Below are 81,446 nucleotides of genomic sequence, written 5' to 3' on the forward strand. Positions count from 1 at the left end.
AATTATTTTGAATTATTTCCTTACTCGATTGCTATTCTACACATTCTAAAATTCAAGCAAATATATATTTCATTTTTTATTGGCTAACTTTGTTAAGAAAAGAGTTTAAATTTCAAAAAGTAAGTCCAATAATTGTGATCTTTATCACATGAATTATCAATTTAATAAATATTAATTTTTTATCCATCAAAAATCATGAATCAAAAAATAAACAACCATGCTTAAAATATTTTTAAAATGAACAAGAAAAACATAAAAAATTTCAATTTTATAAATCAACCTAAAATTACATCTTCTCATCTCATTTTTTACTCACTTTGAGGTTAAAATGGTGTTTCACTTAAACCCAAGCTTATACAATAGAAAGATGGACATGAATAAACTGACTTGTTTTAAAGCCTATGACATCCGAGGCAAACTTGGTACAGAACTCAATGAAGAAATCGCTTATAAAGTCGGTCGTGCTTATGGGCAAATCTACCAACCAAAAACTGTCGTCGTGGGTTGTGATGTTCGCTTAACGAGCGAAGATTTAAAACAAGCGACGATTCGCGGTTTAAATGATGCTGGTGTAGATGTACTCGATTTGGGGATGACGGGAACTGAAGAAGTTTATTTTGGTGCTTTTCATCTCGATGTACAGGGTGGAATTGAAGTCACGGCAAGCCATAATCCTATGGACTATAATGGGATGAAGCTGGTTCGGGAAAATGCCCGCCCGATTAGTGCAGATACTGGCTTAAAAGATATTCAAGCCTTGGCTGAATCCGAACATTTCATTGAAGTTGAGAAAAAAGGTTCAACGCAAAAATACAATATTCTGCCTGAATTTATTGAACACTTACTCACCTATATTGACCCAGCAAAAATTCGCCCACTCAAATTGGTGATGAATGCAGGCAATGGCGCTGCTGGGCATGTAGTTGATGCCATTGAAGAGAAATTCAAAGCATTAAACATCCCTGTTGAATTTATCAAAATCCATAATCATCCAGATGGTACATTCCCAAATGGTATTCCTAATCCAATTTTGGTCGAAAATCGTGACAGCACTCGTAATGCGGTTTTAATCCACCATGCGGATATGGGGATTGCATGGGATGGCGACTTTGATCGTTGCTTCTTATTTGATGAAAAAGGTCAGTTTATCGAAGGTTACTATATCGTCGGTCTATTGGCACAAGCGTTCTTACTAAAACAATCAGGCGAAAAAATTGTCCACGACCCTCGTCTGGTTTGGAATACTTTAGATATCGTCAATCAGTATCAAGGAACACCTGTCCAATCCAAATCTGGACATGCATTCATTAAAGATGTCATGCGTGAGCATAATGCGGTCTATGGTGGAGAAATGAGTGCACATCACTATTTCCGTGACTTTGCTTACTGCGACAGCGGAATGATTCCATGGTTATTGGCGATTTCAGTGCTGTCTGATACACAGCAATCACTTTCTAGTCTTGTAGAAAATATGATTGCCAAATTCCCGTGCAGTGGTGAAATCAACTTTAAAGTGGTCGATACTCAAGAAACCATTCAAAAGATTTTTGATCATTTTGCTGATTTGAATCCTGCCATTGATCAAACAGATGGGGTGAGTCTTGATTTTGGTGCATGGCGTTTAAATGTACGTGCATCAAATACTGAACCATTATTACGCTTAAATATTGAAAGCCGTGCAGATCGTAATCCTAAACCAATGCAGGATTATGTAGATGAATTGACGCAGTTGATTCAGGATTAAATAAATACAAGCCGTACTTTAATTATTTTAGAGTACTGCTCTGTGATGTAAAATAAAAACATAGGCTCATAGAATTTATATTAATTTAACTATATACAACACCGGTTACTCATTTTAGTGAAAATTTATGAACAAATTTAGATACGATATTAATGGATTAAGAGCATACGCTGTTTTGTTTGTAGTTCTTTTCCATTTTGGTATATTCGGTTTTACAGGTGGATTTATTGGAGTCGATGTTTTTTTTGTTATATCAGGCTTCTTGATGACAAAAATCATCATGGATGGTCTACAAAAAAATAACTTCTCTATTCTTCAATTTTATACGAATCGAGCTGTTCGTATCATTCCTGCTTTAGCTGTATTGTGCATATTCCTATTGATATTAGGATGGTTTGAACTCATTCCTTTTGATTATAGATCATTAAGCAAGCATGTGATCGGTAGTCTTTTATTTGTTTCTAATATCATTTATTGGAAAGAGTCTGGTTATTTTGATGTTGACTCACATGAAAAAATTTTATTACATACATGGTCTCTATCTGTTGAATGGCAATTTTACTTATTTTTGCCAATATATTTAATCATTGCATATAAATTATTAAAACATAAAACCATTTACGCTTTGATTCTTCTATTCATTTGCTCGCTAGCTTTAGCACATGTTATTTCAACATATCGACCATCTGCTTCTTTTTTTCTTTTACCAACTCGCGCTTGGGAAATGATTTTAGGTGGTTTTTTATACTTTTTACCTAAACCTAATCTAAAAGATGCAACATCATATTTATTAGAAATCATTGGCTTTTCTTTAATAATAGCATCCCTATACTTATTCAATGCAAAAACCCCATGGTCAAGTATCTATACTTTAGTGCCAACGATTGGGACAGCTCTCATTCTTTATACACAAAACCAAAAATCTATTTTTACAAACAATAAAATTGCACAATTCTTAGGTAATGCCTCTTATTCAATTTACTTATGGCATTGGCCAATTGTTTTTTGGTTATTCCATAAAAACCAACAAAATAATATTATTTATCTATTAGTAGGTATTATTATTTCAATTACTTTAGGTTATTTATCAGCAAAATACGTTGAGAAATTTATTGGAAACCAATTAAAAGGAATCTCTCTATTCAAGTCAAACTTAATTATTTCAATGTCTTGTATAGTAATCATTGGCTTGGGTTTAATTATTTTTAAAACAAATGGGATTAACTCAAGCATAAGAGCTGCAGCAAATACGCCTCAAGCTGTTTTGATTGAAAAATACATTAATGAACATAAAAATCTTGATGATGCTTATTGGTTACAGTGTGATGCTTATTCCAATTTAACAAAATATGGATTTAATGGGATTGATCAGTCCTGTATCAATCAACCACTATCAAATAAATCAATTTTTTTATGGGGAGATTCCCACTCTCAAGCATTATCATTGGGCTTGAGAACATCTTTTAAAAACTTTAGTTTTTATCAAATAGGATCTTCTGGCTGTAAAGCATCATTAGAAGCATCAACAACTCTTAATGGAGAGTTCAAACAAGCTTGCGACAACGTAAATCAAATAGCGTTAAAAGAAATCGAACGTATTAAACCAACATTCGTCATTATTGCACAAGAGAATCATCATGATTTATCAGATTGGAAATCTATTACTAGTAAGCTAAAATCACTTGGTGTAAATAAGGTAATGATTATTGGTGCTGTACCTCAGTGGAGACCATCTTTACCTAAAGTTATTGTAAAAGATTCCCATTTTTCTTCCATAGTGTCAAAAATTAATGATACTGGTCTGGATATGGATATTATAGAACATGATGCTAAAGCAAAAACTATAGTTACCAATCTGAATGATCATCAGGTCAAATACATTTCCCTTATCGATCAGATGTGTGACTTAAGGAATTCAAAGTATTATTGTGAAACTAAAATAGGTTCTGATCTTCTTCAAGTTGATTATGGTCATTTAAGTAGAAAAGGATCTATTTATGTAGTAAATAACTATATAAAACCAAATATTAAGTAATAAAAATAGGCGCTCAATGCGCCTATTTTCCTTTTACAAATTTATGATTGGTAACCTGTTGGATTTTGTTTTTGCCAGTTCCAACTGTCTGCTAACATATCTTCGAGGGTATATTTTGCTGTCCAACCGAGTTCTGTAACAGCTCGTGCATTGTTGGCGAATGATGTTGCTACATCTCCCGAACGACGGGGTGCAATTTCATAAGCCACAGCGACACCATTTACTTTTTCGAAAGTATTTTTTACTTCAAGCACAGAACAACCGTTGCCTGTGCCGATGTTCCAAGCACGACAGCCTTTGGCATTTAAACGATTATTTAACGCACATAAATGGGCATTGGCTAAATCAACTACATGGATATAGTCGCGAACCCCTGTCCCATCGATCGTGTCATAGTCATCACCATAGATCGACAGTTTTTCACGACGTCCAACAGCAACCTGAGTGACATAAGGCATTAAATTATTTGGAATCCCTTGCGGATCTTCTCCAATACGGCCACTTTTATGTGCACCCACAGGATTAAAATAACGTAACAAAGCAATCGACCAACGTGAGTCTGCAATGGCTAATTTCTGCAACAATTGCTCAACAATCAGTTTGGTGTAGCCATAGTTATTTGAAGGCATACCTGTTGGCATAGTTTCATCTAAAGGAGATATATTGGCTTCATCATAAACTGTTGCTGATGAGCTAAAAACGAGATTAAAAACCCCTGCTCTTTCCATGGCTTGCGCCAACTGTATTGATCCTGCAATATTATGATCAAAATAACTCAGTGGAATTTGTTGACTTTCTCCCACTGCCTTTAAGCCCGCAAAATGAATCACCGCATCAATTTTATGTGAAGCAAATGCTTGGTCTAAATCATGTGGATCACGAATATCACCTTGGATAAACTCCAAGCGTTTGCCAGTAAGTTCTTGTACCCGCTTGAGTGATTCTTCTGAACTATTCGACAAATTATCAAGCACAACCACATCATGTCCTGCTTCTAGAAGTTCCAAGCACGTATGTGAGCCTATATAACCTGCCCCACCTGTGACTAAAATATTCGCCATCCGTTTTTCTCTATTCTTTACCTAGTAATATCTTGATTAAGCCTTGTGTCGAAGCATCTAGTTGAGAAAGGTCTTTTTCTTTCCCACTCAGAATAGGAAGCAATTGATTGGCAATTTCTTTCCCTTTTTCAACGCCCCACTGATCAAATGGATTGATATTCCACATGACCGACTGTACAAAGACTTTATGTTCGTACAAGGCAATCAACATTCCAAGACTATAAGGACTGAGTTCTTGTAATAAAAGTGTAGAGCTGGGTTGATTGCCTTCATATTGTTTATATTCAGGTAAACTCTCCAACTCATCTGCATTTAAAGCCTGATTACCAAAAGCCAATAACCGTGATTGAGCTAAACAATTAGATAAAGCCAAATGATGTTGTTCAATCAATGCTTCTGCATTTTCAGCATAGGTAAATTGGTTAGCATTGTAGCGCTGTACAGGTGCGATGAAATCACAACTCACCGCATGCGTTCCTTGATGGAGCAACTGATAAAATGCATGTTGCGCATTCGGTCCAACTTCACCCCATACGATCGGACATGTTTTTAGCTCAACTTTTTGATTGTTGCGTTGAATGGATTTACCATTCGACTCCATTTCGAGCTGTTGCAAATAGGATGCAAAATATTTCAATCGCCCATCATAGGGCAATACCGCATGGGTTTGGATATCCAGAAAATTATTGTTCCAAACACCCAACAGCCCCATCAAGACTGGAATATTGTGTTGAAATGGTGTCTTTTGAAAATGTTGGTCAATCGCATAAGCACCCGCCAAAAGCTGTTTAAAACCTTCGACACCAACTTGCAAGGCTATCGGTAAACCGATACATGACCACAATGAATAACGTCCACCGACCCAATCCCAAAGCAGGAATTGGTTATCTGGTGCAATGCCCCATTCAGTCATTTTTTCAGGTTTGGTTGAAACCCCAATAAAATGATGCTGCACGACACTTTTTTGATGACCTAATGCTTTTTCTAACCATTGGCGCACAGTCTGTGCATTGGATAAGGTATCAATCGTCCCAAAAGATTTTGAGGAAATAATAAATAAAGTCGTTTCAGGGCGCAGTTGATGCAACAGTTCAGAAAGCTGACTTCCATCCATCGTTGAGACGAAATGGACTTTTAATGGTTTAGCTGTGGTAACTTTATAATCGGATAAGGCATGGCTGACCATAAGTGGTCCAAGATCTGATCCACCCACACCGATGTTGACAACATCTTGAATCACTTCACCCGTTGAACCACGACATTGCCCTGCATGCACTTTTTCAACAAGCTGAAACATGCGATCAAGTTGTTGATGTACAGCTTGAGCTAATTTAGGGTAATCTTGATCATGTTTAGGTAAACGCAATGCCCAATGCATTGCCGCCCGACCTTCAGTGTAATTAATCTGCTCTTCTGTAAATAAGCGCTTAATCCATGCACTCAGTTGCTTCGAATCTGCAAATTTAATTAAAGCTTCAAATGCCGCTTGATCAATACGATGCTTACTATAATCAAAACTGAGTTGATCAAAATGAACCGAAAATTTTTCAAAACGCTGTGGATCTTGCTGAAACAAATCGGTTAAACGTAATTGTTGAACGCTTTGCTGACTTTGATCCATCTCTAATATAGACGTTATCATACGCGCCCCACACCTTGATAAGCAAAACCTTGTCCTTTGACAAATTCTGGATCCCAGATATTACGTCCATCTAGAATAAATGGATGCGCCATTTTCTGCACAAGTTGAGTGTAATCTGGACTCCAATATTGCTTCCAAGCGGTTAATAGGCATAAGGCATGTGCATTTTCCACAGCTTGATATTGATCATGACATAAGATTAAATCACTGCGCTCACCATACAGAGCAGATACTCGCTCTAATGCTTGTGGGTCATGCAGTTGAACAATTACACCTTGCGCCCAAAGTGCAGCAAGCATGGCATGAATTGGGGAGTTTTCGATACTTGAGGTATTTTCTTTAAATGATGCACCCCAAATCGCAACAATTTTACCTGTTAGTTGCCCTTGATAATAATTCCACAGCTTGCGAAACAAAATTTCCTTTTGCTGTTCATTGATATTCCAAACCTGATCAAGTAATTGGCTCTTTATCCCAGAACCAGCAACCGTGCCTGTGAGGGTTAAAATATCATGAGAAAAATTCTCACCGCCAAAACCTACACCAGAAGAGAGATAACTCGCACCAATTCGATTATCCGCAGCTAAACCTTGTTTTACATTTTGAATATCAATATTGAGTTTTTCTGCCACTTGCGCCATATCATTCATATAGCTGATACGTGTTGCTAACATGCCCGAAATACTCAGTTTGGTAAATTCAGCATCTAAAAATGGCATGAAAAGATATTGGTGTTTCAATTGGAAAAATGGTCTTAACAACTCTTTAACAATTGGTTGGGTCGCCACATGATCGACACCAATGATCACCTGCTTTAGTCCAGTAAAACTTTGAATTGCATTACCTTCTTGAATCGTATCTGGCAAGTACGCCCAATGATCGGCAACCAAAATTTCTTTCAGTGTTTCTGTCCCTTCCAAACCAAAGGTTGAACCATTAATCATTAACTTTGGATGTATGATGGGGCTTCGCTTGAGTTCTTTAGCTAATTTTTTGGCTTGATCAAATTCAGATGGGTTAAAACTAAATAAAAAAACTTCACTGTGTAGTTGGAGTTGCTTTACCCCAACCAATTCAATGGCATGATTTTTAATTTGTTTTTGAATCAGCTGATTTAAATCTTCATCTTGGTAATGAACTGAGGACTGTTTTTCAATACCCACTTGAGGGCACCAATACACGTGATGCCCATATTCAGCAAACAAGCCAGCGAGTACGCCAGCTTGAAGTGTTGTGCCAAATACACAAATATTCATATCATACCCAATATTTTATAAATTCAGTTCTTTGATGAGTTGTTTGAATTCTTCACCGAGTTTTGGATGTTCTACACCATAGTGCAATACAGCTTTTAAATAACCAATTTTACTACCACAATCAAAAGTTTGACCTTTCATCCGATAGGCTTCTACATTTTCTATTTTTTGTAATGCTGCGATCGCATCGGTCAGTTGGATTTCGTTTCCTGCACCTTTTGGCGTTTGTTCAAGTAACTGCATAATTTTAGCAGGCAGTACATAACGTCCCACAACAGATAGATTTGAAGGTGCAGTACCAACTGCAGGCTTCTCTACAATACCTTGCATCACAACACTTTCACCTTCTTCAGGCGAGGCTTCAACATCTACAATACCATATTGATCTACTAAATGATCAGGCACAGCTTCAACCATAATTTGTGATGCTTTCGATGAGTTAAAGCGTTGAATCATACGTGCAAGATCATTTTCAGCGCTATTTTCTTTGACTAACACATCTGGTAATAACACAGCAAAATCTTCATCACCCACTACAGATTTTGCACATAACACAGCGTGACCTAAACCCAATGGTTGAGGCTGTCTGACGCTAACCACGCTGACATTGCTCGGTAAAATTTCAGTAATTTCTTTGAGTAAATCTATTTTTTTCTTGTTTTCTAATGTTGTTTCAAGCTCAAAATTACGATCAAAATAATTTTCTATAGATGCTTTTGAAGAATGCGTCACCAAAATAATTTGTTCAATACCTGCTGCCACAGCTTCTTTGACCACATACTCAATGGCAGGGCGATCAACCACAGTCACCATTTCTTTAGGAATAGATTTGCTTGCAGGTAAAAAACGTGTTCCTAAACCAGCAACAGGGAGAATGGCTTTTTTGATCATAGCTTAAAACTTCAATATATTAACTTAAGACTTTACTTCATCATTTTTTGCTTCTGTTTCATTCCCTTTAAAAAGAGAAGGACCTACATGACCAGGAGCATTAATCCCCTCACGATTGGTCATAACAGAAACGGTTTTAAACATAATTTTAAAATCGACTAATAAGCTTTGGTTGTCGACATACCAAACATCACACTTAAACCGCTCTTCATAGTCTAATTCATTACGACCGCTAATTTGAGCAAGCCCTGTCATACCAGGACGAACTTCTAGACGACGTGCTTGTTCAGGTGAGTAAAGTTCAACAAACTCTTTCAGCATTGGTCTAGGACCAACGACGCTCATATCCCCTTTGAGCACATTAATCAGTTGAGGCATTTCATCTAAACTGGTTGAGCGTAGTTTTTGTCCAAAAGGCGTGATACGTTGCTCATCAGGTAATGGGTTACCATGAGCATCATTTGCATCTTTCATCGAACGAAACTTCATCATTTTAAAAAGTTTACCGTTCTTACCTGGGCGCTCTTGATAGAAAAAGATCGGGGAGCCTAAATTCTTACGCACTTTATAAGCAACTAATAAAAAAATAGGCGAAAGTAAAATCAGCGCTATAGAAGCAATAAAAATATCAACTAGTCTTTTCATTTAGATCTTTTAAACCCATGATCTCTATAAGTTTGGAATTCACTTTTTCAGCATCAAATTTTTCTTGAGCTATTTTATAACTCTCTAACCCCATAATATTTACTTGCTCAGGGTTTTCAATAAAATAACACATTTTATCCGCTAAAGCTTCCGCATTCCACTTCGGAACAAGAAATCCATTTACACCATCAACCACTGTTTCGCGACAACCAGGAACATCTGTTGTAATCACAGGACGACCTATTGCCATGGCTTCTTGAGTACTGCGTGGTACACCTTCACGATATGATGGCAGAACAAATACACTTGTATCTGTAATCCAATCTTTTACATTTGTAACATAACCAGGGTATTCAAATAATTTTTCAGCAATGAGTCTATCCAGCTCTTCTTGTCTTAAAGCGCCCATGTTTTGATGATCAATGGCACCCAGTATCGTAAAGTGTGCTTGAGGATATTTTGACTTCACAATCCGAATCGCTTGAATTAACTCAAACACACCTTTTTCTTTAAGTAATCGACCTATAAATAAAAATTTAACTGGAGATATTCTTGCATTGGTATATGGATAATCTACTAAATTTAATCCAATTCCTCCTAAGATATGAATATTAGGTACAGTTAAATTATACTTTTGCATTAAATCTTGTTGATCATCTTCATTTAAAAAGATCATTTTATTTAGGCATGGAAATGCCATTCTGTACAGTAGCACTTGAATACTACGAATGATTTTGGTTTTCGCAGTTTGTCCTTCAGGTTGGTCAGTAAATGTATATCCTAACCCTTCCAACATTCCAATTACACTTGGTACTTTTACCGCTTTAGCCGCCATGCTCCCATAAATTACAGGCTTTGCAAAATATGAAAATACAATATCAGGTTGAATATCTGTCAATAATTTTTTGAGCTGTAAAAAAGACTGAATATCTGCAAATGGGTTTAAGCCTCCACGGCTCAACTCATAAGTGATAGGAATGGCACCTAAAGCTTTGATTTTTTCAAGGCATTGTTCACTATATTCTGAAGTTAAAGCAAATACTAAATGTCCTTGTCGAATCAATTTAAGAATTAAATCTGCGCGAAAACCATAAAAACTTGAACCTGTTGTCCCTATTAATACAATCTTTTTACAATTCATACAATTTTAACCACGCTTGAATAGAGGATTGTAATGAAAATTTATTTTCAACACGTTTCCTTGCTTTATGATTATTTTTATTAATTTCACTCTTTTCTAAATTTAATGCTTCAACAATAGCCTTACCTAAACTAGCACTATCGTTAATAGGAACCAGTTTACCAGTATCACCCATTATTTCAGCACTCCCACCACAATTCGTTGAAATTACAAAAGTATGACAAGCCATTGCTTCTATTACTACTGTAGGTAAACCCTCATGCTTAGATGATAAGATGAAAAAATCTGATTGATTTAATAATTCAGGAATATCTGATCTTTTCCCAAGTAATTGCACATATTTTTGTAACCCCAAACTTTGAATCAATGTCTCAATTTCACTTCGTAATTCACCGTCACCAATTATAGAAAACTTAACATTAACATTTAAATGATTTTTAATTAAAGCTATAGCATTTAATAGATTTGGATAATCTTTTTGTTCATTAAATCTACCTACTGAAATAAAATTTATACTTTCATTATTATGTAACATTTCAATTTTCTTAAATTTTGTTAAATCTACGCCATTGTAAACTGTGATTAAATTCTCCTTTGTAAAAGCTCCTTTTTCAATTAAAGAATTTGATGCTTCATTACTCACATTTGTATTTATATCAGAAAGGAAATTTGTATATTTGTATGCAAGCATACGAAGATTTCCTCCTTCATTTGAATTATGAGCAGTACAAATCAACTTTGGAATTTCACACCCCACTCTATTAAGTCTAGCAAAAATATTGGCATGTATCATGTGCGCATGCACAACATCTGGCTTAAATTTCTTAATCACTTCTTTATATTTTTTTGAAACTATAAAAATATTATTTAGGTTTTCAAATTTAAGCCCAATAAGTTCAATAGAGTCATTTTTAGGTGAAACAATTATTTCACCTTTTAGAAATACAATTTTAACTATATGACCTAAAGCAACCATTTGATCTGCTAAATCAGCAACAACTTTTTCAGCACCGCCTAGACCTAAACCAGTGACCACATATAATATTCTCATAATTTTTTTAAAAAAGCCCAAATAAAGATTGTCAAAAGTAATCCTGATGAATAAATAAAGTTATTAAAGTTAGTAGACAAGGAAGCCATAAAAATTGCAGAATAACTATATACAGCTAAGTTGCTTGCAGTTTTAGGCTTATTCACAATATACAAACATCCTAAATAAATTACAATAGCACACCATATAGGAGCTATTATAATTCCTACCCACCCAAAATTAGACCAAGCACCCTGAATAATAAAACTATTAACATTCCTCCATAGGTTTCCATTGTAAAGATCAGGATAATAATAATAAACTAGTTCCTCTGATGTTTGCATTGTTGGAATGTTACCTAATAAAGCATCCAATCTAAATAACACAGCATGAAACATTTTAAATGGGGCATTATCACCATAATACTCCATTGATAAATAAGAACCAGCTATTTGAGAAACAAACATACGAACTAATAAAGAAGTTTTAGCATCACCAACACTATTATTATAAAAAAAAGCAAACATACTAACAAACAAAACAATAAATATTAAAATTAATGGAATAATCTTCCTAATAGATAAACTATAGTTTTTACCAATTAAGTTTTTAGCAAAGAATATCGCCAAAATAAACAATACTACAGGTGCTTTTTCTGTACTATAAGTCAAAATAAAAATTGTACAAATAAAAGTCACAAATAAAACTTTCTTATCAATATCCAAATAACTCTTCAAAACAAACAAATAAATAAAATAAATTGGAAAAAAATAAATTAAAATCCGCCTAAAAAAATAAACTATAGGAGGTAAATCGAATGCTGATTCCAATCTTGAATTCATTATAAATTCAGCACTAGCCCCCACATGAAATATTGGTATTACAGGTAACAATGCCATTAATAAAACTAAGAAAAAAAAGGCAAAAATAGTAACAATAACAACATTCCGCTTAGTTATATCCCCGTTATTAAAATGAACAATTTTCTTCATTTTATAATCAATTAATTTTCTTTTTATATTTTGCTTTAATAATAAATCAAGGATGGTTATTGTGGTAGGAAAAGCGATTAAGCACCAACAGATAGCTATACAAGTATAAATTACTGTCTCATCCCTTACTGGGTATAGTGCTAAATCATCTCTAAAGCCAAGTAAGATTGCGATACTTCCAGGAACAACTAAAAATATAAAATTTAAAAAATATTGATATGATATTAAATTTAAATATTTAATTTGAAAAGGTATAGAAAAAGCTAATATAGACAAACCTAATACAGTGCAAAAAACCAATAAAAATATAAAAAGTGAAATCATAAAACTAAACCATTATAAATTTTAACAGATATTTAATCACTTTTAGATTAAAATAAAACTTAAAGAATAATTTTGGATTAGCTCTAACTGCTTCAAAAAAATAATTTAACGACTTCATTCTATTTAAACTTAAATAATCATTTGCTGTTACCAAACAAATATTAGCCTTTGGTTCACTCAAATCCAAATAATCAGGAAAATAATTAAGAATATCAAGCCGTCCTTTATACATCTTTTCATAATTTGAAGACATATTATTTTCATGCCTACGGTAATAAGCAAAACTTTGATTGATATAATCTAAATCAAACCCACATTGAGTTATTTTTAACCACAAGTACCAGTCTTCAATCACAATTCCATCTTTAAATCCACCTATATCTCTTATTATATCTAATTTCAGCATTTGTGTTGGAGCCCAAAGAGTAAATCTGTGATTAATAACATCATCAAAATTAAATCTTTTTATAATAGTTTTCTTGTTTTTTTTAACTACAGTATTATCAATATTATTTTGCAAAACCTTAACATCGCCAAAAACGCCAGCAACATTAATTTGATTCTCTAAATATTCAACTTGAAATTTAATTTTATTAGTAAAGAGAATATCATCAGATGCAATTGATGAGAAATATTTACCATTACACCATATAAGTGCCTCATTTAATGTTGCACTTAAACCTTTATTAGACCTATACCTAAACTCAAAACGAGTAAACCGATCTACACATTTTGAAACTAGTTCTTGAATTTTAACAACTGAATCATCTTCTGAACCATCATCTATAATAATAAGTTCAATATTTTCATATGTTTGATCGATCACACTTTGAATACAATCTTTCACAAAGTTTTCATGATTATAACAAGGAATAACAACTGAAACTAATGGCTGAGAACCTAAGCTCATTTATGATACCTTCTCTTTTAAAGCTTTAAACACAAGATAACTCATCACAACCCAATACAATCCATAATTCACCATATGGGCAACTGAAACACCTTCAAATCCGATCATTTGAGTAAAAATATAAGTTAGAATAATAGAAGTCAAAGCAAAAATAATCTCAGTTGTAATAAAAAGTCGCGTCATGGCTTTACTTAACATCAAATAAGCTAGGATCCAACTTCCTATTTTTAAAGAATCTCCTATCATCTGCCAAAGAAATAGCTCACGCATTGGCAAAAATGTATTTGAAAACAATACAGCAATTATCCAATCTCGTAAAATATAAATCATTAATCCCCCCATAATAGCCAGCGGGAAAAAATACTTATATCCTAAGTAAACTTCTGTTTTAATATCTTTTAGATTTTTTAACTCTGAAAGCCGAGGTAAATAATATACACCAAGTGTTGTTGTTACTAGCATAAGATATGCGGCACTTAAACGAATCATCGCTTCCCAATAACCAGCATAAATTGCACTATATTCGTTAGTTAAGTAGCTCCGAATAACCATTTGTGATAATGGAACGCAAATTGCAGTCACTATGGCCATCAATGCAAACGCTAGAAACTTTTTAGCAATTTCCTTATCCACTTTTCCAAATAAATAACCAAACTGAAACCAGTCAGACTTATAACATAAAAAAAGTGTGACAAAAAAAGCCAATGATTGGTAAATTGAAAGCGCAACTAATGCACCATATAAATTGTATTTGATTGCTAATACACTTGTAATGGCTAAAGAAAACAAGCTTCCGAATATATTCGCAATCACCAGTTTTAAAACTTCTTTTTTGCCATTCAAAATTGCTAAAAATAAAGCGTTGAAAGTAAAAAAAGTTAAAAAAACTGCAAACCAGACAAAAATTGAGTGATATTTTTCCGTATGAAAAATATAAAGTGATAGCTGTTTTTGCAAAAGAAAAATACTAAAAGAAAATAACAAGCTAAAAAATAAAACAATACTGCCTGCTGTTTTCCAAATAGTTCTTTGCTGCGTTTCATCCTCATAATATTCAGCAGTGTACTTAATCACTGCTGTATTGATTGCACTTCCTGCAAAAGTTGTAACCATCTGAATAAAGTTTTGGAATTGGCCAATTGCGGCATAGCCTACTGGTCCGACATACACAGCCAAGATTTTATTCAATATAAACATCGTAGCTGTTTTTATTAAAACAGCTACGCCATTTAGAACGCTGATTTTTAGTAAATTCATTTAGATTTTAAAACTATTACAAAGTTGAACAACTTTTTTAGCATTATCTAACCTTAATGTAGGTCCAATAGGTAAACTTAAAACTTCTGAATGAATTTTTTCAGATATTGGATAACTTAAATTATTCCATTCTTTATAAGCTTGTTGCTTATGTGGTGGAATAGGATAATGAATCAAAGTTTGGACACCATTTTCAGCTAGATATTTTTGTAATGTATCTCGGTGTTCTGTTCGAATCACAAATAAATGCCACACGTGCTGTTGGTATTTTTCAGCATTTATATTACTTAATGGCAATTCAATTAAAGGGTTATTAATCTTCTCAAGATATAAACTGGCAATTTTACGACGATGTTCAATCTCTTGATCCAAGAATTTTAATTTAACATCTAACATTGCAGCATGAATTTCATCCAGACGACTATTTACACCAGGAACTAAATTTTTATATTTTTCATGTGAGCCATAATTACGCAATGCTCTTAGCATTTGAGCAAGCTTTTCATCATTTGTTGTTACAGCACCAGCATCACCGAGTGCACCTAAATTTTTGCCTGGATAAAAGCTAAAGCCTGAGGCATCACCCCAATTACCTGACTTTTTGTTATTAATTTGTGCACCATGTGATTGAGCCGAATCCTCTAAAACGAGTAAATTATGTTTTTTAGCTATATCCATGATTTGTGGCATAGCAGCTAATAAACCATATAAATGAACAGGTAAAATAACTTTGGTTCGTGAAGTAATTGCCGCTTCAATTTTTACAGGATCAATATTATAAGTCGCAATATCTGGCTCAACTAGAACTGGTGTCAAATTATTTGCTGTAATTGCTAGAATACTTGCAATATAAGTATCTGACGGAACTATTACTTCATCACCATCATTTAACCGTCCCAACTCTTTCCAAGCACGAAGTGTTAAAATTAATGCATCTAAACCATTTGCAACACCAATTGCAAATTTCGTTCCACAATATTCTGCAAAATTCTTTTCAAATTGCTCTAACTCTTTTCCACCAATATACCAGCCAGAGTCAATAACACGTGTACAAGCTTCTATTAATTCTAAACGATATTGTTTATTAATACTTTTTAAATCTAGAAAAGAGATCATTCTTCTATATAACCTTTAATTACTGCTGGATTACCAACCATTATCGCTTTTGGAGGCACATCTTTTGTTACTACTGCCCCAGCACCGATTAATGCATTTCGACCAATTTTTATTCCTGGTAAAATCGTTGCATTTGCACCTATACTGGCACCTTGCTCAACAATAGTCGCAGAAAATTCTTTAGGATATTGCTTAGAGCGAGGCTTTTTATCATTCGTAAAAGTAGCATTTGGTCCAACAAAAACATTATTACCTAAGACAATTCCATCCCAGAGGAAAACACCAGACTTTACTGTAACATTATCACCAATAATCACTTCATTTTCGATAAAAGTATGCGCATTAATATTACAATTTCGACCAATTTGAGCATTTTTTAGGATTACTGTAAATTGCCAAATTTTTGTTCCAAAACCAATTTTCTTACTTTTTACATCTGAAAATGGATGGATAAATACATCAGAAATATCATCAGTCATTTAAACCTCCTTTACCATTTATTGGTAATATCCTCTGGATACCCTCTCTTAAAATGCTTTTTCCAAGGATATGCAGGAGATCCATCTTCTAGTTTAATTTTTGAGGTTTGACCTACATTTTTTGCTGGATTTCCGACATATATGCAATGCTTTTCCGTAGTACCTTTAACCGAACTATGAGCTCCTATTAAACATCCTTCAGAAATTGTCGCTCCAGGTAAAATTACACTCATTGTTGCAATTGCTGCAAAATCTTCTACAACAACTCCCGACATAGTTTCGCTCGGAGGATGTGGATCATTTGTTAAAACAACATAAGGAAAAATCCAAACAAAGTTCCCTATTTTACTATGTTGTCCAATATGTACATTACTGTGGAATCGCACATAGTCTCCTATTTCGCAATGTCCCTGTAGGTCACATAAAGTCCCTAATTGTAAATTTTCTCCAGCAATGACTTTTTCACGAACAGTTACACGGTGACCCGTCATCAGTTTATCACCAAAAACAGATCCTTCATAAAAAATACTATATGACCGAATATTAGAATTTTTACCAATAATTAGTTTTTTACCCTCTGAAAAGTGGTTTGTTACACCCAACTCACAAAAGGCACCAATAACCGACTCATCCCCAATCTCTACATTATCGTAAATAATCGTATTAGGACCAATTTTAACGTTTTTACCAATTTTAGCTTTTTCAGAAACTATAGCAGTTACATGAATATCCATACTTAAACCCTTTCTTTAAATTCCGTATAATCTCGAATATAATCAGACTCATTAAAATGTTCACTCGCCAAAACCAACAAAACACAATCTTCAGAAAAATCATGCATTTCACGCCACATTAAGCTTTCTATTACTAAGCCTTGTGTAGCTGAATTCAAAATAATCTCTTCTTTTTCATAACCATTATCTAGAATGAAGCGACAACTTCCTTTAATGCAAATGGCAATCTGTTTCAAATCTATATGGGCGTGAAATCCACGAGGTTTATTAGTGGTATTAAAAATATAATATAAACGCTTTACTTCAAAAGGAATGGAATGATTTGATTCAATTGCAACCAACCCACCTCTTTCATCGCCAAAATTTGGCAAATCGATTAATTTAACTAGACTCATTTTAGTCATTTACCAAAGAAATCAAATATTGACCATAGTCATTCTTACTCATACTTTGACCAATTTGTAAAACTTGTTCTTTAGTTAACCAACCGTTATTTAAAGCAATTTCTTCTAAGCAGGCAACTTTATAACCCTGGCGCTTTTCAATCGTTTCAACAAATTGCGCTGCTTCCAGTAAGCTTGCATGTGTTCCAGTATCTAACCAAGCAAAACCTCGACCTAAAAGCTCTACGTTTAAATCACCTCGCTCAAGATATATTTGGTTAACCGAGGTAATTTCCAACTCACCACGGTCAGAAGGCTTTACATTTTTGGCAACTTGAATAACATCATTATCGTAAAAATATAAACCTGTCACAGCAAAATTTGATTTAGGTTGCTTTGGTTTTTCTTCTAAAAAGACAGCGCGTTTCTGATCATCAAACTCAACCACACCAAAGCGCTCAGGATCTTTAACCTGATAACCAAAAACTGTAGCACCTTTTTGACGTTCTACAGCTTGACGAAGCATTGGTGTAAAACCTTGACCATAAAAAATATTATCGCCAAGCACTAAACAAACATTACTATCACCGATAAAATCTTCACCAATAATAAATGCTTGTGCTAAACCATCTGGACTTGGCTGTACAGCATAAGTCAGCTCAACACCGAACTGTGAACCATCACCTAACAAACGCTTAAAACCATCAATATCTTCAGGTGTACTGATGATCAATACTTCTCGAATACCAGCAAGCATGAGTACAGACAAGGGATAATACACCATTGGCTTATCGTAAATAGGTAATAATTGCTTAGATACGCCCTTGGTAATGGGATATAAACGAGTACCTGATCCACCCGCTAAAATAATACCTTTTGTTGTCATTATGCGCTTACACCTAATCGTTCACGTTGATAGCTACCGTCTTGTACACGGCAGCACCATTCTAAATTATTTAAATACCATTCCACTGTTTTACGAATGCCTGTTTCAAAACTTTCTTCAGGTACCCAACCCAAATCATTTTTGATCTTACTTGCATCGATTGCATAGCGTAAATCATGCCCAGGACGATCTTTCACAAAAGTAATTAATGTTTCGTAAGGTTGACTATTGGCTTGTGGTTTTAACTCATCCAAAATTTTACAAATGGTTTTGACTACTTCTATATTTTGTTTTTCATTATGTCCACCAATATTGTAAGTCTCACCAACAACACCCTCTGTCACAACTTTATAGAGCGCACGCGCATGATCTTCGACAAATAGCCAATCACGAATTTGATCACCCTTACCATAGATTGGTAAAGACTTGCCATCCAGAGCATTTAGTATCACTAAAGGAATTAATTTTTCAGGAAAGTGATAAGGACCATAATTGTTCGAACAATTGGTGACAATCGTAGGTAAACCATAGGTTCTTTGCCATGCTCGGACTAAATGATCTGAACTGGCTTTACTTGCAGAGTACGGTGAGCTTGGTGCATATGAGGTTGTTTCGGTAAAAAGATCACTTGTATTTTCCAAATCACCATATACTTCATCCGTTGAAATATGGTGAAATCTAAAGGTCTGTTTTTGTTCTTGGGACAATGTTAACCAATATTTACGAGCGACTTCTAAAAGTGTATAGGTGCCAACGATATTCGTACTAATAAACTCTGCTGGCCCATCAATCGAACGATCCACATGAGACTCAGCTGCTAAATGCATGACTACATCAGGCTTAAACGCTTCAAAAGCTTGCGTTAATTTTTCTGTATCGCAAATATCAATTTGTTGAAACTGGTAACGACGTTCTGTATCTATTTCTTTTAATGACTCAAGATTACCCGCATAGGTTAATTTATCTATATTGAGTACTTCACTTCGGGTGTTTTTTATAATATGTCGCACCACTGCTGATCCAATAAAACCCGCACCACCAGTCACCAAAACTTTCATAAAAAATCCTGCAAATCGTTTTAATAAATATATCGTTAAAGTATTTCAATATCATTCACTCATGCAATATGAGTATGATCACAAAGCGTGCTTTTACCCACATTTATAACTGTAAAGATTATATCTAAACTCAAGTTAAAATCATATATGAAAAGCTTTTATCCAAAGTAATTTGACCACTATATCATGCCATTCAAGACTAGTATGGAACACTTTATTCTTTCTATATTCAAAAATCATTGCAAAGATACAACTCAACACAGTTCTTTTTCGGTTTTAATACAATTACAGCGATATAAGAAGATACCCAACCTGTGTTTTTTAGCTTACAATCCATCTTCAAGATTAAATTCTAAGTAACAACGCAATATAAAATAAGGGTTTTGAATGTGAAGTATCCGTACACATCACTGTTGACTATTTTAGCCATATCGATTTCATTTTCTGGTTGTGCAATCACTTCAGGGCTTCAAACCTATGATTTACCAGAACAAGGGCAATATAAAACAGATCAAGGTGCAGAACTCTCAGTTGTTCAATTAACTCAAACGACTATTCCAAGTCTAAATATTAATGAGCAAGCTCAATCAAATGATCTTAGTTCTTTATTTCACCATCAACAAAATACGTATCGTTTAAGTTCAGGAGATGTTCTTTCTATTCAACTTTGGGCATATCCTGAAATTACGCCCCCTATTCAAGATGCAACCAACATCAAGGCTGTAGGCTATCCAATTGACTCAAATGGCAATGTTCAACTCCCATTAGTAGGTTCTGTGCGTATTGCAGGCAAAACTTTAGCGGAAACCAATCGTTTTTTACACAATCAGTTTGCAAAATATTTAAAACATCCTGATGTGGTTGTCCGTGTATTGTCTTATGAAGGGCGTCGTTATTTTGTTAACGGTCAAGTCATGCGTAGTGGACAATATACTTTAAATGACCAACCGATCAGTATTTATACTGCATTAGGTCAAGCTGGTGGTATCGACACAAAAACAGGAGATACCACAAATATTCAACTGATTCGAAATGGCCAAACCTATAACTTAAATACCATTCAGTTAGAGAAACAGGGACTGTCTCTACATCAGTTGTTGATTCAACCAAATGACACCATTTTTGTCCATACCAAACAAGATCAAAAACTTTATGTGATGGGTGAGTCCAGTCGAAGCCAAGCACTGACTTTACGTGATCAAGGGATGACCTTAAGTGATGTACTTGGTGAAAGTGAAGGCATTAGTCCCTATTCAGCAAGTGCTGCACGTATTTATGTGATGCGTACTAATTTGGATACCAAGCAATCGACTATTTATCATCTGAATTTAAGTAGTCTAGGTAATTTGGCTTTAGCCAATCAATTTGCCATGCAAAAAAATGATATCGTTTATATTGATGCTACAGGTTTAACACGCTGGCAACGTATCATGAATCAAATTATTCCATTCTCAAGTGCTTTATATAGCTTTGACCAACTGGGTAAATAAGATGCAAATCCAAAATATACTGGTGGTCTGTGTCGGCAATATTTGTCGAAGCCCAATGGCAGAATTCTTTTTAAAGCAAGGTCATCCCAATTTAAACATTGAATCAGCAGGCCTTTCCGCAATGGTCGGTCATGGTGCAGATGATAAGGCCATTGCTTGTATGGATGCTTTAAGTATTGATATGCGTTCACATATTGCACGACAAATTAGTGCTGATTTAATTAAAAAAGCAGATCTTATTCTAGTAATGAGTAAAAATCAGTCTCAACATATTGAACAGAAATGGCCTTTTGCCAAAGGTAAAGTGTTTCGTCTAGGACATTGGCAAGGTCAAAATGTGCCCGATCCATACCAACATGATCAAGCTTTTTTTGATGAAACATGTAAAAATATCCAAGCCTATGCCAAAGACTGGCAATCACATCTATAAATTTTAATTAGTTGTTTACCTATGAATCAAAATTCAAAAACTAATGATGATACGATTGATTTAAAAGAGTTGTTTTTCTCTTTAATCGCCCAATGGAAAGTGATTGCACTTTGTGTCATTTTAAGTTTGATCTGTGCATTACTGTATTTACGCGTCACCTCCCCAGTCTATTCCACAGATGCAATGGTGCAAGTGGAAGATGGTAAAAGTGCCGCATCAGCAGCCTTAATGGGAGAACTTAAAGATGTTGCGGGGGGGTTAGGACAAAAATCTCCTGCCGATGCTGAAATTGAGATCTTAAATTCACGTCTGGTACTCGGAAAAGTAATTAAAGACTTAAATTTAGATATTCAAATCCAAGACAATGCTGATACTTTCTTACATCGATTAATCTCTAAAGACAAAACAAAACTCACTTATACTGCTCAAACTGTTGATTTTCAGAAAAATCAATCTAGTTTTTCTATTTTAAAGTTTAATATTCCACAATATTATGATGATAAACAACTTGTTTTAAAATTTTTAGATAAGAATCAATTTAGTCTAATTTATCAAGATCAAATTGTATTTAAAGGTAATCTTAACCAGCTTAATCAAACTCAAGACAATAAAGGTCTATGGTCTGTTCAAATCAATAGCTCTACGCCATTTCAACAAGACTTTACTATCACTAAACTTGCACTTCCCACTGCAGTAAAATTTTTGCAAGAAAACTATTCTGTTGCCGAGAAAGGTAAAATGACAGGAGTGATTGGGCTTAATTACAACGGGAACGATCAACAACATATCACTCAGGTACTGAATCATATCTTAGGTGTTTATCATGAACAAAATATTGCACGTAAAACCTTAGAATCAAAACAAACTTTAAGTTTTCTTGATCAGCAGCTTCCTGAACTTAAACAACAGCTCGAAGCATCTGAGATTAAATTTAATAGGTTCCGTGAACAATACAACACTGTCGATGTCACTCAAGAATCTGAGTTGATGTTAAAACAGAATGTTGAACTCGAAAAAATGCGGATCGAGTTAAAGCAAAAGCAAGCGGAATATTCTGCCAAATACACCCCTGATCATCCGCTGATGACCGAGATCAATGCACAACTTGCGGCAATTCAGAAAAAATCGACCGAGTTGAATAAAGCGATTAAACGTTTGCCTGAAACACAACGCTTGTACTTACAACTGTATCGTGATGTTAAAGTCAATACCGAACTTTATACCGCGTTATTAAATAGCTACCAGCAATTAAAAATTGTAAAAGCAGGTGAAATTGGTAATGTACGTATCATCGATACTGCTGTTGAACCAGTGAAACCAATTAAACCGAAAAAATTGATTGTACTGATTCTTTCTATTTTTGTGGGTGGCTTTATTGGTGTTCTAATTGCTCTACTTCGTAATATGCTTTCATCGGGTATTAAAGATTCCAGCCGTATTGAAAATGAACTTGATTTACCCGTTTATGCAACTGTTCCTCGTTCTCCAATCCAAGAAAGTCGTGTGCAATTGCTGAAAAAGAAAAAATCGATTCCGATCCTTGCGGTTAAAAATGGTGAAGATATTGCAATTGAAAGTTTACGCAGTATCCGTACAACAATTCATTTTGCATTAAACAATGCCAAAAATAATATTATTGCGATTTCAGGACCTGCACCAGAAATTGGTAAATCCTTTATTTCAACAAACCTTGCCACAATTTTTGCGCAGGGTAATAAAAAAGTCCTTTTGATTGATGCCGATATTCGTCGTGGTTATTTACATAAATACTTTGACCATGATACGGCGCCAGGTTTAACTGAATATTTAACCAATCAAAGTTCGTTAGAACAATGTATTGTGCATTCAAGCAGTGTAAACCACTTAGATTTTCTGCCTCGTGGTAAAAATCAAGGTAATGCAGCTGAAATGCTGAGTTCACCACGTTTTAGTGAATTGCTCTCACTACTGTCTCAGCAATATGATCATATTATTATTGATACACCACCAATCTTAGCGGTGACAGACGGTATCATCATTTCACAATTCGCAGGTGTTAACTTGGTGGTTGCGCGCTATGCCAAAACTCAGATGAAAGAGTTAGAGCTGACTGTGAATCGCTTTGAACAGGCTGGAAGTAAAGTGAACGGGATTATTCTCAACGATGTTCAAGCCACAGCTGGCGGTAATTATGGCTATAATTACGCTTATGCTTATACATCGACTAAAGATGATTAATTTTAAATAAGACAAAAAAGCCAGATTCATTCTGGCTTTTTTTATACTGGGTCAATGGACAATATAACTGTATATTTTTAGTTGTTCAGCTAAGATAACTATATCGTTTAGACTAAAGAAGTTATATGCTTGAGCAGTTTATGTTCATCTGCAAATGAACTTGTTAAAAGATTAAAATTTGGAAATTTTTATGAGTAAAGCCTTACCCATCGCAATCGCTGTAATCTTAGGTGGTGCTGCACTTGTTCCTGTTTATTATGCATCTCAACACCCTGCTGATGTAAACAGTAGTCATTCAATGTCAAAAGACGCAAAACCTGTAGAAAAAATCAGTTATGCGCTTGGTTATGAAGTTGCCAGCCAAACTCCTCCAGAAGTTGATGTCAATACCTTTATCAACGGTATTCGTGATGGTCATGCGAAAAAGCAACGAGCCTATACCGATGAAGAACTACAAAAGGCCTATGTTGAATTTCAAAAAGAAATGCAACAAAAGCAATTGCAACAAACAAAACAGTCTAATGCTTCCAGTGATGCTTTCTTAGCAGAAAATGCAAAGAAAGAAGGTGTTAAAACAACTGCTTCTGGATTGCAATATAAAATCACCAAAGAAGGCACAGGCAAACAGCCATCTGCGACTTCACAAGTCACAGTGCATTACAAAGGTCAACTTTTAGACGGTAAAGTGTTTGATAGCTCTTATGACCGTGGTCAACCCGTTGAGTTTCCTTTAAACCAAGTGATTCCAGGGTGGACCGAAGGTTTACAACTGATGAAAGAAGGCGGTAAAGCAACCTTGTATATTCCTGCAAAATTGGCATATGGTGAGCAAGGTGTGCCTGGAACGATTCCTCCAAACAGTACACTCATTTTTGATGTTGAACTGATTCAAGTGAAATAACGTTTAAAAAAAGGAGAGGTTTACTCTCCTTTTTTGGATTTTTAATTATGAAAAAGACACTGATTGCACTCAGTATGGGTTTACTAAGTAGCGTTGCTTTTGCTGCACCCATTAACAATAAAAGCGCTCAGCAAGATCAACTTGGCTACAGCTATGGTTATGTCATGGGGCGTAGCAATGCTGATACACTTAAACAGATCAATTTAGATGCCTTTATTCAAGGGATTAAAGAAGGATCTACAGGTCAAAAAGCTGCATTGACCGATGAAGAAATGGCCAAAGCATTAGCGCAATATAAGCAACAGACTGAAGCTAAACAGTTGCTAGAATTTAAAAAAGCGGCTGATGAAAATGCAAAACTCGGTGAAAAATTTCTTGCTGAAAATGCAAAAAAAGCAGGTGTGATTACACGCCCAAGTGGTTTACAGTACAGTATCTTGCAACAAGGAACTGGAAAATCACCTTCAGCAAAGTCTAAAGTATCTGTCAATTATGAAGGTCGCTTACTGGATGGTACCGTTTTTGATAGTTCTTTTGCACGCAACGAAGCTGTTGAATTCCAAGTCAGCCAAGTCATTCAAGGCTGGACTGAGGGGTTACAACTGATGAAAGAAGGCGCTAAATATCGCTTCTTTATTCCAGCAAAACTCGCCTATGGAGACATGGGTGCAGGTGATGCGATTGGACCAGACAGTACCTTAATCTTTGATGTAGAACTGTTGAAAGTGTTACCTTAGTTTCTTCAGCATAAATATTAAAAAAACATCGCTTAATCTGCGATGTTTTTTATTTCTAATAAGCATCAATCTTATCGTTAATGCTTTAAATGTCTTGGTCTAAACCCCGATGCAAGTAAAGCAACAGCATAAGCAATTACACCGACCAGACATAAACCCACTACTTCAAGAATCCGAATCCATTGAGAAACACTACCATCATACCAATTCAAAGCGCACCATAACGCTGCGATCATGGCGATATTGGCAATCGCAAACTGAATGAAAAGTTTTTTCCAATGTGCGCCAAAACGGAAAATGTCTTTTTTATGCAAATAAAAATACAACATCCCGGCATTCACCAAAGCTGAACCAGATGATGCAATCGCTAAAGCCATATGCTCTGCTTGCCAATTAATTAATTTAAAAATACCAATAAAGATAATATTTAAAATAGCATTAGCAGCAACGGCCATTAGTCCAACGCGTACAGGCGTTTTGGTATCCTGAATCGCATAGAAACCTGGTGCAAAGACTTTAATCAACATAAATGCCAATACACCACCACTCATACATTGTAAAGCCAATGCAGTCATCTGTGTATCACGTGCATCGAAAGCACCATGCTGGAAAAGCGCTTGAATAATTGGGGTAGACAACATGAATAATGCAATACTGGCAGGAACACCAACCAAAACAATTACACGCGTAGCCCAATCCAACATTCTACGGAACTTGGCTTGATCTTGTTCAGCTTTACTCACCGAAAGCGAAGGAAGAATCACTGTACCAATCGCCACACCGATCAGTCCTAGGGGCAATTCCGTCATTCGCTCTGCACTATATAACCATGATACAGAACCATCTTGCATAAACGATGCCCAGATTGTATTCAGTAACAAGTTAATCTGCGTCACCGACACCCCAAATAAAGCAGGTAACATCAGCTTTAAGATTCGGTCCACACCCTCATGTTTAAAATCAACTTTAGGTGGAATCAGTAATTTTTTCTTCCAAAGTTCAGGAATTTGTATCGCAAGTTGTAAAACCCCTGCTGCAACCACAGCCCAACCTAATGCCATAATCGGCTCTGCCATATAAGGTGTTAACCACCAAGCCCCTGCAATCATCGCAACGTTGAGCAGCACAGGTGAGAACGCAGGTGAAGCAAAAGAACCGTAACTGTTTAAAATACTGCTGGCAAAAGCGGTCAATGACATAAACATCAGATATGGAATCGTCAAACGAAACATATCGACAGCAAGGTTAAATTTAGCAGGGTCACTGTGGAAGCCAGGTGCGTAAACATACAAAATGACAGGTGCAATAATCATGCTGATTAGCGTTAATAATGACATCACCATTAACAAACAACCAAACACCCGACTAATCAAAATTTGCACTTCAGCATGCAGTTTTGTAGTTTTATATTCAGTGAGGACTGGAATAAATGCTTGAGAAAAAGCCCCTTCAGCAAATAATCGCCTGAAAAAATTGGGAATACGAAAGGCAACAACGAATGTGTCAAAATCTTTACCTGCACCAAAGACATTGAGTAGGACCATGTCTCGTACCAAACCCAAGACTCGAGACAGCATGGTCATTGCACTAACAATAAAGGTGGATCGCCACAGCGCCATCGTATTCACCTAGTTAAAATAAAGTCGCTATTGTAATTAAATATTCTCAAAATTGCGTTGTTAAATCATAAACAGAAATCTATTTTAGCCATCTTTTTCGATACTGAATTTTTTCTGTGTCAAATCTTCCCGAAAACGTTGCCATTTAAAGTGTGTTCCTGGATCAGTTTTTCGACCTGGGGCAATATCTGAATGCCCGGCTAAATGATGATCAGTTTTAGGATAAGCTTGTTGCAAAGCAGCAACCACATCAACGAGTTGTTGATATTGCACTTCTTCAAAGTCGAGATCGTCACTGCCTTCCAATTCAATGCCAATGGAATAGTCATTACACTCCACTTTCCCCAAATATGATGAACGTCCTGCATGCCAAGCACGATCATTAAAATTAACAAACTGGATAATCTCGCCTGTTCTTAATATCAATAAGTGGGTAGAAACTTGCATCCCTTGAATGGTTTGAAAATAAGGATGAATTGACCAATCTAATTGATTTTGAAAAAATTGTTCGATATATCCACCACCGAACTGTGATGGCGGCAAACTGATATTATGAATGACTATCAGCTGAATCTCAGTATTTTCGGGACGTTGATTATAATTTGGAGATGGAACTTGTCTTGCGCCAATCAATTGACCATTTACGACCTGAAACCTTGATGCCGATTGCATATCTTATTCCTACAGAGCTTGTTTATTTTCAACAAAGCGAATTTCAATATTTTAGTGTACTCTCATCCATATAAAATAAAAACTTCTTCAAACTTGCAATGACAATGCTAATATATCGCTCAGTTTTTAAGGGCGACAACAATAGGGATATCCATGAGCATACCTGAAGCTTTGCTTGAACAATCGATTCAAATTAATATTCAACAAGCACTCCAAGAAGATATTGGCGATGCGGATATCACCGCCCTACTCACGCCAGAAGATGAGCAAGCAACAGCAACGATTATTTCACGTGAAGACATGGTTCTTGCTGGGCAACCTTGGGTGAATGCCTTGATTAAAGCCTACGATCCAACAGTAAAAATCACTTGGTTGAAAAATGATGGCGATGTTGTCAAAGCCAATGAAACGATCTATCAATTGGCAGGTTCTGCACGTAGTTTACTGACAGTGGAACGTCCAGCATTGAATTTTGTTCAGACTTTATCTGCTGTCGCAACCAAAACTGCAGCATATGTAAAATATCTGGAAGGTACGCCAACCAAACTGTTGGACACACGCAAAACCCTACCCGGTTTACGCATTGCACAAAAATATGCGGTGGGTGTAGGTGGTGGGCAAAATCATCGTTTGGGTTTATTTGATGCATTCTTAATTAAAGAAAATCACATCATGGCAGCAGGTGGAATTGCACAGGCGATCGCCAAAGCACGTCAAATCGCGCCGAACAAGCCCGTTGAAGTAGAAGTTGAAACATGGGATGAACTGAATCAAGCCCTTGAAGCTCAAGCTGACATTGTGATGTTAGATAACTTTAGCCAACAGCAAATGATCGATGCAGTTAAGCATGTTGCAGGACGTTGTAAATTAGAGGCTTCAGGCAATATCACCTTAGAGACTTTAACTGAAGTAGCGCAAACAGGTGTGGATTATATTTCGATGGGCGTCTTAACCAAAGATGTCAAAGCTATTGATTTATCAATGCGTTTTAATGGTTAAACACTCGGAATATGCCTTGATCAAGCAGTACCAAAGTGCTGCTTTTTTTATTACAAAATATAACGATCAGTGAATAAATAATCAGCTACTTTTATGCTCAATATACTTTAAATAATCAATAAATCATCTGTATAGATAAGAGATAAACAATGAAAAAACATATTCTATCTTCATCACTCCTTACTTTAGCGATTCCGATTTTTAGCCATGCAGACACCGTCAATGTTCATGTGTTAAGTGCAACCGTCAAAGATCAAAATATTGCCAATGCCGAAGTGATTTTACAAAAGAATGGTGAACACTCTGCCTCAAGCTCTACCAATGGCGATGGACGAACTACAGTCAATAGCAATGGTGTAGACGGCGCTGATAATTTACTGATTATTAAAAAATCAGGTTATTCAACACTTGTTGCAAAATGCCCATGTGATGGTATGACTTATGCGCTCAGCCCTGTGCTTAAAGATTTAAACAGTATGCGTATTGTCCTGAACTGGGGCAAAAATCCTTTGGACCTTGATTCACATTTAAGTTATAAAAATCAGCATGTCTACTGGGACAGTAAACAAGGCTTATCAGCAAATCTAGATGTCGATGATACCGACTCTTATGGTCCAGAAACCGTCACCATTGATCAACGTCTTGAAGGTCAATATTACGTTTATTCAGTGCATGATTTTTCAGATCGTGATCGACCCAATACAAACAATTTATCCAATAGCCAAGCCAAAGTCATGGTCTATGCAGGAGAGTCGCTGATTCGTTCCTATTATATCCCGACAGGTCAAACTGGGAATTTATGGACTGTCTTCCGAATTAGCCCAGAAGGTGAAATTCAAGACATCAACCGTATTTCTGGAACCACCGTAAATGCCAGTCAAGTTGGTTCAAGTGTCTCAAATTATCAAAATCAAACTACACGGGTAAATATAGTTCCTGTTTCTACTGATGCACAGAAGCGAGCTAAAACACTCAACCTAAATGCAGATAAAGCCTATAAAAATAATCAGATTGAACAAGCAGCCATGCTCTATCAACAATCGATAGACTACAATCCAAATGTAGGGCAAACCTATAGTAATCTTGCCGTGGCTTATCAAAAACTCAATCGTGCCTCAGAAGCATTATGGGCAAATCAAAAAGCAATTGCTTTGGCGACCAATGACAATACCAAAGCGTATTCTCATTATAATATGGGTAAAATCTATGAAAATAACCAAGATTTTGCCCAAGCCAAACATCATTATCAATTGGCAAATCAATACAAGCCAAGTGAGACTTATAATGAAGCAATACAACGAGTAAGCCGTTAAATCTTAAGCCCAAAGAATGAGTCATTTCTTTTGGCTTTTATTTTGGTTAACTCAGTCAAAATTTTAGTTAAAAAGTTTAATTTGCTTACAAAATAGACAGTTTTTACATAGAATAATTGCCTGAATCAGCCTATAATTTTTGGCTTTCCAAGACTTTGCTAAAATTAGGCCGATGAAGACGTTGAAACAACAAGTTTTGTTTTTACTTGTCGCTTTTTTATCAGTATTTGCTTTTTTCTTATACCAAGAAGATATCACGCGTTTCTTTCAATTACGTGACATCTATCTAAAGCCACGCCTGTATAAATATGCTTTTTCTATCTTACTGAATTATGCTTTCATCAGCTTATTCTATTTAATTTTAAGAAAAACCTTTGCAACGATTTTACTGAGCCAATTTATTATTTTTTTACTCAGTTTTATCAATATTAAAAAAGAGCAATATCTTTCAGCCAGCTTAGTCCCTAGTGATTTTTTATTATTTAAAGAAACCTTTATTGCTTCACCCTTGTTATTAAAATTTGCTGTTTTTGCTGCTATCGCGGTGTTTATTGCATTGTTTGTATTTTTATACCGCAAAGAAAAATTAGGTAGTAAACCCTTACTCTTAACCAATAGCATTCTATCTTTTGCGATTCTTGGATTTTTTATTACTGCTAATTTTAAAAATAATTTTAGTGAATCCTGCGCCAATGCTGCAAAAAATTCGATTTGTCAGTATGCACAATACTTACCCAATACACGTGGTGATTGGATTGGTGATCATTTAACTATTCGATATTTGGGATTTCCAACATTCTTCTTTTCTAAGACTGTGGACGGCTTAAACAATAAAATCTTCCAGACTGAAGTGATTCCTGAAGTAAAAGTGGCGACGCTTTATCAACCGATGATGGATGAAAACCAACAAGCGACAACATCGAATCTAGAATCCGAGGATCAGCCTCAGCAACAACTGCCCAATATTATTTTTGTCATGAGTGAGTCGCATTGGGATGCTACAAAATTAGACAAAAGCATTCCTCGTAATATCACCCCAACAATCAATAAAAATCAGGTTTCTACTGTACTTTCTCCAAGCTTTGGGGGCGGTACTGCCAATGTTGAATTTGAAGTATTGACCAGTTTAAATACCTATTTAAATCACAATGAATTGGCTTATGTATCAAAACTGAAACGCCCAACCTACTCATTGCCGATGTATTTAAATAGCTTAGGTTATGAAACAACAGCTATGCATAACAATGGTAAATATTTTTATAACCGTAGCGCTGTTTATCAAAATCTAGGTTTCAACCGTTTTACCTCGATTGAAAATATGATCAACATGGCTGACCGTGCCAAATATATCAATGCTGCAGGTTGGGCAACAGATGATTTGATTTATAGCAGTATTGAAAATCAACTGAAGAATACAGATAAACCGCAATTTATCTATGCGATCAGTGTTGAAAACCATCCGATGTATAGCGATGATCGTTTTGGTAAAGACCATTTTAAAATCACCAAAGACGGCATCAGCGATAACAGTAAACGTGCACTGAATACCTATTTAACAGGGATGCAGCGTGCGGATGATAAATTGAAAATGCTGATTGAAAATGTCAAACAGCTTGAGCGTCCTACGATTGTCATATTCTTTGGTGATCATTTGCCAAATTTACAAAAAGTATATGATGAATATGGCTTTTTTAAATCCGAGCAAGAAAAAGCTGAAAAGAAAGATGTGCGTTTCTTTGAAACACCACTTGCTGTATGGGCAAACTTTCCTATTGACCGAAAGCAATTTAAAGGACCTTTTGTTGCTGCACACTTCCTTGCACCTAAAGTGCTTGAAGCAGCACATGTTCCCCTTTCACCCTATTATCGCTTTGTGAACAATGTCAGCTCTTGTTATCGCACTGTTCATCAAACAGGTATACAGACACAAAAATCTTGTGAATTTAATCAAGCTGAGATTTTACAGCAGTACAAAGACATGAATATGGATGTCTTGAATGGCAAGAACTTTACTTACCAGATTTTAAAATCGAAAGCTGAAAGCTAATGGTTGGTTCAGGAAGATTCTGCTGAATCTTTCTGATCAACTTTTTGTTCAATCTGCTGTTGTTGATCATTGTTTTTGACTTCAAATTCTTTGCTTTCAAAATCCTCACGGCGAGGATCTCCTGCCATCAGCATAAAAGTAATCACTGCAAATAGAAAAATGAGAATTTTCATAAAATGCCCCAACAACTCAATAAAATTTCATCTATTCTAAAAAGACTTGTTTCAAAACCCTTGAAGACTCTGTAGATAAAACATAGGACATTGTGCTGATTTATGTATCTATTGAAGTAAATAGATGATTGGAAGCTTAAACATGTAATTTTGCGCAAATAATGTGGTCTTTGATCAACTCAAAAAATAAGGTGCAAAACGCACCTTATTTCAAGCTGAACAATCAAATACTGAAAGATTAAGACTCGATAAATCCCATATATGGATCAGAGAAAGAGTCTTTACCCGTTTCAATACGTCCAGCAAAACGGCGTTTAAAGGAACTGTCGCCCTCGATCGTGACAGTAAAATCATACCAACCACCAAAATCAGACATATTCCAGTTCAATTCCTTTTCCGTTGATACTGTTTCAATATTCCACGTTTTATTCGGCAGATAGGCATTGGCTTTTACCATCAGTTTTGCAGGTTTACTTGCATCATGACGAACTTTTAGATAGATCTTTGGATCACACTCTTCAACACACACCCGCACTTCTGCCAACGACTCAACCTGTGCAGATTTAGTCAAATCTCCAGCAAAACCACGGTGAAAACCGTTAGGTCCCAATACCCACAAATCATATTTTCCAGTGCTGGTGTTCCATACATCATCCAACTGCTTTCCTGCTTCAACCATATAACGGCGAGGGATTGCTTCAAGATTCAACTGATCATAAACATGAAATACTGCTGCGTGTGTTCCCGTATTAGAAAATATTAATTTGACTGTTTTTGCCGCCAAATCGACTTTCGCACTGCTATGTAAAATGTAAGGTAATGCACGGGATAAACGTGTTCCGATCTCTTGAACTGGGTAAACCTGACTCAAAGGGCGTGAAACTTGAGGCAATAAGGCCTGTGCATTGCGAATTGCATCCGCTTCACTTTTGGTTTTCTTACCCATCAATTCTTCAATCGCAAGTGTATTTGGATTCTTAAAATCAAATGCTGTTGTCAAATCTCCACATACTGCCCTGCGATATGGACTAATATTGGGCTCTTCTACCCCAAAACGCTGTTCCAAGAATCGGATCACCGAAGAGTGATCAAAAACCTGTGAATTCACCCATCCTCCTCGGCTCCATGGTGATATGACATACATCGGCACACGAATTCCCGGACCATATACCCCTATACCATTACTGACTTTTGGGTCAGTAAAGTTTGGTTGCCCAGCTGAAGCTTTTGCATGTGTTGCATATTCATAAGAAATTTGTTCATCGGTCAATGTGGTTTTACCTTGCATTTGACCTGAACTGTCCTTAGATGGCGCACTTGGTGAAGGAACATGATCAAAGAAACCATCATTTTCATCAAAATTTACCAATAAAACGGTTTGACTCCAAATTGCAGGATTTTCGGTCAACGCATTCAGCACTTCTTGAATATACCAAGCACCTTGAACAGGGCTTGATGGTCCGGGATGTTCGCTGTAGGTTGCAGGAGCGACCATCCAACTCACTTGTGGCAATTGACCTTTGGCAATATCTTCTTTAAAGGAACCCAGAAATCCACCATCAGGCATGGTGTTGGCAATCCCTTTATACAAAGGCTGTGTTGCATCAATTGCAGGATCGTAGGCTGGACAAACGGTACTATTATTGACGGGTTTACCTGACAATTCATTGGCTCGACGATATTGCTTAAATCCAGCCAAAGGATTGTCGGTAAAGTTATCTGGCATATTTTGATAAACTTTCCAAGTTATACCTGCTTGTTGTAACCGCTCAGGATAGGTCGTCCAATCATAGCCCGTGGTTGATGGACCAATACTATCCAAATCATTCACCACACTTGCCACACCCGCAGCTTTAGGACCATTCGAGCCCGTCCATAAGAACATGCGGTTAGAGTTCGTACCTGTATGCATGGCGCAATGGTATGCATCACATAAGGTAAAGGCATTGGCAAGTGAAAACTGAAATTCAACTTCTTTCTGTTTGTAATATCCCATTGATTGAGGCTGTTTATATTGCACCCAGTTGCCCATACGCCCATGGTTCCAAGCAAACTGACCATCAGTCCATGAATGGGGTGTACCACTGACACGTTGTGCATTGCCACGAGTACTGTCTAAATGGTAAGGAAAAATTTTATTTTTATCTTTGTCGTATTGTTCCCACACTTTGCGGTTGTCTGATAGTGGAATCGTAAAACGATCACCAAAGCCTCGAACGCCTTTGAATGTTCCAAAATAATTATCAAATGAGCGGTTTTCTTGAGTCAAAATGATGACATGCTTTACATCTTTAATTGTGCCTGTTTCGACTTTGGCATCAATCGCTAAGGCTTTTTGAATGCTGGCTGGAAAGCTGGCTAAAGCGGCTGTACCAAAGATTGTTTTTGTAGAATTGATTAAAAAATCACGACGTTTCATGTCTATCTCCTTATATTTTTATTATGGTGCGCAATGTACTTTACAAGTGGGTGCTGGCGGATTCGTCGTTGATGTTTCGTTGTTATCATCATTACAAGCACTGAGCAGTACACTCAGACTCGTCACTGCAATCAAGAGGAAATTTCGCATTGTCCTATCCATGAAATAAATGTAGCCCTAGTCAATATGATCCCAATGACAATAGGGTGAAGTTTTAATGGCAATTTCATGACGATCAAAATACACCACTATATTTTTCACATAAAAAAACGCATCCGAAGATGCGTTAGATTTATAGCAATTTAGATGATGAAGGAATTACCAACCCAAGGCTTCTTGCTGCTTTTTGACCAACTCTTGGATTCCTTTTTCAGCCATTTCTAACATTGCATTGGATTGAGCACGGGTAAAAGGTTTATCTTCTGCTGTACCTTGAATTTCAATAAATTCACCCGCTTGAGTCATCACTACATTCAAGTCAGTTTGACAGTTAGAATCTTCTTCATAACAAAGATCAAGTAACACTTCATCTTGATAAATCCCGACTGAAATTGCAGCGACCAAGCCTTTTAGTGGGTCTTGTTTGATTTTTTTCTTTTCTAACAACACATTCATCGCATCAATCAATGCAACCGCAGCACCAGTAATTGAAGCAGTACGTGTCCCACCATCCGCTTGAATCACATCACAGTCAATTGTAATCGTATTCTCACCCAACTTTTTCAAGTCAACCATTGCACGTAAGCTACGACCAATCAAACGTTGAATTTCTTGAGTACGCCCTGATTGCTTTCCACGAGCCGCTTCACGATCACTACGGGTATGGGTAGAACGTGGCAACATGCCATACTCAGCAGTTACCCAACCTTGTCCTTGTCCTTTTAAGAAACGAGGTACTGAATTGTCAATACTTGCAGTACACAGCACTTTTGTATGACCAAATTCAACCAATACAGAACCTTCCGCATAACGTGTGTAGTTACGAGTAATTTTAACTTCACGTAATTGATCTAATGCACGTTGGTCGATACGCATAGTGTGTCCTTATTGGATTCAGAAATAATGCGGCTAAGTATAACAGATACTCTAGTGTTGGTTTTGTTACAAGATGGTGGTTTTTGAAATTGCTGAGTCTACGTTGCTGACTGACAGATTGGTCCAAACCACTTGCATGCGACGGAGCATCATCTTAAAAATAATTGGATCAATGTGAAAGTTTTCATACATCACGATGCCGAAATAAATTTATGCATAAAGTCGCCACACTACAAATCAATAATACTGCTGCCAAATTTTGTCCCCAACCAGCCAAAACTAATCCCCCACCTAATAATAAATAATACATCAAGCCCAACAGTGCGCCTGCTGTACCTAAACATTCGGCATAGTGTTTAAGTGCTGTCGCAAGAAGATTAGGGATGGCAAGCCCATATGCAACCATGATCAACAGTACAGGAAAAATAAATAACCAACTCTTGATGGCTAGAGTGATACAGATCAAAATACTCCCCAAAATCGCAATCAATGCCGCAATGGACACCAAAGTATGGGGATTTACATTTTTATTAAGCAAAGATTTATTCAGTAATGCGCCAAAAATGGCGCCTAAGGTCAAACACAGACCGCTCAATCCAAACACCCATGATGAGGCTTCTAATATTTGAAAATAGAAAGGAGACAACTGATAGTAAGCAAAAAGATTGATATTAAAAAGTGCAACCAAAAATGCGTTTTTCCAAATCTCATTATCTTTAAGCATGGCAATAAGAATATGAAGAATAGGAACTTTTTTATTGTTTTTAACAAGCGTCTCAGGGAGCTCAAATACACACCAACACATAAGCAGGATTGAAAATAGCGCTAAACCTAGAAATACACCTTGATATCCCCACCATGTTGTGATGAATGCACCAAATACCATACCTAGAGCTGGGCTAAGCGCAAGTAGAATACCAATAATGGAAAAAATCTTGACCAGCTCCTTGCCTTTGAAAGTATCTCGAATAATGGTTTGTGTTCCGATGGAACCCACAGCAGCGCCAAATGCCGAGAACATTCTGGCAATGATTAGATCATCAAAAGTACGACATAAAATCGCAGCAATCGAGGCAATCGCATAAATCAATAATCCACCCAATATCGATTTTCGTCTTCCTAAAATGTCACACATCTGCCCCCAAAAGACGATACCCAACGCAAAGGCAATGAAATATAAAGAGATCGTTTGACTCGCCTTTTCAGAACTTATATGGAATCCATGTGCAATATGAGGCAGTGCTGGGCTGTAGATCGTCTCAACAACTTGGGGAAACATCATCAAAACAGCCAGTAAATAAAATATAGATTTCTTTAACATTTTCTTTTGAATACGTTGAATTGAACCATCGAGAAAAATAACAAAATCAAATTTTGAGAGATATAATCATAAAAGACATATTATTTATAAAATCGGACAAACAATGGCATGGTTAGCAGCGGATGCTGATTTTAATCCCGATCAACTCGGATTAAATGTGATCGGTATTGCTTCGGAAATTGCTCGACATGATTCGGGAGAACATGCCCACAAAATGGGACAACTGCTATTTACCAACAGTGGCAGCATTAGAATTACCTTATCTGGTCAGCTATGTATCCTGCCCCCTGCACATATCGCATGGATTCCACCAGACACAACTCATCGTGCTGAAATGAGCCAAGTGACTGGCTATCGCTCGGTATATATTAATACCGTTCAATACCCAGTACTTCCTAAAGAAGTCAAAGTCTTGCAAGTTAGTGCTTTATTAAAAGAAATATTGGAGAGAATCGCTTTCGCTGATTTTGATACGGACTGGAGCAAACGACCTTTTTTGGATTTATTTAATGTTGGATTGAATGAAATTGAAACTGCACCATCAGTATCGGTTATTCTACAATTTCCAACTGATCGTCGATTAAGAAAATTTTTAGGTACTGAGCTATTACCGCATTTAAATGTATTTGCAGATCTGGTTGGACTCAGTGAAAAAACCATTGGCAGAATTTTTTTACGCGAAACAGGTTTGAATTATCAGCAATGGCGACAACAATGGCGTTTTCTGAAAGCGATAGAATTATTATCTAAAAATGAAAAAATATCCGTGATCAGCCATCACTTAGGTTTTTCCTGTGAGAGTGCCTTTATCGCCTTTTTTAAAAGAATCTCGGGGAAATCACCAAGGATGTTGATTAAAAAAGATCAGTCATGATTGGACCCAAAGCTGAATTTTAAAGTTGAGTTTTTATATTTTAAACAAAAGAACCTTGTCGCTCTCAACAAGGTTCTTTTGGACTTTCGCCACCACAAAAGGGCTTTGTAAGATAAAATCTAAGCAAAAATCCCTTTCACTTTCTGCACTGATTGACTAATGCTTGTGGTCCAGTGATTAGGTAAAGAACATTTCGCTAAACGTACCCACACACTACCAAACTGTTTAAAGAAATTCGCTTCATTATAATTGATGTCATATTCTGCACATAACGCCTTAATTTTAGGAGCAACTTCCGCATAACGGTTCGCAGGCATATCTGGAAATAGATGATGTTCAATCTGATGACTTAAATTACCACTTAAAATATGCAACCAATCGGTTCCAGTAAAATTGCTCGAACCACGAATCTGGCGTAAATACCATTCTGCACGTGTTTCATTTTCAACATTATCCGCTTCAAAGGTTTCGGCATCCTCAGTGAAATGACCATTGAAGATCACTGCTGAAGACCATAGGCTACGAATCACATTGGCAATCGCATTCCCTGCCAAAACAGGTAAAGCATTTGGTCCTGCGATCAATGGAAAAAACACGTAATCTTTTAAAATCTGACGGCGCGCTTTTTTACGAAATTTTGTAGCATCTGCCCAAACTTGTTTCCACGTTTTGGTTTTGTAAACCAAAGCATCTTCTAAATGCAGATTCTGTACACCGACATACCATTCAAAAAATACCATCAATTGAATCGCCAATGGGATATTGAATAAAAAGCGCGGTTCCCACTTTTGTGACTCACTGACTCGGAGTAATCCATAGCCAACATCATGGTCTTTCCCGACAATATTGGTATAGGTATGATGCACATAATTATGGGTATATTTCCAATCATCACCTGTTGCCATGGTATCCCAGTCATAGTTTGCCCCATTCAAACTTGGATCATTTAACCAGTCGAATTGTCCGTGCATGACATTATGTCCAAGTTCCATGTTTTCAACGATCTTGGAAATACCCAACAACCCTGTGCCAATGACCCAAACTGGTGGAATCCAACCCCCAAACATCAACATTCCACGGGATGCTATTTCACTATAACGCACAAAATTTCGAATTTTATAAATGTACTTGGCATCTTGTTCTCCCAAGCTGTCCATCACTTCACGGCGGATTTCATCCACCCGACGACCAAACTCTGCTGTTTGTTCAGGGTTTAAATGTTTCGATTTACTGTTTGGAAAATTGACTGACATATTCATTGTTTTACTCCTCAGCGCTTCATTTTTAGAAGCTTTCGCTGAATTTTGGTTACAACTTCCTACGTCTAGCTTCAACAGAGCAAGAAGTTGCTTAAATTTATTTAAATGATTACTTTAATTTACAGATTAATGACCACAGGACTAACGGCCTGACTGATACACAATTTAATTTGAGTATTGCTGTCATGGTCAATTTCACCCGTGAGTATATTCTTGGTTGAACCACTCACTTTAGTACATGTACAGGTATTGCAAATCCCCATACGGCAACCATGTGTTGGTTTCAACCCGGCATGTTCAGCACTCTCAAGAAGATTAGAACGCGCTTCAAACTCTTGTTGTGAGCGTAAAAAAACGATTGGTTGTGCTTCTAGGCTTTCGTCTACTGCAATCTGGAAATATTCCTGTTTTAAATGCGCTGTAATGTTCAAATCCTGATAAATTTGATTGATGCTTTGCATCATGGCGTTCGCACCGCAGGCATAAGTTTGACGTTGCTGAAAATCAGTAACTAAACTTTCCAATAGCTTGATGTTTAAATGCTGTTTCTGCTGAACTGTATTGATGTAATGATAATTAAACTGTGGGTGTTGCTGAAAAAGCTGTTCTAGATCTGCATGAAATGCCTCATCACGGCTAAAATAAATCAGATCTACAGGACGATTTGAATCAGTCAATGCTTCAAGCAACAGCGAGTAAATTGCGGTGATTCCACTCCCAGAAGCCACCAATAATAATGGGGTATGATCTTGGTCTAAAACAAAATCACCTTGAGATTGAGACAGTTCAACCACACGTCCAAAAGCTAACTGGCTTAATGCAGTAGAAACCTTACCTTGTTGCTTAACCGCGATAATAATGTCGCCATTATTCAAAAATTTCACTACAGAATAACTGCGTTGTTGGCGTACACCTGCAATTTCTACAGTGACCAAAACACTTTGACCTGCTTTAAATTGCTGATGTTTAAAATTACGATTTGGTCGTAATTGAATTTGATAAAAGTCAGTGCTCAACGCACGTGTTTTAACTACTGTGGCTTTAACCTTTTTCCAAGCCCAAATAGGATTGATTTTTTCTGCGATAAAATCGACAAAATCCTCACGAACCCATTCTGGCTGATACTGCATATAGCTACTCATGTGACGTTCCTCTTTGTGCTTGCTATTTATTGAGTGAACAAACGTTCTTTTAGTGAACATATGTACACTATAATCATTTTTTTAATTCAGTCAACACCTGTACACTGACATTCGTCGTTTAATTTGTTTTTATTTTTGATAGACTCATCACAACAAAAATCTTTGGATATCCAAATGTCGATACGCGATGAACGTAAACAACAGAGCCGTCAGGCTTTACTTGATGCTGCTTTAACCTTAAGCACATCGGGTCGTTCATTTTCGAGTATCAGTTTAAGAGAAGTTGCCCGTGAGGTAGGTTTAGTACCAACAGCGTTTTACCGCCATTTTCAAGATATGGATGAGTTAGGTAAAGAGTTGGTCGATCAAGTGTCCTTATACCTTAAAAACGTGTTGCATCAATTGGGCAAAGGACTTGCTCATCCAGAAGCCAAGACCAAAACCAGTATGGAATTATTCTTTGAAGCTGTAGACAGTAGTCCCCAACAGTGGATTTTTATGATTTCGGAACGTTGGGGTGGTTCAGAAATTGTTCGTCGTGCCATTTCACGCGAAATCGACTTTTTGAATGATGATCTCGCCAGTGATTTAAAAAAATTTGAAGTGATTGATAATTTTCGAGATGAGAGTGATTTAAAAGTCATCACCAACATTCTGATTAATCTATCTTTTACTTGGGCAATGTCTTGGATTAACCTGTCTCGCCAGTATTCAGGTATCGAACTTGAATTACAGAAAATGGTGTTAAAAAAGCAAGCTGTGACTCAAATTCACTTAATTTTCAAAGGGATTGAAAATTGGGAAGTCAAAGCATCTTAAACTCCCTCACTTAAATTTCTAGACGAAGGTTGACACTAGCTTAAGTTAGTGCAAAACTTACTGGAACAACCGTTCCAATAAAGACATTCTATGCGTAACAAAGAATTTGAACCAGATGAAATTGCCGATGCTGCCATGCAAGTCTTTTGGCAAAAAGGCTATGCTGCAACTTCTGTACAAGACCTTGTAGATGGTACAGGGCTTTCACGCAGCAGCTTATACAATACCTTTGAAAATAAACATACACTTTATCAAGAAGCATTAAAACGTTATCAGGCAATCACTACTGCAAATATTCAAAAACTGACTGGAGATGCGTCTGTTCAAGAACGCATACATCAATTATTGCTTTCAATTCTTGAGGATGAATTAAAAGATCCACAACAGAAAGGCTGTTTGGTTGCCAATGCTGCTTTAGAACTTGCTGCACATGACTCAGATGTTGCTCATCAAGTACAACATAATTTTCAACGTCTTCAGCAAGCTTTAGCACAGATCATTGTTGATGGGCAACATAGCGGTGAGATTTCACTTGATAAAAATCCAGAAGCATTGGCTTATTTTTTGGTCAATACCATTCAGGGAATGCGAATACTGGGTAAAGGTAGTGATTTAGCAGAAAGACAAAAAATTTTACAGCATGTCATTGATATAACAATGCTATCTCTCTAATTCGACAAGTCAAAATGCTTTCAAGATTTTGGCTTTTTATTTCAATCATTTTGGAACAATCATTCCAATAAAAACACAACAACACAGTGATCTTGATACAACAAGGATTAAATATGATGAAAATTTTCACCCCCAACCATATGAATAAATTTAATTTATCAATCTCTATTGATCATGCAAGGGAGATCACAACAAACCCATTACAAGCTCAATGGACTAGACAGGCATGCCACCTTATCACAGCACAGGAAATCCCCCATGTCTGATCATCAAAAATCTCAAAAGCAGCCATCACCCAAAAATACTGTTGAAAAGTTACCTGTATTGCAATTGCTTGCTTTTACCTTAGCAGGCTTTCTCGCCATCATGACAGAAACCTTACCTGCTGGATTACTACCACAAATCAGTCAGGGACTGGCAATCACAGAAGCTCAAGCAGGTCAATTTATTACGCTTTATGCCTTAGGGTCTGTGATTGCCGCAATCCCTGTCATCACCTTGACACGAGACTGGAACAGGCGCCCTTTATTTTTATATGCAATTACAGGTTTATTGATCTTTAATAGTCTCACCGCAATTTCAACGCACTATTATTTTATCTTGGTGGCGCGCTTTTTTGCAGGTATGTCAGCAGGTGTGATTTGGGGACTACTGGCAGGTTATGCACGGCGCTTAGTTTCGTTTCATCTGCAAGGCAAAGCTTTGGCGATTGCCAGTGTTGGTCAACCTTTGGCTCTATCTCTGGGAGTACCCTTAGCAACATGGCTAGGTCATTTGTTTGGCTGGAATCAGGTCTTTTGGGCAATGTCTGTACTCGCACTGATCCTAATCATTTGGGTACGTGCCATGATTCCAGACTTTCAAAGTCAGCCCCAGCAACACAATAAGTCTATTACACGGGTAGTTTCGAGCGCTGGGATTTTACCGATTCTGGCTGTCTTACTATTTTGGATCTTGGCCCACAATATGCTCTATACCTATATTGCACCTTATTTAACTCATGTTGAATTAGGTCAGCATCTTGATCTTGTGCTGATGTTGTTTGGTTTCTCCTCCATTCTTGGTATTTGGCTGGTGGGTTTGTGGGTAGATCGTTATCTAAGAATACTCACCTTAATCAGCCTAATTGTTTTTGCATTGAGTTGCGTATTACTGATTTTTATCCATAACGATCTGATCGTTCTTGCCTGTATCGCAATTTGGGGAATGACCTTTGGTGGAGCGCCTACCCTCTTACAGACAGCACTTGCCGATGCGGCTCAGGAAGATGCCGATGTTGCACAATCGATGTTGGTCACTGTTTTTAATTTAGCAGTCGCAGCTGGTGGATGGCTCGGTGGCATGATCTTGAATCACACAGGGGCTTCAAGCTTTCCACATTATATGTTGGGTTTGCTTATTGTCGCGCTGTTGATTGTGAGTTTGAGTCATCAACATGCTTTTAAAAGCGGTCAACGAAAACTGGCTTAAACATCGTCTAAACACTTTAGATATAAAAAAACCCGCAAACATTTGCGGGTTTCTGAACTGATCAGGCTTATTTTCCTGTACGTTCTTTATTTACAAGATAGTCAACAACTTGTGTCACTTTAGCATCTTCACCTTGAACCACATATTTACCGTTGACCACAACTGCTGGTACACCAGAAAGTTGATATTGTTGTGCCAACTGGTTTGATTCAGCAATTTTTGCTGTGATCGCAAATGAACTATACATGCTGTTGAATTTTGCTTCAGGTACGCCATATTGCGTAAAGAATTTAGCAAAGGCATCTTTTTGAAGAACTTGTTGATTACCTGAAAAGTTAGTATGGAACAAAGGCAAATGTGTACGTTTGCGTACACCTAGTGCTTCACTGACATAGTATGCACGTGCACCTTGTTCCCATAATGGATTCATCGCAGCAGGTGTACGGATAAAGTTAACATCCTTAGGAATCTTCTTTAACCACGTTTGCATATGTGGTTCTAATTTGAAGCAATGTGGGCATCCGTACCAAAAAAATTCACGTACTTCAATTTTACCTGGTACTGCAACCTTTCCAGGATTTTGAACAACGGTATAATCTTTGCCTGCAACAAAATCAGCGGCCATGGTGTTTGCAGAAAATGCCATCACCATTGCGGTCATGCCACCTAAAATAAATTTTTTCATTGACTTTATTGTCCTCTAAGTCGTCTTGTATAGCTTATGCATTCACTATAAAACAAATATGAGAAAATCGTTTTCCTTCTGTGAAGTTTTTTACACGATTCATCGCTTTTTTCGGATTTATGGTTACACTAGGGTCTGTTGAGAATAAATCTATGGTTTCAACAATCGGTATTTTTAGTCATACAAGGCATTCGTAATCAAATTTAGCCATGCTAAATAAATTATTCATCACCAAGTCGTGTCAAAACATACCATTGTTCCCAAGGCTTTTGGCAAAGATCACCCAAACCTCGCTATGGAACTTGGTAAGGGAATAGCCCTTAACTCGGTTACATATCTGTTTGAATAAATTTTAGCCTACAGTACAACCAAGGTATCAAATCTCAACAGACCCTAACATAACTGAACTTAATTTTTGATTAAAACAATTTACTTAGAGGTGACGAACATGTCGCAACTTAATGTTGATCCACAGGAAATTGCTAAATTTGAAGCATTAGCTGCTTTATGGTGGGATCAGCACTCTGAGTTCAGACCCTTACATCAAATCAATCCATTACGTTTAAATTGGATTGACGAACATGCCAATGGTCTTACTGGCAAGAAGATCCTTGATGTTGGTTGTGGTGGCGGCATTTTGGCTGAAAGCATGGCTCGTCGTGGTGCAGATGTTTTGGGTATCGATATGGGTGCAGCGCCACTCAATGTGGCACGTTTACATGCAGAACAGGAAAATGTTCATAATATTGAATATCGACAAATCCCTGTAGAACAACTGGCTGAAGAGCAAGCAGGTCAGTACGATATTGTGACCTGTATGGAAATGCTGGAGCATGTGCCTGATCCTGCTTCAATTATCCAAGCTTGTCAGAAGTTAGTAAAACCAAATGGTCATGTGTTTTTCTCAACCATTAACCGTAATCCAAAATCCTATCTGTTTGCGATTATTGGCGCAGAATATGTCTTACGTCTATTGAAAAAAGGCACACATGACTATCACAAATTTATTAAGCCTTCAGAACTGGCTCATGACATTCGTCAATCTGGCTTAACACTTAAAGATATGACTGGTTTACATTACAACCCGCTCACCAAACACTATTGGCTCGCAGCAAATGTAGACGTGAACTATATGGTATATACCGTGAATGAAGGTGTCTGATGCAAGCTGTTCTTTTTGATTTAGACGGCACCTTGATTGATACTGCCGCAGATTTTATTCGCATCATCCAAGATATGTGCAGAAATGAAGGGCGTGCTGTTGTCGATGCAGATTTGATCCGTACCCAAGTCTCTGAAGGCGCGCGTGCGATGGTCAAGCTGGTTTATCCAGAACTTGAAGTTGATGACCCGGTTTTTCTCGCTCATCGCCAACATTTTTTGGATTTATATGGTGCAGACATTGCCGTTGATACAGATCTCTTTGCAGGGATGTATCCGCTTTTAGCGGAGTTGGAAAGCAATGAGATTCCTTGGGGTATTGTGACCAATAAGCCTCGTTGGCTTAGTGAGTCGTTACTTCAAGCACTCAATTTAACTGAGCGTTGTGCTGTACTGGTTTGCCCAGAAGACGTGAAACAGACTAAACCTGACCCTGAGCCAATGTATTTAGCTGCAAAACAGATTGATATTGCCCCAGAACAATGCATTTATGTAGGCGATCATCCTCGTGATATTGATGCTGGACGAAATGCGCAGATGTATACCATCCTTGCTGCTTATGGTTATTTACCATTACAGTACAAAGATGATTTAGGTGCTTGGCAAGCAGATTGTATTGTGGATAATGTTGATGAATTACATCAAGTTATCAAGAAACTTGTCAACATTTAGAATTGTTAAAAATTCTTTAATTGTTCTAACAAGATAATAAAAAGACACTGAAACATCTTGAATATGATGTTTCAATGTTTTTATATTGAAACTCAAATCACATCATAACAACTATAGGAGGTCTCCCATGAAATATTCAGAATATCAACCTCGCCCAGATTTATTGAAGGATAAAATTATCCTGATTACGGGTGCGGGAGACGGTATTGGGCGTGCAGCAGCACTCAGCTATGCCTTACACGGTGCCACTGTCGTTTTACATGGTCGTACGCTCAATAAACTTGAAGTCATTTATGATGAAATTGAATCATTAGGTGCACCGCAGCCGGCGATTTTACCTTTACAACTCTCAACTGCTTCCGCTCGAGATTACGAACTTTTGGTTGATACGCTTGAACAGCAATTTGGACGTTTAGACGGTATTTTACATAATGCGGGTATCTTAGGCGAACGTGTGGAACTGGCAAACTATCCCGAAGAAGTTTGGGATGATGTGATGGCAGTGAATTTACGTGCTCCTTTTGTTTTGACCCAAGAACTCCTGCCTTTATTGCAAAAATCTGAACATGCCTCGGTGGTCTTTGCAAGCTCAGGTGTTGGACGAGAAGCACGCGCACAATGGGGTGCTTATTCGGTATCAAAAATAGCGATTGAAGCGGTGAGTAAAATTTTTGCCAAAGAAAATACTTATTCGAATATTCGCTATAACTGTATTAATCCCGGTGGTACACGTACGGCAATGCGTGCCAAAGCCTATCCTGATGAAGATCCAAAAGTGCTACCGTCACCAGAATCAATTATGCCAGCATATCTTTACTTGATGGGTGATGACAGTCTTTCATTAAATGGCGAAAGTATCGACGCACAAGACTGATTGATTTTCCCCTCACCCCGGTTGTGATCAGTGAGGGGAAAATATTGTTGAGTGAATTTTTTATAAACATCATCAAAGTGTAGATTTAGAAAGTCACTTAAATCGATTTATTCAATCAAAAATATAATTATATCCAGTTTTTCAAATCATATAAGGTCCTTTATAGTTTTCCTCAACAAAACCAGATCTGGAGAGGAATGAATCATGACTGATTTAAAATATAAAGTAGAGATCATCCGTTCAATCGAACAATTACAACTGCCAAATGATTTTATTCAAGCACTGGATGATGCTTATCAAGCAGAAAATATTATCAAAGCGATCAATTGTCTCAAGGATATGAATGACCAATGGTACTAGACTGTTTGATCAAAGCTGAGTTAGCGCTACGCTTCAACTCAGCTAAAAACAATATTTATAAATATTTACATTTTTTTAATCATAAAATGTGCACTAAAGAAAAGTACATGAGCGTTTGTGGTTCAAAGCATTACGATAACCCTTTTCACTTTTTCAGAAATATGTTTTGATTATGTCTGTATTTTTTAATGAAAAACTGAATTTTCTTCACAGTTTCTCTGCAATTTAGCAGTACAGTAGTGAGGTCAAAATAAACACACTGGATAAGCGAGGATGATTATGAAAAAGATTTTAGCGATCATCGCAGTCTCTCTATCAACACTGCTGACGACTCAAATTACCATTGCAGGTCCTCATTTTGACAATGACCATGGTTATGACCAAGGTAAGCGTGATCGCGGTGAGCGTGGGCGTAATTTTCGTGGGAATGACGATGATAATATTCAAGAGCAACGTCGGGAGCGAGAAGAACGTGGTGTAAAGCGTTTACAGCAACATAAATGGCAAATGGGTTATGTAATGCCACAGCATTACAGAGGAAACAGCTATAAAGTTGATTATAAGGATGAGAATCTACCAAAACCCTCACGTAATCAACAGTGGTATAAAATTAATAATGACTATATCCTAGTTGATTCTGATAACAATAATATTGTGAGTATCCGTGGCATGTAGTCTGTGTAACACTGATCAATATTTCAATTTCATAAGCTCAAACACCTTTTTCATTTGAGCTTTTTTTTGCTCAGTTTCTGCTTTTACAAGCGATGAGAATAATTTATAGAACTTGCATGCAAATTCACAATTCAATGATATTTCTCCATTTTTTATCTCAAATTCGGGAGTAATTTTGAATCATCGGATAGATCATCCGTTTTATAAGGTCAATTCAAATGAAAAAAGTTATCAGCGCAATCACGCTCTCTCTCAGTGCCTTAATCGCAACCTCAGCAATGGCAGATTGGGATCATGGTCGTGATCATCGCCCTAAGGCTAGTCATGAAAAATTTGAATGGCGAGAAGGTGTAATTTTACCTGAACGCTACCATGACAATCATTACTATGTGAATGATTATCGTGTTTATAAAAACCTTCACAAACCAGCCAAATTTGAGCGTTGGTATAAAGTTGATGGTCGTTATGTACTTGTGAACGAACGTACCCACCATATTATTCGAGTCATCCGTTAATATTAAAATGATCAAAAGCACAGTCCCTATGCTGTTTGCTTTATCCATCCGTTAAAACTCAACGCCTTCCTCACCCTCCTTTCTCAAGGAGGGTTTTTTTATTAAAATTAACTTCAGATTGTTCGTTTTATTTTCAAACTGATTGAGCAATTGATCGTTTTGCGTATCAAGCCTCTCATTTTGTCGATTTCCACAGCAGAGATACGACTTTGAGATTTCTAAGGACCGAGAAAAATAAGGATATTGGCTGCCTTCATCAAATCTTCATACATTTCACAATTCAACTAAATCATCCTCACCATTTATCTCTAATTTTTGCGTAATTTGAAAGCATCAAAGGACACAAGTTAAATTCAGGTGAATCAAATGAAAAGCATTTTAACCACGATCACACTTTCGATGGCGGCACTGATAACCACTTCAGCTATGGCAGCCCCACATGTAGACCATCGAGATCAACAGCACCGTTATGAACAACAGCGTTGGGATCATCGAAATGATTATCGTTGGAACAACAACAAGCATTATGGCAATACCGTTATTCCAAGCCGCCATTGGCGTTCAGGTCAGTATTTACCTTCTCAATTTGGCTCTTCTCGCTATCATGTCAACTATAAAAACTATCGTCATTTATCCAAGCCAGGAAAGTATCAACAGTGGTATAGAATCAATGGCGACTATGTATTGGTAAACCAAAAAAATCACCGCATTATTCGTGTCATCGGCTGATATTTTTAACATAAACTAAAACCCAACTGTGCTTGGGTTTTTTTAATATTTTGAGAAATACATGACAATTCTATTGAATTAACAATGCTTTCAACTACATATTTTCATGGATATCTTCATTATTTCTCTATATTTCAGGATTAAGTTTATCCATAGATCGAAAGGAAATGTGTTGATACCAAAGCTTCAAATGGAATGTTAATCACTCCCTTTTTAATATGTGAAATTTCATCTTATATTCAAGATTTAATTGTGAAATGAATAACCCTTTTGCACTCGTCCTCCCACGTTCGAGTGCTTTTTTTATTTTGACTATTATTTCTCAGTTATTTTTGTTTAGAATCATCATATAGCAATCAACAATACTGAGATAGGTATGCAAACTGACAATCCAGAAACAACGCAAAGCACAGCGCAAGAATATGTGCATTGGTTTCGTCATTCTGCACCTTATATCAATGCCCATCGTGGCAAGACCTTTGTATTGATGTTTGGTGGTGAAGCCGTTGAACATCCAAATTTTCAGCATATTATTCATGATATTGCACTATTGCATTCACTAGGTATCCGACTCATTTTGGTCCACGGCGCGCGCCCGCAAATCAATGCAAATTTGCTCCAAAATAAAATTCAGAGTCCGATTCATATCAATCGTCGCATTACCACACGTGCTTCTTTACCCTGTGTGATGAGTGCTGTAGGTTCGATTCGACTACAAATTGAAGCCTTATTGTCTATGGGGCTCGCCAACTCACCGATGTTTGGTGCTCGCATTGATGTTGTATCGGGTAACTTCGTGACGGCAAAACCTTATGGTATTCGAGATGGGATTGATTTTCAGCTCACTGGTGAGGTTCGAACCATTGATACTGAGGCGATTCAACGTCATCTAGACAATCAAAATATTGTGCTATTAGGTCCAACAGGCTATTCAACCACTGGTGAAGTGTTTAATTTACTCGCAGAAGAAGTGGCAACAAAAACCGCCATTCACATGCAAGCGGATAAGTTGATTTTCTTGGGTAGTCAACAAGGCTTGATGGATGAGTACGGTCAATTAAAACGTGAAATTACCCCACACCAACTTGATAGACACATTGAAAAATATCAAGATTCAAATTTTGAAATTGCACTGCATTTACACAATGCCAAACAGGCATCCTTAAAAGGGGTCAATCGCGTGCACCTCCTTTCATATGCATATGATGGTGCTTTAATTGAAGAACTCTTTACCCGAGATGGGCATGGCACCATGATCACAGATGCACATTATGAAGAAGTGCGTATGGCAAATATCGGTGACGTAGGTGGTTTAATCAATTTATTACGCCCATTAGAAGAAGAAGGGATTTTGGTCTATCGTTCACGCGAACGACTTGAAACTGAAATTGATAAATTTGCTGTCATCGAGCGAGACGGTACAATTTTAGCGTGCGCAGCACTCTACCCAATTCCTGCTTCAAATGATGAAGTAAGCTCCGCTGAAATCGCCTGCGTTGCTGTGCATCCTGGCTATCGTAAATCGAATCGAGGTAGTCAAATTCTTCATTTCCTAGAAGAACATGCACGCCAGCAAGGCATTCAACAACTGTTTGTTCTCACTACACGAACAGCACACTGGTTCTTAGAGCACGGTTTTGAATTGGCGAATGTGGATGACTTACCAGAAGCGCGGCAAGCCCTATATAACTATCAACGTAATTCAATGGTATTTAAAAAACGGATTGCCTGATCCTCAAAACAAACTGAGTTCTATGAATTATCACATTTACATCTAAACTTATCTAAATAGATTCCATGACTGAGATGTTTTGCTTATGCATGTTCATGGAATCTATATTCACAATCTATATAAAAACAATAAATTTATACTTTTCATATTCTTATAACTTTCTATTTTTATAGAATATTAATTTTATATTTCTAATTTAACGATAACTTTAGCATTTAATCATTTATCTTTTTTTTTCATTAGCAATCATCAAAAACTTATTTTTTTGAAAATACAAAGCCTTTTAAGCTGATGCTCATTCTTTTTACATTACACAGGCATCGTGACTCATGGCGCACTTATTTCAACCTTCATGGAAAAAAATCTCCTTTCTAAGTGCAAGCCTTGCCACCATCATGATGCTGACTGGATGTTCTAAACCACAAGAAAGCACGACTTTAAATATTGGTTTTCAAAAATATGGTGTATTGCCGATTATCAAAGCTCGTGGTGACCTAGATAAAGCACTTAAAGAAAAAGGGGTCAATGTCAAATGGGTTGAGTTTCCTGCTGGTCCACAATTGCTGGAAGGTTTAAATGTGGGAAGCGTATCTTTTGGCGAATCAGGTGAAGCACCTCCTATTTTTGCTCAAGCGGCAAATTCCAATCTGGTCTACGTTGCCAATCAGCCTGCTGCACCTTTGGCTGAGGCACTGATTGTCCCTAAAGATTCACCTATTCAATCGGTACAAGACCTCAAAGGTAAACGTGTGGTCCTGAACAAAGGCTCTAACGTACATTACCTTTTACTCAAAGTATTGGAGGCAAATCACTTAAAACTGGATGATATCCAAGTGGTCTACTTACCGCCTGCCGATGCACGTGCTGCTTTTGAAAAAGGTGCAGTCGATGCGTGGGTTATTTGGGATCCGTTCTTTGCTGCTGCTGAAAAACAGCTCAATGCAAAAGTGATTGCTACTGGTCAAAATGTGGTGAATAACCATCAATTTTATTTGGCTGATCGTAAATTTGCAGAACAACACCCCGATGTTTTAAAGGTCGTAGTGAATGAATTGAACACCACCACACAATGGGTATCTCAACATCAAACTGATGCAGCAAAACTTTTAGAAAAACCAACAGGCTTACCGCTTGATGTACTCAATACATCCATTTCACGGATGGGTTTTGGGGTAAGTCCGATTTCTAATGATGTGGTGAAAAAGCAACAAGATGTCGCTGATGCTTTTTATCAACAAAAACTTATTCCAAACAAAATCAATATTCAAGCGGCTGTATTAGCCCACTAATTTCGCACAATGCGATGTAATGAGGACATCAAAATGACCCAACACTTTGTACAACACAAAACATCATCATGGTTCAATGCTCCTACTCATGCAATGACAACAATGTTGATCTGTAGTGCAATGCTTGGGTCAACTTCGGTGTGGGCAATCGACCCAACAGTGAAAGAATTGCGTATTGGTTTTCAAAAAAGTTCGATTAACTTTGCAATTGCCAAACAACAGAAACTCTATGAAAAGGAATTTCCCAATGCCAAGATTTCTTGGAGTGAATTTCCAGCAGGACCACAGATTCTTGAAGCTCTTGCCGTTGGTTCACTGGATGTAGGTGTCACAGGAGATACGCCACCAGTCTACGCACAAGCAGCCAATAAGCCTTTGTATTATATTGCCTATGAAGCGGCCAAACCGTTGGCTTCGGCAATTTTAGTACCGAAAAGCTCAAAAATAACCAAACTCGGCGAATTAAAAGGTAAGCGTATTGCATTACAAAAAGGTTCGAGCGCTCACTATTTACTGGTTCAAGCTGTACGTAAAGCTGGCTTGCAATGGTCGGATATTCAACCCATTTGGCTCACTCCTGCTGATGCACGCGCCGCTTTCCAAAAAGGAGCCGTCGATGCTTGGGCGATTTGGGACCCATTCTTTGCTTCTGCGCAGATTGAAGATCAAGCCCGTGTACTTGCTTCAGGGCAAGGTTTAAGTCCGAATTATACTTTTTACTTGGCGTCACCTGAATTTGTAAAAAAATATCCTCAAGCAGTCAAAGGCATTATCCAACAAATTAATGTTGCAGATAAATGGGTGCAGGCCAACCGTGTTGCCACCGCACAATCAATTGGTCAAAGCACGGGCTTAAAGCCACAAGTCAGTCAGACTTTTATTGATCGACGCCCTCGCCCTTCAGGTGCTGCTCCACTTTCAGCCAAAGTGATTTCAGACCAACAACAACTCGCAAATCGCTTTAGCGAACTCAAAATTATTCCAAATAGCATAGAGATTAAACAAGCTGTTTGGACTGCGAAATAGTATTTGAATTTTTTTAAGGATGCATGATATGAAAATCTTCTGGTTTATTCCCACTCACGGTGACAGTCGTTATTTAGGAACCAGCAAAGGCGCACGACAAGTCGATCATGCCTATATGAAACAAATTGCTGTTGCAGTCGATAATTTGGGTTATGAAGGTGTACTTATTCCAACAGGTCGTTCATGTGAAGATCCGTGGATCACGGCAGCAAGCTTAATTGATGCCACTAAAAATTTAAAATTCTTGGTTGCTTTGCGCCCAGGTGTAACCACACCTGCCCTTGCAGCACGTATGGCGGCTACTTTTGACCGTTTATCCAATGGTCGTGTTCTACTTAACCTCGTTACAGGTGGTGATGAACAAGAATTAAAAGGTGATGGTTTATATGAAGATCATGCTACACGCTATAAAACAGCAGCGGAGTACACCACCATTTGGCGTGAAATTTTAAAGCGTTCGCATACGGGTGAATCTTTTACATTTCATGGTGAACGCCTGAGTGTTGATGATGCCAAACTGCTTTATCCCCCTATTCAAGCCCCTTACCCACCGCTTTGGTTTGGTGGCTCTTCTGAAGACGCCATCGAATTGGCAGCTGAGCAAGTCGATACTTATTTAACTTGGGGTGAACCACCTGCTGCGGTAAAAGAAAAAATTGCAGTGGTTAAAGCACGTGCTGAAGCCAAAGGACGTCAGTTAAGTTATGGTATCCGTTTACATGTGATTGTTCGTGAAACCAATGAACAAGCATGGCAAGCAGCCAATGAACTGATTCAGTATGTCGATGATGCAACCATCGCAGCTGCTCAAAAGAAATTTAAACAAATGGATTCTGTCGGTCAGCGCCGCATGGCAGAACTACACAATGGTGATCGCAGCAAACTTGAAGTTTCTCCAAACCTTTGGGCAGGTGTTGGATTGGTTCGTGGTGGTGCAGGTACAGCATTGGTGGGCGATCCACAAACAGTTGCAGACCGTATTCAAGAATATGCAGACTTGGGTATCAACACATTTATCTTTTCTGGTTACCCGCATTTGGAAGAATCCATTCGTTTTGCTGAGTTGGTATTCCCATTGCTTCCATTAGAAACACGTAAAAAACTCACCCAACCAAATTTAACTGGACCATTTGGGGAAATTGTTGCCAACAACTACACACCTGAGGAAAATAAAAAGCCCTTAAAGGAGCTCGCATGAATGCCATAGTCAAGCGAAACCCTAACAAGGAAAGTCATATCGTTTCACGTGGAACAAAGCAATTTGGGCAGCGCCTGCTGCCTTGGATTGTTCCAATTTTACTTATTGTCATTTGGCAAATCGCTTCGAAAACTGGCTTACTTGAAAGTCGTGTTCTTCCAGCACCTACAGCTGTTGTATCGGCATTTTGGACCTTATTGGTCAGCGGTGAACTTTGGCAACATGTCAAAGTGAGTGCAGGACGTGCCTTACTCGGGCTATTGGTTGGGGGTGGCTTAGGTCTGATTTTAGGCTTACTCAATGGCTCTTCGAAAGTTGCATCCAATCTACTTGATACGACCTTGCAAATGATTCGAAATATTCCTGCTTTAGCACTCATACCGCTTGTGATTTTATGGTTCGGTATTGATGAATCTGCAAAATTATTTCTAGTTGCTGTTGGTGTATTTTTCCCTATTTATATCAATACCTATCATGGCATTCGCTCAGTCGATCCCCAGTTAATTGAGATGGGGAAAAGCTATGGTTTAAATCGCTGGCAATTGTATAAAGAAATTATTTTACCAGGCGCAATGCCATCCATTTTGGTTGGCTTACGTTTTTCATTGGGCTTAGTTTGGGTCTTACTTATTGTTGCAGAAACTATTTCTGCTCAATCTGGAATTGGTTATATGACCATGAATGCCCGTGAGTTTCTACAAACAGACATCGTCCTTGTCGGTATTTTACTGTATGCCCTTCTCGGCAAGCTTGCCGATGTATTCGCACAATTCTTAGAAAAATATCTATTGCGTTGGCACGCAGGTTATCAGAAATAGGAGCTTAAAATGACCGATTTAAGTATCAGCCAATATGCCAATGATCTTCTTCCAAACCCAGACATTATTGAACAAGATCAGACAAAAATTGGCGCAGAAATTTCGATTGAACAGCTGCATAAGTACTATGGTGAAGTTAAAGTTCTTGAAGATTTAGACTTACATATTGAAGCAGGAGAGTTTGTTGCGATCGTAGGGCGCAGTGGCTGTGGTAAAAGTACACTCTTGCGTTTAATTGCTGATTTAGAACAACCGAGTTACGGTGAAATTAAATTTAAGTCATTGTTGAATTTCCGTGAAGGTATTATTGCAGATGATATCCGGGTGATGTTTCAAGACCCGCGTCTTTTACCTTGGAAAAACATTTTAAAAAATGTGCAATTGGGTCTCACCAAAGATCAATTTCCCAAAGCTGAGCAATTATTAGAAAAAGTCGGGTTAAAAGAAAAGTCTGGATTATGGCCTTCTCAACTTTCAGGTGGACAACGTCAACGAACAGCACTTGCACGTGCCTTGTCGCACACACCACGAGTATTGCTTCTTGATGAACCTTTGGGAGCTTTGGATGCATTAACACGCCTAGAAATGCAAAGCCTGATCGAAAAACTGTGGTTAGAACAAGGATTTACTACTATTCTGGTCACCCATGATGTCAGTGAGGCTGTGCAATTGGCAGACCGTATTATTCTTTTGGATAAAGGGCATATTGCACAACAGTTTCAAGTTGATTTAGCCCGCCCACGTCAAAAAGGAGTTGCCTTTGCTGAGCTTGAACAACAAGTGCTTGCTGCGGTGCTTGCGACTTAAAAATAGCGTGCTGAAAATTTATCTATAAAATATAAGGGCATAAAAGTTCGTGCCCTTATTCCAGATTGAATCCTATATTTTTATCAATATACCGAAGTTTTATCCATTTTTATCGGCGAAAACTTCATTATTAAATAAATAAAATCATCCGTAGAGATTTTTCATTCAAATATAATCGAGTGCTTTTAAATCAAAATGACTTTCTTAAATTAAAATTAAATAACAGCATTCATGGTTCATTATTTTGTAAGTGACTCAAAAAATAGCCTTATACTAAAAAATGTCACAAAATTTAAATAATAAGCCATAACTGACATAATTTTTATATTAATTTTGCTCTAGTTTAGTGCAATTTTAGATAATAGTGAATTACGATTGATTTAATAATAAAACTTCATAATTATTTATCAGAAATATACCAAAATAATGTTGCTTTCTGTGCACAAATCAAACATTTTACCGTACAATTTAATAATCATTTATTTGATTTAAAGATGCGATGGAACAAAAAAAGAGTGCTCAAAAACGGCAGCAGTTACTTAGTGCTGCACTTGATGTGTTTTCTGTCTATGGTTTCAACGGTGCAAGCCTAGACGAAATTGCGCAGTTAGCAGATATGCATAAGTCGAATATTTTCTATTACTATGAAAATAAAGAAGCTTTATACGTTGAAGTCCTGACTACCGTGATGCAGAAATGGTTAGCACCATTACAATCGCTTGAATCGGAATTGGAACCAGCTGAGGCTTTGTCACATTACATTATGACAAAGATCGAAATCTCAAGAACTCAGCCCAAAGCCTCTAAGCTTTTTGCCTTAGAAGTAATTCAAGGTGCGCCACATATTTTATCCATCCTCAAAGGTCCGCTTAAAAAGTTATTTAAACGCAAAGCGAAGGTCATTTTGAATTGGCAAACTCAAGGTAAAATCTCAGATCAGATTGATGCTGAATTACTGATTATCAATATTTGGGCATTGACTCAAAACTATGCTGATTTCAGTACTCAAATCGAAATGGTTACAGGTAAAACTTTACGCAATAAAAGTATGTGTCAACGTGCAATCGAACATACGATTCACATGACTTTATATGGTGTTTTACCGCGTAATTAATCATCCAATATAACAATATTGGTTATTTTGGCAAACGACCATAGTTCCCTATGGTCGCCTGAACTTAAATTGAAATTCTAAAGATATTCAATTTGTTGTTTTTCTAATCTAAAGACTGATAAAGTTTTAATAATTTCTGTGCGCCTAATAATAAATTTTCTTCCCAATCTAAATGCGCAGTATCGTTGGCACCATCGGTAATATACTTCACGGAAATTAATCGCACGTTGAGCTTTTTACATACTTTCGCCAATGCATAACCTTCCATATCAACTAAATTACAATTGACCTTTGGCTGCCCTGTTTCAAAACTATCCCCTGTACCACAAATGCCTTTTGATAAATGAGGAAAATAACAGTCTAAATGAATTTCTTGAGGAAAATGCTGATCCATTGGCGTCACACCCACTTCAAAGCCGAGTGGAGAAACATCCATATCTCGCTGTACAAAGGTTTTTACTTCGATCAATTCATGGGCATTAAAAGTTGAGCTTCCTGCACTTCCGAGGTTCAATATGGTTTTGCAACCTGTTTTTTGAATGACATCATAAGCTGTGAATGCTGCATTGATTTTGCCAATTCCACTATAGTGAATGGGAATTCCTGCTTGTTCAAACAAACCTTTAGATTCATTGGGTAAAGCCATGATTAATGCTAAATTATCTTTCATCACTGTTCAAAATTAAAATTTTACTTATTAAAATTGAAATTTTATTCTAGATCAATTTAATTCTTTTTTAAAACAATCTGCCCACCACATTCGATTTAAAATCATATACAAATCACTACGATACTCTACATTTTGATTGTTCATAATGATGAAATACATAAATAGAGATGAAAATAAATGAATATCCAAATCATTGTGGGCAGTATTCGAGAAGGTCGTGTTGCAATCAAAGTTGCAGAATGGCTACTCAAAGAAATTAATAAACTTGAATTTAGTACTTTAAATGTTGAAATCGTAGATTTAAAAGAATGGGATTTGCCTTTCTTTGCAGGGAAAAACTCACCTGCATCTGGTATTTATGACCAACCTAAGCAACAGGAATGGGCAAAAAAAGTCGCTTCGGGAGATGCCTTCATTTTCATTACCCCAGAATATAATCATGGATACAGCCCTGTACTGAAAAATGCAATTGACTATGTATATAAGGAATGGCAAAGCAAACCTGCAGCGTTTGTGAGTTATGGTGGAACCAACGGCTCTCGTTCTATTGATCAAATTAAACAGGTATGTGCCTTTATTGGTATGGTCGACTCCAATGCTGTCATCGAAATTCGTGATATTGGTCAACGTGGTAAAGCTGAAATTTTTGAAGGTAATGAATTTGATCAGAAAGCTGTAAAATCTGTAGTCAATAAATTGATTCAATATGCCAATGTTTAAAGTGATTAATGTACGCTTTAGCTTACAATGATTGTTTGATTTTACGACTTGGACGATCTAAAGAATTTATCTATTCTATAGTCATAGGGAACAGGAAGTTTCCCAGACACAAAACAACAATAATCGGTCTGAGCATCAGGAAGTGAGGTAGAACAGGAGTTTACCTAACGAACCAATACGAAAAAGCCCCGTCAGGATGATGGGGCTTTTTTTATCCCTGAATAATCTTTAATTCTGCCCAATTGTTAATGATTGATCACCAATACATTTACAACCACATGATAAAGGTGAATTGTGTTGTGCCGCAGCCTTGCCCATCACCAACATATGATTATCACCTGCCACAATCGTAGCTACACACTTATGCTTAGGGCATGTTGCTTTGTCTCCGACACAGGCAATTGCCTTTCCATCAATCAAAAAAGATGATTGGGCAGAAATGATTTTTCCACCACCTGTGGTTGGAGATCCTAATGTAATATATGGAAGTGCCATAATTTTTACCTTTTATTGTTTTGTTATTCAGAAAGCATTTTATAAAACATCAAACTCAATACGGCGGTTCTTTCTACGCCCCTCATCCGTTGCATTGTCAGCAACAGGTTTAGTCGAACCTAATCCTGCAGTACTTAGACGAGTTGGTGCAATACCTTTGGTGGTTAAATATTGTTTTACAGCTTCAGCACGTTGCAAGCTTAATGCTTGGTTTTTTTGTGGATCACCCTGACTATCAGTATGCCCAACAATCTTAACATTCTTACCCTGAACCTTATTTAATGCAACCACCATCTCGTCTAAGATTTGTGTACCTGCTGGAGTCAAAACTGCTTTACCAGATTCAAATTCAATAATTCGATTTTTTAAGGCATTATCAATAACCGATTGCTCCGCAGCATTCACGGTAATTTGTGCATTGAGTCGGTAAGGCGGTTGAACCAATGACTGAAATAATGTGGTGGTAGGTTGAATATCAGTTTGAACACCCATTTTCCCCATCAGTTCAACTTGCGTACCTCGTACCGAAAGCTTGCCTTGGCTAATTTTTTTTAGATCCGGCGTGATGACTCGTGTCACTGAATCGCTCCAGCCATTCGGCGCGGATACAGGACGGATTTGAATTTTATCAACCACCTGATCATTACCATAGACCGCTTTTAACTTGGCTAAAATCGCTTGTTTGGTCATATCATTGGGTACAACACCCTCAACCACGATCGGTGCAGCAAATACCTGTAGTGAATAAAATAAGCTCGAAATAATCGCAAATTTTTTCAATATTTTTACTTTTTGATTCTTCATATCATTATTCATCTATAAAGGTTTGCCGAAAAATTTTCATACCTTGCGTTAAACTTAATTGACGCTGGCAGAGCGATTGCTCAAGCGCTGCAAGACCTGCATTCTGTTCAAGATAAGCATCAATCCATAATGGTTGTACCAAAGACACCCAATGATCATTTTGCATATTTTGAGTAAAAATATTACTTAATGCAGTAATGTCAGCACCTTGGAATCCAAACAATAAAATTGGTGACTCTTGGTGCAAAATACCGATCAAAATCTCTGTATTGTTTTTTTCCAAGAAACGTCCAATTAAATTGACCCAAAATGCAGCAATTTCATAGCAATAACTTTGGTTATTGATGGGTAAAATTAATACTTTTGATAATTTACTGGTGCCATGTTTCAGTACAGGTTGCAGCAATAAACCCAAGCCCAGCATACTTTGCGCCAATTCATAAGGCGTGATCTTCATCATTTGCGCAAATGAATGCATTGTATGATGTTCGAAGAAGTCTTGTGTTTTTAGCTCAGACAGTACCTGAACCTCGCGATCAATCAAACCAAGTTTATTCACCAATAACTCAGGATCAGTTATGGTTCTAAACATGCGATTCTTTTGAAAAAGATCAATCAGTACAGGTTTATATTTAAACGGCGCATACAATAAGTTTTGAAAAGGATTTTCTATTTCCAATAATTGGCTCAAAACCATTGGAAACTGGCGCCCTGAACTGTCTTCACTGGTCACCATATTGGCGGCAAGAAACATTTTTTCTTTCGGATTGGCAATAAAGAAATCTAATGGTGCTAAAGATTGATAGGCTTCATTAAAATTTTCTTCCCGCATCGCCATTTCTAGTGCTTCAGTAATCCATTGATCAATCACTTGGATCAATGCATATTGCCCTTTGGTTTTTAAAAAGTCACCGCGCGCAGGGCATTTTCCATAATACAATGGTGTAGACTTTAATGTTTGCATACTTTCATCCCTCGCACTAAATCGTTCCCTATGATCATTGAGCTCCCCCATTTGTTGCAGGCTGCGTTGCTGCAGGCGCCTGCGGTTTAGGCGCTGCTGCCGATGATGCTGCGCCACCAAATGGCGATGAAGCTTGTGGATTAGATGCTGTTGCAGGTGCTTGCTGTGCTGCAACCACCAATGCCGCTTTAGGGCTAGTGACTCGATCTACCAGTTTTAAGCCCACATAACCACGATTTGAACCAATTGGGTTAGAAGCATTACCACTAATCAAACGGAACTGAAGTTTCACAAACAAATCACTGTTTTGTTTGCTGGTCCATGTCATTTCAAAACTACCATTGAGTGGCTTACGTTGTGCACTATCAATTAATTTGTTGATACCATACTCGCCTGGTTCCTCAAAGATCGTATGAGTTTGACCATCTAAATCAATTGCTGTGATGCGCGCACCCGGAATTGCTCCAGGATTTGGCCACATAAAGTTCACCCATTGTTGAATACCATTTTCATAAACTAAACGCTGTCCATCAATATCAATGCTATAAGACAACAATTTGTTATTTGGAATTGGATAGAACTGGAAGTTTGATTGGTTGGCTGCTGGGGCACCACCGCCTGCCGCACCAGCTGATGCACCATTGATCGGTGTAGTATATTGCTCAAAATTCATCACAAATTCTGGGTTCAGCCCCACACCCATATTCTTCCAAGTTTTTGAAGATAAAGTATAACCACGACGAATCACGAATGGATCTAGCGTCTCTTTAACAAACTTGGAAATGCTTCCGTTATCACCAAAAATTTGGCTAATTTCATTACTGGTCGCCTGAATTGTTCCTGATGAATTAAACGGAACTTTTTGCGAAAGTGTTTGACTAAATGGTTGGTACGCTTGTAAGGTCCAAAGTTTGTTGATCTCATCTTGTGCTGGGGTCAATAAGCTATCGAACGATTGCGTCAATGGGCTAACCAAAAGCTTTTGAACCATTTGCTGATCTAGCTCGCCCAAGCCTACTGTGAGTTTTTCATCGACAACTTTTTGGGTCGCATTAAAGACTGAACTTTGATCATTGATTGTTTGTTTCGCTAAAGCCAAAGCACTTGGACCAAAATCACCCGCGCTACGAAGGTCATTCAATTTACTTCTCACTTGAGCCATGTTCTGTAAATAGTCGTCGAGCAATGATTTGTCTTGTAAATCATCACGCTTACGTACCAATTGATAGAACACTTGGAACTGTTGAGAAATTTGTCCTTGTGTCTGGTTAGACGCGCGTTGGATTTCATCCGATTTACCCTGACCGAGTACTTTACGTTTGAACCAAGCAACAAAACCTGTTTGTGGTGCGGCAAGCTCTGCTTGAACCACAGGGTTATCCCAGCTGGTTTCTTTCGCAACACGATCAATATAAGTTCGGATTGGAGAGTTTTGTGGTTCACCCAACACATCCATGATCTTCGCTTGCTGAACAAAATCAGGACCTTTTGCATAATGGGTAGCGTTAATAAACTTTTTCCATTCTGCAATATATTCTTGTTTATACAGTTGCGTCAGCTGTTTACGAATTTGATCTGGACTACCACTAAATGTTAAATCGTCAGACTGAGTACTATTCAATACCCAATCTTTGGTATCTGTTGGTTTGTTTGCAGCTTCTTCAATGGCTTTGTCAACATATTCATCCCAAGCTTTCTGGGTGAATATTCCTGGTAAAGCATAGCCACCCAACATCACGTTACGATTGGTTTCACCCACAATTTGTGCCACAGTGACAGCAGGATAACGTACGGCTGCACGCATTTTGATTTCGTTATAAACACGATCACGTGCTGGCATTCCTCGAACCACTGAGAGCAATACTTGACGAGTTTGATCCACGAGCTGAGCATCTGACTCTAAAACTGGGAACTTTTTATCATTGGCTAATGTCATTGAATAGCTCAAGATTTTTTCAGCTTTTTGAATCATTTCTCCACGCGGCATTTGTCCACGGTTGGCATCTAACCATGAACGCCAAAAACGGGTAACTTGATCACTTAAATGACTTGCATCCATATATTGTGGATTACTCATCATAAGATAAGCTTTCAATGCATTATAAGCATCTTGCGGATTTGTGTCTGAAGGCTCTGATGCAATCTGTGTAGAAGAGGTTTGTTTAATTTCCACATTAACATGATTTTGCTTGAGTGTTTGCTCATTGCCTTTAACACGTTGCAAATACTGCGCAATATTTTGCTGACTCGGCGCTAAGACAATCTGTCTCACCCCTTTTAAATACTCCGCTTTTAATTTTTCTTTTAACTCATTGCCTTGATATAAACCAAACGAGAACTTTAAAGGGCGATGCTGATCAAAGTCATCTAGCTGCTCTAACCGTTGTTGCAAAATCAGTAAAGCATCAATTTGAGTTGAAAGCTCTTGACCTGTGGTTTGTTCCATTTGAACAACTTTATTGAGATCTGCTTGTACATCTGCAATTAATTGCTGGTTATTACGATAAGACCAAACCCATAAGCCTAAAATAATCGACACACCCAATAATGATGCGATAAATGCCAAGTAGCGCTTACGTTTTGTGTTTGGATTAATATGTTGTTTAACTAAATTCTTATCTTTCAGAATAACTTCTGAGAATAAACCCTTTAAGAAATAACCATGATTCTGAGAGATTGAATTTTGTGGAATACCATGTTCACTGTTTGGGATCTTAGCCAGTTGAAAATCATCAACGATTTGTTCTGTCATTGGACTTTCAATCACACCTTCTTGTAAAGCACTGGTGAAATAGAAACCACGGAATACTGGTTTAAACTGGTATGGATTTTCTTCAAACAATGTCCCGATAAAAGTTTTTAATACAGGTTTTAACGTCTTAAATTCAAGCGGGAAAGTCATCACACTTGGAGAAATATTTTGTGCATGACGGCGACTTAAATGGGTTGTACTTACGCCTTTTAAACCATCATATAGAATGTTGTAATGTTTCTCGAAGTGTTCAGCTGCATTTTGTGATGATTCTGGATCATAAGGTAAAGTTGCACCCCAGACTTGATCAAATTCTGCTGCTTCATAGCATTCAAAGAACTCGGTGAAGCCTGCAATCAAATCCATTTTAGAGAAAACCAGATACACTGGCGCAAAGATCTCTAAGCGTTCAGTTAAGTCTTGGATACGCGCTCTTAAACTTTTCGCTAATTTAATTGATTTTTCAGGGCTTTGACTGACCAATTCAGCCACACTTACAATCACAATCAATCCATTGATCGGTGCTTTTGAGCGATTCTTTTTCAGAATATTTAAAAAACCTAACCATTCTGAATGATCTTCTGAATATACAGAATAGCGCCCTGCGGTATCGAGCAACACTCCTTCTGTAGAGAAGAACCAATCACAGTTTCGCGTACCACTGAGCCCTGAAGACACCACTTTTTGATGGGTTTCTTCGAATGGGAATTTCAAACCAGAATGATAAATTGCTGAACTTTTTCCCGCCGCAGGGTTACCAATCACCATATACCACGGTAATTCATAAAGGGCAGCGTTTCCGCTTTTGTCACCCAATTTAGATTTACGAATCAATTGGATCGATTCTTTCATCTGTTGGTTGATCAGGTTTAATTCTTCTTTGTCTTTTTGTTTTCCGTATTCAGCTGTGTTGTCTTGCTCAATGGCTTCAGCCAAAGCTTCACCTTGTTCAGCATGCTTACGGCGTTGAATCAACCAGTAAATTCCGTAAATCACCAACCCAAGGATATAGGCAGCGAGCATCATAAAGAAATACTGACGTGGTACCACACTGTACGAAGAAATTATCGCAACAAGGATTGAAAGCGCAATCACAAGCTTTGGATTTGTGATGTATTGCCATGCATAGCTTAAAATTGTTTGTATCATTTTCTCGATTTCTTTCTAAATTTGTCTGTAATCTCTATGCAAACTCAGTCCCAACAATTACTTGGGTTTGCTGATGTTCAGCACTATAAACATAGCCATACAACTCATCTTTAAGGTGCAGACTCAACATAAAACCAAAAACTTTGGCTAATGATTGGGTATGACCTAAACTACTTTTACAATAAAGATAGTGATGTGCTTCAATCGGTGTTTCTGCAAAATTCTGTTCTAATCTTTTTAACAGTTTGACCTCTTTAGGATCATCTAAAACCAAAACAAAAGGTTGCTCTTGTTCAAATTGTTCTACTTGAGCCAAATTCAACTCTTTTAAGGACCTAGATGCCTGATCAGAATTTAGTGCAATTCGAATATACTTTGTTGGCTGTAAATTTTGCAATTCAACCTTTTCATTGGTCATACAACAGGTACTGATATATTCAGAAGGAATATATTTTTCTGTCATCCATGTTCGATCATCAATGGTTTCTTGATCAATTTCAGAATCAACTACAATAAATAACGAAACTTCTGCATCTAATGATTGTGTTCTTTTCAGCAATTTCATCCAATCATGATATGCCGTTGTTTCCCCCCAGTAATGATATTCAGTATGAAACTGCTGATCAATGATACCAAGCTCTGTAAAATACTGTTGAATCAATTCTGCACCTGAGTTTTCATCCCATGTGTGAAATAAATTTTCAGGCAAAATAAGATGAATATTGAGGCGATTCAATTGTGGTACAGCTTCTGCAACCTGTTGTTCTACAGGTTCATCTTCATATTCTTGATGCGGGTTAATCCATGCAGGATGCATACGATATTCATGTGCAAGTTTAGCATCATAGAACAGTGCTGAATTCTTTAAATGCTCCGCAATTTGGTGAAGCATGTCGGTATTCTGTTCAAGCTGTTGCTGAATTAAGGCTGTGATCCGTTTCTGACGACCCGATAAACTTGATGAATCTTCTTCTTGTTCTTCAAGTGTTTGTATACGCAATGACAAGATGGGTAAACCATAACTATTGATGAGTGCTTGATCAAGTTGGGGGCTGACCACATCTTGCAGCTGCTCAATATGAACTTCATTTTCACCCATTGCACTTAAACTGGTTGTTGAATAGACCTTTAAATTTACCCATTCAATTTCTGCATCTGGCGTTTCAACAATATTTTGCTGTTCTGAGCGTTGTTCTTGTTCAAGTTTTTGCTGCTCTTTCTTGTCTTGACGACTTTGATAGAACTTCTTCAGCAACATCGGTGTCACAAGCAACAATGTAATTGCAGCAGGGATTAGTCCAAAGAAAATGACAAAATCCTGTCCACTTGGATTGTATTTAATATCACGCCAATAAAATACGACAATTGCTGAGACCAGTAAAATGACACTGATCAATGTTGCTAAAATTATTTTAATCATTTATGAAGCTCCAATCAGCGCATAACAGGTTTCATCATTATCACTTTGCATCTTCGGCATCACAAAAGCACCTTGTGCCAAACCGACTTGTGCTGTTGAACTCAACTGCAAAGGCTGAACTTCTTCTTTAGCAAGCACCAACCGCAAATCAACCAATAAGGTTGGACTACACCAACTCTGAAGTATTTTTTTTAATTTTTTACTTAACTTTTTCTTCGGTAAAAACTCTAAATATTGAGCATGAGTTAATGGACCAATTTGAATTTCTATTTTTCCATCTATTTGTCGAATAGTTTCCCCACAAAAAGTATTTACCCCCAAAAGAAAGGGTTGTTTGCCCCCTAATTTGGTTCTCTGCTCATCGCCTAGCTTAAACTTCTCAGTAATATATTCTTTGACTTCAACAGGATGATTAAAGACACAGGTCAACATCGTTTTCAACGCATGTGCAGTATTGTTTTGTCCCTGCATCAATCCTGAAAACTCAGCAAAATAATCGTCTAAATCATCTTGCTGATGCTGTGTTCGAATATATCCATTTAACGCATGTAAAATTTCTAAGTAATTATTTTCTTTTTCAATTTCATAACGTACAGGCAGGTTATAACTCAGACTTGCATCGACAAATTGGGCTGTAAGTTTATGGTTAAATAGCCCTAAGAACTTTTGTACCTCGACACGTTGTTTACGAGGTGCTTGCTTGACTTTATTGGTATAGGTATAAGGCATTGCACCCTGCATACCTGTTAAACCTACCACCAAATTGGTCATATGGATCTTATCCTCAACTTGTTCTAAGGATTCAATCTCATGTTTGGGGAAATTTAGATTTAGTGAACTTTCAAAAAGAAAATCATCTGACCAACTTTTTAAAGTGGTGATGGTGGGTGCATGTCTAAATAATCGGGTTGACTGCACAAATTCAAAAGCTGTAGGGGTTTTGAAAAGCTCGTCAACTACAGAAGCTTCTTGCCACCAACGTTCTGTACGCATTGGTATAACTCCTGTTTTGTATTTAAATCTCTCACAAAAACATCAACAAAGCTGTTCATTTGTACTTTTAAATTGAAAATATGACTAATCAATTCACTGAAAATATAGAGACTATGTCCACGGAAAACTTGAACATCCACATCCATCAATACCTTAACGCCACGTACAAACATCGGGAAAGGTTTTGCTTCAACAAGTTTATGGGTAATTTCAAATTCGATCTGTTTAATCGCATCAATAATCAAATGATTTTCTTTCGATTTTGGTAAGTTATAAAGTTCAAGTAACTCTTTGATATGACTGACGGCATCCCCTTTCATTAACGCCAGCGTATTTAAAGAAAGATGTGAAATAATCCGCCATTGTTCATTTTTATTCATTTCAAATTGATAAGGCTCAGTTGGTCTTTTTAATATCAAAGCACGGCGAGCAACTGTACTGTCATTCAAATTCAAAACATTATTCGATTGACCTAAAGCTTCATACGGCAATTCACGGTTTGAACAAAGTAATCTGCAACTGACAAAATCCGACTTAATGCTCTGAGGCTCGAGTTGTTTTGAAATAATTGAATACCCTGTTTCCACATATTGATTTTGTAAAACAGTCGGATTTAAGGCGTAAAAAAACTGAATATCTTCACCATGATAATGACTCATTGCGAAGAAAGGTAAAATTGGATAAACCACTTGATCCTGATTACTTTTTTCACGAATCAAATTCATTTCAAGTATTGAATACACTTGATAAAATTCAGGATGGTGTGCATCTGTGATGAGTGGGTATTCTAAGTTTTTATGATTGATTTTTTGCGGTTCAGCCTGTTTTTCAAATAGGTTGACCACTGGGCTGGTAAATAATTTAAAATTCGCCACATTCAATTCTGAATAATTTCGAATAATGGCTTGATCGTTTAAATTCAGCTTCAAATGAATTTGAATTTCAAAAGTTAAATTTTCATCTTTTAATAATTTTAAGAAATCTAAATTTAAATTCAGATAACTAAATTTTTCTGGAAAACAAAAGTATTCAATCAACAAACGATAGGCATGATGAGTATGTTGATCTATAGGTAATAGACTTTCATCTTCACGGAATCCCATCACTTCAAAAGGATTATTTATTGCTGTAACTTTTTTATTGATACGCAGACTAAAGCTGGTATCCTGATGAAAAATATGATCTAAAACTTGCAATGGAAAGTTAGAAATCGCATCTAAATAAATAGGAAGCTTTTCATTTTTCAACCAATTTTTACATGGATTTAATAGCTCAAATTTTAAACTAAGTGTCGCATTTTGATTCAAATGAATATGCGCACTTGGCGTGGTTTGAAAACTTAAACTTTCCAGCTGGATGGGAAGTAATTTCACTTCAGTGCTGGTATTAAATTCGCACTGGACTCCTTTAAAACTTCTTGATTTTAAAGTTGTTCCTTTAGGAATAATATGAACATCTGTTAATTGTTTTTGTTTATTTAAATCTTCAAAGCTCACCACAGAACAGGCAGGAAAATGTCGCAAATACTGCGGAAACATCACTTCAAATAATGAGCGGGTAAATATGTCATAGCTATCTGCTAATTTTTTATCAATACGTGCTGCAATTAAAGAAAAAGCCTGAATCAGGCGCTCAATATGAGGATCATCAATTTGTTCTTGGTTTAAAGATAATCTTTGCGCAATTTTAGGATATTTATCTGCAAATGCACGTGACTGCTGACCAAATTCTTGTAGTTGCTTTTCATAATACGGTAAAAGTTCTTCTATCACGACATACCTACATTTTTAAGATCTGGCAGAGATTACATATTGCTGTGTTGTTGGCTTGAGTAAGGCATCAAAAATTACAGGTTCATAAAGCGGATGAATATTTAAATAGGCTTGAATGCTTAAGCATAAAGAACCAACATTCTGATCATCTAGCTGCATTTCTACTTTAATCTGTTTTAATCGTGGTTCATGTGCAGCGATCGACTGCTCAATGGACTGGCAAATAACATCTCGATCTGTGGGATTTGCAGTTGAAAGCCCGACAAAATCAATAATCCCAAACTGTACAATCGATTTTTTGGCTAAAGCATAATCATCAATATCCACATCTAGTTTAGCGATTCGGGTATTTAACAAATCTTCCAAATCATGAGCAACAGACTCTCTTAGCTCATGTATGGAAAGCCCTTTTACATAATCATCTTCAACAATCAAACGATCAAAGAGTGTAGACCGAAACCCATAGGGATAAAGTTGATCTAAGTTCATAACTGATATTCTAATGATATGAAACAGATAGGGACTGTGCAGTCCCTATCTGTCTCGACCAACAATTAAGCAGCGTAAGATGCTGTATTGTTAGAAAGAGACCATTTCTTAGTAACGGCACCTTTAGCAGAACCGTTAATATCTTGTTGATTATAAGTCCACTCAACTGCAGCATATTTCAAACCAAATGCTTCAGTTGGAACACCTTCTTCATTTACAGTAGGTGTTACACTTGAAACAAGAACATGCTTCAATTTGATTTGGAGGTACTTGATACGTTTGTCACCGTTTGCACGGTAAAAATCAATTTGAACTTCGTCAAAAGTATAACCAGCAGAACAAGCTTCCCAAAGTTTTGGACTAGTCGCATCCAAATCTTTAACGAAAAGCATGTCTGAATGTTCTACACGTTCAGCAGTATGACCACCAACGCTTGAAGAAGTAGCAGATTTTGGTTGACGGATGTTGTGAGACCAAGAATTAACTTCTAGCCAGTTCTTGTGCTCAGAATCACGTGACTCACCATCAACTTTGTACTTGCCTTGAAATTGAACGTATATGTCTTTCATTAGATTTACCCTTATTTTTTAAAGTTATTATTTAGCCACGCTCTATTTTAATTCGAGGACTGAGGTAACTCAGTGACAAGTCGCAGAGAAACTGACAACTCATCTAGCTGGAAATGCGGTCTTAAAAAGACCACAGACTTGTAGTGCCCTGGCTCTGCAGGATTCTCTACAACTTTTACAGAAGCTTCACGCAGTGGATACTGTGCTTTTGCTTCTTGAGACGCGCCATCATCAAGCAATACATATTGTGATAGCCATTCATTTAAAAATGCTTCTACGTTTCCAGCCGATGCAAAACTTCCGACTTTATCTCGCATCATTGCTTTTAGATAATGTGCAATTCGAGAAACTGCCATGATGTATTGGATTTGGCTAGAAAGTGATGAGTTTGCATTCGCAGTATCACTGTCATATTTTTTCGGCTTCTGCGTAGACTGTGCACCAAAGAATGCTGCATAGTCTGTATTCTTACAATGCACCAGTGGAATAAAGCCCAAATCACTTAATTCTTTTTCACGACGATCAGTGATAGCAATTTCTGTTGGGCATTTAAATACCACTTCACCATCATTGGTTTTAAAGGTATGCACTGGTAAGCCTTCGACCATACCACCACCTTCTACACCACGAATAGCCGCACACCAACCATGCAAGTCAAAGGCATTGGTCAAACGTGTACCGAACGCATAAGCTGCATTCATCCATAAATATTCATCGTGATTTTGACCTGAAACTTCTTCAACGAAGTTAAAGCCTTCAGTTGCCCATCCCTCTTTAGGATCATAAGGCAAGCGTCCTAAAACACGTGGCATGGTCAATGCAACATAACGCGCATCATCGCTTTCACGGAACGAACGCCATTGTACATATTCAGCTGTTTCAAACACTTTTGAAACATCACGCGGACGATCAATATCAGTGAATGATTCAAGACCTAACATATTGCTGCTTGCAGCAGAAATGAATGGTGCATGTGATGCTGCTGCAACATGTGAAATTTGTTCTAACAGATACATATCTGATGGTGTACGATCGAACTCAAAGTCACCAATCAAAGTAGCATAAGGAGCGCCACCAAATGAACCATATTCTTCTTCATACACTTTTTTAAACAATGTACTTTGATCGAAATCTGTTGCACCTTGGAAGTCTTTGATCAACTCTTTTTTCGTCGTGTTTAACATACGAATTTTGATCAACGGATTAGACGGTGACTCTTGGCAAAAATAGTACAAACCACGCCAAGTCGATTCAATTTTTTGAAACTGCTCGTTGTGCATGATTTTGCTAAGTTGTGTCGAAATAAGTGCATCAATTTCAGCAATACGCTTATCAATAGACAAAGACATGTTTTCAGAAACAGTAATTGTTCCTGCCATGACTTCTTTCGCCAATTCGCTAATTAAGCTTTTCGCACGATCATGTTCTTCATCATTACGTGCAATTCGGCTACGCTCCACAATAGAATCAAGTAAACTTACTTCTTCTACAGCTGTATCTTGTACAGTATTGGTTTGTAAATTACTCATTTTCTGGACCCGCCTCAGCACTTAATTTACGAATCTGATCCGTATTTTGTAAAACCTCATCAAGCAAGTCTTCCAAACGCTCACTATTAGAAATCTTATTTCTCAAGTCTGTTAAACGCTCACGCGCTTCAACCAACTTTTTAAGTGGTTCAACTTGCTGTACAACTTGTTCAGGGCGGAAATCTTCCATTGACTTAAATGTTAAATCAACTGACATGCGACCACCTTCTTCAGTCAAAGTATTTTCAACTTGGAAGGCTGCACGTGGAGATAATGATTCCATCACTTCATCAATGTTTTCTAAGTCAACATTGATAAATTTCTTGTCTTTTAACTTGGTTCTTTCTAACTCAGAAGCAGCAGAGAAATCGCCGAGCACACCAACAACAAATGGTAATTCTTTAACTTCCTTGCCATCACCCACTTCAACATCATAAGTCAGCTGAACACGTGGTGGTCTGATTCGCTGTAATTTTTTCTGTACACTTTCACGTTTTGACATTTTTTTTATCCATTAATTTGAGCAAATAAATTATGTTGGGAAATTCGGTCTAGCTGCTGGTGTCGGCTTCGGTTTTGCTGGAGTAGCAGCGGGTTTAGATGATGCAGGCTTAGATGAAGAAGGTGCAGAACGTGTCGGCGAAGTACGGTTCACTTTCTGAGGACGGCTCACTTTCTGAGGGCGAGAACTACGCTCTACGCTCGGCGCAGTTTCCTGATTTTTTTCAACCAAAACTGCTGCAGGCATTGCTTGTCGAACAGCGTCAGTAAAACTTTTCGCAACTGGATAAGTTTTGGCTTCTGTTAAGTAACGCATTTCACTGGTACGCATCTTATTTAGCGCATCTGAAGCCAAACCAAGACCGGCAAGGAACTTAACATCAGTCAACTCATTGCTTTGAATATTCAATGTTTCTAAATAACTGACGATTTGAAGCGCTTTTTCATTTTTCCCAAGCTGTTGGAATTTCTCCGCAGCTGAGACCAACAGTTTGTTTTTATAGTCTTTGTTCTTCTTATCACACAATTGCGCATAAATCCCCAGAAGCTCAGGATTTGTCTCGCCTTCAACCATTGGATAGTCTTTGATACATGATCTTTTTAGTTTGATCTCATCGTTTGCGCTAACAAATGTGCTCGCAAATGATGCTCCAAGAACTAAAATGTACGGGATATAATTCTTCAAAATCTAACCTCAATTCACTTGATTCAGTTATTCAATAGATTTACTTTTGATGTTTTATAAATATATATAATTAAAGCAACTTCGTTTAAAATCTTAGAAATAAAACTAAAAAAAATACTTTTAGTCAAGTGAAATTTCGTATCAAGATTTTAAACGATTGATAAAAAAAGTTTTTTAAAGCGTTTGGATAATATCAATAATATCTTATCTTCACAAAAGTTTTTTTTTCTGTAAAATATTTCTTGAGATTTTTAAAAAAATATTAAACATTTGATTTTAATATACTAATTTAAATGCCAAATTGATAGGCTAGAAAATTAAAAACTGACTTTGTGCCAAAGTAAAGTTTTTGAGAGAGACAAAAATGACCGATTTAAAAGTTTTGATTAAAAAGTTATCTGCATCTTCACGTACAGCTTTAGAACAATCCGCCAATCTATGTGTAAATCATCAAAATTTTGAAATTGAAATTGAACATTTTTTTGTCAAATTACTTGAACAGCATGGCAATGATCTTGAAATATTACTAAACAAATGCAAAATTTCAAAAGATGCATTGTTAAGTGATTTGTTAGAATGCATTTCTCAGCTTCCGAAAGGCAATACCCGAACGCCAATCTTTTCAAAATCAATTGTTCGACTTCTGGAACAAGCATGGTTGCTTGCTTCAGCTGAACAAGATTCAGTGATTCGCAGTGGACACTTACTTGTTGCGTTACTTACTGCCTCGGACCTCTATCAAATTGCAATTCGAGCTTCAAGCTTATTTGATCTTTTCCCGATTGATATGATGAAGCATAAATTCTTGGAAATTTGCGTGAACAGTAACGAAAATGTTCCCGTGAATACCACAGAAAAAGAAGCCAAATCTGAAATAGATTCAGGTGATCATTCAGCCTCACTTAAAAAAACGCCGGCACTGGATCAGTTCACTATTAACCTCACTGAAAAGGCTCAAAAAGGTGGAATAGACCCTGTTATTGGTCGTGAATACGAAATCCGTTTGATGTTGGATATTTTGATGCGCCGTCGTCAAAACAATCCCATCTTAACAGGTGAGCCTGGTGTCGGTAAAACTGCTGTAGTTGAAGGTCTAGCACTTAAAATTTCACAAAACCAAGTTCCCGATGCGCTTAAAAATGTTCAACTGCATTCTTTAGATATGGGCTTGTTACAAGCTGGTGCAAGCGTCAAAGGTGAGTTTGAAAACCGATTAAAACAAGTCATCCAAGAAGTGCAACAATCAGCTCACCCAATTATCCTGTTTATTGATGAAGCTCACACCATGATTGGTGCTGGTGGTCAAGCAGGTCAAAATGATGCAGCAAACTTGTTAAAACCTGCATTGGCGCGTGGTGAATTAAGAACAATTGCAGCAACAACATGGGCGGAATATAAGCAGTATTTTGAAAAAGATGCCGCTTTGAGTCGTCGCTTCCAAGTGGTTAAAGTTGAAGAACCAACCGAAGAAGTGGCTATCGATATGTTACGTGCCATGATTCCTGTGATGGCAAATCACTTTAACTTACGTATTGATGATGAAGCCATTGTTACGGCTGTACATTCATCACACCGTTATATCAGTGGGCGCCAACTCCCAGATAAAGCCATTAGTGTATTAGATACAGCGGCTGCACGTGTTGCACTCACACAAAATGCCCAACCTGTGAAATTGGATCAACTCAAAGCTCAACAACATAATTTAAATTTAGAATTCAATATCATTGAAAATGAGCATAAGCATGAGTCAATTCATGAAGAACGCTTAGCACAACTTAAACGATCTTTAGATACACTTGAGCAAGAAATTCAAGAAACAGAACAACAATGGCAAGCTGAATTGGATTTAATTCAGCAAATCAAAGTATTAGAAAGCGGTACTGATACGGAACAAGCATCACATAAAGATGAAATCCTAAAACTTCGTAATAACTTAGCTGAGCTGCAAGGTCAAGAACCTCTGGTTTTTGAACGTGTAAATGCTCAAATCATCAATGAAATTATTTCAGATTGGACAGGTATTCCTGTTGGGAAAATGGTCAATGATGAAATTAAACAAATTCTCAGCTTGGAAGAAAAACTCGAACAACGTGTAATGGGACAAGATTATGCATTACATCAGCTGGTTCAAGGGATTAAAACATCGAAAGCACGCTTAGAAGATCCGAATAAACCACAAGGTGTCTTCATGCTAGTCGGTCCAAGTGGTGTCGGTAAAACGGAAACCGCCTTAGCACTTGCCAATGAACTTTATGGTGGTGAATCGCATTTAATCACCATCAATATGTCTGAATATCAAGAAGCACATACTGTTTCCTCTCTCAAAGGTGCACCTCCAGGGTATGTAGGTTATGGTCAAGGTGGTGTATTAACGGAAGCTGTTAGACGTAATCCTTATAGCGTTGTTTTACTGGACGAGATTGAAAAAGCGCATAGCGATGTTCAAGAATTGTTCTACCAAGTTTTCGACAAAGGAACACTTGAAGACGGTGAAGGTCGAGTTATTGATTTTAAAAATACCACGATTTTGTTGACTTCCAATACAGGTTCAAACGCCATTATGCAGGCATGTTTAAATCAGCCTGTCGAAGAGTGGCCAAGCGCTGAAGAGCTTACCGAGCAACTTAAACCAAGTTTATATAAACAATTTAAACCTGCATTTTTGGGTCGTATGCGGATTGTGCCGTATTTCCCATTACATGATGATCTTCTGGTCAGAATTATTGAACATAAAATTGGCAAAATTACTGCACGACTCGAAAAACAATACGAAACCAAAGTGACATATAGCGATGATTTGATCGAGTTAATTCTCAGTCGTTGTACAGAGGTGGATAGTGGTGCGCGTAATGTTGACAATATTTTAAATGCTTCTGTCTTACCTGCATTAGCAACAGAAATGCTGGTTGCGCTAGCAGAACAAAAAATTCCTAAATTGATTCATATCGACACCAAAGATGATGAAATTATTTACCTTTTAGATCCACAAGCCAAATCTGCAAAGAAGAAATCGAGTAAGAAGCCAAAGGTTGTGGAAGCTTAAATTCACGAGTATAGAGAATGGATATTAATTTAGATACCTTACTAAAGCCTATTTCAGATGATCATCCATGTGGAGAAGATTTATCTTTTTCCAATGAGTTTCATGAAATAAAAAAAGCACGAACACATGATGATCCACTATTAGATCAGGGGGATTGGATCTCTGAACCTAAGCAAGCGGATTGGTCATTTGTTGCTGAAAAATCTGTTCAATTATTAACAGATAAAACTAAGGATATCCGTTTACTGACTTGGCTGACCGAAGCTTGGACAAATCTATATGGTTTTGAAGGTTTAATTAAAGGACTAGAGCTGAGCCATCGCGTCTTAGAGCAATTCTGGTTAAAGCTCCATCCTGAAATTGAAGATGATGATTTAGATCAACGTCTCGGGTTGCTACAAGGCTTCACAACACAATTACCCGGCTTGATCAAGAATGTTCCACTCATCAACATTCAACCATTCTACTCACTTGCCCAATACGAAAAATTTTTACATTTACAAAATGTGCGTCGTAAGCAAGCTGAAGATTCTGACAGTGTGGAAGCATCGCTAGAATTAGACCAATTCAACCAAGCTTTATTCAATACATCTCGGACATTTCAATATCAAAATTATCAGCAATTTCAGGAAATTTTGCAGCATTGGAATATCATTAAACAAGTGCTCGATTCTTTGATGGAGTTGGAAGCGCCAAGTTTTGCCAATGTAGATTCTCAACTTGAAAATATTCAAATGAATCTAAAGAAAATCTATAAAGCAGAATCTTTTGGCAGCAACACCAATACAGCGCCTATGGAAAATACAGATACTCAAGTTCAAACACCCATTGCAACAGCTACAGAGACCTATGCAGCTCCAGTTGTTCAAACACAAAGTTTTCAGCCACAACCACAAAGTCACTTACAGAACCGTGAACAGGCAATGCGTGTTTTACAAGATATTGCTGATTATTTTCAAACCAATGAACCACATAGCCCTGTAAGTTATATGCTGCAAAAAACCATTAAATGGAGTCAAATGCCTTTACACGAATGGTTAACTCAAGTCATTAAAAATGATAATCCCCTTGATTCTATTCAAGAATTACTGGGCGTCAACCAAAATAATGAATCTTCTGAGTGGTAATCCAATATGTTTAAAGCTGAAAAAGTTCTTTGGGGTGAAGGTTTATTTTTAAGACCACAGCATTTCCAACTACAAGATACCTATCAAGAACAACGTTTAAATCATACCGTTCGTTCTACTATTCCCTATCCTTATGGGATTAAAAATCTTCGTTTTGACGAAACTCAATTGGGTACACATGTACTGGCTTTAGAACACATTGATATGATTTGGCAGGATGGCGAGATTTATCAAGCACCTGCTAAAGATCTTTTGCCACAACCGATCTTATTGGATGAATTGAATTTGCGTGGTGAAATGCTCATTTATTTAGCATTGCCGATCTTACAACCCAATAAGAAAAACATTTCAGATGATCAGGATAAGCAACCTGCGCGCTATCATTCTTATTTGAATGAAACACATGATCTGTTTACAGATGCAACACCTGCTGAAATTACTTTTCTGAGACGTCGTACTGAATTCAAACTTTTTGATATTCAAGCTGATCCGAATCAGGATTTAGATGGCTTTTTGTATTTAGCGATTGGAAAAATCAAACGTCATAGTTCAGGTAATTTTGAAATTGATTCAAAATATATTCCGCCAATTTTACATATTCAGTCGAATGAAACCCTGTTGGCGAATTTGAAACGAACTTTAAATGTTGTTCGTGCCAAAATCAAAATGATTCAAACCAATAACCGTGAAAATGAACAGAAACTGATCGAATTTAGATCGGGAGATATTGTGTCTTTCTGGTTGGTGAATGCACTCAATACTGCTCATGCAACATTAAACCATCTTTTGCAAAATCCTCAAATTCATCCTGAGAAATTGTTCTTTGAGTTGTTACGTTTAACAGGTTCATTGCTCACCTTCTCTACCGCATATGAAGTTGAGCATTTACCACAATATCAACATCACAACCTGCAAGATAGTTTTACTCAATTAGATAAAATCTTACGTGAACTGTTAGATACGATTATTTCAAGTCGTTATATCAGTATCGCATTGAAAGAAATTCGTCCATCGTACTGGGTAGGCAGTTTAGAAACCGATAAAATTACTAAAGAATCAAGACTTTATATCGCAGTCTCAAGTGGTATGATGCAGACACACGAATTGATTCAAATCGTACCTTTACGTTTCAAAGTTGGTAATACGGTAGATGTAGAACAACGTGTTGTTGCAGCACTTCCTGCAATTCCAATTCATCATTTGGTACAAATTCCAACGGCCATTCCAGTACGATCAGGGGTGAGCTATTTCGAAATTGAGCCACACCACGAGATGTATCAGCGTATGCTTGATTCTGAAACCATTTGTATTTATGTACCAGCAGGTTTCCAAGATATCAGTATTGAGCTGATCGCAGTGATGAACGGTTAAGAGGATGAGCAAATGAGTCAGAGTCAGAACAATAATATCGCCCCTTCACTGTTTGATGATGGACAAATTGGGGCAGGTTCTTTACCTCAACCGACTAAAAATGCACAAGCAACCAATTTGGTTGATCTTTTGCACGACGGTTTTTATATCGTCTTTTTATTAAGAAATCAGTACGTTCCTGAAAATGCTGATCGCTTTAAAGAGAAGATTTTAGATTTACTCAATCGCTTCGAACATCAAGCCAAGAAACTACAGTTTTCAGCAGAAGATATTCAAGACGCAAAGTATGCCTATTGCGCTTTACTTGATGAAACGATTGTTACCCAACAAGATCCTTCTTTTTTCAATCTACAAAATCATTGGTTAATCAGCCCCTTACAGTTGACCCTGTTCGGTTCACAACTGGCGGGTTATCGTTTTTTTGAGTTTTTAGAGCTGATTCGTGCCCGTGGTAAAGAAAGACTCGCGTCACTCGAAGTTTATCATTATTGCTTATTGCTCGGTTTTCAAGGTAAGTATCGTATTGAATCTATTGAGAGTTTAAATCACTTAGTCGCACGAGTCGGTGATGAAATTGATTACTTAAAAGGTAAAAAAGCTGCTTTTTCACCTTTTGCTGCGCTACCTGATCAGATCAAAAATATTATTCATCGAGAATTACCTTTTGTTTGGATTCTAATTTTCCTGTTGTTATTTGCAGTGCTTGCTTTTGCAGGATTAAAAATTATGTTGAATAAGAATGAAGATGCTTCGCTTGCAAAATTTAATAATGTAATTGCAGCGCCAGCAGAACAAGCGCATATCACGATTCTATTGCCTTGACGGTAAAATTATGACACAAGAAAAGCAAACATCTATTCGTATATTACAAAGTAAGCCTGTTAAAAAAACTTGGGGAAAATCATCAATCTTTTTACTTGGCTTATTAACCGGGATCATCCTTTCAGCGATCTTTTTCTTTATTTTTATCAATTTTAACCAGCCTGAAACTGTAACTGACTCAGTTGAAACAACATCCGCTGTACAAGAACAAGATGTACAAGCGCATACTGAAGAAGCTACAAACAATCAACATGATGAAAGCACTGGTGCTTATAAACAACATATTAATGAGAAAGACTTTAATCAAATTTTCAAACATGAAAATAAGCCTGCACCTCAACCAGTTCCAAAGAGCGGCTCACCATTTGAACAAATGCTCAAACCAGAAGTGAAGCCTGCTCCTGCACTAGCATCTAAACCATCAGTTGTACCTGCAAAACCAGTAGCCGCTGCAACAGCCAAACCGAAAGTTGAGGCAAAAGCAGCTGAAAAAGAAGCTCCAGCGAAAAAGGAAGAAGTTCAAGAGATCTCTCCTGAAGCGACTGTCAAAATGACCATAGAAAGAAAAGAGATAGAAAACAAACCATGATTTTGTTTGTTGTTATTTGTTTTCTCTTTTTGGTGATTGGTCTTACTTTTTTAATGTCTTATGAGATCAGAAACAAAACTTTAGACTATTTAAAAGCACTGCTACCACAGGGTAAGAAAAAACTAGCCTCTGCAAAACATTTCGCAGAGCAAATGAACCAAGCAGCTTCTGCACATCAAACTCAGACCCATTGGCATTTACAACAATGGTGGATTTTGATTGCAGGTTTTTTTCTGCTTTCCAGTATTTTAGTTTTTGCCTTTACTCGACCCATTGACCCGACAAAAGTAGAAGCAGAATACTTAAGACAGACAGATCCACAAATCTATGCATTGCTTAATGGTGAGGTCTTAAGCCCTCCGCCTGCTGTTGATGACAGCTTAATTGATGCCGCAATTGTGCAAGCTCAAATCCTAGAGAGAGAAAATCCACTTCCAAATCATCAATTCCCAAGTGTGAATCCATCAGCGATTGATAACGAAGGAGTTGGGGATCAGAGAAGCAGTTTTGATACGGCAATGGTTGACCGTAAATGGGACAAAATGCATCCAAGTTATAAACAACGTTTACTCATGGTCTTTAAAATCATGAAAGAACGTCATGGTTATGAGATGGTGCTTCTGGAAGGTTATCGTAGCCCTGAGCGCCAAACACGTTTATCGGGCAATACAGCAACCACTTTAGCCAAAGCGTATCAAAGCTATCATCAATTTGGTTTAGCTGCTGATGTCGCCTTTAAACGTGATGGCAAAGTAGTGATTTCTGAACGTGATCCATGGGCTTGGAAAGGTTATCAACTGTATGGTGTTGTCGCTGAATCCGTAGGTTTAACCTGGGGTGGTCGCTGGACAAGAATTCATGACTATGGTCATACTGAATTCCGAATGCCTGGGCTACGTAAAAACCGTGAATCTGCTGAACGCTTAATTGCAGAAGCACAAGGTAAAGGTCTGATGGCAAATAATATTGAGGTCAATTAATGAAAATTTTATTGTTGTAGGAAATTGCTTACAACAATCACAGTGATTACCACCTATACGATTAGTGATCAATTTTATATTCTATGATCATAGGGAACAGGAAGTTTCCCAGACAAAACAACAATAACCAAGTGTCTGAGCATCAGGAACGTGAGATTCGACAGGAGTCATATCTAACACACCAATACGAAGAAAACCCCATCAGGATGATGGGGTTTTCTTTTTACAGCCATACCATTTTTTTGATTTATAGTTTCTTTAAATATTCGACTATTTCTTTATTATTCGCCATTTCTGCCAGTTCCAAGGCTGTAAATTGTGCTTTATAGTGGACATCAGCACCCTGACTCACTAATAACTTCAAAATGTCTAAATGATTATTTTCGGCTGCGGCTTGTAATGCACTATAACCTTCTTCATCCATTTGATTGGCATCAATCCCTTGTGATAAAAGCTGTTCGACTTGTTCAATATCGCCAAGTGAAGCAGCATACACCAGTTCAGGAAGATAAAGTTCTTCATCATCATTAGGAATGGGAGAGAATGAGTTAAGTTTCATAAAAAGATCCTATTTGACTGAATTATTACCCGCAAAATTTTAAATGACAACATCAAATTTAAATTATTCTGAAAGGATTACCAAAATTTCCACCACTTTTGTGTGTTTAAATTTTGATGTATTTGTGGTGCTGTATTTTGAATTTCTTCGCCCTTTTCATTATATATCTCATCGCCATCACCACGAACACTTGCTTTAAAATACTGTGCAATTTTATACATTTTTATTAGAATTTCACGATCTGGATTTTTCACGCTAATACTATTTTTAGACGGAGAAAAATAAACATTTACCCCCTCTGGATATTTAGAATAGCCCTTCCATATACATAATCCTTCAATTTTAAAACTTAAAACCTCATTTTCAGGACCAATAATTTCAATTTGGTCGTTACGATCCATTTCAGGATCATTTTCTATATATTCTAGCCATTTATCTAATGTAATTTTATTTTGTGGTTCAGAATCAATCTGCTCAATATGAATAGAATATCCCATATGATTTCCCTTAATTTGTAATAATTATTCTTAATAATTTTAATAGAAAGCTAATAAATAAGATAGATACATTTCCCCCACTCTATCTTTTCTTCACA

At 37.2% G+C, this 81,446-nt stretch carries 75 protein-coding genes and 1 pseudogene; 35 read left to right on the top strand and 41 right to left on the bottom strand.

Annotated elements, in window-relative coordinates; genetic code table 11:
• Positions 1-373: 373 nt before the first annotated feature.
• The gene (locus AC1Z3T_RS19215; RefSeq protein WP_483396877.1) at positions 374-1,744 is read left to right on the top strand and encodes a phosphohexomutase domain-containing protein; all 1,371 of its coding nucleotides are present in this window, start codon (positions 374-376) and stop codon (positions 1,742-1,744) included.
• A gap of 127 nt (positions 1,745-1,871) precedes the next feature.
• A complete protein-coding gene (locus tag AC1Z3T_RS19220) occupies positions 1,872-3,779 on the top strand; it encodes an acyltransferase family protein (protein ID WP_309803231.1) in 1,908 nt (635 codons plus the stop codon).
• 41 nt (positions 3,780-3,820) lie between these two features.
• Here AC1Z3T_RS19220 and galE read toward each other — a convergent pair whose 3' ends face one another.
• The 16 genes and pseudogenes from galE to rfbB form a co-directional block, all read right to left on the bottom strand.
• Positions 3,821-4,840, bottom strand: a complete 1,020-nt coding sequence (gene galE, locus AC1Z3T_RS19225; RefSeq protein WP_483396879.1) for a UDP-glucose 4-epimerase GalE — start codon at positions 4,838-4,840, stop codon at positions 3,821-3,823.
• Positions 4,841-4,850: 10 nt separating this feature from the next.
• Positions 4,851-6,461, bottom strand: a complete 1,611-nt coding sequence (pgi, locus tag AC1Z3T_RS19230) for a glucose-6-phosphate isomerase (protein ID WP_483396893.1) — start codon at positions 6,459-6,461, stop codon at positions 4,851-4,853.
• Positions 6,462-6,478: 17 nt separating this feature from the next.
• Positions 6,479-7,738, bottom strand: a complete 1,260-nt coding sequence (locus tag AC1Z3T_RS19235; protein WP_208475656.1) for a UDP-glucose/GDP-mannose dehydrogenase family protein — start codon at positions 7,736-7,738, stop codon at positions 6,479-6,481.
• Positions 7,739-7,753: 15 nt separating this feature from the next.
• Complete coding sequence (galU, locus tag AC1Z3T_RS19240) at positions 7,754-8,629, bottom strand: UTP--glucose-1-phosphate uridylyltransferase GalU (protein ID WP_463720360.1); 876 nt, start codon at positions 8,627-8,629, stop codon at positions 7,754-7,756.
• Between the two features lie 24 nt (positions 8,630-8,653).
• On the bottom strand, positions 8,654-9,274 hold the full coding sequence (locus tag AC1Z3T_RS19245) for a sugar transferase (protein ID WP_483396881.1): 621 nt from the start codon (positions 9,272-9,274) through the stop codon (positions 8,654-8,656).
• Complete coding sequence (locus AC1Z3T_RS19250; protein ID WP_309803224.1) at positions 9,258-10,415, bottom strand: glycosyltransferase family 4 protein; 1,158 nt, start codon at positions 10,413-10,415, stop codon at positions 9,258-9,260. The genes AC1Z3T_RS19245 and AC1Z3T_RS19250 overlap by 17 nt, the downstream gene beginning before the upstream one ends.
• Positions 10,405-11,451, bottom strand: a complete 1,047-nt coding sequence (locus AC1Z3T_RS19255; RefSeq protein WP_309803223.1) for a glycosyltransferase — start codon at positions 11,449-11,451, stop codon at positions 10,405-10,407. Before AC1Z3T_RS19255 ends, AC1Z3T_RS19250 begins: the two co-directional genes overlap by 11 nt.
• 11 nt (positions 11,452-11,462) lie before the next feature.
• On the bottom strand, positions 11,463-12,761 hold the full coding sequence (locus AC1Z3T_RS19260) for an O-antigen polymerase (RefSeq protein WP_309803222.1): 1,299 nt from the start codon (positions 12,759-12,761) through the stop codon (positions 11,463-11,465).
• 4 nt (positions 12,762-12,765) lie between these two features.
• Positions 12,766-13,671: a glycosyltransferase family 2 protein gene (locus tag AC1Z3T_RS19265; RefSeq protein ID WP_309803221.1), complete on the bottom strand. Its 906-nt coding sequence runs from the start codon at positions 13,669-13,671 to the stop codon at positions 12,766-12,768.
• Positions 13,672-14,928, bottom strand: a complete 1,257-nt coding sequence (locus AC1Z3T_RS19270) for an O-antigen translocase (protein WP_309803220.1) — start codon at positions 14,926-14,928, stop codon at positions 13,672-13,674.
• The gene (locus AC1Z3T_RS19275; RefSeq protein WP_483396884.1) at positions 14,929-16,044 is read right to left on the bottom strand and encodes a DegT/DnrJ/EryC1/StrS family aminotransferase; all 1,116 of its coding nucleotides are present in this window, start codon (positions 16,042-16,044) and stop codon (positions 14,929-14,931) included.
• Positions 16,041-16,499, bottom strand: a pseudogene (locus tag AC1Z3T_RS19280) (acyltransferase); the annotation flags it as partial. The gene AC1Z3T_RS19275 and the pseudogene AC1Z3T_RS19280, both read right to left, overlap by 4 nt.
• 35 nt (positions 16,500-16,534) lie before the next feature.
• On the bottom strand, positions 16,535-17,257 hold the full coding sequence (locus AC1Z3T_RS19285; RefSeq protein WP_309803218.1) for an N-acetyltransferase: 723 nt from the start codon (positions 17,255-17,257) through the stop codon (positions 16,535-16,537).
• A 2-nt stretch (positions 17,258-17,259) separates the two neighbouring features.
• Positions 17,260-17,652 (bottom strand): sugar 3,4-ketoisomerase, encoded by a 393-nt coding sequence (locus tag AC1Z3T_RS19290; protein ID WP_309803217.1) that lies wholly within the window; start codon positions 17,650-17,652, stop codon positions 17,260-17,262.
• 1 nt (position 17,653) lies between these two features.
• Positions 17,654-18,526 (bottom strand): glucose-1-phosphate thymidylyltransferase RfbA, encoded by an 873-nt coding sequence (gene rfbA, locus AC1Z3T_RS19295; protein ID WP_309803216.1) that lies wholly within the window; start codon positions 18,524-18,526, stop codon positions 17,654-17,656.
• Positions 18,526-19,584 carry a dTDP-glucose 4,6-dehydratase gene (rfbB, locus tag AC1Z3T_RS19300; RefSeq protein ID WP_309803215.1) on the bottom strand — a complete coding sequence of 353 codons (1,059 nt, stop codon included), beginning with the start codon at positions 19,582-19,584 and terminating at the stop codon, positions 18,526-18,528. Before rfbB ends, rfbA begins: the two co-directional genes overlap by 1 nt.
• A gap of 389 nt (positions 19,585-19,973) precedes the next feature.
• Between rfbB and AC1Z3T_RS19305 the strand changes: the two genes are divergently transcribed.
• From AC1Z3T_RS19305 to bamJ (AC1Z3T_RS19325), 5 genes are all read left to right on the top strand, one after another.
• A complete protein-coding gene (locus tag AC1Z3T_RS19305; protein ID WP_151807106.1) occupies positions 19,974-21,074 on the top strand; it encodes a polysaccharide biosynthesis/export family protein in 1,101 nt (366 codons plus the stop codon).
• A gap of 1 nt (position 21,075) precedes the next feature.
• Positions 21,076-21,504: a low molecular weight protein-tyrosine-phosphatase gene (locus tag AC1Z3T_RS19310; RefSeq protein ID WP_151804403.1), complete on the top strand. Its 429-nt coding sequence runs from the start codon at positions 21,076-21,078 to the stop codon at positions 21,502-21,504.
• A 21-nt stretch (positions 21,505-21,525) separates the two neighbouring features.
• On the top strand, positions 21,526-23,721 hold the full coding sequence (locus AC1Z3T_RS19315) for a polysaccharide biosynthesis tyrosine autokinase (protein WP_483396886.1): 2,196 nt from the start codon (positions 21,526-21,528) through the stop codon (positions 23,719-23,721).
• A 190-nt stretch (positions 23,722-23,911) separates the two neighbouring features.
• Positions 23,912-24,622, top strand: coding sequence for a BamJ family beta-barrel-assembly machinery protein (gene bamJ, locus AC1Z3T_RS19320; protein ID WP_058972003.1), 711 nt, complete (start codon positions 23,912-23,914; stop codon positions 24,620-24,622).
• Between the two features lie 47 nt (positions 24,623-24,669).
• Positions 24,670-25,359, top strand: coding sequence for a BamJ family beta-barrel-assembly machinery protein (gene bamJ / locus AC1Z3T_RS19325; protein WP_483396887.1), 690 nt, complete (start codon positions 24,670-24,672; stop codon positions 25,357-25,359).
• 77 nt (positions 25,360-25,436) lie between these two features.
• On the opposite strand, the gene murJ is transcribed toward bamJ (AC1Z3T_RS19325), so the two are convergent.
• Together murJ and ampD are read right to left on the bottom strand one after the other, a co-directional pair.
• Positions 25,437-26,987: a murein biosynthesis integral membrane protein MurJ gene (gene murJ / locus AC1Z3T_RS19330; protein WP_171497230.1), complete on the bottom strand. Its 1,551-nt coding sequence runs from the start codon at positions 26,985-26,987 to the stop codon at positions 25,437-25,439.
• A gap of 75 nt (positions 26,988-27,062) precedes the next feature.
• On the bottom strand, positions 27,063-27,650 hold the full coding sequence (gene ampD, locus AC1Z3T_RS19335) for a 1,6-anhydro-N-acetylmuramyl-L-alanine amidase AmpD (RefSeq protein WP_151714421.1): 588 nt from the start codon (positions 27,648-27,650) through the stop codon (positions 27,063-27,065).
• 153 nt (positions 27,651-27,803) lie between these two features.
• Between ampD and nadC the strand changes: the two genes are divergently transcribed.
• The 3 genes from nadC to AC1Z3T_RS19350 all read left to right on the top strand — a co-directional run bounded on the left by nadC (position 27,804) and on the right by AC1Z3T_RS19350 (position 32,009).
• A complete protein-coding gene (gene nadC / locus AC1Z3T_RS19340) occupies positions 27,804-28,649 on the top strand; it encodes a carboxylating nicotinate-nucleotide diphosphorylase (protein ID WP_046760466.1) in 846 nt (281 codons plus the stop codon).
• 149 nt (positions 28,650-28,798) lie between these two features.
• Positions 28,799-29,962, top strand: a complete 1,164-nt coding sequence (locus AC1Z3T_RS19345; RefSeq protein ID WP_483396888.1) for a hypothetical protein — start codon at positions 28,799-28,801, stop codon at positions 29,960-29,962.
• Positions 29,963-30,134: 172 nt separating this feature from the next.
• Positions 30,135-32,009, top strand: coding sequence for an LTA synthase family protein (locus tag AC1Z3T_RS19350; protein ID WP_252048459.1), 1,875 nt, complete (start codon positions 30,135-30,137; stop codon positions 32,007-32,009).
• A gap of 8 nt (positions 32,010-32,017) precedes the next feature.
• Here AC1Z3T_RS19350 and AC1Z3T_RS19355 read toward each other — a convergent pair whose 3' ends face one another.
• The 5 genes from AC1Z3T_RS19355 to AC1Z3T_RS19375 form a co-directional block, all read right to left on the bottom strand.
• A complete protein-coding gene (locus tag AC1Z3T_RS19355) occupies positions 32,018-32,182 on the bottom strand; it encodes an ABZJ_00068 family colistin stress protein (RefSeq protein ID WP_005034741.1) in 165 nt (54 codons plus the stop codon).
• 238 nt (positions 32,183-32,420) lie between these two features.
• Positions 32,421-34,601, bottom strand: a complete 2,181-nt coding sequence (locus tag AC1Z3T_RS19360) for a phosphocholine-specific phospholipase C (protein WP_100884275.1) — start codon at positions 34,599-34,601, stop codon at positions 32,421-32,423.
• Positions 34,602-34,622: 21 nt separating this feature from the next.
• Positions 34,623-34,751: a hypothetical protein gene (locus AC1Z3T_RS19365; protein ID WP_257790579.1), complete on the bottom strand. Its 129-nt coding sequence runs from the start codon at positions 34,749-34,751 to the stop codon at positions 34,623-34,625.
• Positions 34,752-34,919: 168 nt separating this feature from the next.
• Positions 34,920-35,636, bottom strand: a complete 717-nt coding sequence (gene rph / locus AC1Z3T_RS19370; protein WP_005034744.1) for a ribonuclease PH — start codon at positions 35,634-35,636, stop codon at positions 34,920-34,922.
• Positions 35,637-35,820: 184 nt separating this feature from the next.
• The gene (locus tag AC1Z3T_RS19375; protein ID WP_005034745.1) at positions 35,821-36,957 is read right to left on the bottom strand and encodes a Bcr/CflA family efflux MFS transporter; all 1,137 of its coding nucleotides are present in this window, start codon (positions 36,955-36,957) and stop codon (positions 35,821-35,823) included.
• Between the two features lie 103 nt (positions 36,958-37,060).
• Here AC1Z3T_RS19375 and AC1Z3T_RS19380 point away from each other — a divergent pair, with 103 nt between their 5' ends.
• A complete protein-coding gene (locus tag AC1Z3T_RS19380; protein WP_005034746.1) occupies positions 37,061-37,831 on the top strand; it encodes an AraC family transcriptional regulator in 771 nt (256 codons plus the stop codon).
• A 119-nt stretch (positions 37,832-37,950) separates the two neighbouring features.
• On the opposite strand, the gene AC1Z3T_RS19385 is transcribed toward AC1Z3T_RS19380, so the two are convergent.
• The gene (locus AC1Z3T_RS19385; protein WP_100884274.1) at positions 37,951-39,090 is read right to left on the bottom strand and encodes a fatty acid desaturase family protein; all 1,140 of its coding nucleotides are present in this window, start codon (positions 39,088-39,090) and stop codon (positions 37,951-37,953) included.
• Positions 39,091-39,209: 119 nt separating this feature from the next.
• Entirely contained in the window at positions 39,210-40,232 is a 1,023-nt protein-coding gene (locus AC1Z3T_RS19390; protein ID WP_100884273.1) for a flavin reductase family protein, read from the bottom strand.
• Between the two features lie 174 nt (positions 40,233-40,406).
• On the opposite strand from AC1Z3T_RS19390, the gene AC1Z3T_RS19395 reads away from it, so the two are divergent.
• From AC1Z3T_RS19395 to AC1Z3T_RS19405, 3 genes are all read left to right on the top strand, one after another.
• Positions 40,407-41,051 (top strand): TetR family transcriptional regulator, encoded by a 645-nt coding sequence (locus tag AC1Z3T_RS19395; protein ID WP_100884272.1) that lies wholly within the window; start codon positions 40,407-40,409, stop codon positions 41,049-41,051.
• Positions 41,052-41,141: 90 nt separating this feature from the next.
• Positions 41,142-41,723, top strand: coding sequence for a TetR/AcrR family transcriptional regulator (locus AC1Z3T_RS19400; RefSeq protein WP_100884271.1), 582 nt, complete (start codon positions 41,142-41,144; stop codon positions 41,721-41,723).
• Between the two features lie 258 nt (positions 41,724-41,981).
• Positions 41,982-43,193: an MFS transporter gene (locus AC1Z3T_RS19405; RefSeq protein WP_100884270.1), complete on the top strand. Its 1,212-nt coding sequence runs from the start codon at positions 41,982-41,984 to the stop codon at positions 43,191-43,193.
• A gap of 67 nt (positions 43,194-43,260) precedes the next feature.
• On the opposite strand, the gene AC1Z3T_RS19410 is transcribed toward AC1Z3T_RS19405, so the two are convergent.
• The gene (locus AC1Z3T_RS19410; RefSeq protein ID WP_009584327.1) at positions 43,261-43,878 is read right to left on the bottom strand and encodes a thiol:disulfide interchange protein DsbA/DsbL; all 618 of its coding nucleotides are present in this window, start codon (positions 43,876-43,878) and stop codon (positions 43,261-43,263) included.
• Positions 43,879-44,326: 448 nt separating this feature from the next.
• Between AC1Z3T_RS19410 and ubiG the strand changes: the two genes are divergently transcribed.
• The 14 genes from ubiG (at position 44,327) to AC1Z3T_RS19480 (ending at position 56,848) form a co-directional block, all read left to right on the top strand.
• Entirely contained in the window at positions 44,327-45,040 is a 714-nt protein-coding gene (ubiG, locus tag AC1Z3T_RS19415; RefSeq protein WP_046760456.1) for a bifunctional 2-polyprenyl-6-hydroxyphenol methylase/3-demethylubiquinol 3-O-methyltransferase UbiG, read from the top strand.
• Positions 45,037-45,711 carry an HAD family hydrolase gene (locus AC1Z3T_RS19420; protein WP_167387379.1) on the top strand — a complete coding sequence of 225 codons (675 nt, stop codon included), beginning with the start codon at positions 45,037-45,039 and terminating at the stop codon, positions 45,709-45,711. Before ubiG ends, AC1Z3T_RS19420 begins: the two co-directional genes overlap by 4 nt.
• A 127-nt stretch (positions 45,712-45,838) precedes the next feature.
• Positions 45,839-46,585, top strand: a complete 747-nt coding sequence (locus tag AC1Z3T_RS19425) for a YciK family oxidoreductase (RefSeq protein ID WP_483396889.1) — start codon at positions 45,839-45,841, stop codon at positions 46,583-46,585.
• A gap of 204 nt (positions 46,586-46,789) precedes the next feature.
• Positions 46,790-46,945: a hypothetical protein gene (locus AC1Z3T_RS19430; protein WP_004832203.1), complete on the top strand. Its 156-nt coding sequence runs from the start codon at positions 46,790-46,792 to the stop codon at positions 46,943-46,945.
• 279 nt (positions 46,946-47,224) lie between these two features.
• Positions 47,225-47,620, top strand: coding sequence for an RcnB family protein (locus AC1Z3T_RS19435; protein ID WP_004832208.1), 396 nt, complete (start codon positions 47,225-47,227; stop codon positions 47,618-47,620).
• A 218-nt stretch (positions 47,621-47,838) separates the two neighbouring features.
• On the top strand, positions 47,839-48,135 hold the full coding sequence (locus AC1Z3T_RS19440) for an RcnB family protein (protein ID WP_200026419.1): 297 nt from the start codon (positions 47,839-47,841) through the stop codon (positions 48,133-48,135).
• A gap of 366 nt (positions 48,136-48,501) precedes the next feature.
• On the top strand, positions 48,502-48,864 hold the full coding sequence (locus tag AC1Z3T_RS19445; protein WP_058971876.1) for an RcnB family protein: 363 nt from the start codon (positions 48,502-48,504) through the stop codon (positions 48,862-48,864).
• Between the two features lie 376 nt (positions 48,865-49,240).
• A complete protein-coding gene (argA, locus tag AC1Z3T_RS19450) occupies positions 49,241-50,596 on the top strand; it encodes an amino-acid N-acetyltransferase (protein WP_042089204.1) in 1,356 nt (451 codons plus the stop codon).
• A 329-nt stretch (positions 50,597-50,925) separates the two neighbouring features.
• Positions 50,926-51,885 carry a sulfonate ABC transporter substrate-binding protein gene (locus tag AC1Z3T_RS19455; RefSeq protein ID WP_005034761.1) on the top strand — a complete coding sequence of 320 codons (960 nt, stop codon included), beginning with the start codon at positions 50,926-50,928 and terminating at the stop codon, positions 51,883-51,885.
• Between the two features lie 93 nt (positions 51,886-51,978).
• Positions 51,979-52,911, top strand: a complete 933-nt coding sequence (locus AC1Z3T_RS19460; protein WP_227559311.1) for a sulfonate ABC transporter substrate-binding protein — start codon at positions 51,979-51,981, stop codon at positions 52,909-52,911.
• A 28-nt stretch (positions 52,912-52,939) separates the two neighbouring features.
• Positions 52,940-54,109: an FMNH2-dependent alkanesulfonate monooxygenase gene (gene ssuD / locus AC1Z3T_RS19465; RefSeq protein WP_046760453.1), complete on the top strand. Its 1,170-nt coding sequence runs from the start codon at positions 52,940-52,942 to the stop codon at positions 54,107-54,109.
• Positions 54,106-54,927 carry an aliphatic sulfonate ABC transporter permease SsuC gene (gene ssuC / locus AC1Z3T_RS19470; RefSeq protein WP_004832223.1) on the top strand — a complete coding sequence of 274 codons (822 nt, stop codon included), beginning with the start codon at positions 54,106-54,108 and terminating at the stop codon, positions 54,925-54,927. Before ssuD ends, ssuC begins: the two co-directional genes overlap by 4 nt.
• A 9-nt stretch (positions 54,928-54,936) precedes the next feature.
• Positions 54,937-55,734, top strand: a complete 798-nt coding sequence (locus AC1Z3T_RS19475) for an ATP-binding cassette domain-containing protein (RefSeq protein WP_009584298.1) — start codon at positions 54,937-54,939, stop codon at positions 55,732-55,734.
• A 499-nt stretch (positions 55,735-56,233) separates the two neighbouring features.
• Positions 56,234-56,848: a TetR/AcrR family transcriptional regulator gene (locus AC1Z3T_RS19480; RefSeq protein ID WP_004832227.1), complete on the top strand. Its 615-nt coding sequence runs from the start codon at positions 56,234-56,236 to the stop codon at positions 56,846-56,848.
• A 103-nt stretch (positions 56,849-56,951) separates the two neighbouring features.
• Here AC1Z3T_RS19480 and AC1Z3T_RS19485 read toward each other — a convergent pair whose 3' ends face one another.
• Positions 56,952-57,518, bottom strand: coding sequence for a phosphorylase family protein (locus AC1Z3T_RS19485; protein ID WP_005034771.1), 567 nt, complete (start codon positions 57,516-57,518; stop codon positions 56,952-56,954).
• Between the two features lie 177 nt (positions 57,519-57,695).
• Between AC1Z3T_RS19485 and AC1Z3T_RS19490 the strand changes: the two genes are divergently transcribed.
• Positions 57,696-58,238 (top strand): NADPH-dependent FMN reductase, encoded by a 543-nt coding sequence (locus tag AC1Z3T_RS19490; RefSeq protein ID WP_004832231.1) that lies wholly within the window; start codon positions 57,696-57,698, stop codon positions 58,236-58,238.
• A 228-nt stretch (positions 58,239-58,466) separates the two neighbouring features.
• On the opposite strand, the gene AC1Z3T_RS19495 is transcribed toward AC1Z3T_RS19490, so the two are convergent.
• The 12 genes from AC1Z3T_RS19495 to AC1Z3T_RS19550 all read right to left on the bottom strand — a co-directional run bounded on the left by AC1Z3T_RS19495 (position 58,467) and on the right by AC1Z3T_RS19550 (position 72,249).
• Positions 58,467-58,733, bottom strand: a complete 267-nt coding sequence (locus AC1Z3T_RS19495) for a PAAR domain-containing protein (protein ID WP_100884269.1) — start codon at positions 58,731-58,733, stop codon at positions 58,467-58,469.
• Between the two features lie 39 nt (positions 58,734-58,772).
• Positions 58,773-59,537: an OmpA family protein gene (locus AC1Z3T_RS19500; RefSeq protein WP_009584266.1), complete on the bottom strand. Its 765-nt coding sequence runs from the start codon at positions 59,535-59,537 to the stop codon at positions 58,773-58,775.
• Positions 59,538-59,541: 4 nt separating this feature from the next.
• Positions 59,542-60,501: a type VI secretion system-associated protein TagF gene (gene tagF, locus AC1Z3T_RS19505; RefSeq protein ID WP_004832239.1), complete on the bottom strand. Its 960-nt coding sequence runs from the start codon at positions 60,499-60,501 to the stop codon at positions 59,542-59,544.
• Positions 60,502-60,535: 34 nt separating this feature from the next.
• Positions 60,536-64,399, bottom strand: coding sequence for a type VI secretion system membrane subunit TssM (gene tssM, locus AC1Z3T_RS19510; protein WP_228153700.1), 3,864 nt, complete (start codon positions 64,397-64,399; stop codon positions 60,536-60,538).
• Between the two features lie 37 nt (positions 64,400-64,436).
• Positions 64,437-65,822 (bottom strand): hypothetical protein, encoded by a 1,386-nt coding sequence (locus AC1Z3T_RS19515; protein ID WP_004832245.1) that lies wholly within the window; start codon positions 65,820-65,822, stop codon positions 64,437-64,439.
• Positions 65,823-66,815 carry a type VI secretion system baseplate subunit TssG gene (gene tssG / locus AC1Z3T_RS19520; protein ID WP_004832247.1) on the bottom strand — a complete coding sequence of 331 codons (993 nt, stop codon included), beginning with the start codon at positions 66,813-66,815 and terminating at the stop codon, positions 65,823-65,825.
• The gene (gene tssF, locus AC1Z3T_RS19525) at positions 66,779-68,587 is read right to left on the bottom strand and encodes a type VI secretion system baseplate subunit TssF (protein WP_004832249.1); all 1,809 of its coding nucleotides are present in this window, start codon (positions 68,585-68,587) and stop codon (positions 66,779-66,781) included. The genes tssG and tssF overlap by 37 nt, the downstream gene beginning before the upstream one ends.
• Positions 68,588-68,602: 15 nt before the next feature.
• A complete protein-coding gene (gene tssE / locus AC1Z3T_RS19530) occupies positions 68,603-69,076 on the bottom strand; it encodes a type VI secretion system baseplate subunit TssE (RefSeq protein WP_004832251.1) in 474 nt (157 codons plus the stop codon).
• A gap of 65 nt (positions 69,077-69,141) precedes the next feature.
• Positions 69,142-69,645 carry an Hcp family type VI secretion system effector gene (locus tag AC1Z3T_RS19535; RefSeq protein ID WP_004723558.1) on the bottom strand — a complete coding sequence of 168 codons (504 nt, stop codon included), beginning with the start codon at positions 69,643-69,645 and terminating at the stop codon, positions 69,142-69,144.
• Between the two features lie 47 nt (positions 69,646-69,692).
• Positions 69,693-71,174: a type VI secretion system contractile sheath large subunit gene (gene tssC, locus AC1Z3T_RS19540; protein ID WP_004832253.1), complete on the bottom strand. Its 1,482-nt coding sequence runs from the start codon at positions 71,172-71,174 to the stop codon at positions 69,693-69,695.
• Positions 71,167-71,676: a type VI secretion system contractile sheath small subunit gene (gene tssB, locus AC1Z3T_RS19545; protein WP_004832255.1), complete on the bottom strand. Its 510-nt coding sequence runs from the start codon at positions 71,674-71,676 to the stop codon at positions 71,167-71,169. The genes tssC and tssB overlap by 8 nt, the downstream gene beginning before the upstream one ends.
• A 30-nt stretch (positions 71,677-71,706) precedes the next feature.
• A complete protein-coding gene (locus AC1Z3T_RS19550; RefSeq protein WP_227543952.1) occupies positions 71,707-72,249 on the bottom strand; it encodes a hypothetical protein in 543 nt (180 codons plus the stop codon).
• Positions 72,250-72,724: 475 nt separating this feature from the next.
• On the opposite strand from AC1Z3T_RS19550, the gene tssH reads away from it, so the two are divergent.
• Genes tssH through AC1Z3T_RS19580 form a run of 6 tightly spaced genes read left to right on the top strand, consistent with a single transcriptional unit; the run spans position 72,725 to position 80,292 of the window.
• Positions 72,725-75,403 carry a type VI secretion system ATPase TssH gene (tssH, locus tag AC1Z3T_RS19555; RefSeq protein WP_004832259.1) on the top strand — a complete coding sequence of 893 codons (2,679 nt, stop codon included), beginning with the start codon at positions 72,725-72,727 and terminating at the stop codon, positions 75,401-75,403.
• A gap of 17 nt (positions 75,404-75,420) precedes the next feature.
• Entirely contained in the window at positions 75,421-76,530 is a 1,110-nt protein-coding gene (gene tssA / locus AC1Z3T_RS19560) for a type VI secretion system protein TssA (protein ID WP_100884266.1), read from the top strand.
• Between the two features lie 6 nt (positions 76,531-76,536).
• A complete protein-coding gene (gene tssK / locus AC1Z3T_RS19565) occupies positions 76,537-77,901 on the top strand; it encodes a type VI secretion system baseplate subunit TssK (protein WP_004832262.1) in 1,365 nt (454 codons plus the stop codon).
• Between the two features lie 12 nt (positions 77,902-77,913).
• Positions 77,914-78,723, top strand: coding sequence for a type IVB secretion system protein IcmH/DotU (gene icmH, locus AC1Z3T_RS19570; RefSeq protein WP_100884265.1), 810 nt, complete (start codon positions 77,914-77,916; stop codon positions 78,721-78,723).
• Between the two features lie 10 nt (positions 78,724-78,733).
• Positions 78,734-79,312, top strand: coding sequence for a hypothetical protein (locus tag AC1Z3T_RS19575; RefSeq protein WP_100884264.1), 579 nt, complete (start codon positions 78,734-78,736; stop codon positions 79,310-79,312).
• Entirely contained in the window at positions 79,309-80,292 is a 984-nt protein-coding gene (locus tag AC1Z3T_RS19580) for a M15 family metallopeptidase (protein WP_004832269.1), read from the top strand. Before AC1Z3T_RS19575 ends, AC1Z3T_RS19580 begins: the two co-directional genes overlap by 4 nt.
• 247 nt (positions 80,293-80,539) lie before the next feature.
• On the opposite strand, the gene AC1Z3T_RS19585 is transcribed toward AC1Z3T_RS19580, so the two are convergent.
• Together AC1Z3T_RS19585 and AC1Z3T_RS19590 are read right to left on the bottom strand one after the other, a co-directional pair.
• Positions 80,540-80,851 (bottom strand): ankyrin repeat domain-containing protein, encoded by a 312-nt coding sequence (locus AC1Z3T_RS19585; protein WP_005034797.1) that lies wholly within the window; start codon positions 80,849-80,851, stop codon positions 80,540-80,542.
• A gap of 77 nt (positions 80,852-80,928) precedes the next feature.
• Positions 80,929-81,348 carry a hypothetical protein gene (locus AC1Z3T_RS19590; protein WP_005034800.1) on the bottom strand — a complete coding sequence of 140 codons (420 nt, stop codon included), beginning with the start codon at positions 81,346-81,348 and terminating at the stop codon, positions 80,929-80,931.
• Between the last annotated feature and the right edge of the window lie 98 nt (positions 81,349-81,446).

It is taken from the genome of Acinetobacter sp. B-6, from assembly GCF_056930735.1.

What these genes read in the sequence shown, in the direction of transcription:
- AC1Z3T_RS19390 (WP_100884273.1), bottom strand. Translation starts at nt 40,232, where the DNA reads ATGAGTAGCTATATGCAGTATCAGCCAGAATGGGTTCGTGAGGATTTT.
- tssC (WP_004832253.1), bottom strand. Translation starts at nt 71,174, where the DNA reads ATGAGTAATTTACAAACCAATACTGTACAAGATACAGCTGTAGAAGAA.
- AC1Z3T_RS19375 (WP_005034745.1), bottom strand. Translation starts at nt 36,957, where the DNA reads ATGTTAAAGAAATCTATATTTTATTTACTGGCTGTTTTGATGATGTTT.
- AC1Z3T_RS19270 (WP_309803220.1), bottom strand. Translation starts at nt 14,928, where the DNA reads ATGAATTTACTAAAAATCAGCGTTCTAAATGGCGTAGCTGTTTTAATA.
- AC1Z3T_RS19460 (WP_227559311.1), top strand. Translation starts at nt 51,979, where the DNA reads ATGACAACAATGTTGATCTGTAGTGCAATGCTTGGGTCAACTTCGGTG.
- AC1Z3T_RS19365 (WP_257790579.1), bottom strand. Translation starts at nt 34,751, where the DNA reads ATGCGAAATTTCCTCTTGATTGCAGTGACGAGTCTGAGTGTACTGCTC.
- tssG (WP_004832247.1), bottom strand. Translation starts at nt 66,815, where the DNA reads ATGCGTACAGAACGTTGGTGGCAAGAAGCTTCTGTAGTTGACGAGCTT.
- AC1Z3T_RS19480 (WP_004832227.1), top strand. Translation starts at nt 56,234, where the DNA reads ATGGAACAAAAAAAGAGTGCTCAAAAACGGCAGCAGTTACTTAGTGCT.
- AC1Z3T_RS19265 (WP_309803221.1), bottom strand. Translation starts at nt 13,671, where the DNA reads ATGAGCTTAGGTTCTCAGCCATTAGTTTCAGTTGTTATTCCTTGTTAT.
- AC1Z3T_RS19220 (WP_309803231.1), top strand. Translation starts at nt 1,872, where the DNA reads ATGAACAAATTTAGATACGATATTAATGGATTAAGAGCATACGCTGTT.
- bamJ (WP_058972003.1), top strand. Translation starts at nt 23,912, where the DNA reads ATGAGTAAAGCCTTACCCATCGCAATCGCTGTAATCTTAGGTGGTGCT.
- AC1Z3T_RS19215 (WP_483396877.1), top strand. Translation starts at nt 374, where the DNA reads ATGAATAAACTGACTTGTTTTAAAGCCTATGACATCCGAGGCAAACTT.
- nadC (WP_046760466.1), top strand. Translation starts at nt 27,804, where the DNA reads ATGAGCATACCTGAAGCTTTGCTTGAACAATCGATTCAAATTAATATT.
- AC1Z3T_RS19425 (WP_483396889.1), top strand. Translation starts at nt 45,839, where the DNA reads ATGAAATATTCAGAATATCAACCTCGCCCAGATTTATTGAAGGATAAA.
- AC1Z3T_RS19485 (WP_005034771.1), bottom strand. Translation starts at nt 57,518, where the DNA reads ATGAAAGATAATTTAGCATTAATCATGGCTTTACCCAATGAATCTAAA.
- pgi (WP_483396893.1), bottom strand. Translation starts at nt 6,461, where the DNA reads ATGGATCAAAGTCAGCAAAGCGTTCAACAATTACGTTTAACCGATTTG.
- AC1Z3T_RS19350 (WP_252048459.1), top strand. Translation starts at nt 30,135, where the DNA reads ATGAAGACGTTGAAACAACAAGTTTTGTTTTTACTTGTCGCTTTTTTA.
- ampD (WP_151714421.1), bottom strand. Translation starts at nt 27,650, where the DNA reads ATGCAATCGGCATCAAGGTTTCAGGTCGTAAATGGTCAATTGATTGGC.
- tagF (WP_004832239.1), bottom strand. Translation starts at nt 60,501, where the DNA reads ATGCAAACATTAAAGTCTACACCATTGTATTATGGAAAATGCCCTGCG.
- AC1Z3T_RS19535 (WP_004723558.1), bottom strand. Translation starts at nt 69,645, where the DNA reads ATGAAAGACATATACGTTCAATTTCAAGGCAAGTACAAAGTTGATGGT.
- AC1Z3T_RS19395 (WP_100884272.1), top strand. Translation starts at nt 40,407, where the DNA reads ATGTCGATACGCGATGAACGTAAACAACAGAGCCGTCAGGCTTTACTT.
- AC1Z3T_RS19360 (WP_100884275.1), bottom strand. Translation starts at nt 34,601, where the DNA reads ATGAAACGTCGTGATTTTTTAATCAATTCTACAAAAACAATCTTTGGT.
- AC1Z3T_RS19400 (WP_100884271.1), top strand. Translation starts at nt 41,142, where the DNA reads ATGCGTAACAAAGAATTTGAACCAGATGAAATTGCCGATGCTGCCATG.
- AC1Z3T_RS19285 (WP_309803218.1), bottom strand. Translation starts at nt 17,257, where the DNA reads ATGGATATTCATGTAACTGCTATAGTTTCTGAAAAAGCTAAAATTGGT.
- AC1Z3T_RS19440 (WP_200026419.1), top strand. Translation starts at nt 47,839, where the DNA reads ATGAAAAAAGTTATCAGCGCAATCACGCTCTCTCTCAGTGCCTTAATC.
- AC1Z3T_RS19310 (WP_151804403.1), top strand. Translation starts at nt 21,076, where the DNA reads ATGCAAATCCAAAATATACTGGTGGTCTGTGTCGGCAATATTTGTCGA.
- AC1Z3T_RS19445 (WP_058971876.1), top strand. Translation starts at nt 48,502, where the DNA reads ATGAAAAGCATTTTAACCACGATCACACTTTCGATGGCGGCACTGATA.
- AC1Z3T_RS19250 (WP_309803224.1), bottom strand. Translation starts at nt 10,415, where the DNA reads ATGAATTGTAAAAAGATTGTATTAATAGGGACAACAGGTTCAAGTTTT.
- AC1Z3T_RS19575 (WP_100884264.1), top strand. Translation starts at nt 78,734, where the DNA reads ATGACACAAGAAAAGCAAACATCTATTCGTATATTACAAAGTAAGCCT.
- ssuD (WP_046760453.1), top strand. Translation starts at nt 52,940, where the DNA reads ATGAAAATCTTCTGGTTTATTCCCACTCACGGTGACAGTCGTTATTTA.
- AC1Z3T_RS19590 (WP_005034800.1), bottom strand. Translation starts at nt 81,348, where the DNA reads ATGGGATATTCTATTCATATTGAGCAGATTGATTCTGAACCACAAAAT.
- AC1Z3T_RS19515 (WP_004832245.1), bottom strand. Translation starts at nt 65,822, where the DNA reads ATGATTAAAATAATTTTAGCAACATTGATCAGTGTCATTTTACTGGTC.
- AC1Z3T_RS19315 (WP_483396886.1), top strand. Translation starts at nt 21,526, where the DNA reads ATGAATCAAAATTCAAAAACTAATGATGATACGATTGATTTAAAAGAG.
- AC1Z3T_RS19275 (WP_483396884.1), bottom strand. Translation starts at nt 16,044, where the DNA reads ATGATCTCTTTTCTAGATTTAAAAAGTATTAATAAACAATATCGTTTA.
- AC1Z3T_RS19435 (WP_004832208.1), top strand. Translation starts at nt 47,225, where the DNA reads ATGAAAAAGATTTTAGCGATCATCGCAGTCTCTCTATCAACACTGCTG.
- AC1Z3T_RS19245 (WP_483396881.1), bottom strand. Translation starts at nt 9,274, where the DNA reads ATGAAAAGACTAGTTGATATTTTTATTGCTTCTATAGCGCTGATTTTA.
- AC1Z3T_RS19385 (WP_100884274.1), bottom strand. Translation starts at nt 39,090, where the DNA reads ATGAATATGTCAGTCAATTTTCCAAACAGTAAATCGAAACATTTAAAC.
- AC1Z3T_RS19490 (WP_004832231.1), top strand. Translation starts at nt 57,696, where the DNA reads ATGAATATCCAAATCATTGTGGGCAGTATTCGAGAAGGTCGTGTTGCA.
- AC1Z3T_RS19410 (WP_009584327.1), bottom strand. Translation starts at nt 43,878, where the DNA reads ATGAAAAAATTTATTTTAGGTGGCATGACCGCAATGGTGATGGCATTT.
- rfbB (WP_309803215.1), bottom strand. Translation starts at nt 19,584, where the DNA reads ATGAAAGTTTTGGTGACTGGTGGTGCGGGTTTTATTGGATCAGCAGTG.
- bamJ (WP_483396887.1), top strand. Translation starts at nt 24,670, where the DNA reads ATGAAAAAGACACTGATTGCACTCAGTATGGGTTTACTAAGTAGCGTT.
- ssuC (WP_004832223.1), top strand. Translation starts at nt 54,106, where the DNA reads ATGAATGCCATAGTCAAGCGAAACCCTAACAAGGAAAGTCATATCGTT.
- ubiG (WP_046760456.1), top strand. Translation starts at nt 44,327, where the DNA reads ATGTCGCAACTTAATGTTGATCCACAGGAAATTGCTAAATTTGAAGCA.
- AC1Z3T_RS19455 (WP_005034761.1), top strand. Translation starts at nt 50,926, where the DNA reads ATGGCGCACTTATTTCAACCTTCATGGAAAAAAATCTCCTTTCTAAGT.
- tssE (WP_004832251.1), bottom strand. Translation starts at nt 69,076, where the DNA reads ATGAACTTAGATCAACTTTATCCCTATGGGTTTCGGTCTACACTCTTT.
- AC1Z3T_RS19405 (WP_100884270.1), top strand. Translation starts at nt 41,982, where the DNA reads ATGTCTGATCATCAAAAATCTCAAAAGCAGCCATCACCCAAAAATACT.
- galU (WP_463720360.1), bottom strand. Translation starts at nt 8,629, where the DNA reads ATGATCAAAAAAGCCATTCTCCCTGTTGCTGGTTTAGGAACACGTTTT.
- AC1Z3T_RS19475 (WP_009584298.1), top strand. Translation starts at nt 54,937, where the DNA reads ATGACCGATTTAAGTATCAGCCAATATGCCAATGATCTTCTTCCAAAC.
- rfbA (WP_309803216.1), bottom strand. Translation starts at nt 18,526, where the DNA reads ATGACAACAAAAGGTATTATTTTAGCGGGTGGATCAGGTACTCGTTTA.
- AC1Z3T_RS19290 (WP_309803217.1), bottom strand. Translation starts at nt 17,652, where the DNA reads ATGAGTCTAGTTAAATTAATCGATTTGCCAAATTTTGGCGATGAAAGA.
- AC1Z3T_RS19585 (WP_005034797.1), bottom strand. Translation starts at nt 80,851, where the DNA reads ATGAAACTTAACTCATTCTCTCCCATTCCTAATGATGATGAAGAACTT.
- AC1Z3T_RS19355 (WP_005034741.1), bottom strand. Translation starts at nt 32,182, where the DNA reads ATGAAAATTCTCATTTTTCTATTTGCAGTGATTACTTTTATGCTGATG.
- icmH (WP_100884265.1), top strand. Translation starts at nt 77,914, where the DNA reads ATGAGTCAGAGTCAGAACAATAATATCGCCCCTTCACTGTTTGATGAT.
- AC1Z3T_RS19580 (WP_004832269.1), top strand. Translation starts at nt 79,309, where the DNA reads ATGATTTTGTTTGTTGTTATTTGTTTTCTCTTTTTGGTGATTGGTCTT.
- AC1Z3T_RS19500 (WP_009584266.1), bottom strand. Translation starts at nt 59,537, where the DNA reads ATGAAGAATCAAAAAGTAAAAATATTGAAAAAATTTGCGATTATTTCG.
- AC1Z3T_RS19380 (WP_005034746.1), top strand. Translation starts at nt 37,061, where the DNA reads ATGGCATGGTTAGCAGCGGATGCTGATTTTAATCCCGATCAACTCGGA.
- AC1Z3T_RS19345 (WP_483396888.1), top strand. Translation starts at nt 28,799, where the DNA reads ATGAAAAAACATATTCTATCTTCATCACTCCTTACTTTAGCGATTCCG.
- AC1Z3T_RS19430 (WP_004832203.1), top strand. Translation starts at nt 46,790, where the DNA reads ATGACTGATTTAAAATATAAAGTAGAGATCATCCGTTCAATCGAACAA.
- AC1Z3T_RS19495 (WP_100884269.1), bottom strand. Translation starts at nt 58,733, where the DNA reads ATGGCACTTCCATATATTACATTAGGATCTCCAACCACAGGTGGTGGA.
- tssH (WP_004832259.1), top strand. Translation starts at nt 72,725, where the DNA reads ATGACCGATTTAAAAGTTTTGATTAAAAAGTTATCTGCATCTTCACGT.
- AC1Z3T_RS19235 (WP_208475656.1), bottom strand. Translation starts at nt 7,738, where the DNA reads ATGAATATTTGTGTATTTGGCACAACACTTCAAGCTGGCGTACTCGCT.
- galE (WP_483396879.1), bottom strand. Translation starts at nt 4,840, where the DNA reads ATGGCGAATATTTTAGTCACAGGTGGGGCAGGTTATATAGGCTCACAT.
- rph (WP_005034744.1), bottom strand. Translation starts at nt 35,636, where the DNA reads ATGCGTATCGACCAACGTGCATTAGATCAATTACGTGAAGTTAAAATT.
- AC1Z3T_RS19550 (WP_227543952.1), bottom strand. Translation starts at nt 72,249, where the DNA reads ATGGTTGAAGGCGAGACAAATCCTGAGCTTCTGGGGATTTATGCGCAA.
- tssK (WP_004832262.1), top strand. Translation starts at nt 76,537, where the DNA reads ATGTTTAAAGCTGAAAAAGTTCTTTGGGGTGAAGGTTTATTTTTAAGA.
- tssB (WP_004832255.1), bottom strand. Translation starts at nt 71,676, where the DNA reads ATGTCAAAACGTGAAAGTGTACAGAAAAAATTACAGCGAATCAGACCA.
- tssA (WP_100884266.1), top strand. Translation starts at nt 75,421, where the DNA reads ATGGATATTAATTTAGATACCTTACTAAAGCCTATTTCAGATGATCAT.
- argA (WP_042089204.1), top strand. Translation starts at nt 49,241, where the DNA reads ATGCAAACTGACAATCCAGAAACAACGCAAAGCACAGCGCAAGAATAT.
- AC1Z3T_RS19260 (WP_309803222.1), bottom strand. Translation starts at nt 12,761, where the DNA reads ATGATTTCACTTTTTATATTTTTATTGGTTTTTTGCACTGTATTAGGT.